General features: G+C 60.8%; 112 protein-coding genes, 2 tRNA genes, 1 pseudogene and 1 riboswitch (1 of these 116 running past the window's edge). Of the genes and pseudogenes, 54 read left to right on the forward strand and 61 right to left on the reverse strand.

The genetic code is table 11. The features are described from left to right. Positions 1-455 carry the end of a VWA domain-containing protein gene (locus CEC48_RS05420; RefSeq protein WP_088422814.1) on the forward strand. It extends 724 nt beyond the left edge of the window, so only the last 455 of its 1179 coding nucleotides appear in the window; its start codon lies off the left edge, out of view; it ends in the stop codon at positions 453-455. Positions 456-591: 136 nt separating this feature from the next. On the opposite strand, the gene CEC48_RS05425 is transcribed toward CEC48_RS05420, so the two are convergent. The 4 genes from CEC48_RS05425 to CEC48_RS05440 form a co-directional block, all read right to left on the reverse strand. Beyond that, the gene (locus tag CEC48_RS05425; RefSeq protein WP_088422815.1) at positions 592-1515 is read right to left on the reverse strand and encodes a biotin-dependent carboxyltransferase family protein; all 924 of its coding nucleotides are present in this window, start codon (positions 1513-1515) and stop codon (positions 592-594) included. Next, positions 1512-2216: a 5-oxoprolinase subunit PxpB gene (gene pxpB, locus CEC48_RS05430; protein WP_088422816.1), complete on the reverse strand. Its 705-nt coding sequence runs from the start codon at positions 2214-2216 to the stop codon at positions 1512-1514. The genes CEC48_RS05425 and pxpB overlap by 4 nt, the downstream gene beginning before the upstream one ends. After that, a complete protein-coding gene (locus CEC48_RS05435; RefSeq protein ID WP_088422817.1) occupies positions 2213-2956 on the reverse strand; it encodes a 5-oxoprolinase subunit PxpA in 744 nt (247 codons plus the stop codon). Before CEC48_RS05435 ends, pxpB begins: the two co-directional genes overlap by 4 nt. Before the next feature lie 70 nt (positions 2957-3026). After that, entirely contained in the window at positions 3027-4313 is a 1287-nt protein-coding gene (locus CEC48_RS05440) for an MFS transporter (protein ID WP_088422818.1), read from the reverse strand. 141 nt (positions 4314-4454) lie between these two features. Here CEC48_RS05440 and CEC48_RS05445 point away from each other — a divergent pair, with 141 nt between their 5' ends. Then, on the forward strand, positions 4455-5363 hold the full coding sequence (locus CEC48_RS05445; RefSeq protein ID WP_088422819.1) for a LysR family transcriptional regulator: 909 nt from the start codon (positions 4455-4457) through the stop codon (positions 5361-5363). Positions 5364-5453: 90 nt separating this feature from the next. On the opposite strand, the gene CEC48_RS05450 is transcribed toward CEC48_RS05445, so the two are convergent. The 3 genes from CEC48_RS05450 to CEC48_RS05460 are packed head-to-tail and all read right to left on the reverse strand — an operon-like array spanning position 5454 to position 7359. After that, complete coding sequence (locus CEC48_RS05450) at positions 5454-5996, reverse strand: DUF2937 family protein (RefSeq protein ID WP_003210684.1); 543 nt, start codon at positions 5994-5996, stop codon at positions 5454-5456. A gap of 11 nt (positions 5997-6007) precedes the next feature. Then, positions 6008-6784, reverse strand: a complete 777-nt coding sequence (locus tag CEC48_RS05455; protein WP_088422820.1) for a class II glutamine amidotransferase — start codon at positions 6782-6784, stop codon at positions 6008-6010. A gap of 29 nt (positions 6785-6813) precedes the next feature. Continuing rightward, positions 6814-7359: an MFS transporter gene (locus tag CEC48_RS05460; RefSeq protein ID WP_088422821.1), complete on the reverse strand. Its 546-nt coding sequence runs from the start codon at positions 7357-7359 to the stop codon at positions 6814-6816. Between the two features lie 21 nt (positions 7360-7380). Between CEC48_RS05460 and CEC48_RS05465 the strand changes: the two genes are divergently transcribed. Both CEC48_RS05465 and CEC48_RS05470 read left to right on the forward strand, forming a co-directional pair. Continuing rightward, on the forward strand, positions 7381-9435 hold the full coding sequence (locus CEC48_RS05465) for a S9 family peptidase (protein WP_088422822.1): 2055 nt from the start codon (positions 7381-7383) through the stop codon (positions 9433-9435). 84 nt (positions 9436-9519) lie between these two features. Beyond that, a complete protein-coding gene (locus CEC48_RS05470) occupies positions 9520-9993 on the forward strand; it encodes a cyclic nucleotide-binding domain-containing protein (protein ID WP_017479182.1) in 474 nt (157 codons plus the stop codon). On the opposite strand, the gene CEC48_RS05475 is transcribed toward CEC48_RS05470, so the two are convergent. Further along, on the reverse strand, positions 9990-10277 hold the full coding sequence (locus tag CEC48_RS05475; protein ID WP_088422823.1) for a hypothetical protein: 288 nt from the start codon (positions 10275-10277) through the stop codon (positions 9990-9992). The two genes, CEC48_RS05470 and CEC48_RS05475, sit on opposite strands and share 4 nt — an antisense overlap. A 78-nt stretch (positions 10278-10355) precedes the next feature. Here CEC48_RS05475 and CEC48_RS05480 point away from each other — a divergent pair, with 78 nt between their 5' ends. Continuing rightward, positions 10356-11042, forward strand: a complete 687-nt coding sequence (locus CEC48_RS05480; RefSeq protein WP_088422824.1) for a spermidine synthase — start codon at positions 10356-10358, stop codon at positions 11040-11042. 50 nt (positions 11043-11092) lie between these two features. Here CEC48_RS05480 and CEC48_RS05485 read toward each other — a convergent pair whose 3' ends face one another. Next, positions 11093-11998, reverse strand: a complete 906-nt coding sequence (locus tag CEC48_RS05485) for a ParB/Srx family N-terminal domain-containing protein (RefSeq protein ID WP_088422825.1) — start codon at positions 11996-11998, stop codon at positions 11093-11095. A 33-nt stretch (positions 11999-12031) separates the two neighbouring features. Further along, a complete protein-coding gene (locus tag CEC48_RS05490; protein WP_088422826.1) occupies positions 12032-13276 on the reverse strand; it encodes an OprO/OprP family phosphate-selective porin in 1245 nt (414 codons plus the stop codon). A 286-nt stretch (positions 13277-13562) separates the two neighbouring features. Between CEC48_RS05490 and CEC48_RS05495 the strand changes: the two genes are divergently transcribed. From CEC48_RS05495 to CEC48_RS05510, 3 genes are all read left to right on the forward strand, one after another. Further along, the gene (locus CEC48_RS05495) at positions 13563-13937 is read left to right on the forward strand and encodes a YajD family HNH nuclease (RefSeq protein ID WP_003210675.1); all 375 of its coding nucleotides are present in this window, start codon (positions 13563-13565) and stop codon (positions 13935-13937) included. 145 nt (positions 13938-14082) lie between these two features. Then, entirely contained in the window at positions 14083-14550 is a 468-nt protein-coding gene (locus CEC48_RS05505; RefSeq protein WP_003210674.1) for an RNA methyltransferase, read from the forward strand. A 69-nt stretch (positions 14551-14619) separates the two neighbouring features. Further along, positions 14620-14970 (forward strand): DUF2892 domain-containing protein, encoded by a 351-nt coding sequence (locus tag CEC48_RS05510; protein ID WP_088422828.1) that lies wholly within the window; start codon positions 14620-14622, stop codon positions 14968-14970. A 120-nt stretch (positions 14971-15090) separates the two neighbouring features. Here CEC48_RS05510 and CEC48_RS05515 read toward each other — a convergent pair whose 3' ends face one another. Both CEC48_RS05515 and CEC48_RS05520 read right to left on the reverse strand, forming a co-directional pair. Further along, entirely contained in the window at positions 15091-16329 is a 1239-nt protein-coding gene (locus CEC48_RS05515) for a hypothetical protein (RefSeq protein ID WP_088422829.1), read from the reverse strand. A gap of 12 nt (positions 16330-16341) precedes the next feature. Next, a complete protein-coding gene (locus CEC48_RS05520; RefSeq protein WP_088422830.1) occupies positions 16342-16791 on the reverse strand; it encodes a YcgN family cysteine cluster protein in 450 nt (149 codons plus the stop codon). 164 nt (positions 16792-16955) lie between these two features. Between CEC48_RS05520 and CEC48_RS05525 the strand changes: the two genes are divergently transcribed. After that, positions 16956-17555: a nitroreductase family protein gene (locus CEC48_RS05525; RefSeq protein ID WP_088422831.1), complete on the forward strand. Its 600-nt coding sequence runs from the start codon at positions 16956-16958 to the stop codon at positions 17553-17555. A gap of 90 nt (positions 17556-17645) precedes the next feature. Here the strand turns inward: CEC48_RS05525 and CEC48_RS05530 are convergent, their stop codons facing one another. The 6 genes from CEC48_RS05530 to CEC48_RS05555 all read right to left on the reverse strand — a co-directional run bounded on the left by CEC48_RS05530 (position 17646) and on the right by CEC48_RS05555 (position 26047). Next, positions 17646-21035 (reverse strand): hypothetical protein, encoded by a 3390-nt coding sequence (locus CEC48_RS05530; protein WP_256579674.1) that lies wholly within the window; start codon positions 21033-21035, stop codon positions 17646-17648. Positions 21036-21284: 249 nt separating this feature from the next. Further along, the gene (locus tag CEC48_RS05535; RefSeq protein WP_088422833.1) at positions 21285-22217 is read right to left on the reverse strand and encodes a D-2-hydroxyacid dehydrogenase; all 933 of its coding nucleotides are present in this window, start codon (positions 22215-22217) and stop codon (positions 21285-21287) included. Between the two features lie 117 nt (positions 22218-22334). Continuing rightward, the gene (locus tag CEC48_RS05540) at positions 22335-22628 is read right to left on the reverse strand and encodes a YcgL domain-containing protein (protein WP_088422834.1); all 294 of its coding nucleotides are present in this window, start codon (positions 22626-22628) and stop codon (positions 22335-22337) included. Beyond that, positions 22625-23758: a ribonuclease D gene (rnd, locus tag CEC48_RS05545; protein ID WP_088422835.1), complete on the reverse strand. Its 1134-nt coding sequence runs from the start codon at positions 23756-23758 to the stop codon at positions 22625-22627. The genes CEC48_RS05540 and rnd overlap by 4 nt, the downstream gene beginning before the upstream one ends. A gap of 122 nt (positions 23759-23880) precedes the next feature. Beyond that, positions 23881-24531 (reverse strand): class I SAM-dependent methyltransferase, encoded by a 651-nt coding sequence (locus CEC48_RS05550; RefSeq protein ID WP_088422836.1) that lies wholly within the window; start codon positions 24529-24531, stop codon positions 23881-23883. A gap of 142 nt (positions 24532-24673) precedes the next feature. Further along, positions 24674-26047: a glutamine synthetase family protein gene (locus CEC48_RS05555; protein ID WP_088422837.1), complete on the reverse strand. Its 1374-nt coding sequence runs from the start codon at positions 26045-26047 to the stop codon at positions 24674-24676. A 387-nt stretch (positions 26048-26434) separates the two neighbouring features. Between CEC48_RS05555 and CEC48_RS05560 the strand changes: the two genes are divergently transcribed. Further along, positions 26435-27211: a transporter substrate-binding domain-containing protein gene (locus tag CEC48_RS05560; RefSeq protein WP_088422838.1), complete on the forward strand. Its 777-nt coding sequence runs from the start codon at positions 26435-26437 to the stop codon at positions 27209-27211. Here CEC48_RS05560 and cynR read toward each other — a convergent pair. Continuing rightward, positions 27186-28052, reverse strand: a complete 867-nt coding sequence (cynR, locus tag CEC48_RS05565) for a transcriptional regulator CynR (protein ID WP_088422839.1) — start codon at positions 28050-28052, stop codon at positions 27186-27188. The genes CEC48_RS05560 and cynR overlap by 26 nt on opposite strands. Positions 28053-28164: 112 nt before the next feature. On the opposite strand from cynR, the gene CEC48_RS05570 reads away from it, so the two are divergent. The 3 genes from CEC48_RS05570 to CEC48_RS05580 are packed head-to-tail and all read left to right on the forward strand — an operon-like array spanning position 28165 to position 30201. Then, the gene (locus CEC48_RS05570) at positions 28165-28806 is read left to right on the forward strand and encodes a carbonic anhydrase (RefSeq protein WP_088422840.1); all 642 of its coding nucleotides are present in this window, start codon (positions 28165-28167) and stop codon (positions 28804-28806) included. Positions 28807-28835: 29 nt separating this feature from the next. Further along, the gene (gene cynS, locus CEC48_RS05575; RefSeq protein WP_088422841.1) at positions 28836-29306 is read left to right on the forward strand and encodes a cyanase; all 471 of its coding nucleotides are present in this window, start codon (positions 28836-28838) and stop codon (positions 29304-29306) included. A 55-nt stretch (positions 29307-29361) separates the two neighbouring features. Next, a complete protein-coding gene (locus CEC48_RS05580; protein ID WP_088422842.1) occupies positions 29362-30201 on the forward strand; it encodes a cache domain-containing protein in 840 nt (279 codons plus the stop codon). Positions 30202-30971: 770 nt separating this feature from the next. Here CEC48_RS05580 and CEC48_RS05585 read toward each other — a convergent pair. Together CEC48_RS05585 and pobA are read right to left on the reverse strand one after the other, a co-directional pair. Further along, a complete protein-coding gene (locus tag CEC48_RS05585; protein ID WP_088422843.1) occupies positions 30972-32483 on the reverse strand; it encodes an MDR family MFS transporter in 1512 nt (503 codons plus the stop codon). A gap of 74 nt (positions 32484-32557) precedes the next feature. Beyond that, complete coding sequence (gene pobA / locus CEC48_RS05590; RefSeq protein ID WP_176438678.1) at positions 32558-33742, reverse strand: 4-hydroxybenzoate 3-monooxygenase; 1185 nt, start codon at positions 33740-33742, stop codon at positions 32558-32560. 189 nt (positions 33743-33931) lie between these two features. On the opposite strand from pobA, the gene CEC48_RS05595 reads away from it, so the two are divergent. Beyond that, the gene (locus CEC48_RS05595) at positions 33932-34828 is read left to right on the forward strand and encodes a helix-turn-helix domain-containing protein (RefSeq protein ID WP_088422845.1); all 897 of its coding nucleotides are present in this window, start codon (positions 33932-33934) and stop codon (positions 34826-34828) included. On the opposite strand, the gene CEC48_RS31500 is transcribed toward CEC48_RS05595, so the two are convergent. Continuing rightward, entirely contained in the window at positions 34812-34988 is a 177-nt protein-coding gene (locus CEC48_RS31500) for a hypothetical protein (protein ID WP_176438671.1), read from the reverse strand. The genes CEC48_RS05595 and CEC48_RS31500 overlap by 17 nt on opposite strands. Before the next feature lie 100 nt (positions 34989-35088). Continuing rightward, on the reverse strand, positions 35089-35994 hold the full coding sequence (locus CEC48_RS05605) for a LysR family transcriptional regulator (protein WP_088422847.1): 906 nt from the start codon (positions 35992-35994) through the stop codon (positions 35089-35091). A gap of 104 nt (positions 35995-36098) precedes the next feature. On the opposite strand from CEC48_RS05605, the gene CEC48_RS05610 reads away from it, so the two are divergent. Beyond that, the gene (locus CEC48_RS05610; protein ID WP_088422848.1) at positions 36099-36971 is read left to right on the forward strand and encodes an MBL fold metallo-hydrolase; all 873 of its coding nucleotides are present in this window, start codon (positions 36099-36101) and stop codon (positions 36969-36971) included. 34 nt (positions 36972-37005) lie between these two features. Continuing rightward, positions 37006-37620: an NAD(P)-dependent oxidoreductase gene (locus tag CEC48_RS05615; RefSeq protein WP_088422849.1), complete on the forward strand. Its 615-nt coding sequence runs from the start codon at positions 37006-37008 to the stop codon at positions 37618-37620. A gap of 118 nt (positions 37621-37738) precedes the next feature. Here CEC48_RS05615 and CEC48_RS05620 read toward each other — a convergent pair whose 3' ends face one another. After that, positions 37739-38617, reverse strand: a complete 879-nt coding sequence (locus CEC48_RS05620; protein ID WP_088422850.1) for a LysR substrate-binding domain-containing protein — start codon at positions 38615-38617, stop codon at positions 37739-37741. A 115-nt stretch (positions 38618-38732) separates the two neighbouring features. On the opposite strand from CEC48_RS05620, the gene CEC48_RS05625 reads away from it, so the two are divergent. From CEC48_RS05625 to CEC48_RS05640, 4 genes are all read left to right on the forward strand, one after another. Beyond that, positions 38733-40358 (forward strand): 5-guanidino-2-oxopentanoate decarboxylase, encoded by a 1626-nt coding sequence (locus tag CEC48_RS05625; protein ID WP_088422851.1) that lies wholly within the window; start codon positions 38733-38735, stop codon positions 40356-40358. Further along, positions 40355-41797, forward strand: coding sequence for an aldehyde dehydrogenase family protein (locus CEC48_RS05630; RefSeq protein ID WP_088422852.1), 1443 nt, complete (start codon positions 40355-40357; stop codon positions 41795-41797). Before CEC48_RS05625 ends, CEC48_RS05630 begins: the two co-directional genes overlap by 4 nt. A 255-nt stretch (positions 41798-42052) precedes the next feature. After that, complete coding sequence (locus CEC48_RS05635; protein ID WP_088422853.1) at positions 42053-43240, forward strand: cyanate transporter; 1188 nt, start codon at positions 42053-42055, stop codon at positions 43238-43240. Between the two features lie 137 nt (positions 43241-43377). Further along, positions 43378-44313 carry a LysR family transcriptional regulator gene (locus CEC48_RS05640; RefSeq protein WP_088422854.1) on the forward strand — a complete coding sequence of 312 codons (936 nt, stop codon included), beginning with the start codon at positions 43378-43380 and terminating at the stop codon, positions 44311-44313. Between the two features lie 128 nt (positions 44314-44441). On the opposite strand, the gene CEC48_RS05645 is transcribed toward CEC48_RS05640, so the two are convergent. From CEC48_RS05645 to CEC48_RS05655, 3 genes are all read right to left on the reverse strand, one after another. After that, positions 44442-44804: a 5-carboxymethyl-2-hydroxymuconate Delta-isomerase gene (locus tag CEC48_RS05645; protein WP_088422855.1), complete on the reverse strand. Its 363-nt coding sequence runs from the start codon at positions 44802-44804 to the stop codon at positions 44442-44444. A gap of 70 nt (positions 44805-44874) precedes the next feature. Beyond that, complete coding sequence (locus CEC48_RS05650; protein ID WP_088422856.1) at positions 44875-46062, reverse strand: low temperature requirement protein A; 1188 nt, start codon at positions 46060-46062, stop codon at positions 44875-44877. Between the two features lie 26 nt (positions 46063-46088). Continuing rightward, positions 46089-47024, reverse strand: coding sequence for a LysR substrate-binding domain-containing protein (locus CEC48_RS05655; RefSeq protein WP_063032584.1), 936 nt, complete (start codon positions 47022-47024; stop codon positions 46089-46091). 61 nt (positions 47025-47085) lie between these two features. Between CEC48_RS05655 and CEC48_RS31505 the strand changes: the two genes are divergently transcribed. Beyond that, complete coding sequence (locus CEC48_RS31505) at positions 47086-47331, forward strand: hypothetical protein (protein ID WP_176438672.1); 246 nt, start codon at positions 47086-47088, stop codon at positions 47329-47331. Here the strand turns inward: CEC48_RS31505 and CEC48_RS05660 are convergent. The 6 genes from CEC48_RS05660 to CEC48_RS05685 form a co-directional block, all read right to left on the reverse strand. Beyond that, on the reverse strand, positions 47286-48611 hold the full coding sequence (locus CEC48_RS05660; RefSeq protein ID WP_088422857.1) for an MFS transporter: 1326 nt from the start codon (positions 48609-48611) through the stop codon (positions 47286-47288). The genes CEC48_RS31505 and CEC48_RS05660 overlap by 46 nt on opposite strands. Before the next feature lie 59 nt (positions 48612-48670). Beyond that, positions 48671-49993 carry an MFS transporter gene (locus CEC48_RS05665; protein WP_088422858.1) on the reverse strand — a complete coding sequence of 441 codons (1323 nt, stop codon included), beginning with the start codon at positions 49991-49993 and terminating at the stop codon, positions 48671-48673. A gap of 74 nt (positions 49994-50067) precedes the next feature. Beyond that, entirely contained in the window at positions 50068-50946 is an 879-nt protein-coding gene (locus CEC48_RS05670) for an SMP-30/gluconolactonase/LRE family protein (protein WP_088422859.1), read from the reverse strand. Positions 50947-51014: 68 nt separating this feature from the next. Beyond that, a complete protein-coding gene (locus CEC48_RS05675) occupies positions 51015-51947 on the reverse strand; it encodes a 3-keto-5-aminohexanoate cleavage protein (RefSeq protein ID WP_088422860.1) in 933 nt (310 codons plus the stop codon). 82 nt (positions 51948-52029) lie between these two features. Then, positions 52030-52818, reverse strand: a complete 789-nt coding sequence (locus tag CEC48_RS05680; protein ID WP_088422861.1) for an SDR family oxidoreductase — start codon at positions 52816-52818, stop codon at positions 52030-52032. Next, positions 52815-53537, reverse strand: coding sequence for a GntR family transcriptional regulator (locus CEC48_RS05685; protein WP_088422862.1), 723 nt, complete (start codon positions 53535-53537; stop codon positions 52815-52817). Before CEC48_RS05685 ends, CEC48_RS05680 begins: the two co-directional genes overlap by 4 nt. 134 nt (positions 53538-53671) lie before the next feature. Between CEC48_RS05685 and CEC48_RS05690 the strand changes: the two genes are divergently transcribed. Further along, positions 53672-54064: a VOC family protein gene (locus CEC48_RS05690; protein ID WP_088422863.1), complete on the forward strand. Its 393-nt coding sequence runs from the start codon at positions 53672-53674 to the stop codon at positions 54062-54064. A gap of 120 nt (positions 54065-54184) precedes the next feature. On the opposite strand, the gene CEC48_RS31510 is transcribed toward CEC48_RS05690, so the two are convergent. Next, on the reverse strand, positions 54185-54331 hold the full coding sequence (locus tag CEC48_RS31510; RefSeq protein ID WP_176438673.1) for a hypothetical protein: 147 nt from the start codon (positions 54329-54331) through the stop codon (positions 54185-54187). A gap of 198 nt (positions 54332-54529) precedes the next feature. Here CEC48_RS31510 and CEC48_RS05695 point away from each other — a divergent pair, with 198 nt between their 5' ends. Together CEC48_RS05695 and CEC48_RS05700 are read left to right on the forward strand one after the other, a co-directional pair. Then, entirely contained in the window at positions 54530-55822 is a 1293-nt protein-coding gene (locus CEC48_RS05695; RefSeq protein ID WP_088422864.1) for an MFS transporter, read from the forward strand. Between the two features lie 12 nt (positions 55823-55834). Beyond that, complete coding sequence (locus CEC48_RS05700) at positions 55835-56593, forward strand: substrate-binding domain-containing protein (RefSeq protein WP_088422865.1); 759 nt, start codon at positions 55835-55837, stop codon at positions 56591-56593. Here the strand turns inward: CEC48_RS05700 and CEC48_RS05705 are convergent. Further along, the gene (locus CEC48_RS05705; RefSeq protein WP_088422866.1) at positions 56585-57487 is read right to left on the reverse strand and encodes a LysR family transcriptional regulator; all 903 of its coding nucleotides are present in this window, start codon (positions 57485-57487) and stop codon (positions 56585-56587) included. The genes CEC48_RS05700 and CEC48_RS05705 overlap by 9 nt on opposite strands. Before the next feature lie 230 nt (positions 57488-57717). Between CEC48_RS05705 and CEC48_RS05710 the strand changes: the two genes are divergently transcribed. Further along, positions 57718-58569 (forward strand): hypothetical protein, encoded by an 852-nt coding sequence (locus CEC48_RS05710; RefSeq protein WP_088422904.1) that lies wholly within the window; start codon positions 57718-57720, stop codon positions 58567-58569. On the opposite strand, the gene CEC48_RS32075 is transcribed toward CEC48_RS05710, so the two are convergent. The 3 genes and pseudogenes from CEC48_RS32075 to CEC48_RS05720 all read right to left on the reverse strand — a co-directional run bounded on the left by CEC48_RS32075 (position 58538) and on the right by CEC48_RS05720 (position 60709). Continuing rightward, a complete protein-coding gene (locus CEC48_RS32075; RefSeq protein ID WP_371917745.1) occupies positions 58538-59401 on the reverse strand; it encodes a methyl-accepting chemotaxis protein in 864 nt (287 codons plus the stop codon). The genes CEC48_RS05710 and CEC48_RS32075 overlap by 32 nt on opposite strands. Beyond that, a pseudogene (locus tag CEC48_RS32080) lies at positions 59396-60271 on the reverse strand (MCP four helix bundle domain-containing protein); the annotation flags it as partial. The pseudogene CEC48_RS32080 and the gene CEC48_RS32075, both read right to left, overlap by 6 nt. Before the next feature lie 54 nt (positions 60272-60325). Beyond that, complete coding sequence (locus CEC48_RS05720) at positions 60326-60709, reverse strand: DUF6124 family protein (protein ID WP_176438674.1); 384 nt, start codon at positions 60707-60709, stop codon at positions 60326-60328. Between the two features lie 573 nt (positions 60710-61282). Here CEC48_RS05720 and CEC48_RS31515 point away from each other — a divergent pair. Both CEC48_RS31515 and CEC48_RS05725 read left to right on the forward strand, forming a co-directional pair. After that, a complete protein-coding gene (locus CEC48_RS31515) occupies positions 61283-61429 on the forward strand; it encodes a hypothetical protein (RefSeq protein WP_176438675.1) in 147 nt (48 codons plus the stop codon). 6 nt (positions 61430-61435) lie between these two features. Then, positions 61436-61852: a type II toxin-antitoxin system YafO family toxin gene (locus CEC48_RS05725; protein ID WP_088422868.1), complete on the forward strand. Its 417-nt coding sequence runs from the start codon at positions 61436-61438 to the stop codon at positions 61850-61852. 11 nt (positions 61853-61863) lie between these two features. On the opposite strand, the gene CEC48_RS05730 is transcribed toward CEC48_RS05725, so the two are convergent. From CEC48_RS05730 to CEC48_RS05745, 4 genes are read right to left on the reverse strand one after another with little or no spacing between them, the layout of a single operon-like run. Then, the gene (locus CEC48_RS05730) at positions 61864-62631 is read right to left on the reverse strand and encodes an anti-sigma factor (protein ID WP_088422869.1); all 768 of its coding nucleotides are present in this window, start codon (positions 62629-62631) and stop codon (positions 61864-61866) included. Continuing rightward, the gene (locus tag CEC48_RS05735) at positions 62628-63125 is read right to left on the reverse strand and encodes an RNA polymerase sigma factor (protein WP_088422906.1); all 498 of its coding nucleotides are present in this window, start codon (positions 63123-63125) and stop codon (positions 62628-62630) included. Before CEC48_RS05735 ends, CEC48_RS05730 begins: the two co-directional genes overlap by 4 nt. A gap of 59 nt (positions 63126-63184) precedes the next feature. Then, complete coding sequence (locus CEC48_RS05740; protein ID WP_256579675.1) at positions 63185-63736, reverse strand: tetratricopeptide repeat protein; 552 nt, start codon at positions 63734-63736, stop codon at positions 63185-63187. Between the two features lie 43 nt (positions 63737-63779). Continuing rightward, positions 63780-64337 carry a cytochrome b gene (locus CEC48_RS05745; protein ID WP_088422870.1) on the reverse strand — a complete coding sequence of 186 codons (558 nt, stop codon included), beginning with the start codon at positions 64335-64337 and terminating at the stop codon, positions 63780-63782. Positions 64338-64573: 236 nt separating this feature from the next. On the opposite strand from CEC48_RS05745, the gene CEC48_RS05750 reads away from it, so the two are divergent. Both CEC48_RS05750 and CEC48_RS05755 read left to right on the forward strand, forming a co-directional pair. Continuing rightward, complete coding sequence (locus CEC48_RS05750) at positions 64574-64876, forward strand: type II toxin-antitoxin system HigB family toxin (RefSeq protein ID WP_088422908.1); 303 nt, start codon at positions 64574-64576, stop codon at positions 64874-64876. A gap of 3 nt (positions 64877-64879) precedes the next feature. Then, positions 64880-65251, forward strand: coding sequence for a type II toxin-antitoxin system HigA family antitoxin (locus CEC48_RS05755; protein ID WP_088422871.1), 372 nt, complete (start codon positions 64880-64882; stop codon positions 65249-65251). 56 nt (positions 65252-65307) lie between these two features. Here the strand turns inward: CEC48_RS05755 and CEC48_RS05760 are convergent. The 5 genes from CEC48_RS05760 to dapA all read right to left on the reverse strand — a co-directional run bounded on the left by CEC48_RS05760 (position 65308) and on the right by dapA (position 68997). After that, positions 65308-65397, reverse strand: a tRNA-Ser gene (locus CEC48_RS05760). Between the two features lie 83 nt (positions 65398-65480). Further along, complete coding sequence (gene purC, locus CEC48_RS05765; protein WP_003211975.1) at positions 65481-66194, reverse strand: phosphoribosylaminoimidazolesuccinocarboxamide synthase; 714 nt, start codon at positions 66192-66194, stop codon at positions 65481-65483. Positions 66195-66222: 28 nt separating this feature from the next. Continuing rightward, positions 66223-66981: an MBL fold metallo-hydrolase gene (locus CEC48_RS05770; protein ID WP_088422872.1), complete on the reverse strand. Its 759-nt coding sequence runs from the start codon at positions 66979-66981 to the stop codon at positions 66223-66225. Positions 66982-66985: 4 nt separating this feature from the next. Next, positions 66986-68101, reverse strand: a complete 1116-nt coding sequence (gene bamC / locus CEC48_RS05775; RefSeq protein ID WP_088422873.1) for an outer membrane protein assembly factor BamC — start codon at positions 68099-68101, stop codon at positions 66986-66988. A gap of 17 nt (positions 68102-68118) precedes the next feature. Then, the gene (gene dapA / locus CEC48_RS05780) at positions 68119-68997 is read right to left on the reverse strand and encodes a 4-hydroxy-tetrahydrodipicolinate synthase (RefSeq protein ID WP_088422874.1); all 879 of its coding nucleotides are present in this window, start codon (positions 68995-68997) and stop codon (positions 68119-68121) included. A gap of 260 nt (positions 68998-69257) precedes the next feature. Here dapA and CEC48_RS05785 point away from each other — a divergent pair, with 260 nt between their 5' ends. Further along, complete coding sequence (locus CEC48_RS05785) at positions 69258-69818, forward strand: glycine cleavage system protein R (protein WP_003172487.1); 561 nt, start codon at positions 69258-69260, stop codon at positions 69816-69818. Between the two features lie 10 nt (positions 69819-69828). Then, positions 69829-70302 carry a peroxiredoxin gene (locus CEC48_RS05790; RefSeq protein WP_088422875.1) on the forward strand — a complete coding sequence of 158 codons (474 nt, stop codon included), beginning with the start codon at positions 69829-69831 and terminating at the stop codon, positions 70300-70302. Positions 70303-70412: 110 nt separating this feature from the next. On the opposite strand, the gene CEC48_RS05795 is transcribed toward CEC48_RS05790, so the two are convergent. Together CEC48_RS05795 and CEC48_RS05800 are read right to left on the reverse strand one after the other, a co-directional pair. Beyond that, positions 70413-71483 (reverse strand): AI-2E family transporter, encoded by a 1071-nt coding sequence (locus tag CEC48_RS05795; protein ID WP_003211986.1) that lies wholly within the window; start codon positions 71481-71483, stop codon positions 70413-70415. A 40-nt stretch (positions 71484-71523) separates the two neighbouring features. After that, positions 71524-71763: a sulfurtransferase TusA family protein gene (locus CEC48_RS05800; RefSeq protein ID WP_003211989.1), complete on the reverse strand. Its 240-nt coding sequence runs from the start codon at positions 71761-71763 to the stop codon at positions 71524-71526. A 95-nt stretch (positions 71764-71858) separates the two neighbouring features. On the opposite strand from CEC48_RS05800, the gene CEC48_RS05805 reads away from it, so the two are divergent. Beyond that, positions 71859-73292, forward strand: a complete 1434-nt coding sequence (locus CEC48_RS05805) for a M48 family metalloprotease (RefSeq protein ID WP_088422876.1) — start codon at positions 71859-71861, stop codon at positions 73290-73292. 67 nt (positions 73293-73359) lie between these two features. Here the strand turns inward: CEC48_RS05805 and CEC48_RS05810 are convergent, their stop codons facing one another. The 4 genes from CEC48_RS05810 to rpoE all read right to left on the reverse strand — a co-directional run bounded on the left by CEC48_RS05810 (position 73360) and on the right by rpoE (position 77213). Further along, positions 73360-74796 (reverse strand): DegQ family serine endoprotease, encoded by a 1437-nt coding sequence (locus CEC48_RS05810; RefSeq protein ID WP_088422877.1) that lies wholly within the window; start codon positions 74794-74796, stop codon positions 73360-73362. Positions 74797-75039: 243 nt separating this feature from the next. After that, entirely contained in the window at positions 75040-75996 is a 957-nt protein-coding gene (locus tag CEC48_RS05815; protein WP_088422878.1) for a MucB/RseB C-terminal domain-containing protein, read from the reverse strand. Between the two features lie 16 nt (positions 75997-76012). Then, on the reverse strand, positions 76013-76600 hold the full coding sequence (locus CEC48_RS05820; protein ID WP_003172479.1) for a sigma-E factor negative regulatory protein: 588 nt from the start codon (positions 76598-76600) through the stop codon (positions 76013-76015). Positions 76601-76631: 31 nt separating this feature from the next. After that, complete coding sequence (gene rpoE, locus CEC48_RS05825) at positions 76632-77213, reverse strand: RNA polymerase sigma factor RpoE (RefSeq protein WP_003172477.1); 582 nt, start codon at positions 77211-77213, stop codon at positions 76632-76634. Between the two features lie 467 nt (positions 77214-77680). Between rpoE and nadB the strand changes: the two genes are divergently transcribed. Then, positions 77681-79297, forward strand: coding sequence for an L-aspartate oxidase (gene nadB / locus CEC48_RS05830; RefSeq protein WP_063032633.1), 1617 nt, complete (start codon positions 77681-77683; stop codon positions 79295-79297). On the opposite strand, the gene CEC48_RS05835 is transcribed toward nadB, so the two are convergent. Continuing rightward, entirely contained in the window at positions 79266-79718 is a 453-nt protein-coding gene (locus CEC48_RS05835) for a protein YgfX (protein ID WP_088422879.1), read from the reverse strand. The genes nadB and CEC48_RS05835 overlap by 32 nt on opposite strands. After that, positions 79702-79956, reverse strand: coding sequence for a succinate dehydrogenase assembly factor 2 (locus tag CEC48_RS05840; protein WP_003212000.1), 255 nt, complete (start codon positions 79954-79956; stop codon positions 79702-79704). Before CEC48_RS05840 ends, CEC48_RS05835 begins: the two co-directional genes overlap by 17 nt. Positions 79957-80095: 139 nt before the next feature. Between CEC48_RS05840 and CEC48_RS05845 the strand changes: the two genes are divergently transcribed. Then, entirely contained in the window at positions 80096-81037 is a 942-nt protein-coding gene (locus tag CEC48_RS05845; protein WP_088422880.1) for a folate-binding protein YgfZ, read from the forward strand. Between the two features lie 36 nt (positions 81038-81073). Next, positions 81074-81895, forward strand: coding sequence for an HDOD domain-containing protein (locus CEC48_RS05850; protein WP_088422881.1), 822 nt, complete (start codon positions 81074-81076; stop codon positions 81893-81895). Here CEC48_RS05850 and CEC48_RS05855 read toward each other — a convergent pair whose 3' ends face one another. After that, positions 81896-83281, reverse strand: a complete 1386-nt coding sequence (locus CEC48_RS05855) for a sensor histidine kinase (RefSeq protein WP_088422882.1) — start codon at positions 83279-83281, stop codon at positions 81896-81898. It abuts the gene before it with no gap. After that, complete coding sequence (locus CEC48_RS05860) at positions 83274-83945, reverse strand: response regulator (RefSeq protein ID WP_003212008.1); 672 nt, start codon at positions 83943-83945, stop codon at positions 83274-83276. Before CEC48_RS05860 ends, CEC48_RS05855 begins: the two co-directional genes overlap by 8 nt. 236 nt (positions 83946-84181) lie before the next feature. On the opposite strand from CEC48_RS05860, the gene CEC48_RS05865 reads away from it, so the two are divergent. From CEC48_RS05865 to CEC48_RS05890, 6 genes are all read left to right on the forward strand, one after another. Then, entirely contained in the window at positions 84182-85462 is a 1281-nt protein-coding gene (locus tag CEC48_RS05865; RefSeq protein WP_088422883.1) for an OprD family porin, read from the forward strand. Positions 85463-85490: 28 nt separating this feature from the next. Continuing rightward, positions 85491-86477 carry a tripartite tricarboxylate transporter substrate binding protein gene (locus CEC48_RS05870; RefSeq protein ID WP_176438676.1) on the forward strand — a complete coding sequence of 329 codons (987 nt, stop codon included), beginning with the start codon at positions 85491-85493 and terminating at the stop codon, positions 86475-86477. A gap of 60 nt (positions 86478-86537) precedes the next feature. Then, positions 86538-86996: a tripartite tricarboxylate transporter TctB family protein gene (locus tag CEC48_RS05875; RefSeq protein WP_088422885.1), complete on the forward strand. Its 459-nt coding sequence runs from the start codon at positions 86538-86540 to the stop codon at positions 86994-86996. A gap of 1 nt (position 86997) precedes the next feature. Then, complete coding sequence (locus tag CEC48_RS05880) at positions 86998-88512, forward strand: tripartite tricarboxylate transporter permease (protein ID WP_088422886.1); 1515 nt, start codon at positions 86998-87000, stop codon at positions 88510-88512. Next, the gene (locus tag CEC48_RS05885) at positions 88505-89533 is read left to right on the forward strand and encodes an AbrB family transcriptional regulator (RefSeq protein WP_088422887.1); all 1029 of its coding nucleotides are present in this window, start codon (positions 88505-88507) and stop codon (positions 89531-89533) included. Before CEC48_RS05880 ends, CEC48_RS05885 begins: the two co-directional genes overlap by 8 nt. Positions 89534-89662: 129 nt before the next feature. After that, a complete protein-coding gene (locus CEC48_RS05890; protein ID WP_088422888.1) occupies positions 89663-90604 on the forward strand; it encodes a hypothetical protein in 942 nt (313 codons plus the stop codon). 9 nt (positions 90605-90613) lie between these two features. Here CEC48_RS05890 and ung read toward each other — a convergent pair whose 3' ends face one another. Beyond that, positions 90614-91306, reverse strand: coding sequence for a uracil-DNA glycosylase (ung, locus tag CEC48_RS05895; RefSeq protein WP_088422889.1), 693 nt, complete (start codon positions 91304-91306; stop codon positions 90614-90616). 132 nt (positions 91307-91438) lie between these two features. On the opposite strand from ung, the gene CEC48_RS05900 reads away from it, so the two are divergent. Continuing rightward, on the forward strand, positions 91439-92551 hold the full coding sequence (locus CEC48_RS05900) for an enoyl-CoA hydratase/isomerase family protein (RefSeq protein ID WP_088422890.1): 1113 nt from the start codon (positions 91439-91441) through the stop codon (positions 92549-92551). 6 nt (positions 92552-92557) lie between these two features. Here the strand turns inward: CEC48_RS05900 and CEC48_RS05905 are convergent, their stop codons facing one another. After that, positions 92558-92914, reverse strand: a complete 357-nt coding sequence (locus CEC48_RS05905) for a hypothetical protein (RefSeq protein WP_088422891.1) — start codon at positions 92912-92914, stop codon at positions 92558-92560. A gap of 327 nt (positions 92915-93241) precedes the next feature. Between CEC48_RS05905 and CEC48_RS05915 the strand changes: the two genes are divergently transcribed. From CEC48_RS05915 to CEC48_RS05965, 11 genes are all read left to right on the forward strand, one after another. Continuing rightward, a complete protein-coding gene (locus CEC48_RS05915; protein ID WP_088422893.1) occupies positions 93242-94864 on the forward strand; it encodes a methyl-accepting chemotaxis protein in 1623 nt (540 codons plus the stop codon). A 190-nt stretch (positions 94865-95054) separates the two neighbouring features. Further along, positions 95055-95155, forward strand: a riboswitch (guanidine-I (ykkC/yxkD leader). A gap of 61 nt (positions 95156-95216) precedes the next feature. After that, positions 95217-96284 carry a putative urea ABC transporter substrate-binding protein gene (locus tag CEC48_RS05920; RefSeq protein WP_088422894.1) on the forward strand — a complete coding sequence of 356 codons (1068 nt, stop codon included), beginning with the start codon at positions 95217-95219 and terminating at the stop codon, positions 96282-96284. Between the two features lie 12 nt (positions 96285-96296). Continuing rightward, positions 96297-97112, forward strand: coding sequence for an ABC transporter permease (locus CEC48_RS05925; protein ID WP_010176603.1), 816 nt, complete (start codon positions 96297-96299; stop codon positions 97110-97112). Further along, positions 97109-97873 carry an ABC transporter ATP-binding protein gene (locus CEC48_RS05930; RefSeq protein ID WP_088422895.1) on the forward strand — a complete coding sequence of 255 codons (765 nt, stop codon included), beginning with the start codon at positions 97109-97111 and terminating at the stop codon, positions 97871-97873. The genes CEC48_RS05925 and CEC48_RS05930 overlap by 4 nt, the downstream gene beginning before the upstream one ends. After that, positions 97870-98595, forward strand: a complete 726-nt coding sequence (locus CEC48_RS05935) for an urea amidolyase associated protein UAAP1 (RefSeq protein ID WP_088422896.1) — start codon at positions 97870-97872, stop codon at positions 98593-98595. The genes CEC48_RS05930 and CEC48_RS05935 overlap by 4 nt, the downstream gene beginning before the upstream one ends. 9 nt (positions 98596-98604) lie before the next feature. After that, positions 98605-99237 (forward strand): urea amidolyase associated protein UAAP2, encoded by a 633-nt coding sequence (locus tag CEC48_RS05940; RefSeq protein WP_088422897.1) that lies wholly within the window; start codon positions 98605-98607, stop codon positions 99235-99237. Between the two features lie 307 nt (positions 99238-99544). Further along, complete coding sequence (gene uca / locus CEC48_RS05945) at positions 99545-103174, forward strand: urea carboxylase (RefSeq protein WP_088422909.1); 3630 nt, start codon at positions 99545-99547, stop codon at positions 103172-103174. 73 nt (positions 103175-103247) lie between these two features. Then, positions 103248-103460 carry a cysteine-rich CWC family protein gene (locus CEC48_RS05950; RefSeq protein ID WP_076015955.1) on the forward strand — a complete coding sequence of 71 codons (213 nt, stop codon included), beginning with the start codon at positions 103248-103250 and terminating at the stop codon, positions 103458-103460. Next, positions 103460-104152: a pseudouridine synthase gene (locus CEC48_RS05955; RefSeq protein ID WP_088422898.1), complete on the forward strand. Its 693-nt coding sequence runs from the start codon at positions 103460-103462 to the stop codon at positions 104150-104152. The genes CEC48_RS05950 and CEC48_RS05955 overlap by 1 nt, the downstream gene beginning before the upstream one ends. Positions 104153-104469: 317 nt before the next feature. Beyond that, a complete protein-coding gene (locus CEC48_RS05960) occupies positions 104470-105354 on the forward strand; it encodes an alpha/beta fold hydrolase (protein WP_088422899.1) in 885 nt (294 codons plus the stop codon). Positions 105355-105491: 137 nt separating this feature from the next. Then, positions 105492-105565 (forward strand) — tRNA-Gly (locus tag CEC48_RS05965). An 87-nt stretch (positions 105566-105652) separates the two neighbouring features. On the opposite strand, the gene lysA is transcribed toward CEC48_RS05965, so the two are convergent. After that, positions 105653-106891, reverse strand: coding sequence for a diaminopimelate decarboxylase (lysA, locus tag CEC48_RS05970; RefSeq protein WP_088422900.1), 1239 nt, complete (start codon positions 106889-106891; stop codon positions 105653-105655). Positions 106892-107018: 127 nt separating this feature from the next. Here lysA and CEC48_RS05975 point away from each other — a divergent pair, with 127 nt between their 5' ends. Further along, entirely contained in the window at positions 107019-107945 is a 927-nt protein-coding gene (locus CEC48_RS05975; RefSeq protein ID WP_088422901.1) for a LysR family transcriptional regulator, read from the forward strand. 60 nt (positions 107946-108005) lie between these two features. On the opposite strand, the gene CEC48_RS05980 is transcribed toward CEC48_RS05975, so the two are convergent. Beyond that, positions 108006-108245 (reverse strand): DUF6124 family protein, encoded by a 240-nt coding sequence (locus CEC48_RS05980; protein ID WP_088422902.1) that lies wholly within the window; start codon positions 108243-108245, stop codon positions 108006-108008. Between the last annotated feature and the right edge of the window lie 1088 nt (positions 108246-109333).

Raw genomic sequence — 109333 nt, forward strand, 5'->3', positions numbered from 1 at the left:
GTTCGATGGATGCCCACGTGAAGACCTGCGAAGAGCTGTTCTCTGCCTGCAAGACCGAGTTCAAGCACCTGGAGTATTTCTACTTCCACAACTTCATTTATGAATCGGTGTGGAAGAACAACATGCGCCGGGGTTCGGAACGTACCTCGACCCAGGACCTGCTGCACAAATATGGCGCCGACTACAAAGTAATCTTTATCGGCGATGCGGCCATGGCGCCGTATGAAATCACCCAGGCCGGCGGCAGCGTCGAGCACTGGAACGAAGAGCCCGGGTATGTGTGGATGCAGCGGTTCATGGAGAAGTACAAGAAGCTGATCTGGATTAATCCGTACCCGAAAGACACCTGGGGCTATACGGCGTCCACCGGGATTGTTCGGGAGTTGATCGAAGACCAGATGTTTGCGTTGACGTTGCGAGGGCTTGAGGAAGGGATGCGCTTTCTCTCCAAATAACCTGTTTCCCAGACAACCACGATCAAATGTGGGAGCGGGCTTGCTCGCGAAGGCGGTGTATCAGCCACTATATTTGGTGGCTGACACTACGCTTTCGCGAGCAAGCCCGCTCCCACATTTTGTCCTGCGGCGGTCTTTAGTTTCTGGCAAGGCGCTGCAAATACTCCACCTGCTGGCGATGCGCCGTCTCCTGCACCACCGGCGCCAACCTCACCTTCTCCCCCGGCAAACACTGCGCCAGCCGCGCCAGCGCCAACGGCGTCAACGCACCCAATCGCGGATAGCCGCCAATGGTCTGCCGGTCATTGAGCAACACAATCGGTTGCCCATCCGGCGGCACCTGGATCGCGCCCAGCGGGATACCTTCCGAGATCAGCGACGGCCCCTGATACTGCAACGGCGTGCCCAGCAAGCGCATGCCCATGCGGTCGGCACGGCTGTCGAGGGTCCATTCGCTGTTGAACACATCGAACAGACTCTGCCCGCCGAACTGGCCGATCTGCGCCCCGAGGATCACCTCCAATGGCGCCTTCGAATCCAGTTTCGGCAACTGCTCGGCGGACAACTCCCGCATCGCACCGCCCACGCCTGAGTACGCCAATTGCGCACCTTCAGCCAGCGCCCGGCCTAAGCCATCCAGCCCGCCCAGTTCCTCCCGCCCGACCGTGGCGCAACTGCCCAGCACCTGCGGCGCATCAAACCCGCCCGGCGCCGCCAGGTAGGCCCGCGCGCCGCTGAAAGGCTGGGTAAAACGCAACCGTTGGCCTTTTTGCAGAATAAAACTGCGCCCCGGAGTGATGGCGCGCTCATCGACATAAGCGCCCAAGTCCGCCCCGGCCAACGCCAGCAGGCAATAGTCTTCAGCCTGCACCGTAAAGCCGCCCAAGGTAATCTCCACCACCGGCGCATCCAGGGCATTGCCCAGCAACCAATTGGCCCACGACATCGACACCCAATCCAGCGCGCCGCCTTGGGTCACGCCCAAATGCCTCACGCCAAAACGTCCGGCGTCCTGCAACAGGCACAGCGGGGTGCTGGCCTCGATCAACAAGCGGCTCATGCCTGTGCCTCCAACGGCGTGTCATCGCCGCCCAGGTTGATGAATTCGCTATGGCTGATCGCTTCGTAACGCACGGTGTCACCCGGCTGCATCAGGCTGTAGCCCTCGCGCTCGCGGTCAAACAACTTGGCCGGCGTGCGACCGATCAGGTTCCAGCCGCCCGGCGATACCACCGGATAGGCCGCCGTCTGCCGCTCGGCAATCCCCACGCTGCCCGCCGCCACCCGCTTGCGTGGCGTGTTCAGCCGAGGCGTTGCGAGCAGTTCGTCCACCAGGCCCATAAAGGCAAAGCCCGGGGCGAAGCCCAAGGCGAATACCTGGTACTCATGCTGGCTGTGGCGGCGAATCACCTCCTCCACCGCCAGCCCACTGCGCTGCGCGAGTAACGCAAGCTCAGGGCCGACACTCAGGTCATACCAAACCGGCAACACATGGCATTGCCCGCTGCCCTTGGGCTCTGGCTGCAATTCTTTAAGCGCTTGAGCGATCAGCGCCCGTGCCTGGGCCGGGGCCAGTGCCAGCAGGTCGTAATGCACCATCAGGGTGGTGTACGACGGCACCAGATCCACCAACGCCGGGCCAAACCCTTCGCGCAACCGCCGGGTGGCGGCGAGCATCCAGGGCATGTTGTCTTCGGCGATCACCTCAAACAGGCGCACCATCAGGCAGTCGATGGCCACCACTTCAATCCGTGGCTTCATGCTGGCGTCAACGCCTCGCGGATGCGCTGCACGGCGGCCACCGAGCTGGCGTTATCGCCGTGCACACACAAGGTATTGGCTTGCAGATGCAATGGGCTGCCGTCGCTGGCGACCAGGTGTTCACCACGGGCGATGGTCAGGGCTTGCTGGATGATCTTTTCCGGATCGTGGTGCACGGCGCCCGGCAACTGGCGAGAGACCAGATGGCCCGCGCTGTCGTAGGCGCGGTCGGCGAAGGCTTCGAACCACAGGGTCACGCCATATTCGTCACCCAGGGCCTGGGCGGCGCTGTTGTCGCGGGTGGCCATCAGCATCAGCGGCAAGCTGGCGTCGTAGGCCGCCACGGCCTGGATGACCGCACGCAATTGCGCCGGCTTGGCCATCATGTCGTTGTACATCGCACCGTGGGGTTTGACGTAGCTGACCCGCCCGCCCTGAGCCCGGCAAATGCCGTCGAGGGCGCCGACCTGGTAGTGCAACAGGTCCTGGATTTCCTGCGGGGTGTAGGCCATGGAGCGGCGGCCGAAACCCTGCAGGTCCTGGTACGCCGGGTGCGCGCCCACTTGCACGCCATGCTCGAAGGCCAGGCTGACGGTCTTGCGCATGATGCTTGGGTCGCCGGCGTGGAAGCCGCAGGCAACGTTGGCGCAATCAATGAACGGCATGACCTCGGCGTCCAGACCCAAGGTCCAGTTGCCAAAGCTTTCGCCGATGTCGCAGTTCAATAGCAGGCGGCTCACGGTGAGGGCTCCTGTAGTCTTTATATTTTTCTAGTGTGGGACCTTTCTTCAAGATCCCGCAACGTTCACGTTACTGCGCTTCGAGTTGCTTGCCACGGGTTTCCGGCAGGCTCAGGGCCGCGAGGATCACCACGCCGTAGGACACCGCCGCAAATGCGCCAATGCCCATGCTCAGCGGCACCTCCTGGCTCAGCAGGCCAATCAGCAGCGGGAAAAACGCCGCGAGTGCCCGGCCAATGTTGTAGCAAAAGCCCTGGCCAGAACCGCGAATCCGCGTGGGAAACAGTTCGGTGAGAAACGCGCCCATGCCGCTGAAAATCCCCGAGGCAAAGAACCCCAGCGGGAAGCCCAGCCACAACATGACTGCGTTGCTGACATGCAGTTGGGTGTAGAGCACGACGATGATGAACGAGCCCACGGCGAACAAGATAAAGTTCTTTTTGCGCCCGAGCAGGTCCGTCAAGTAGGCACTGATCACGTAACCGATGTAGGAACCCACGATCACCATCGCCAGATAACCGCCGGTGCCGAGGACGCTTAAACCGCGTTCGTTTTTCAGGAATGTCGGCAGCCAGGACGTGATGGCGTAGTACCCGCCCAACGCGCCGGTGGTCAGCAGTGAAGCGCGAATCGTGGTGCTGAGCATGCCGGGGGCGAAAATCTCGTAGAACTTCGCCGGGTTGCTTGGCGCTTCCTTGGCTTTGGTCTGCCGATAAATCTCCGGGTCCTTGACCAAGCGCCGCACAAAAATCACGAAGATCGCCGGCAACAGGCCCAACATAAACAGCGCGCGCCAGGCGTCTTCCGGTGGCAACCAGGAAAACAGCAGCGCATAGAGAATCGCCGTGATGCCCCAGCCCAGCGCCCAGCCGGACTGCACCATGCCCACCGCCTTGCCGCGGTCCTTGGCGCGAATCACCTCGCCCATCAGCACTGCGCCGGCGGTCCATTCGCCGCCAAAACCAAAGCCCATCAACGTGCGGGCGACCAGCAACTGCTCGTAGCTTTGCGCCAGGCCGCAGAGGAAGGTAAAAACCGCGAACCACAGCACCGTCAGTTGCAGGGTGAGCACACGGCCAATGCGGTCCGACAGGATGCCGGCGATCCAGCCGCCCAGCGCCGAAGCGATCAGGGTGCTGGTGTGGATCAAGCCTGCCTGGCCGGTGGTAATGCCCCACATCGCAATCAGCGTCGGGACCACAAAGCTGAGCATCTGGGTGTCCATGCCGTCCAGGCCGTAACCGATCTTGCAGCTCCAGAAGGTGCGACGCTCCTGCTTGTTGATATTGCGGTACCAATCAAAAGGTCCGGCGCGGCGTTCGGGCTTGGCCACCTCCAGGGTATCGGGCGCACTCATGGCGGATCTCCACGTGAATATTATTGGTATTGTTCTGGGCCCCTACGACGCTTATCGTGAGACGAGCCGATTTTTGGCGTGCGCCCCCTGCTGCGTCCAACTAATAAAAACCGCCCCAATGCATAAGAAAAAGTTGATCCCATGAATTTGAAGTTCCTTGAAACCTTCGTCTGGGTGGCCAAGCTCAAGAGCTTTCGGCTCACCGCCGAAAAACTCTTCACCACCCAGGCGTCGATTTCCAGCCGCATTGCGGTGCTGGAGAGTGAACTGGGGGTGAAGCTGTTCCTGCGCGATTCCCGTGGCGTAAGCCTGACCCCGGAAGGCGTGAAGGTGCTCGATTACGCCGAGCAGATGATGGCCACCATGCAGGGGCTGAAGCAGTCCCTGGAAACCACCAGCAGCAAGGTCGGGCGGATCCGCATCGGAGTGATGGACACGGTGATCCATACCTGGCTCAGCCCGCTGGTGACCGAATTGATGGAGCGTTTTGCGCGGGTGGAGATCGAACTGGTGGCCGACACCTCGTTCAACCTCATCGATCAACTGCAAAAAGGCTTTCTTGACCTGATCCTGCAAACCGACCTGCTGCGCCAGGAAACCCTGCGCAGCCTGGAACTGGGCAGCCACCCCATGGGCTGGATCGTCGCCAGCGACTCGATCCACAACCGCGACTACGCCTCCCTCGCCGAACTGGCCCAGGAGCGCATCATCACCTACTCGAAAAACTCCTGCCCGCACCAGGACGTGCTCAGCCTGATGCAAGCCAACGGCGTGGCCGCGCCCAGGATGAACTGCGTGAATTCGGTGTCGGCGATTACCCGCTTGCTGCGCGACGGGTTCGGGATTGGCGCCTTGCCGCCGGTGCTGGTCAGGGAAGAGTTGGCGCGGGGCGAGATGACCCTGCTGGCCATGGAGCAACGCCCGCCGAACTTGCAGGTGGTGGTGTCGTGGCGGGTCGGGGTGGAGTTGGTGGAGGAAGTTGTGGCGCTGTGCCAGACGGTAGTGGCGCAGTACGCACAAAAAGTTGGCGAAGAATTTATGGTGCTGTAGGAGCAAGCTTGCTCGCGATGAACGTTAACGATAACGCGTGCATCCTGGATACACGCGGGGCCTGTGAGTGCTTCGCGAGCAAGCTCGCTCCTACAGCCCTTTCAAATCACGCTCTTCGATCGGCCGGCTCTGGCGCAGGCGCTTGCCGCCCAACACCACCCAGTCGATCAGGCGGAACAGGCATTCGATGCCAAACGACAACAGCATCGCACCGCCCAAGCCCCAGCCCATGGCCTCTGGGGTCAGCAACAGCATGTAGCTGTAGCCGTTCCAGGTTTCCTGGCGAATCGCCGGGTCGGCGGCCACGGCCACTTGCAGCGCGCGGATGTACCACGGGCCTTGCATCGCCTGGAATTGTTTATCCAGCGCCACCTGACGGTCGAGCAAAGTGCCCAGGCTGTTGGCATCACTGCGAAACACCGGGTCGTCACTGGCGCGGTAATGGGCCACCAGCGCCTGCAAATCACCGTTGAAGAACTGCTGCGCCGTGGCATCGAAGCCGCGCAAGCCAGTCTGGGCCTCAATCAAATGGGCTTCGACACGCTTGGCGTAGTCGCTGATAAACCCCGGCACCTGCACACCGACCAACAAGCCAACGGCAAACAACACCAGTCGCAAATAGCTGAGCAACATATTCGACGTCCTTACTCGGTTGTACCTTGGGATACGCATTCGCCGCGTCGCCACAGGCTCCACTGGCCCGGTTCGTAGCGGGTCCAGGTCTCGTTTTCGGTCAGGGGTTCGGTGGCAATCACTGTCACCACGTCATTTGGCGTGGTTTCGGCTTGAAAATCGACGATCACGTCGACATCTTTCAAGCGCGCTGGGCCAAACGGCGCGCGCCGGGTGATCTGTGCCAGTTTGGTCGAGCAATAACAGAACAGCCAGTCGCCGTCACTCAGCAGGCAGTTGAACACACCTTTGCTGCGGTATTCGCTGCACGCGGCGATCAGGTCCGGCAGCATCTGTTCGATGTCTACCGGTTCCGGGAAGGCTTCACGTACACGGTTGAGCAAATCGCAGAATGCCGCTTCGCTGTCGGTATCACCGACCGGGCGGTAGAACGTGGCGCGGGGGTTGAAATCCGCCAACTGGCCGTTATGCGCGAAGCACCAGTTGCGGCCCCACAGTTCTCGGACGAACGGATGGGTATTGGACAGGCACACCTTGCCGACGTTGGCCTGGCGGATATGGCCAATCACCACTTCACTCTTGATGGGATAACGCTGCACCAGCAGCGCGACTTCCGATTCGCTGCTGGCCGCCGGGTCCTGGAACAACCGCAGGCCGCGCCCCTCGTAGAAGGCGATACCCCAACCGTCGCGGTGGGGGCCGGTACGTCCGCCGCGCTGCATCAGCCCGGTAAAGCTGAATACGATATCGGTCGGTACGTTGGCACTCATGCCCAATAATTCACACATGCCAGCTTCTCGATACAGGGCGTACAACGTTAAAGGCGCGGTTCGACCCGCATACCGCTGACAGGGGCAGGACGACCGTAACGCTCATCGGCGAAGGGTTCGTCCTCCTCCGGCTCGGCGGCAGCGGCTGCCGCAGCGGCGGCCTTCTGCTCGCGGCGGGCCTTGGCGGCACGCTCGATAGGCCAGCGGATCAGTGCAAACACCAGGTATACGCCGAACGCGATCATGGAATACATGAACAAATCGGAGATCGCCCGCCAGGCGTTGTTGCCGACCTTGAGCACCAGGTCCAGGGCGGTGATGGCCACGGCCGGGGCGAACTGGGTCTTCACCGGGTCGACAATGGTCGGGCTGAACAGCAGCACCGCCATCAACAACCGCAGCGGCTCGCGCAGCCAGCGCCACATCCAGCGGGTCATGGCAAACCACACCAACAGGCAACCCAGGGCTGCGAAGGCGTAGAGGCCCCAAGCGATCAGATAGTCGTTCTCGGTCATGGTGTCCATGGCAAGGTAGGCAAACAGGCCGCTATGATAACGGCTTTTCAGTGCCGAGGCTGCAACGCCGTCGGCCAACCGCCAGACAGAGAGTGATCCATGCCCCCATCGACCCACATCACTGCCGCCCCGATCGCCCGCAAGGCCCCAGGCACCGACCCGTACGCCTGGCTGCAAGAGCGCGACAGCGCCGAAGTGCTCGATTACCTCAAGGCGGAAAATGCCTGGCAAGAAACAGAATTGTCCGACCAGCAGGCACTGCGCGAAACCCTGTTCGAGGAGATCAAGGGCCGCATCCTCGAAACCGACCTGTCCCTGCCCTCGCCTTGGGGCCCGTACCTGTATTACACCCGCACCACCGCTGGCGATGAATACGCCCGCCACTATCGCTGCCCGCGCCCGGCGGATGACAGCCAGCAGGTCGACGAAAACGCTGAAGAGCTGCTGCTGGACCCGAATGCACTGGCCAATGGCGGCTTTTTCTCCCTCGGCGCCTTCAGCATCAGCCCCGACCACCAGCGCCTGGCCTACAGCCTGGACACCAGCGGCGAAGAGATTTACACCCTTTACGTGAAGGAATTGGCCACCGGCAAGGTCAGCGAACTGGAGTTCGAAGACTGCGACGGCAGCATGACCTGGGCCAACGACAGCCTGACCCTGTTCTTCAGCGAGCTGGACGACACCCACCGCCCGCACAAGCTGTACCGTTATCGCCTGGATGGCACGGCCGCCGAAGAGGTATTCCACGAGCCCGATGGCCGTTTCTTCCTGCACTGCTACCGCTCAAGCTCCGAGCGCCAGTTGCTGCTGGCCCTGGGCAGCAAGACCACCAGCGAGATCTGGGCCCTGGACGCCGAGCAGCCGCAGCAGGCCTTTACCTGCATGGCGCCACGGGTCGAAGGCCATGAATATGACGTCGACCACGGCAAGCTGGACGACCAGTGGGCCTGGTTTATCCGCAGCAACCGCGACGGCATCAACTTCGCCCTGTTCCAGGCCGCCGACACCGGCAGCGTGCCGACCCAGGACGACTGGCAGAACCTGATCCCCCACAACGACGCGGTAATGCTCGATGGCGTGAGCCTCAATGCCCAGGCCATGACCCTGAGTTTGCGGATCGGCGGCCTGCCGATCATCGAAGTGCACCCACAAGGCCAAGCCGCTTATCGGGTGGAATTACCCGACGCGGCCTACAGCCTCTACGTGCAAAACAGCCTGGAATTTGTCAGCGACAAGATCCGCCTGCGCTATGAAGCGCTGAACCGCCCGGCCCAGGTCCGTCAGTTGGAACTGGCCAGCGGCGCGCAACACGTGCTCAAGGAAACCCCGGTGCTGGGCGTATTCAACGCCGACGACTACGTCAGCCAGCGGTTATGGGCGACCTCGGCCGATGGCACTCAGGTGCCGATCAGCCTTGTAGTCCGGCGCGACCAGTTGGGCAAACCTGTGCCTCTGTACCTGTACGGCTACGGCGCCTATGGCCAAAGCCTCGACCCGTGGTTCTCCCACGCGCGCCTGAGTTTGCTGGACCGTGGCGTGGCCTTTGCCATTGCGCACGTACGCGGCGGCGGCGAACTGGGCGAAGCCTGGTACCGCGCCGGCAAGCAAGAGCACAAGCAAAACACCTTCAGCGACTTTATCGCCTGCGCCGAACACCTGATCGCCCAGGGCCTGACCACCTCTAAACAACTGGCCATCAGCGGCGGCAGCGCCGGCGGCCTGTTGATCGGCGCGGTGCTCAATCAACGCCCGGAGCTGTTCCAGGCGGCGATTGCCGAAGTGCCGTTCGTCGATGTGCTCAACACCATGCTCGACCCGGAGTTGCCGCTGACCATCACCGAGTACGACGAATGGGGCAACCCTGAGGAGCCCGAGGTGTATGAGCGGATCAAGGCCTACGCGCCGTACGAAAACGTCAGCGCCCAGGCCTACCCGGCCACGCTGGTGATCGCCGGCTACAACGACAGCCGCGTGCAATATTGGGAAGCGGCCAAGTGGGTGGCCAAGCTGCGTGACACCAAGACGGACGACAACCTGCTGCTGCTCAAGACCGAACTGGGCGCGGGCCACGGCGGCATGAGTGGTCGTTACCAGGGATTACGTGACGTAGCACTCGAATATGGATTTGTTTTCAAGGCACTGGGGCTGATTTAAGGAACTCCGCCTGGCGGGCGGGTCTGAACACCTGACCGCCGGGCGCGCGCCCTGCACGATTTATGGACAAAGACTGTAAGCCTCATGCCAGAACCGACCTTACTCAATAACGAAATACGCGACATGCTGATGGATTGCGGCCTGTTCGACCCGTTGCTGCCGGAAGACTTCCATGTGGCGGCGGGCTATTTCAACATCAGCAGTATCGCCCGTGACGAGGTGATTTTCCTCGAGGGCGACGCCGGCACGTTCATGTGCATCATCCACTCAGGCCAGGTGGCGGTGCAGAAAACCAACCATGAAGGCCAGCGGCTGACCATCGCCACCTTGCGCAGTGGGCGTGCCTTTGGCGAGATGGCCGTGCTGGATGGCGAGCGCCGTTCCGCCAGCTGTGTGGCGGCCAGTGATTGCGTGCTGTTGAACCTGGGTAAGGATTCCCTGGAAAAAATGCTCAACGATGCGCCGAAAATCGCTGCCAAGATCATCCGTGCAATCGCTATCGCCCTGTCCAGGCGCCTGCGCATGGCGGACGGGCAATTGCTGTCCCAGCAGTTTTAACCGCCTGGGGTCTTGGGCTTGATGTCGTTCTGCTGCAAACCCGGGATCGTCTGGTCCTTCGGCGGCGTAGGCAACACGATAGGCGCCAACAATGGCTCACCGCTGCCGGCAGCCTTTGGCGTCGCCGGTGGAGTGACTTGCGGGTAAGGTGTGGGCGTTGCAGTGCCCGGCGAACCCGCAGTGGGCGCGGGGGTGATCGGCACGGTTTGCGACTCCTGAGCCTGGGCCACACCGCTAAGGGTGAGCGCGCTCCACACAATGACCGTTAGAATGCTGCACTTCATCGATGGCTCCATGGCCTGACCTTAATGTCGTAAGGCTACTCCCAACCGCGCAAGAATGCCCTTCCCAATGAGATTTCCATGAAACGTTTCGTTCTGCTGGACACCACTCCGATCCCCGATAACGGCGGTGCCTTGTGCCTGTTCGAATACGGTGAAGATTTCGTCATCAAGATTCAGGGTGGTGACGGTGGCCAGTTGATGAACACGCGCATGCACGGCTCCGAGGATGCCCTGGCGGAAATTCCGTGCCGCAAAGTTGCCGGTCGGCCCGGTTCCAGGGTGTTGATTGGCGGCCTGGGCATGGGCTTTACCCTGGCGGCAGCGCTTAAAGCTTTGGGCAAGACCGCCGAAGTGGTGGTCGCCGAGCTGGTGCCCGGCGTGGTGGAGTGGAACCGTGGGCCGCTGGGCGAAAAGTCCGGCCGCCCGCTGCTGGACCCGCGCACCGTGATCCGCATGGAAGACGTGGCCAAGGTGCTGCAGGCCGAGCCCCAGGGGTTTGACGCGATCATGCTGGACGTCGACAACGGCCCCGAAGGCCTGACGCAAAAAGCCAACAGCTGGCTGTATTCCGCCGGCGGCCTCAGCGCCTGCGCCAAGGCCCTGCGGCCCAAGGGCGTGCTGGCGGTGTGGTCGGCCAGCGCCGACAAGCAGTTCAGCGACAAACTGCGCAAGGCCGGCTTCAAGGCCGAGGAAGTGCAGGTGTTTGCCCATGGCAACAAAGGCACACGCCACACCATCTGGATTGCCGAGAAGCTCAAGGGCTGAAACAGTCGCCTGACAGAGGCGCCACAAAGCCACCTCTGTCCAAGCGTCAACTACTTGCTTCTACTGTCGATAACGTAGGGCACTTTCTTTTCGAACGTAGTGTTCAGCTCCTTGCGATTAAGCGTGGTGAAACCGCCAAGTTGCCGGGCGCTGAAACCGCTGTCGCCCACCGGCGCGTCGGGCGCCAGGCTGACCATGCGCTTGGCGACCGCTTCGATCGCATCCTGATACCCGCCCTGCTTGCTCAGGTCGAACGCGCTCAGGTCAATCAACGGCCGCAGCCAGTTGCCCCAATAAAACTCCAGGAACTCCGGCGCGACGGCGCCCGAATTCGGCTTGCCGTAGGACGCCTTGCGGGCAAAGTACACCAGGCTGCGAAAGGTATCGTCACTCAGGCTCTTGAAGCCCAGGTGCGCGGGAAGTTGCGCAGGTGTGATGGCTTGGCCGCGGTTGTCCTTGAGCCAGACCTTGTGGCCTTGCTCCATGCGCTTCCAGAACGCAGCCATGTCCGGGCTATCACTGAAGTCGTCTGTTACCCGCACCCACATCTTCAACTGCGGCCCCGCGCCCGGCTGTTCCCACAAGGTGCTGAAACTGTGGTGGCCGTCGGTGAGGTACAACTGGCCTGCGGGACCGACCACCACGGTTTTCATGTCCGCTGGATGAGTGCCCACCGGTTCCTTGCAGGTGAAACTGTCGGGCTTATGCAGGTTGGCGCCCTTGGGCACCTTGTCGGCTCCGCCCTGGCCGTTGGTTTCACAGTACTCGTCGAACACCTTCTTGGGTGATTCGGCGAACACCCCCAGCTTGTAATGGATCTGATCAAAACCGATGACCGCCTGGGTCGGATGGAGTTGCTCCAACGCCACATCAACCACCTGCCCCGGCTTGGGCGTAGAGAACGCCTGGGCTTGAACGGTGAACGCACACAACAGAAAGGTTAATAACCAACGCATGAGTTTCAATCCTTAACCAATGGAGACAATCCTTCAAAACACGTACTGCGCGCGCAGCGCCAGCGCATCACCATCCTGATCGCCGACGGCGTTGCTGAAGCCGTTCGACGTGGCCTTCACGTAGTTGGCCGAGATCTTCACCGCGTCGTTGGCGTACCAGTTCACCCCCAGGGTGTGCACCTTGGCGGCGTTATCCAGCAAATCGTGTTCCTGGACGTTGAGGTGGTCATAACGATAGAAGACTTCCCAGGCACCGAGCTGTTTATCCTGTGGTTTGATCCGGTCGAATTTGCCACCGTCGAGCTTATAGCCCCGCGCCTCGCCCGTCAGGGTGTACGCCAACTGGCCGTAGTAGCCGGAGGCATCACGATCCTGGTGGCTGACGCCAGACTTGGCCACCAACTGCCGCCGCAGATACTCGCCTTGCAGGGAGAATGGTCCGGCGGCGTAGGCAAATTCCAGGCTGGCCGCAGAATCGCCATCAAAGGCGCCGTTAGTCTTGGGCGCCAGCTCCGGGCGGTTGCCGTTGTGGGCCGTCTCCGACACGCCCCGAACACCCAGGCGAGTGCGAATTCTTCCGTCGAAACTCTCAGCGTCGTTGTAGGCGTAGCTCACGCCAAAATGCAGGACATGCCCCGGCCGCGCCAGAGGCGCAAACACCAGACGCAGGTTGTAGTTGTTGGCGCCCTTGCCATCGGCGTCCTTGTTGGACGCCGGACGCAGGACGCTCGCCGAGCCGTAGAACATGCCCGTCACTCCCGACACCTGGGCGCCCAAACCTTCGTCTCGATCACTGACCCAAGGCGCGAGGTCGTTGAGCACACTGCGCTCGATAGCGGTGGTCCACTTGGAACTGGTAGCGCCCTCAAGGCTGAAGTCCGGGTCGAAACGCCCCACCTTGAACGTCACCGGGTCCAGCCCCAGGTAGCTGATGGAAGCTTCCTTGATCGGCGTATCGGTGCTGCTAAACTCCAGGGCAAAGTTGTAGCCCCAGACGCCATAGGCCTTGCCGGACATTTCCAGGCGGCTGCGGCGAAAATAGGCAGCGTCGGCACGGTTGCCGTTTTCGGTGTACAGCCCGTCGAAGGTATCGAAGTCTGCCTGCAAGCGGCCGCCAATCTGGAAAGCGAACTGATCATCCGTGGTCGCCACCTCCAAGCCGCCCTTGGTCTTGATCACCAGGTCGGCGCCGTCGGTAGTGACGGTTCCGGCAAACACCTGGACGGCACCGAGCAGCGCAGCGGCGCCCAGCGTGAGACGTGTAGGAAATATCGACATTTCAACCTCCCTTTGATCAGGCTCCGACTGCATGGTCGGGCCCGTTAGATGTGAGGGGCGGCAGCTTGGCGATGGAAAATTTCAGGGAAGTTGCAACCCTCCGCACATTTGATGACAGGGCAATCGACACCGATTTGGCCGCGTGTTTTCAGGGCTGTTTCAAACATTCAATTACAAATAACCAGGTCCTACAGCCGGTCCTACAACCGAAAAAGCCAAGGGCTAATTAGCGCGCAAGCAGCTAGAATCAACGCTATCCGTGATCCACTAAAAGACAGGAGCCATGATGAGCTCGACCAACCCGCCCTCCCACACCGCCAAGCTGGACCGCATCCTCGCCGATGCCCAGCGTGACCGGGAAATGGGCTACCGCGACAAAGCCCTGAAGATGTACCCCCATGTGTGCGGCCGCTGCGCCCGTGAGTTTGCCGGCAAGCGCCTGAGCGAACTGACCGTGCACCACCGCAACCACAACCATGACGACAATCCCCAGGATGGCTCCAACTGGGAGTTGCTGTGCCTGTATTGCCACGACAACGAACACTCGCGTTACACCGACCAGCAGTATTTCGGCGAAGGCTCCACCAGCAGCCCGACAATTGCCAAGGCGACGCACAACCCGTTTGCGGCGTTGGCCGGGCTGATGAAAAAAGACGACTGAAGCCCTTCTGTAGGAGCGAGCTTGCTCGCGAAGATCGCCAACGATAACGCGTGCATCCTGGATAAACGCGGCGGCCTTGGGTTCTTCGCGAGCAAGCTCGCTCCTACAGGTATACTGCTGTCTTTTTTCGAAGGCACCCTCTCCCGTGGGCAATAAACGCTACAGCTGCATCGGTCTGTACAACCCCAAATCCCCCGAAAACGTCGGCTCGGTGATGCGCGCCGCCGGCTGCTACGGCGTGGCCTCGGTGTTCTACACCGGCAAGCGCTACGAGCGGGCCCGGGACTTTATTACCGACACCAAGAAGGTCCACCACGACATTCCGCTGATCGGTATCGACGACCTGAAAAAGATCCTGCCCCTGGGCTGCATCCCCGTCGCCGTCGAGCTGGTGGAAGGCGCCCGTCCTCTCCCCGAGTACACCCACCCAGACCGTGCGCTGTATATCTTCGGGCCCGAAGACGGCTCCCTGGACAAGGAGATTCGCGACTGGTGTGAAGACGTGATCTACATCCCGACCACCGGTTGCATGAACCTCGCGGCCACCGTCAACGTGGTGCTTTACGACCGCTTGGCCAAGGGCAACAACACCCGTTCGGGTCCCAAGTACTGATTTTTTGGGAACGTCCGCGGCCTGTGTGCAGTCAGTTGCATATCAATAAGCCCTTGTTGGAGACAGATCATGAGCGACAGCAAAACCCTGCGACCCGTTATCCGGTCCACCCCGTTCGAGCGCCAACCCACGCAAAACGTCCAGGGCTGGGAACGCATCGGCTCCCTGGCCGGTGGTGTGGTGTTGATGGGCAAAGGCCTGCGCCGTGGCGGTTTTTTCGGTTTGATTCAGGTGGCAATTGGCGGCGTGGCGCTGGCACGCGGGATCAGCGGGCATAGCTCGGCGAAAGATCTGCTGGAGCGCAGCCGCCAGGAAATGAACACCGTGCGGACCAAGATTGAGCGGGCCGGTGAGGAATTGAAAAGCCTCAAGACCAAGGCTGAAGTGGCGGCGCAGAAAGCCACTCAAACCCCAGGGTAAACCTGACACCTGTAGGAGCGAGCTTGCTCGCGAAGAACCTGAGAGCGCCGGGTTGATTCAGGCTCCCCGCGTTATCGTTAACGACCTTCGCGAGCAAGCTCGCTCCTACAGGGAGCCGGTTCACCTTAGCAGCTTGCTATCCAGCACCACCGACGACTCGCCAATAATGCTCTCCCCCAACTGCACAAACTCCTTTGTGCTGATGCTGTTCATGCGCATCACCGCCTGAGTCAAATCATCCAGCGAGCGTTTGTTGTGGGTTTTCACACGAATCTCGCGGTCCAGCTCCTGCAACAACACCACCGCCCGCGCCACCGTCGCGCTATTGGCGTGCTCGACCCGCAGGGTGGTCACGTCCTTGCCTTCCTTGGTCAGCCGGGCCTGTATCGCGGCGTAACGATCGTCACTGATGCCGCCGGCGCGGCGCATCAGCTCAATGGCGTAATACTGCGCCAAGCCTTCGCTGATCCAGTCGCTGCCCTGATGGTCGTTGAAGCGGCCGATGGCCTGCACCACCTCGCGGATCAACGGGCTGCTGCCGTTTTCGCTGACCAGCGGCGTGCGGCTGTTGATGTAGATCGAATCCCGGGCCGAGAACGCACCGCGACGCATCGGGTCACTGGCGCCCACCACCAGTAGTTTTGCCGGATGCCGCGGGAACGCCGCTTGTACTTGAGGCCAGACAAACGTCAACAAGGTCAGCACATCCATGCGGTGCATGCCCTGCCCTTTGGGCGAAGCCACGGTGATTTCGGTTTCACCCAGGCGCATCCTGCGGCTGCCCAAGTTGCCGGCGAGCATCCAGCCGGTGGGCCGGTCAAACAGGCGGGAGACGTTGTCTATGCGGAATTTGTTTTTGCCGATGCGTGGCCAGGACGTCTCGACGCTTTTCCAGCCGGCCGGCAATTCGAACATCAGGCGCGACACCAACTCAATGCCATCCTGTTGGTCGAGACGTGCGGTAGGCACCAGGTCTTCGCCGCGAAACAGCGCCCAACTCGGCGTCATCCGCGACTCATAGACGCCCTTCTTGCGCGCATGGCTCAGGCGCACACGGTAGGTCAGGCTGGCCTTGTCGGCGCTGGGCTGCCACCGGCCTCGGCTATCACCCGGCGTATTGCCCGGTAGCACTTGCCACTGGCCATCGGCCTTGAAGTCACTGTAGTCGCCGTCGCGGCCCAGGTCGAAATTGAGGCTGCGTACCGCCGAGCCTTGGGACAGGCTCAGGCGCACTTCAGCCTGATCACTTTGGGGCAGCAGCTTGACGTGATAGTCCAGGTCGACTTTCTTCGCAGCCCATGCCGACGTACTCAATGCCAACAACAGCAGGCTTGCCGCCAGCTTGGCTCCAACCGTCATACACACTCCTTTTCAACCTGCGCGAAAAATCAGGTAATCCTCCCAGTCATCCTCGGGCACGCTGCCCTCGGCAAGCATGCGCCCGGACTGGGAAATGCGTTGGTGGTGCACTGCGTCGCGATCGCCGCAGACCAAGTGGTGCCACAGCGGCAAGTCCTTGCGCTCACTGACCAGCCGGTAACCACAGGTGGGCGGCAGCCATTTGAACTGGTCGGCCTGGCCCGGGGTGAGCTGGATGCAATCAGGCACCGAGTCGCGACGGTTGGGGTAGTCGGTGCACTGGCAGGTTTTCAGATCCAGCAGTTTGCAGGCGATTCGCGTGTAATAGACGCTGTTGTCGTCTTCATCCTCGAGCTTTTGCAGGCAACACAGGCCGCAGCCGTCGCACAACGACTCCCACTCATCCTGGTCGAGTTGTTCGAGGGTTTTGCGGATCCAGAAAGGTTCGACTTTGGCGGCCATGGCTCTACATCGGTATCGGTATGTTAAAAGGCCGCCAGTCTAGTGCCCATGGGCCCCGGGGCCAAGCGCTTACGACTGCCGGTAGAACAAGACTTGTCAGCCAGTCGGCGGCGAAGTAGCTTTGAGCCCCGTTTTTCGATCTGCATTCCCATCAGGATCCGCCAATGAGCACTAACCCACGCGTTGCCGATTATCCTATTCACCCGCAGTTCACCGACCGCTGGTCGCCGCGCGCCTTCACCGGCGAAAGCATCCCGGAAGACACCCTGCTGAGCTTCTTCGAAGCCGCCCGCTGGTCGCCGTCGGCCTACAACTCGCAACCGTGGCGCTTCCTCTACGCGCGCCGTGACACGCCAAACTGGGAGCGCTTCCTGGGGCTGCTGAACGAATTCAACCGTGGCTGGGCGCAGCATGCTTCGGCCCTGGTGATCGTGGCGTCGAAGACCACTTTCGCCGTACCCGGTGCTACCGAAGAAACGCCTGCCCTGTGGCATACCTTCGACACCGGTTCGGCCTGGGGCCACCTGGCACTGCAAGCCAGCCTCAGCGGCTGGCACACCCACGGCATGGCTGGTTTCGACCAGGAACTGACCCGCAAGGAACTGAAAATTCCTGAAGGCTACGCCCTGCATGCGGCTGTGGCGATTGGCAAACTGGGCGACAAATCCACCTTGGCCGATTACCTGCAAGCCCGGGAAACCCCGAGCCCGCGTCGCCCATTGAGTGAACTGGTATCGGAAGGCGACTTCAATCACAACGACTGAACACGAGCTGATCGTTAGTTGCCGGTAGCGTCAAAAAACCCTGCTGTTATAAAACAGCAGGGTTTACCCAGTTGAAGTGCCTCTCCCGTTTTAAGGCGCCTTGGCGACAAGTTCCATATAGGCCCTGCGCATTGCATCTCTGCGGCTCTTGTACATGCCGGCGAGAAACGGCGTCATTTCTTCACGCGCGTTTGCATTCAAATCCACCGGGTAGATCTTATTGTCCCTCGCTGAATACAGGAAATTGCTCAACTGCAGGTCGTTATGGAGTAGGTTTTTCTGCTCCATGCTTCTGATTGCGTCATCAAGTAACGACCGTGCCTCTGGCGGCAAACTCCCCTTCGCCAATGTTTCAACATCCACCCCGTCCAGTTTGCCCATTTTTAAATAGTGACGACCCTCTTCAAATATCGTCGTTGCAAAACCGTCACCGTAATAGCTGTTCAGACTTAGTGTTTCGTTATCGACATAGTCGTCAGCAGACGTTCGGGAGGAAGGGCCATAGTCTTTATAGACACTTTTCCCATCGAGGCTTTCGTAGATCGCAGCCTCTCCACCTCCGCCAATCTTGGGTCCCATGTCCGATTTAACCGAAGGCGGGTTACCGCCGCGGGCACCCAGGCGCTGCCATTGGTCCCCCTGAAGGTGCTGGACCAGCAGCGGCGTTTGCCGGTTATTGTGATAAATCTGCGCCTGCACGGCACCGTCAGCGGTTCGGGTGACTTGCCGTACTTCGTAGACGGCGGTGTTACCCGCCGTGTCGGTATGGCGGATATGGGACACATGGCCGTCTGCCGCCACATAGACCCCCTGATTGTTACGCGTAAGCCCGGCTATTTTCGACTCAGGCACCTTGTACTCGCCAAACACCCGGTTGTTCAGTGCGCTGCCTGGTTCAATAGGTGCCGTGACAATTGCACCGTCCATCGCCCTCGTTTTAGCGGTGAAATTTTCAAGAGGGCTGCCATAAGGCCGCATCCTGTCCACATCAAACGCATACCATCTGCCGTTCTGAAGTACAGCGCCTCCATCAACGTTCTGGCCCGCAACCTTGAAGGTACCCGTTGCCGCTGCGTCATGGTGTCTGCTGGCCGCTTTCAACAGGTCATAGCTGCCGCTTGCGCCCTTGAGCTTGTTGATCACCTCTGCGCCAGTGGAGCGTACAAAATTGGCGCCTTTGCCCAGTAGCCTGGCGCCGCCCGCGACCAGATCGCCCACACCATCCAACGGGCTGAACGCTTGGATGGCTGCCACGCCGATGACTTTTGCCGCCTGCAACGCTTTTGCAGCGGTGCCGACAACCTTTGCGCCGGCCTTCGTCACCTTCGCTGCCACACCCGCACCGGCCGTGACGAAACCGAAGACATCCAGCGCCAGGTCACTTGCCCCGTCCAGGTAGTTACCCTTGGAAAAATTGACAATGGCCGACCGGAGCGGAATCAGGTCCAGGAAAAAATTCGTGACGTTCCACTCGGTTGCCATTTGCTTATCGAACGAAGTGACGCCCTTGGCGTAGGCTTTTACCGCATCACTGTCGAGATCAAGATGTTCAACAAAAGCATCGACGATGTTCTGGGTTCGTGTGCTGGAAAAACTTGAGGGAGGCGCTGATGAGCTGGCTTGGCTCTTTAGGTCGAAGGCAGACTCGCTCACAGCCTTGGGTTTAAAGGGTTCTGTCTTGAAAGTTTTATTGCCCTCCCGCACCCTTTTTCCAGTTAATTCCGAGGCTGGCACCGCCTTGATTTCGCCTGCTTTCAAATCAATTTTATAAACTGTTTCGCCCTGCTTTCCCGTGGCTTTCACCCACAGTTTGCTGTCGGTTTCATAGCGCTTTTCAGAGGTGAAATCCAAGTCCAACTTGTAGGTGTTTTTTTGAAAGAACTCGAGCTTGGCAAACTCCAGATTTTCCCTGTCAGCCAATGGGAGTGTTGCGACAAGGTGCTTGATGGTGGTCGCCACTCCTTCCTTGCGCGAGGTGATCGCTTGTTCGAATTGATCGTTGAAGATTTTGTTCACATCGAAGTCGAGGCTCTTGCCTTTGGTCGCCTCGGCAATGCGCGGGTCTTTGGTTTCCCATGTGTATTGGCCAAGCCCGCTCATGGCGATATCCAACAACGAAAAAAACCCTGCAGGCGCTCGGTTCGGGTCATAAAGTGGCTGGGCTGATGGCTGTTTCGAGTCGACGACCTTCAGCCGTTTTTCTTCAAACGGTACACCCTCGCCAAACCGCTCTTTGAGGTGAGCCAACGCGATGTCTTTACGGCTTGGAATATCGGTTTCCAATAACCCGGTCGCCGCAAGCGTCGACTTCAGTTGTGCATTGAATGCCGTCCTTGCGCTGTCTATCTCGGCCGCGCTGTAACTGTCACTTTGCTGCTCAGTGACAATCCCGTTGACCACGCCCCAGTCCACCAATGCGGCTTTCTGCGCGTGTTCGGCTGCGACCCGATTCGTCACGATCGCGTTTTCAGCGCTGGACATGACTTGGGCAAAGGTCATATGTGCAACCTTGCCGGGGAACTGCGCTTCTATGGCCGCCGCCGCGACCGCCAGGCTGACCCACGCCGGGCTGCCGTAGGTCACACGGTCGGGAATATCCTTGATCAAGAACTCGGGGGCCTTTCGCGCCAGTAACAGATAGGCGCCGGCCCTGGCCATCTCGGGGCTGGTCTTGTGATTTTCGTGCAGGTGAGTACTCAGGCCATCGAGCACCGCTGAAGCCGGTTTGCCCCAGTGTGCTTGTTGGGCGAGGTCGTAACCGGCCACGCGGTTTCGATGCGGCGCCGTAATAGACTCTGGATCGAGCAGCAGGTGGATCGCGCCCAGTGCGTAGTCGTTCACGCTGGTGTCGGTGGCGAGGCCCCCGAGCTGGTCCTGTATAGCTTGCCCCAGCGCCTGCCCGCGGGTGGAGCTGACGAGGGTTTCCAGCGCCTTGGCCGGGTCGCTCAAGGCGTCGCCCGACAACGGCTGGTTAGTATTCAGATACTCCAGCACCCCAACGCTCGCGCCGATGTGGGGTGCATTGGGGTTTTGGCTGCCATGGTCGGTAGCCGCCGCCAGTACCCTGCGTTGCTCGCTGGCACTCATGGGAACAGGCCAGGACAACCCGCCGCCAAAATTGCCGAGCGGGTGTTCCAATGCCTTGTCACTCACCACGCGGGCATGGCCGCTCAGTTGAAAATGATTGGCGGGCGGCTTCAGCCCGATGCTTGCGAGAAAGGTTTCCACCGTAGCAGCGCTAACGGTTTGCATCGGGTAGGACGAGTCGGCGTGTATCGGCATGGGTGTCGTTTGCAACGCCGCCAACACCGCTTGGGGACTGGCGTTTACACCCAGGCGGGTGGCGATTTCGTTGAGTTTCTGGCCCAGTATCCGCAAATTCTCGCGGTCGCCCAACGCCGCCTTGAGGCCGGCTTGTCGGGTGACTGGAGCGTTGGCTTGCGTGTTGGAGTCGGCACCAATAGCCGGCGTCGATGCCAATGGCGGGCTACCGGGCGAACTCGCCGCCGGGTCGGTAGAACGTGGGGAAAGTACCGGAATTACCCGTGGAGGAAGGGAGACAGTGCCAGCATTTAACATGAGAACGTACCCATCTGAAGAGGGGTACGAGCCTCACATACGGCCGGCAAAGCGGACATCCGATTAGTGTTTGCAGAAATTTGTAAGTACCCGGCAACATGCATTGCCGGGCGGCTTCAGGGCTCGGCAGACCGCCGGACAGCCACGCTATCAGTAGCCGCGCTCGAAACTCACTTCCCCGCGCAACGCCTCTTGCGCCTGGTACGCTCGCAAATTCTCGACAAACAACTGCACCATCATCCCAGGCGAAGTCGGCGCCGAGCTGTGACCGGTGAGCAACAGGCCCCAGGCCGTCCAGAACGGATGGCGCTGCGGCAACGGCTCTTGCCGGCAAACGTCGATCACCGCGCCCGCCAGATGGCCTTCCTTCAACGCTTCCACCAGGTCTGCATCGACCACCGCCACACCGCGCCCGACGTTGATAAACAGCCCGGTCGGCTTGAATTGCTTGAACAGCGCCGCGTTGTACAAATCGTGGGTGTTCGGCGTATTGGGCAGCAGGTTGACCACGTAGTCCACCTCGCCCACCAAACGCGGTAACTCTTCAAGCCCGGCCACTTCGATAAACGGTGCCTGCTCACGGGCTTCGCTGGCGATGCCGTACAGCTCAACGCCAAACGGCTGCAAAAATTGCGCGACGCTACGGCCAATATCACCGGTACCGACGATCAGCACCTTGCGCCCCGCCAGGCTCTGGCCCATGCGGTTATCCCACTTGCGCTCGACCTGGCTGACCAGGCGTGCCAGCACTTCGCGCTCGTGGCCAAGCATGTAGGTGAGCACGTACTCGGCCATCACCTGGCCAAAAATGCCCACGGCGCGAGTCAGGCGGTAGTTGCGCGGCAGGCCTTCTGCCAATAGCGGCGTGAAGCCAGCCCAGGTCGATTGCAGCCATTGGGGCTGGTGGCCCTGGCGCAGCAACGTCGCCAGCAAATCCGGCTGGCCCAGCCACACCGGGCAGTCAGCCGCCAGGCGCGACAGTTCAGCGGAGTCGCCGCTGGTCATAACCTCAAGGTCCGGCGCTGCTTCGCGCAGCAGCCGGGCGTACAGCGGGTGATCGTGTTCAGCAATCAGAACGCGCATGGTTCAAACCTTTCAAAAACACTGCAGGCGGCCGCCGGGACAGTTCACTGTACCGTGCGGGCGCCGCCAAAAATTGAATTCCATTAATGAATGTGCTCCGAACGGGGCACTGACCGATCACATCGGGTCATTACGTCGCAGCAGCTCTTCGGGCAAGTGTTCGATGTACTCGTCCTCGGCCGGCGGCATTTGCAGGTGGTAGCCCTGCTTTTCGAGGTTTTCCAGGACCACGGTGATGTCCTCGCGGGACAGCTTGCGCTCCGGGCTCAGCACCAGGTCAAAGGCGTGATGCGGCTTGCCGAAGGCGGTCAGCAAACTTTCCGGCACGCGCTCCAGTGCATCGCTTTTCAGCACGTAGAGGTACATCCCGTCTCGTTTGAGGCTGCGAAAAATGGAGCAAATACGTTTCAAGGCTGTTCTCCGGCAGTGGCCAGGCTGTCGAGCAGCGCCTGGCCCATCAATTCGCGGCGCCAGCCACGCAGCGAATCTGGCAATTTGTATGGCCCCTCGGGGTAGCCACTCTTGACCAGGGCTTCGAGGGTTTTCTTGCGCAGCATCAGTTCCGGCGCCATGTCCAGGCGTTCAGCCTCGGCCTGGCCAAGGGCGCGCAGTTGCTTGATCAGTGTGGCGGCGTCTACCGGCAATGGCTCGGCAACCGCCGGTGGCCACTGGTCCATGGAGACACTACCGGCACGCTTGATCAGGCCCAGCAGGAACTCGCCGTCCTGGCGCACAGTGCGCGGGTGCATGTCTTCGATCTTGCCCAACGCGGCGAGATTATCCGGCTGGGATTTGGCCAAGGGCCATAACGAGTGCTCACGAATGATTCGGTTGCGCGGCAGGTCACGGGCGCGGGCTTGCTGTTCGCGCCAGGCACACAGTTCGCGCAATACCGCGAGCTGGGCACGGGACAGTTTCCAGGCCAGCTTGGCGTCGCGATAGACCTCGTACGGGTCGACTTCGCGGCGCAGGTTGGCCACCAGCTCGGCGCCGTCGTCCAGGACCCAGGCGTATTTATCGTCGGAAAGCTTCGGACGCAGGCGTGTGTAGACTTCCGCCAGGTGCACGGCGTCTTCGGCGGCGTAGCTGACTTGCGTCTCGGACAATGGCCGCTGCAGCCAGTCGGAGCGGGTTTCGCCCTTGGGCAAGTCGATATCGAGGACGGCTTGCACCAACCGCGAATAGCCCATGGAGAAACCGAGGTTCAGATACGCGGCCGCCAGTTGGGTGTCGAACAACGGCACCGGCAGGCTGCCAGTCAGGCGCAGCAACACTTCCAGGTCTTCGCTGCAGGCGTGCACCACCTTGATCACCGCTGGGTTTTCCAGCAAGGCGGCCAAGGGTTGCCAGTTGTCGATGGTCAGGGGGTCGATCAGGTAAGCGCGAACGCCATCACCGATCTGGATCAGCCCGGCAATGGGATAAAAAGTGTCGACCCGCATGAATTCGGTGTCGAGGGCGACGAATGGCAACTGCTGCCATTCGGCGCAGTGCTGGCCGAGGCTATCGTTGTCGCAGATCCAGTGAATATCGATGGCCACACGGCTCTCCCTTGAAGAATGGCGCGCAGTATATATCGCGAAAGGGAGTTGCGAGTATTCGCAGTACAGCATCCGCCATGAAAACTCCTATAGGAGCTGAAGAATAGTCCGACAGTCGGGACTTATCCTCTCTTACGCAGAACATAGACCCGCCACATGGCCGAACCGGGCATGAATTCCTGGTGATTGAGGACTTTGAAACCGGCCTGGCGAAACTCCGCTTCCACTTGCGCCCGATGGCTGGCAACTGCCGCCAGGGCAGGCTGTACCGCCCGATAGCCACTGTCGCTGTTGACCGAGACGATCACCGTGTCACGGCTCACCCGGTGAAATTCCCCGAGCAGGGCCAGGCGCCCTTCGGCCGTTGGCACATGGCGAAACAACTCCAGGCAAAAAATGCAGTCCACCGCGTTGGCCGACAGGCCGATGGAAAACGCCGAGCCCTGGAAGGTCTTGATCCGCTTGAGCAAGCCAGGCGCGTGGTGAGTGCGGGCGTGGTCAAGCATGTCCTGGGAATTGTCCGACGCGAGGATCACCCGGTTGCTGTGCTCGGCCAGCACCGGCCAAAAGCGCCCGGTGCCGCACGCCAGGTCGAGGATCAGCCCCGGCTCACCGGCGATTTTCAGCGCGCGGCGCACCAACTGCCCATCCCGCCACAACCCCAGGCGCCGCAGCAGACCGGGCGGGCGCGTGTCGGCGCAGACCCGGGCATGCTCCTGGCCTGCGCGTTCGGCAAATTCAATCTCGATGGAAGACGGCGGTTGCGACTGCATCACACGACTCTGTTAATGGACCAGACATTCGCAGCTTAACCACCGTCTCGTGAAAAAAAGGTCGAAGGATTGTTTACCGTTCATGCAAAACCAGTATCCAGTGCCAAGGCTGTCTGCAAACTGTCTGAGACCACGACCTTCATCAGGCCTGGTGCAAATACCAGCGCCAGTCCTGTTCACCTACTTCGCCCATGAACTGGCGGTATTCGGCACGCTTGACCGCCAGGTACACGCCGAGGAATTCGCCGCCAAACGCCTCCCGGGCCCACGACGAGCCTTCGAGTGCGCGCAACGTGGTCAGCCAATCGGTGGGCAGTAACTCCTTGGCCTGGGCGTAACCGTTGCCTTCCACCGGCGCGCCGGGGTCGCGCTGTTCGCGGATGCCCCGGTGAATACCGGCCAGAATCGCTGCCGCCGCAAGGTACGGGTTGGCGTCGGCGCCGCAGATGCGGTGCTCGATATGCCGGGAAAACGCCGGCCCACCGGGCACCCGCAGCGTGACGGTACGGTTGTCCACACCCCAGGTGGCGGCCAGCGGCGCGTAGCTGTTGGTCTGGAAGCGCCGGTAGGAGTTGGCGTTCGGGCAGAACATCAGCAACGAGTCGAGCAAGGTGCTGAGCATGCCGCCCACTGCATGGCGCAACAGCGGCGTGCCGTCGGGCGCTTCGCTGGCAAACAGGTTATTGCCATCGCGGTCCGCCAGGCTGACGTGCATGTGCATGCCGGTACCGGCCAGGTCGTCGAAGGGCTTGGCCATGAAACACGCGGTCATCCCGTGCTTGTGGGCCACGCCCTTGACCAGGCGCTTGTAACGCACGGCCTCGTCCATGGCTTGCAGGGCGTCGCTGCGATGTTCCAGGGTGATTTCCACCTGGCCCGGGGCGTATTCGGAAATCGCCGTGCGCGCCGGAATGCCCTGGAGCTTGCAGGCGCTGTAGAGGTCGGCTAGGAACGGTTCGATCTGCTCCAGCTCTCGCAGGCCGTAGACCTGGGTCGAGCGTGGGCGGCCGCCATCGACATCCCGCGCCGGTTGCGGCCGGCCGTTGCTGTCGGGCTTCTGGTCGAGCAAATAAAACTCCAGCTCCGCCGCCATCACCGGGTAATAGCCGTCTGCCTTGAGGTCGTCGATCACCTTGGCCAGCAAGTGCCGAGGGTCGGCCACGGTGGCGGGCATGCCTTCGGTGGGGTGCATGCTGACTTGCACCGCTGCCGTCGGGATCAGGCGCCACGGCATGCGCTGCAAACTGCCGCTGACCGGGTAGGCGCGGCAGTCGATATCACCCACTTCCCAGACCAGCCCGGAATTCTCCACGTCGTCGCCATTAATGGTCAGGCCCAGGATGGTGCTCGGCAGCGGCCGGCCACTTTGGTAGACAGCCAGCAACTCATCGCGGTGCAACAGCTTGCCGCGAGGCACGCCGTTGTTGTCGAGGATGAACAGCTCGAACATCTCGATATCCGGGTTCTGCTCAAGAAAGGACTGGGCTTCATGCTGGGTGGCAAAGGGCGTGCTCATGGGCATTCTCATACGTTTGCGTCAGGCAGGCGCGCGGGCGCTGCCGGGCAGATGCGCGGGGCATCCATTCGGGCAAATCAACGTAGGAGAACGGTGTCCGGTGGGCGTGCGTGGCGGCAATGCCAGAGCGCCCAGAAGGCGAGTTCGGAGGGAAGAGCATCAGCGGTGATCCGACGAGCCTCTGGACGGCTGGACGCGCTTGCGCCTGGCGATGTCTCAGGGTGTGTGTCGGGGCAACCGTCCATGCGGGAATCACAGTAAAGAGATGCCGGGCAGCCTCACACGCGAGGTTAAGCCGTTAAATCCAGTGTTGACGGAGTTTGGTTGTGCAGTGGCTAAACATTTGCAAATAATGGCGGCCCTGCTCATGCCCAAGGACCCGACCGCATGAAAGCTTTGCTGACCCTTTCCCTGCTGGCCGGCCTGTCCGCCCAGGCCCTGGCCGACAGCTCCACGTCGCGCCTGGATGAAGTGCTGCAGCGCGGTGAAATGTCCGTCTGCACCACCGGCGACTACAAGCCCTACAGCTATTTACGCCCCGACGGCAGCTACGAAGGCATCGACATCGCCATGGCCCAGTCGCTGGCCAAGAGCCTCGGCGTGAAGGTCAAGTGGGTGCCAACCACCTGGAAAACCCTGATGCCGGACTTTCTGGCCCAGCGCTGTGACATTGCGCTCGGCGGTATTTCGGTGTCGCTGGAGCGGCAGAAGAAGGCGTTTTTCAGCCAGCCATTGGGCGTCGACGGCAAGATCCCGCTGGTGCGCTGCGCCGATGTGCAGCGCTATCAGACAGTGGAGCAGATCAACCAGCCGCAGGTGCGGGTGATCGAGCCTTCGGGCGGCACCAATGAAGTGTTTGCGCGGGCGCATTTGGGTAAGGCACAACTGACGCTGTTCCCGGACAACGTGACGATTTTCGAGGAACTGCTGGCGAACAAGGCCGACGTGATGATCACCGACGCCAGCGAGGCCCGCTACCAGCAGAAGCTCAAGCCGGGGCTGTGTGCGGTGAACCCCGAGCGGTATATGCAGTACAGCGAAAAGGCGTTTTTGCTGCCGCGCGATGACGTGGCGTGGAAGAGTTATGTAGACCAGTGGCTGCACTTGAGCACGGTGACGGGCGTGTATGACGGCATCATCAATCAGTGGTTGGCCGCGCCCTGACCAGCTCGACAAACGCCCTGCACGCCGCACTGCGATAGCCTCCCTTGCGACTGAGCAACGCCGCCGTGCGTTGCGGCAACGGCGGGCTTAGCGGCACCGCCTGCAAGCCCGCCTGCACCTGGGCAATCGCGCTGGGCAGGATGGTCGCCAACGCGGTATTACGTACGATTTCAATAATCGCACTGATGGAATTGGCCTCCATGGTGATCAGAGGTTTCACCGCCTGGCTGCGAAAATATTCATCGATATACCGGCGTGTGGCGAAGCCTGAGTTCAGCAACACCCACGGCTGTTGAAGCCACGACTGGCGGCCAATGCCAGGATGGCCGGCACTCACCACCACGCTCAACGCCTCGACAAACACCCCTTCACACTCGATATCCGGCAAATGCTCGCCGGTAAAACCGATGCCGATATCCAGCAAATCCTCCGTCAGCGCCGCTTCCATGCGGTCCTGCGTCAACTCCTCGACGCTGACCGTTATGCCCGGGTACAAACCGTTGAACCGCGCCAGTAACGGCCCGATCAAGTAGGCGGTAAACGTCGGCGTCATCGCCAGGCGCAAGCTGCCGCGGCTCAAGTCCTGCACGTCATGCATGGCCCGGGTGCCGGCCTGCAAATCCTGCAAGGCCAGGCGCGCAAAACGCACATAGGCCTCACCCGCGTCGGTCAGGCTGACGCTTCGGCCGGAGCGATCCAGCAGCGGCGCGCCCAAGGTGTCTTCCAGTTGTTTGATCTGCTGCGACAAGGTCGGCTGCGACACATGCAGCGCCTCGGCCGCCCGGGTGAAATTGCGGTGCTCGGCAACGGCCAACAGGTAGCGGATATGACGCAGCAACATGGATGGCGCTCCAACTATAGGCATGACTTATAGAAACCATAATAAGCCGGTCTTGGACGCTATAGCTAAAAACTTCCATTCTTGCCCCATCAGCGACGCAAGGAGAACCACCATGCAAGATCTCATCGACGGCTTTCGCAAGTTCCAGGGTGAAGCCTTCACCCAGCGCAGTGACCTGTTCAAGCACCTGGCCACCACGCAAACCCCCGGCACGCTGTTCGTGTCCTGTTCCGACAGCCGTGTAGTCCCGGAGCTGTTGACCCAGCAAGAACCTGGCGACCTGTTTGTGATCCGCAACGCCGGCAACATCGTGCCGTCCTACGGGCCAGAGCCCGGCGGCGTGTCGGCCACTGTCGAATACGCGGTAGCCGTTCTCGGCGTCAGCGACATCGTGATTTGCGGCCACTCCGACTGCGGCGCCATGACCGCCATTTCCACCTGCAAATGCCTGGATCACCTGCCCGCCGTGGCGAACTGGTTGCGCCATGCCGAGTCGGCCAAGGTGATCAACGCTGCCCGCACTCACGCGTCAGACGCCGAGCAGCTGGACTCGCTGGTGCGGGAAAACGTGGTCGCCCAACTGGCCAATCTCAAGACCCACCCCTCAGTGGCCCTGGCCCTGGAGCAAGGCCGGCTGAGCCTGCACGGCTGGGTCTACGACATCGAAAGCGGCGGCATCGACGCCCTGGATGGTCGTAACGGGCGCTTCGTGTCCCTGCTCGACAACCCGTCCACCCGCGCTCACGCCGCCTGAAGCCCATTCAAACCCAAGAGGACATCACCATGTTGCAATCCCAATTCGCCCAAACCCCACGCCTGGCCCTGGCCGACACCGTCATAGACATCAAGGCGCGCAAGAACCTGTCATGGCAGGACCTCACCGACGGCACCGGGCTGAGCCTGGCGTTCGTCACCGCCGCCCTGCTCGGCCAGCACCCGCTGCCCAAAGACGCCGCTGATGTGGTCTGCGACAAGCTCGGCCTGGACCAGGACGCCAGCCGCCTGCTGCAAACCGTGCCCCTGCGCGGCAGCTTCCCCGGCGGCGTGCCGACGGACCCCACTATGTACCGCTTCTATGAAATGCTGCAGGTCTACGGTTCGACCCTCAAGGCCCTGGTGCACGAGCAGTTTGGCGACGGCATCATCAGCGCGATCAACTTCAAGCTGGACATCAAGAAGGTCGAAGACCCGGACGGCGGCTCCCGCGCGGTGATCACCCTGGACGGTAAATACCTGCCGACCAAACCGTTCTGATTTGTCCGCAAACCGTCTACGCTCTTGGCACACCAACAAGAACGAGGGACGGGTAATGAAGGCAATGCTCCGAGCCGCCTGGCTACTGCTGTTGTGCTTTGGCCAGGTGCACGCCGCCACCGCTGAGGAGGCGGACGCCCAAGCCGCCAAGGCTCTGCTGGAAAAGGCCTTGGCGTATTACCAAACGAATGGCGACAAGGCTTTTGCGGCGTTCAGTCGCCAGGGTGAATTTGTTGACCAGGACCGTTACGTGTTCGTGGTCGACACCAAGGGCGTGCTGCTGGCGAGTGGCGGGCCCTCTTCTGCGTTGATCGGGCGCAATGTTTCCGAGGTGCTTGGGCCGGATTTGAATAAGTCGTTCAAGGATGCGTTGGCGGTGCCTGAGGGCAGTGGCATTCAGCAGGCCGATTACCGTTGGCAGAATTGGAATGACGGTAAGGTTGAGCGCAAGCATGTGTATTACCAGCGCGTTGGGCAGCGGATTCTGGCGGTGGGTTATTACTTGCCACGGGCGACCCCGGAACATGCCAGAGCCCTGCGCAACAAAGCCGTCAAGGCGCTGGAGAAGGACCCGGTCGGGACGCTCAAGGCGATCAACGCCATGCAGGGTGGGTTTCTGCAGGACGATCTGTATGTGTTTGTGGTTGACCTCGACACCCACCGCTATGTGGCCCATGGCACGACTCCGCGGTTGGTGAATACGGATTTCAGCAAGATCAAGGATCCCGACGGGAAGCCGGTGGGTGAGCCGATTTTGGCGGTGATGGCGGTGCAGGATCAGGGGGAATACAAGTACCGCTGGAAAAACCCGGTGACCGGGAAGGTTGAGAACAAGCATGCGTATTTGCGCAAGGCTGGGCATTTTATGGTGGCTGTGGGGTATTACAGTCCTTGAGGGGTGTATATCCGTTTTCTGGGTGATGGCTGATATGGGTTCCGCTCTTACAGCGGGTCACTTTTGAAAAGAGCCCAAAAGTAACCAAAAGGCTCTTGCCCCACCACTCGGCACCTCGCTTGGGCTCGGTGTGCCCTCTCTCCGGTATTACTACGCGGGCCGCCGCGACGGGGCGTCCCTGCCCCGTCGCGGCTAAACCGGCGTCCTGCCGGTTTACCCGCTCCGTACTACCTGCGTTCGGCCAGCGTGGTTTAACGGGGCGCCTAAGATCAAGATCAAAAGCAAGAGCACAGCGGCCTACCGGCCGGCTTGAGTGGTGTAGAGCAACGGCAAAATCAAAAGCTAAAGCGAGCGCGGTCCAAATGTGGGAGCGGGCTTGCTCGCGAAGGTCGTTAACGATAACGCGTGTTTTCTGGATGAGCGCGGCGCCCTCAGGTTCTTCGCGAGCAAGCCCGCTCCCACATAAAAGCAGCTCTGCTTTCGCTCTGGACCTTGACCTTGCCCTTGCTTCTAACACTCAGGTCGGCTTTCAGGCTGCCGTGCTCTTGATCTGTTTTTGATCTTGATCTGCGGGCCCCGTTAACCACGATGGCCGGAACGCGGGCATGCCGAGCCTAGGCGAGGCACCGAGTGGTGGGGCAACGACCTTTTGGTTACTTTTGGCTGGGCCGGCATTCCGGGCGCTTGCCAAAAGTGACTCGCTGTAAGAGCGAAACCATAAGTGGTCGTTACCTAAATAATGGATATGTACTCAGTCACCCACACACCCATTATTTAGCCTTATCTTCCCGCCCCCGCAACACCCGATTAGGCATCACAATCGCCGCCGCCAACCCCAACAGTGAGACCCCCGCACTAACCATCAACAAATGCCTGAAGGTAACAAGCAGCTCCCCCCGCAACGCCTCCTGCGCCGGCCCAGGCGCCGCATTCAACCCATCCAGCAGCACATTCCCGGAACGCCCCTCAGCCACCAACGCCCCACTCGCCAAGTGCGCAAAACTCGAATCCTGCAACAACGCCAACAACAGCGCCGACATGCACGCCACCCCAACCGCACCACCCAAGGAACGAAACAAGTTAGTGGTACTGGTAGCCACACCAATATCCCGCTGCTCCACCGAGTTTTGCGTCCCCACCAACGAAGTCGGAAACTGCATCCCGGCAGCAATACCACTGAGCAACATAAACAAACTACTCAACACCACAGCCTGAGGCGCACTCAACGCCATCCCAAGAATGGCAATCGGCGTCAGCACCGCCCCCGTAAGAATCATCGGTTTATAGCGCCCCGTCACCGACGTCATACGCCCCGCGAAATACGCCCCCATCGGCAACCCCATGGCCAGCGGCAACAAATGCAAGGCCGCACTGTCGGCTCCCGCGCCGGTGACCGTCTGATACCGCAGCGGCATCAGCACAATCAGCGAGATCGCCTGGAAACTGGTAAAGAAAATCGTGCACCAGCACAACACCGCACTGCGGTTGGCAAACAGGTGCATCGGCAGCAACGGCTCCCGCGCCCGACGCTCGTGCCACACAAAAGCCGTCAATGCCACCAACGCGCAAACCAGCAGCCCCAGCACTTCATCATCACGCCAATGATGGCCCTGGCCAATTTCGGTGATGCCCAGCAACAGCGCCGTCAACCCGACGATCATCAGCACCGTGCCGAGGTAGTCGATCACCGGCTTGCGTTGCGGCACCGGCAGCCCCACCAGCGTGCGATGCGCCACCCACCAGGCGCCCGCGCCCAATGGCAGGTTGATCAGAAACACCCAACGCCACGACAAGTACTCGGTCATGTAGCCGCCCAATATCGGGCCGGCCACGCTCGCCACCGCGTACATGCCGCTGAAATAACCCTGATACCGCCCGCGCTCACGGGGCGGAATAATGTCGCCGATAATCGCCTGGCTGACCGAAATCATGCCGCCAGCACCGATGCCCTGGAGGATCCGCGCCAGCACCAGTTGCTCCATGCTCTGGGCCATGCCGCAAAACAGCGAGGCAACGGTGAACAGCCCCATGCCGATCAGCATCATCGGCCGGCGCCCGTACAGGTCGCCGAGCTTGCCGTAGATCGGCACCGCCACGGTCATCGCCACCATGTAGCCGGAGATCACCCAGGCCAGCAGGTTGACATCGTGGAACCGGGCGGAAATGGCCGGCATGGAGACGGCAACAATGGTCTGGTCCAAAGCCCCGAGAAAGATCGCCATCATCAAGGCGACAAGGACACTTCGAACAGCGGGTGTGGCGGGCTGATTGAGGTTGGTCACGGCAGAACCTGCGAGCAAGGCCCCACGGGAAAAGGAGGCCCGCGGGAATGCTCGTCAGTGTACTGGATAGCTGGCTATTCGATAGCCTCGTAAGGAAGTCCGACGTAATTTTCTGCAATGGTTTTACGCCCGGCCTCGGAGTCAACGAAGTATTCCAGCTCGCTCTGGGCGATGCGCTGGCTGAAGCCGTCCGCCTCAGGAAACTGGTGCAACATCGAGGTCATCCACCAGGAGAACCGTTCGGCCTTCCAGATCCGTCGCAGGCAAATCTGTGAGTATTTTTCCAGCAATTCCACCCGGCCCTCGCGGTACACCTTGAGCAAAATGTTGAACAAGGTGCTGACATCACTGGCCGCCAGGTTCAAACCCTTGGCGCCGGTGGGCGGCACGATGTGGGCGGCGTCGCCGAGCAGGAACAGGCGGCCGTATTGCATTGGCTCCACCACGAAGCTGCGCAGTGGCGCGATGCTCTTTTCGATGGACGGGCCGGTCACCAGTTGCTCGGTCAGTGACGCGGGCAAGCGGGTTTTCAGTTCATCCCAGAAGCGCTCATCGGACCAGTCCTCCACCGACTCATCCGCCGGCACCTGCACGTAATAGCGGCTGCGGGTCGGGGAACGCATGCTGCACAGGGCAAAGCCGCGCTCGTGCCTGGCGTACACCAGTTCGTCGTGGATCGGCGGGGTGTCGGCGAGGATGCCGAGCCAGCCAAACGGATACACCCGTTCAAAGACCTTCAACGCCTCAGAGGGAATCGACTGACGCGCCACACCGTGAAAACCGTCGCAGCCGGCGATGTAATCGCAGTCCAGGCGATAATGTTCGCCCTCATGCTCGAAGCTCAGCCACGGCTCTGCGCTTTTCATATCATGGGGCTGCACGTTGCTGGCTTCGTACAGCGTGGTGGCGCCGCTGGCCTGGCGCGCGGCCATGAGGTCGCGGGTCACTTCGGTTTGGCCGTAGATCATAACGGTCTTACCGCCGGTCAGCGCCTTGAGGTCGATATGGGTCAATTGCCCGTTCAGGGCCAGCTCAAAGCCATCATGCACCAGGCCTTCGGCATCCATGCGCGCACTGACGCCGGCCTGGCGCAGCAGGTCGACCATGCCTTGCTCCAGCACCCCGGCACGAATACGGCCTTGCACGTAATCCGGCGTCTGGCGCTCAAGAATAAGGGTTTCAATCCCGGCGTTGTGCAACAGTTGGCCGAGCAGCAGCCCCGAGGGGCCGGCGCCGATGATGGCGACTTGGGTTTTCAGCGTTTTCATTATTTTTATGGCCCGCAAGCTTCACTCGAACGTATTCGGTGAAAGAGTTGTCATTGATGGTGTTGCTGGCATTTTTCACTTGAGTGCCCGGCATAAGAAGGTGAAAACTGAGCCTAAAGCTGCGCTTTTCGCCAATTGGGGCGATTACCGCACAACTCTCCCGAAGTATCGGATGAAGCCATGACTAAAACTGCCAGTGCCGCGATTCCAGTGTTCAAACTCTACGGTGAGAGCCAGCAATGGCCGACCCCGGATTTGCTGCATTGTGAAACCATCTCGCGGCGCAGCCGTGAATACCAGTGGGAGATCCAGCCCCATCGGCACGCGGACCTGTGCCAGTTGCTGTACGTGCACAAGGGCCAGGCGCAGCTGGAGATCGAAGGCCAGCGCAGCACGCTGAACGAATCGACGTTGCAGGTACTGCCGCCGTTATGCGTGCATGGCTTTCGGTTTTCCGAAGACATCGAAGGGTTTGTGGTCACCCTGGCCGCGCCGCTGATGGCCCATTTGCAGGGGCAGTTGGGCGCGGCGCTGGACGGCCTGAACGCCTTGGGCAGCTACCCCGCCGGTAATGACAGTGATTACCTCAACAGTCTGTTTGCGCGCTTGCAGGATGAGTACGCCAACGATCAACCGGCGCGAGACATGATGATGCACGCGTTGGTCAGTGTGCTGCTGGTGTGGATCAGCCGCCAGGCCATCCAGCGTCGCCACCCAAGGGCGCCCCGGGGCCGCGAATACTTCCGCCGGTTCACCCAGTTGGTGGAACAGCATTACCGCGAACACCCGAAAATCGAAGACCTGGCCCACAAGCTCGGGATCTCGGTCTCACACCTGAACGGTACGTGTCGGGAATTGGGCGGGCAGCCTGCGTTGCAGATCATGCACGACCGCCAATTGCTGGAAGCCAAGCGCCTGCTGACTTACACCAGTATGACCATCAATGAGATGTCGGAAGTGTTGGGCTTTTCTGACCCTACCAACTTCTCGCGACTGTTTCGCCGACGCGTCGGGTTCTCCCCGAAGGCGTTTCGGGAGCAATTGAAAGCCGACCAGGGCGCTAGCGCAGCGAGCTGAAGGCCGCCATGTGGCCAACGCATTGGCCGTGATCGCAGCCGGAGGCGAAGCTCGGCTGGATGCGGGTCTGTTCGACGCGGTAGGCGGCAGTGCCGTAGAGCGCTGTAGCGGCGGCGCACAGGGTGAAAATCATCAGGTACTTTCTTGTTTTGATCGACATGATGCTGACCTCTGATCCGATCAAGAAGGTGCTTTTATAAGCATAGGTCAATCGGGGTATGTCGCCATTATTGGGCGACATTCAACGTGTTTATGTCGGCTCAGAGACCGACGTCCCACACCGGCTCTTCCGGGAACCTCAGCACCAGGAAATCCAGCAGGCTGCGCAGCGCCGACGGCATGTGCTTGCGCGAGGCGTACACGGCATACATGTTCATCTGCCGAGGTTCGGCCCCGGGCAGCAGGCGGGTCAGCTGGCCACTGCGGACATAGTCACCCGCCTGGTACGTGGGCAACATCGAGACCCCGGCCCCGGCCAGCGTCGCCCGCAACAGGGTGCTGGCTTCATTGGCGCTGATGTTGCCCTGCACCGGTACCGAGACTTGCTCGCCGTGTTCTTCGAAATGCCAGAGGCTTTTGCCGAAGTAGGAGTGGGTCAGGCAGTTGTGCCGAGCCAGGTCTTCGACCTTGTGGGGCTGCGGGTGCTCCAGCAGGTAAAGCGGTGACGCACAAATCACCGAGCGGCACACCGTGAGCTTGCGGGCGATCAGGTTAGGGTCCAGGTCGTTGCTGGTGCGAATCGCCAGGTCGATGCGCTCATCCACCAGGTTCACCGTGCGGTCGAGCATCTGCATGTCGATACTCACCAGCGGGTAGGCCTTGACGTATTCGGCCATCGCATCGGCCAGTTGTGCCTGACCGAACGAAGTACTGACGCTCAGGCGCAGCAGACCACGGGGCGCTTCATCCGGTTCGCTGACAGCGGCCTGCATGTCGGCACCTAACTCCAGCATCTGCCGGCACCGGGGCAAGGTTTCGCTGCCGGCGGCGGTCAGGCTGAGCTTGCGGGTGGTGCGGTGCATCAACCGCGCGCCGACCCAGTCTTCCAGCTCCGCCAAATAGCGCGATACCACCGGCCGCGACAGGTCCAGGTGGTCGGCCGCCGCCGATTGACTGCCCAAGTCCACCACGGCCACAAACACGCGCATTGCTTGAAGACGATCCATGATTTGCCCGCTTTTAGAAACAAACTATGTCCAAGCATCGCATTTTTTGTAGCGTTTGGTGCAACTAAGCTCTGTCCACCGCTTACCGATCACTGGAGCTGCACATGTTTGGATTTTCGTCCCTCAAACGCTTTGCCGTTGCGACTGCCGCGCTGGCCTTCGCCGCCCACGCGGTGGCAGCCGACCTGACCCTGGATGTCTACAACCCCGGCGAGGCGGCCATCTTTCCGGTCAGTTCGGTGCTGGTCAGCGGCGATAAAGACGCAATTCTGGTGGACGCCCAATTCGGCAAGGGCCAGGCCGAGCAACTGGTGCAGAAGATCCGCGCCAGCGGCAAGCAATTGACCACCATCTACATCAGCCACGGCGACCCGGACTACTACTTCGGCCTCGACACGCTGACCGCCGCGTTCCCCAAGGCCAAGGTATTGGCGCCGCAGCCGGTGGTGGACCATATCAAGGCCACCGTTGCCGGAAAGCTTGAATTCTGGGGCCCGAAAATGGGTGCAGACAAGCCTGCCACCACCGTCATCCCTCAAGTGCTTGAAGGCCACAGCCTGACCCTCGAAGGCAAGAAACTGGAAGTGATCGGCCTCGACGGCCCGCAACCGGACCGCACCTTTGTGTGGATCCCGTCGATCAAGGCGGTGGTCGGTGGTGTGGTCGTCGCTGAAAACATTCATCTGTGGATGGCCGATACGCAAACCGCCAAATCCCACACCGATTGGCTGGCGACCCTGCAACGTATCCAGGATTTGAAACCCCGCACCGTTATTCCGGGTCACTACCTGGGTACACCGTCGCTCAAATCCGTGGCGTTCACCGCCGATTACATCAAGGCCTTCGACGAGGAAACCGCCAAGGCCAAGGACTCTGCCGCGCTGATTGGCGCGATGAAAAAGCGTTACCCGAACCTGGCTGACGAAAGCTCCCTGGAACTGAGCGCGAAAGTCGCCAAGGGCGAAATGCAGTGGTGAGTTGATTCCCCCCTTAACCGTACTGGAGAACGTCATGAGCAAGATCGCAATCATTGGTGCCACCGGTCGCGCCGGTAGCCAACTGCTGGAAGAAGCGTTGCGTCGCGGGCACACCGTCACGGCCATCGCGCGCAATACCGACAAGATTGGCGTGCGCCCTGGCGTCACCGTCAAGCAAGTGGACGCGCTGGATGCCCAGGCCCTGGAGCAGGCCATCAGCGGCAACGATGTGGTGATCAGTGCGGCGCATTTCGCCACCCTGCCTGCGGAAGCAGTGATCAACCCGGTGAAAAAAGCCGGCGTGAAACGCCTGCTGGTGGTGGGCGGTGCCGGTTCGCTGCTGTTGTCGGGCGGCAGCCGGGTGATCGACAGCCCCGGTTTCCCCGAGGAATACAAAGCCGAAGCCAGCGCCGGCAGCGTTTTCCTCGACACCCTGCGTCAGGAAAAAGACCTGGACTGGACCTTCCTGTCGCCCTCGGCGGAGTTCGTCGAGACCGCACGCACCGGCAAATTTCGCCTGGGCCAGGATGAGTTGCTGGTGAGCAATGAAGGCCGCAGCTGGATCAGCTTTGCCGACTTTGCGATTGCGCTGATTGATGAAGTGGAAACGCCGAAGCATTCGCGCCAGCGGTTTACCGTCGGTTATTAAGACTGACGCACACTGAAAATGTGGGAGCGGGCTTGCTCGCGAAGGCGGTGGGTCAGTTAGCCGATGTGTTAGCTGACACGGCGCCTTCGCGAGCAAGCCCGCTCCCACATTTTGATCTTCAGGGTGACGGCTGTTGCGCCTGGCTCACCAGCCAGTCCATCAGTTGCTCCAACCCCGCCGAGGGCTCCGTCCCCGGCGGGTACACCAGGTAATACCCCATCCCCGTCGGCACCCGTAACTCAAACGGCGTCGCCAACCGCCCCGCCTTGAGGTCCTCGCCAATCAGCGCACTGTCGCCAATCGCCACGCCGGAGCCTTGGGACGCCACCGTCATCGCCAGATCCAGCGTTTCAAAATGATGCCCCTGGGCAAGATTGCTCAAGCGCGTATTAGCCGCCTTCAACCACAACGCCCAATCCCGTTCATCCCGCGTGGGGTGCAACAGCACCTGCTGCTGCAAATCCGCAGGCGTGTGCAAACCACCGAGCAAGGCCGGCGCGCATACCGGCGTCAGTCGCTCATCAAACAAATGCCGGGCCTGGGCCGACTGCTCGGCAATCGGCGCATAGATCACCGCGGCATCAAACTGCTCGCGACGAAAGTCAACGGTGTAGGCCACGGTGGTGGTCAGCTCCACCGGCACGTCCGGGCGCTCCTGCTGCCACTGCATCAGACGTGGCAACAGCCAGCGCATCACACAGGTGGAGGCCTTGAGCTGCAAGGTTTCGCGGCGGGTGCCGATCTGTTCCACCGCATCGCCGATCAAGCCAAACACCTGCTGCGCCCGCAGCGACCATTCGCGGCCCTCTTCGGTGAGGCTCAAGCCCCGGGCCTGGCGCTGGAACAGCGCATAACCCAAGTGGCTTTCCAGCCCGGCAATCTGCCGGCTCACCGCGCCCTGGGTGATGTGCAATTGCTCGGCGGCACGGGTGAAGTTGCAGCACTGGGCCGTGACCCAAAAGGTGTGCAGGGCCGGCAAGGGTGGAAGGCGTTTCATAAGGGCGCAGCCATGACGTGAAGACATGGCTAGTATGACTTTTTATCGATTGTTGCCGCTACAGGCCAGCCGTTCCAATACCGACCTCCTCTGAATCAATAATAAAGGGAACGATATGGCGACCTGCGGCGAAGTATTGGTCAACCTGCTGGAAGGCTACGGCGTGGACCAAGTGTTCGGCATTCCCGGCGTGCACACCGTGGAACTCTACCGGGGCCTGGCGCGCTCGAGTATCCGCCACGTCACCCCGCGCCACGAACAGGGCGCCGGCTTTATGGCCGACGGTTATGCGCGCACCAGCGGCAAGCCCGGTGTGTGCTTCATCATCACCGGCCCCGGCATGACCAATATCACCACCGCCATGGGCCAGGCCTATGCCGACTCGATCCCGATGCTGGTGATTTCCAGCGTGCAGTCCCGCAGCCAGTTGGGTGGCGGGCGCGGCAAGCTGCACGAACTGCCGAACCAAAGCGCGATGATCGCGGGCGTGGCGGCGTTCTCCCATACCTTGATGTCGGCCGCCGAATTGCCCGGTGTATTGGCCCGGGCGTTTGCGCTGTTCCAGGCCGGGCGACCGCGCCCGGTGCATATCGAAATCCCGCTGGACGTGCTGGTGGAAAACGCCGACGCCTTGCTCGGCAGTACGCCTGTCAGCGTTTCCCGGGCGGGAGCTGCACCGTCGGCGGTCAAGCAGATGAGCCAGTTGCTCGCGGCAGCCAAACGCCCACTGATTCTCGCCGGCGGTGGTGCCATCGACGCAGCGCCCGAGCTGACGCAATTGGCCGAAGCCCTCGGCGCGCCCGTGGCCCTGACCATTAATGCCAAGGGCATGCTCGCCTCCAACCATCCCTTGCTGATCGGCTCGACCCAAACCCTGGTCGCCACCCGCGCCCTGGTGGCCGAGGCAGACGTGGTACTGGCGATCGGCACCGAGCTGGCAGAAACCGACTACGACGTCACCTTCGCCGGCGGCTTCGAGATTCCCGGCGCCCTGCTGCGCATCGACATCGATGCCGACCAGACCGTGCGCAATTACCCACCACAGGTCGCACTGGTGGCTGACGCACAAATCGCCGCCCAGGCACTGCTTGCCGAACTGGGCAACCAGCCCTTGGCCGCACGCGACAACCACTGGGGCGCACACCGCGTCGCCCGTCTGTGGAGCGAACTGGAACCCACCTGGGACGCCGCGACCCGCGCGCAAACCCTGTTCCTCAACACCGTGCTGGACGAGCTGCCCGACGCCGTACTGGTGGGCGATTCCACCCAACCGGTGTACACCGGCAACCTGACCCTGAACCTCGACCAGCCGCGCCGCTGGTTCAACTCCTCCACCGGCTACGGCACCCTTGGCTACGCGTTGCCGGCGGCCATTGGTGCGTGGCTGGGTCGCGGCAACGGCGCGCCGGTGGTGTGCCTGATCGGCGACGGCGGCCTGCAATTCACCCTGCCGGAACTGGCCAGCGCCGTGGAAGCGCACACGCCGGTGATCGTGCTGCTGTGGAATAACCAGGGCTATGAAGAGATCAAGAAATACATGGTCAACCGCGCCATCGAGCCGGTGGGCGTAGACATCTACACCCCGGACTTTATCGGCGTGGCCAAGGCCCTGGGTTGCGCCGCCCAGGCCGTGCACGGTGTTGAAGAACTGCGCAGCGCATTGCGTGCCGCCACTGATCGCCAGGGCCCGACGCTGATTGAAATCGACCAAGGCCTTTGGATGAAGGAGGCGGCGGTATGAGCGCGGTATTGAACGGGCTGTATATCAATGGTGCGTGGCGTGCGGGCCATGACGTGCTGGACGTGATCAACCCGGCGACCGAGGCCCCATTGGCCCAGGTGAATGTGGGTGATGCCACTGCCGTGACTCACGCGGTAGACGCGGCCAGCGTTGCCTTCCCGAACTGGTCCAAAAGCACCGGCCGCGATCGCGCCGCACTGCTGCGCAAGATCGCCGAAGGCGTGAGCGCCCAGCGCGAACACCTGATGCACCTGCAATCGAGCAACAACGGCAAGCCGCTGTTCGAGGCGGGGATTGATGTGGACGACGTGATCGCCACGTTCGCGTATTACGCCGGTTTGGCCGACGAAATGGACGCCAGCCAGGATCGTTCGGTGACACTGCCCACCGAAGATTTCAGCGCCCGCGTACGCCGTGAACCGTGCGGCGTGGTGGGCCTGATCGTGCCGTGGAATTTCCCGATGGTCACCACCGCCTGGAAACTCGCCCCGGCGCTGGCTGCCGGTTGCTGCGTAGTGCTCAAGCCTTCGGAAGTAACGCCGCTGGCGGAGCTGGAACTGGCCAAGATCATCGCGACAGTGGGGCTGCCTGCCGGTGTGTTCAACGTGGTTTGTGGCACTGGCCTGGCAGTGGGTGCGCCATTGGCGGCTGACCCACGGGTAGCGAAAATCTCCTTCACCGGCAGCAACGCAGTGGGCGTGCAGGTGATGCAGCGCGCTGCCGAGACGGTCAAGGGCGTGAGCCTGGAATTGGGCGGTAAATCCTCGTTGCTGGTGCTGGCGGACGCCGACCTCGACCTGGCGGTCGAGCTGGCCTGTGGCGGTGGTTTCTTCAATGCCGGGCAGATGTGTTCCGCCACCAGCCGGGTGTTGGTGGCCGATGAACTGGCGGATGAGTTTCTGACTCGCTTGCAGGCCAAGGCCGAGCGTATTCGCGTGACGGACCCGTTTGCCGAAGACGTGGAAATGGGCGCGCTGGTCAACCGTGCGCAGTACCAGCGGGTACTGGGGCATATCGAACGGGGCGTGCAAGCTGGCGCGAAGTTACTGTGTGGCGGCGGGCGCCCGGCGGATTTGCCCCACGGCTATTTCATTCGCCCTACGGTGTTTACCGAAGTGCCGTTGGACAGCGCGTTGTGGAACGAGGAAATCTTCGGCCCGGTGTTGTGCGTGCGTAGCTTTGCCAGTGAAGCCGAGGCGGTGGCGTTGGCCAATGACAGCGAGTTTGGGTTGGTGGCCAGTGTGCTGAGCAGCAACCTTGAAGCGGCTGAACGGGTGGCGAATGCGTTGCAGGTGGGCCTGGTGTGGATCAATGCGCCGCAGGTGATCTTCCCGCAAACGGCGTGGGGCGGTTACAAGCAGAGCAGCATCGGCAGGGAACTGGGGCCGTGGGGGTTGCAGGCATTTCAGGAGATCAAGCATGTGATTCGGGCGGTCTGACAACGACCAGACAGCACAGTCCCTGTGGCGAGGGAGCTTGCTCGCGCTGGAGTGCGAAGCGCTCCCAAAATTCTTGGGGCCGCTACGCAGCCCAGCGGGAGCAAGCTCCCTCGCCACAGCAAGCGCCCTCGCCACAACAAACCTCCCCCCACAAAAATCCCGCCCGCATTTTTTCAATAGCCCCAACGACTTTCTCATTTGCCCCCCTCCCCCACGCCCGGCCTAATACTGCACTTGTCAGTTCAAGGCCTGCCCATGGAAAACGTCCGCGCAAAACCCACCACTGCCCTTTGGCTGATGATCAGCGTGGTGCTGGTCGCCCTCAACCTGCGCCCCTCGATGGCCGCCGTCGGCCCGTTGTTGTCGTCGATTCGCGGCGATGTGCCGCTGAGTTTCAGCACCGCCTCCTTGCTCACGATGTTGCCGGTCATGGCCATGGGCCTGGCGATGTTTTTTGGCATGGGCGTGGCCAAGCGCTTCGGCGAGCATCGCAGCATCGTGCTGTCGTTGGTGGTGATCGGCCTGGCCACCGTCTCCCGGCTATTTCTCGACTCGGCGCTTGAGCTGATCCTCAGCGCCATCGCCGCCGGCGTAGGCATCGCGATGATCCAGGCGCTGATGCCTGCGTTGATCAAGTCTCGCTTCAGCGACAACGTTTCCCTGTTCATGGGCCTGTACGTCACCGCGATCATGGGCGGCGCGGCCCTCGCCGCTTCGTTCTCGCCGTTTATCCAGGTGCAAACCGGCAGTTGGCGCATCGGCCTGGCGATCTGGGCGGTTCTCGCCGTATTGGCGCTGGTGTTCTGGTATGCCCAACGCTCGGTGTTGCCACCACTGCCGCAAGCCGGTGCTGGCCCGCAAGAGTCATTCTTCGGCAATCGCCGGGCCTGGCTGCTGGCGATCTTTTTCGGCCTTGGTACTGCGTCCTACACCTGCGTACTCGCCTGGCTGGCGCCGTACTACGTGGAAATGGGCTGGAGCGAACAGAATGCCGGCCTTTTACTGGGTTTCCTGACGGCCATGGAAGTGGTCTCCGGCCTGGTCACCCCGGCCATCGCCAACCGCCGCCGGGACAAGCGCGGCGTGGTCGCGGTGTTGCTGGTGCTGATCATCGCCGGCTTCTGCGGCCTGATCCTCAGCCCGCAACACCTGAGCCTGCTGTGGCCGTGCCTGTTGGGCCTGGGGATTGGCGGGCTGTTTCCGATGAGCCTGATCCTGTCCCTCGACCATCTGGACAACCCACGCCGCGCCGGTGGCCTGACTGCCTTCGTGCAGGGTATTGGTTACCTGATCGCCGGCCTGTCGCCGCTGATCGCCGGGATGATCCGCGACCAGTTGGGCAGCTTCGAATGGGCCTGGTGGGCGCTGACGGCGGTGGTAGTAGTGATGCTGCTGATCGTGCTGCGCTTCGATCCCCGGCATTACGCGCGGCATATTCGCTGAGGTCGTGTTGTAAACATTATTTGTCCCACCTCAAACAGAGAAAGGTCCGACAGAGCTTTCTATTGGTACGAGCGTTCCGTTAACATTTTGTATTGTCTTGTACCGAACTCGGTACAAACGATTTGCGGACGGAACGGATGTTAAACAGCAACTTGCTTAGAAAGCTCGATATGCAGGACCTGATGGTGTTTATCGCTGTTTATGACCAAAGCAGCGTCACCGAGGTGTCCGAAACCCTGTTCGTCAGCCAGTCCACCGTGAGCTACAGCCTGAAGAAGCTACGCACCAGCTTCGAAGACGAGTTGTTTATCAACACCCGGGCCGGCATGCGTCCTACGTACAAAGCCACCAGCATGTACGGCCATGTGCAGAAAATCCTCGAAAGCATCAACCTGTGCCATGCCGGCAGCCAGGCCTTCGACCCCACCCAAAAGGCCGTGACCTTCAACGTTTGCGCCCCCGAATACTTCGAACAGTTGATCCTGCCGCGCCTGCTGAAAAACTTCGACCACGCCGACCTGCCGGTGATCGTCAATGTGCAGAAGCTGGAAACCGACATCCCGGCCGAAGCCTTGCGTGACGGGCGTCTGGACCTGGTGATCTGCTTCGGCCCGCACTTTCATCGCGAGCACAAAGACATCAACACCCAGATGTTGCTGGAGGACGACTTGGTGTGCGTGTTCGACAAACACTCGGCGCCCCGGGAGCCGGCGTTCAGCCTGCAATCCTTCGTCGCCCGGCGCCACGTGTTCCCAACGCCGTGGAGTTCCGACACCAACATGATCGACGGCTGGCTGGCGCGCCAGTCCCACAAACGCCAGGTGATCGCCCGGGCCAACAGCTACAGCGCGGCGCTGAAGATGATCACCGGCACCGACTTTGTCGTCACCCTGCCCCGTCGGGTGCAGAAGCTGCTGGCGGACAACAGCGTGTTCGGCCATTGCGAAGCGCCGAACGGGTTGCCGGGGTTTACCCTGGACATGCAGTGGAATGAACACAGCGAGCAGGACAGCGCCAACACGTGGTTCAGGGAGCAGGTGGTGAAGGTGTGTGCGGATCAGGGGTTATTATGACCCCCTGTGGCGAGGGAGCTTGCTCCCGCTGGGCTGCGTAGCGGCCCCAAGAGTTTTGGGAGCGCTTCGCACTGGAGCGCCAGCCCGGTCCAGCGGGAGCAAGCTCCCTCGCCACAGCGTATTGCCCGTTAGCCGATGGTGATTTTGCTGTAGGAATCGCGGTCCATGTCTACCAGCAAGACACTGAGCTGCACCTGCAGCTCGGCAGGCCAATCGCCCAGATCCTGCAGCGCCGCCAACAGGCTTTCCGACAACTGCTTCTTGACCTGCGGTGAACGCCCGCTGAGCAGCGACAGCTTCACCGCGATAAAAGCGCGCGGGCTTATGGACGTGCCCACCTGGAAAGTCTCTACCTTCAGCGCGCGGCTTTTGATATCGAACTCGGAACCGAACTGCCCGGACGCCATCAGCACGTTGTTGAGCCGCAACAGGGCTTTCTCAACGGCCAGCTCTGTCAGGTTGGCGGTGTATTCCAGATGCAGGTGCGGCATGAAAAGCTCCGATTTATTGTAGGAAAAGAGTCATACGTATAGCACGCGACCTGGCGGAATCAGACCGTTTTCAATGTAAAACTTCGGTCACGCTGTGCAGCGAGCGATTTTCCCAAATCGCCACCACCACCAATACCGCCGACGTCAGCGCGCCCAGCAGCAACGCCGAAAACACCTGCTGCAACCCCAGCGGCAACAACACCAGCAACATCAGTAACCCGCCCAGGTGCGAGAACGGTGGCAACGGCCGGTCGCTCATCACCCACTTGAACAACGCACTGCCCAGCAGAAACAGCCACGGGCCGGCGATGATCGCCACCACGCCCGCCTGGCTGGCGTGCCCCGGGTGCACCAGCACCAGTTCGTCGGCTACGGCGCTGACAATAATCCCGGCCACGATCAACACATGCAGGTAGGTGTAGGCGATCCGCGCCTGACGGCCGGGGTCGGCGGAGCTGGCGATGCGGTGGTGGGCGCGCTCGGCGCCGCTGTCGAAATAGATCCACCACAGGGCGATGCTGCCCACCACCGCCACCAGGAAGGCCGCCAGGCCTTCCACACTCCAGGGCAATTCGGCGAAGGTGGCGCCGGTCACCAGCAACGACTCACCGAGGGCGATGATCACAAACAGGCCGCAGCGTTCGGCCATGTGGTTGCCTTCCACATTCCAGTCCGCCAGCGTCGAGGGCCCAAGCCCAGGTACCCAGAAATACACCGACGGCGAAATCAGCTCGATCAACAATGCCAACGCCCAGAAGGCCAGGCGCTGCTCGCCTTCGAGCAACGCGCCGGTGATCCAGAACACTCCGGAAAACAGCATCCACGCCAGGATCCGCTGGAAATTGCGGGTCATGTTCAGCGACTCGCCACGCACCGCCCACAACGCAAACAGCGTGCGCCCAACCTGCATGAATACATAGGCACCGGCAAACAACAGCCCACGGTCGGTAAACGCCTTGGGGATCGACGAGGACAACAGCAAGCCGGCCACCATCAAGCCGAACAGGCCAATGCGGATCGGGATTTTTTCCGGGTCCAGCCAGTTGGTGACCCACGAGGTAAAGATCCACACCCACCACACCGCCACCATCATCAGTGCCACTTGCACTGCGCCGCCGATGGATAAATGCGCGAGCAGCGAATGGGACAATTGGGTCACGGCGAACACGAACACCAGGTCGAAAAACAGCTCGACCATGCCAACCTTGCCGCTGTCATGACTGCCGCGCCCACGCAGCAAGGAACGGGATGGGGTCATGGGTGGATCTCCCTGAAGGTGTTATCTCAAGATTTTGGCGCGACCACCGGCAGCATGTCCCGCTCGCTCATGAATGCCTCCAGCCGCGAGCGCATCCAGCGTTCCGCCGGGTCGGTGTCGACGTGGCTGAGCCAGACCATCGACAAGTCCAGGGTCGGGGTTTCAAACGGAAACGGCTCACAGAACAAATTCCCGCCGGCAGCCATGGCTTGGGCGGTGTAGTCCGGCAGGCTGGCGATCATGTCGGTACCGGCGAGCAACGCCGGCAGCGCGCTGTATTGCGGAACCGACAGCACCACATGACGCTTGCGACCAATCTCCGCCAGCCACTCATCGGCAAACCCGGACACGTTGGCCGTGTGGGAAACCAGCACATGAGGCCGTGCGCAATATTCGTCGAGGGTCAGCGGTTTGTCCGAAGCATCTGCCCGCAACAGGCAAGGACGGATATGCCGCAGTAACTTGCGCTTGGCATTCGCCGGCAGGCCACGGGTCTGGGTGATACCGACGGTGATATCGCCGGAAGCCAACAGGTCCGGGATGCGCCAGTAGTCCACGTGCTGCACCACGAACACCACCAGCGGCGCTTCCTGGCGCAAGGCGCGCAACAGTGGCGGCAGCAGGCCGAACTCGACGTCATCCGACAGGCCGATGCGAAAGGTCATGGTGCTGATGGACGGGTCAAAATCGTGGGTCAGGCTCAGGGCCGACGACAATGAATCGAGGGCCGGCGACAAGTGCTTGATGATTTCCTCGGCCCGCGCGGTCGGTTCCATGCGATGGCCAACGCGAATGAACAGCGGGTCATTGAACAGCGTACGCAGGCGGTTGAGGGCCGAACTGATGGTGGGTTGGCCGAGAAACAGCTTTTCGGCCACCCGGGTCACGTTGCGTTCGAGCATCAAGGTTTCAAAGACGACCATCAGGTTGATGTCGGCCTTGCGTAATTCATTGCGATTCATCGGCGACCGCCCCACTGCCCTGGATAAGCAGCAGTTTAGAAACACCCGGGGGCCTGCGTCTATGCGCACACTGTTCAACACGGGCCTTTGGGACTATAAAGCAGCTTCCAAGGCTTGCGAGAACACCATCGTGCTGGTCATTTCTGCCTTGAGCGTCCTGCTCGCCGGGATTTTGCTCTGGGCCATCAAATTCATCGCTCATCCCACCGCCAGGACACTGTTGCGGGTATTTGTGGGTTTGTGCCTGGCGGCAGTCGTGGCTTACCTGGTGCTGGCTTCGGGGTTTCCCACCTCATTGCTGGTGTGATTCGGCTCCTGCCCCTGGCGCAAACGCAACGCCGCCAACGCGGCCACCACCAGTACCACGGCAATCACTTTCAAGCCGTTCATGGCATTGCCGGTACTCATCTCGATCGCGCCCATCACCGATGGCCCGACAAACCCGCCGAGCAACCCGCAGGCGTTGACGAAGCCCAACCCGCCCGCCAGCGCCACACCTTTGAGGCGTGAAGCCGGGTAGAGAAAAATGATCGACTGCACCACAAAGAACATCACCGCCGACACACAAAAACCCAGCAGGCTGAACACCGGCCCGGACACCGAGGCAATGCCCAAGCCCAGCGCCATGGTCAGCAAGCCGGTAATCAACAGGCGCCGGGCACGGGTGGGCGTGGTCGCAAAACGCGGCAGTAACACGGCGCCTGCCGCTGCGGCAATCCACGGCAATGAGGTCAGCAGGCCGACGCTCATGGTGCTCAGTTCACCGTATTTACTGATGATGCTCGGCAGGAAAAAGATCACGGTGTAGAGGGTGATCTGATGGCAAAAATACACAAAGATCGCCAGCAGGATTTGCGGCGTCAGCCAGTTTTTCAGGGAATGCCCGCCCTCGCCTGCGCCCTCTTCGGTCTCCATCGCGATGCGCTGTTCAATCCCGCGCGCCTCTTCAGCCGAGAGCCATGGCGCCTTGCTCGGACGGTCCGGCAACTTGCGCCACACCACCCAGGCAAACGCGACCGCCGGCAGGCCTTCGAGCAGGAACATCCACTGCCAGCCGTGCCAGCCGAGGATCCCGTCCATGCGCATCAACGCTGCGCCCACCGGGCCGCCGATGATGTTGGCAAAACACACGCCGAGCAGGAAATACCCGGTGGCCCGTGCCCGTTGCTCGCGGTTGAACCAGTAGGTGAGGTACAGCATCACCCCGGGAAACAGGCCGGCTTCGGCAATACCCAACAGCAGGCGCAGGACATAGAACGAGGTTTCGCCCTGGACAAAGGCCATGGCCGCCGAAATCAGGCCCCAGGTCACCATGATCCGCGCGATCCAGAACCGCGCGCCGACCTTGTGCATGATCAGGTTGCTGGGGATTTCCGACAGCGCATAGGTCAGGAAAAACAACCCCGCACCCAGGCCGTATGCGGCGGCGGAAATCCCCAGGTCAACGTCCAGGTGATGCTTGGCCAGGGCGATGTTGGTGCGGTCCAGGAAGCTCAGCACGTAGGCGATGATCAGCAAGGGCATCAGCTTGACGAACATCAGTTTGTTCAACTCCCGTGGTTCACGGGCAGTGTGGGCAGTCTTCATCGGGCAAGTCCTCTTGGCGCCCCGCCAGCGCCACGGCTGGGGGGCGCATCGGTGTTGTTCTAGGGTTCGAGTTGCGCGACCAGCGCTGGCGGGCGATGGGAAAACAGTTGCAGCAGCGCCCCGCCCAGGGCACAGCCGGCCATCACAAAGAAGCACACCGTGTAGCCGTGCAAGGTGGTCCAGCCGCCGCCCATGGCAATCAGGCTGCCCATCAGCACCGGCGCCAGGCCGCCACCGAGAAACATCGCGGTGGTGATGATGCCGTTGGCGGTGGACGTCGCCGACGGCTCGGCCGAGTCGCAGGCCACCGCGTAGTAGATCGGCCACACCGCGTTGGCCACCAGGCCGAACAGCAGTTGCACGACGATGATCAGGGTCAGGGTATTGGCGAAATAAAACGCGCCGACACTGGCGGCCATCCACACCCCGCAGATGATCAGGGTGACGCGCCGGCCAATGATGTCCGACAGCGACGGCCACACCAGTTGCCCGAGAATCCCGGTGAGGGTGAACACCACGCTCATCCCCGCCGACTCGGCCAGGGACAACCCGACGATGTTGTACAGGTAGGCCGGCAGCACGATGTTGACGCCCATGTACACGACTTGGGTCAGCATCGTATTACCCGCCGTCAGGGCAATATTGCGGTTGCGCAACGTGGCAATAAAAGTGCGCCAGGCGTGGCCCTTCACTTGGCTGGCCGGTGCGTTGTCCGGCGGCGTCATGCCCTTGGCCGCGATGTCGACGTACAGCGCGGTGATGCGTTCGGCGGTGGAATACCGTGCCCAGAAAATCATCAGCGGCAACGCCACCACAAACGCGAAGAAGAACACGTAGCGCCAGTTGTCTTCACCAAAGGTGCTGATGACAAAACTGGCGACGATGCCGCTGAGCATGGCGCCGATCGGGTAACCGGTGTGGTGCGCGCCAAGGGCAAAACCACGACGCTCCACCGGCCACCATTCGGCGGTGTTGCTCACGCCCACCGGCTCGCCCCAGCCCGCGCCGAGGTTGACGCCCACCCGCAGCGCAATAAAGGTCGCGAGGTTGCCGCTCAGGGCCTTGAACCCGGAGAGAAACGAGATCGCCGTGTAGCCCAGCACCAGCGGCACCTGGAACCGCGCGCGCTTCCAGCCACCGCCGTAGCGGTCGCTCCACATTGAACCTGGAATATCCAGCAGGGCCAGGGCGAGCATGATCACTGTGGCCATGGTGCCCCACTGATCAGCCGACAAATCGAAATGTTTGGAGATGGTCGGCCCCAGGCGCAGCACGATCTCACGGTCGTAGGCGTTGAGGATCCAGATCATCCAGCACACCAGCAGCGACACCCAGGAGTGTCGGTGAATACTGCGCAGCGAGGCTTTTTTTAAGGTTGCCATGGGTTTCTCCAGGCGCGCGAGGGCGCGCACTGACACAAGGTTGCGGAAGGAATATGCCTTATTGAAAAAACGCGCTAGCTGGCGAACCGTCGCTCGGCTATTCCTTGCACGCCCAGCCCGGTGATCGCAAAAAGCGCCCCGCGCTGCTGACCGTCGGCCGGGAAGCGCGGCAGCGGCGGCTTGGCCATGGAGGTGACGAACAGGGTGTCCAGGTTCGGCCCGCCAAAGGTCAGGCTGGTGACCTTTTTCACTGGCATCTGGACGATCCGGTCGACCTGGCCATCCGGTGTGTAGCGCACCAGTTGCCCGGCGTAGACCAAGGCCTGCCACAGGCAGCCTTCGGCATCCACGGTGCAGCCGTCGGCAGCGCCACCGCCACGGGTGTCGACCTTGGCGAAGGTGCGTCGATTGCTCACGGCTCCACTGCCTTGGTCGTAGTCATAGGCCCAGATTTCGCCGGACCAGGTGTCGCAGAAGTAGAACGTGTCACCCGACGGGCTCCAGCACGGGCCGTTGGACACGATGATGCCTTCGTCCAGGGTGTGCAGGCTCAGGTCCGCGTCCAGCCGGTAGAGTTTGGCGCTGGCGCTGTCTTCGAGGGTGTCCATGGAGCCGAAGACAAAGCGGCCCTGGCGGTCGACCTTGCCGTCGTTGAGGCGGTTGTTGGGCAGCATGGGCTCCGGGTCGATCACCAGCGCCAGTTCACCGCTGTTGAGGTCGAGGATGTGCACGCCGTTTTGCAGGGCGACGATGGCATGCTCGCCGCTATGCCGTAGGGCCATGGAGCCGATTTTCTGGCCCACGTCCCAGGCGCGCAGCTCGCGCCCGTCGTCGGTGCAGCGCAGGATCCGGCCGTCGGCGCTGTCGATCCAATACAGTCGTTGTTGCTCGATGTCCCACACCGGGCCTTCGCCCAGGGTGGTCTTCACGTCCACAAGCACTTCGATACGCATGGTGTTATCCCTTTTTTGTTGTTGTGCGGGATGGGCATGACCGCGCGGTGACGCGGCCGGTTTATCACTTAGAAGTTGACCTGGTCGCGCCCCTTGAGCCCGAGGATTTCCCGCGCTTCATCCGGCGTGGCGACCCGGTGGCCGAGGGCTTCGATCACGGTGCGAATGCGCCGTACCTGATCGGCGTTGGATGCGGCCAATTTGCCTGGGCCATCCCACAACGAATCTTCCAGGCCGACCCGGGCGTTGCTGCCCATGGACAAGCCCATGGTTGCCAGCGGAATCTGCCCACGGCCAGCGCCGAGGATTGACCACACATAGTCGTCGCCGAAAAGGCGATCGGCAGTGCGGCGCATGTGGGCCAAATCTTCCGGGTGGCCGCCGATACCGCCACGCAAACCGAATACCGACTGGATAAACAGCGGCGGCTTGAGCAGGCCGCGCTCCAGGAAGTGGGCGGCGGTGTACAGGTGGCCGATGTCGTAGCACTCGATTTCGAAGCGTGTGCGGTTTTCGGCGCAGGAATTGAGGATGTGGGTAATGTCGCGGAAGGTGTTGCGAAAGATCCGGTCGTCGCTTTCTTCCAGGTACGGACGCTCCCAGTCGTGCTTGAACTCGGTGAAGCGGTTGAGCATTTCGTACAGGCCGAAGTTCATCGAGCCCATGTTCAGCGAGGCCAGTTCCGGCTTGAACTGCATCACCGGTTGCAGGCGTTCTTCCACGCCCATGGTCGGCGCGCCGCCGGTGGTGATGTTGATCACCACGTCGCTGGCGGCCTTGATGTGCGGCAAAAATTCGGCGAACAACGCCGGGTCCTGGCTGGGACGGCCATCGATCGGATCACGGGCATGCAGGTGCACAATGGCGGCGCCCGCTTCGGCGGCGCCGATGGCGGCGTCGGCAATTTCCTGCGCGGTGATCGGCAAATGCGGCGACATCGACGGCGTATGGATGGCACCGGTAACGGCGCAGGTGATGATGACAGGACGTTTTTTGGACATGACGATTCTCCGACTTTTATTCTTATGAAAAAAATCCCGGGTGTGGCTTGTGTGTTCTTCCTTGGCGACTTGCTAGCGAGGCCTACAGATACTCGACGTTACCGTCGACACTGATCGCTTGGCCGGTGACATTGCGGGCGGCGGGCGAGCAGAGAAACAAGGCCATGGCCGCGACGTCTTCGGCGGTGACCATGCGCTTGAGGGAGATCTTGTTGAGGTATTCCTGGCGCATCTCGGCTTCAGGCACACCGACTTGTTCGGCACGGGCGCGAATCACGCCGTCCATGCGCGGGCCTTCGACGATGCCGGGCAGCAAGGCGTTGACGCGGATGTCGCTTTCGCCCAGCTCCGAGGCCAGCGATTTCATCAGGCCGACGATCGCCCATTTGGTCGCGGCATACGGCGTGCGCCAGGCGTAGCCGAGGCGCCCTGCGACCGAGGCGATATGCAGCAGATGGCCGTGGGACGATTCCTTGAGCATCGGCACCGCGTGGTGGGCAAAGCGATATTGCGCCGTCAGGTTGATAGTGATCGTGGCTTGCCACTCGGCGTCGCTGATGGCGTCGATGCCACCGGTGGGCCCGGCAATCCCTGCGTTGTTGACCAGTACATCCAGCCCGCCGAACTGCTCGCGCTGCACCTGGAACACCGCCTCGATCTGCGCGGCATCACTCACGTCGGCACGGGTGGCGACAGTGCCCGGGTATTTATCGCGAAACGCCGCCAGGGCCGGTTCGCTGATATCACACACATGCACCTTGGCGCCCGCCTCCAGATAGGCCGCCGCCAACACTTCACCGATGCCGGCAGCCCCGCCGGAAATCAAAACACGTAACCCAGGATAGGGCTGCAGCCGCTGTAGGACACTCATGCACGTTTACCTCCTGAAACAGACGACCGCGAACGGTCGTTCTTGACGAGCAGGCGCGCCAGCGAATCGGCGGCCTGCATGATGTCATCGGTCACGGCAGCACGGGCGCCGGCACCATCGCGGGCGGCCAGGGCTTCGACGATGCGCGTGTGCGCCTCCATCGAGCGCTGCAAGTGAGCTTTATCGGGAGCGACCAGGGCGAAACACGGGCCCATGTGCAGCCAGAAGTTTTCCACGGCGGCCATGGTCAATTCGGCCTGGGCGACGGCATAGATGCGTCGGTGAAAGGCGAAGTTGGTCCACAGGTAGCGGGAAACGTCGACTTCGTCGGCGGCCTGTTGCATCTGCTGGCAGAGGTCGGCAATTTCGTCGAGGTCGGCTTTTTCAAGGAGCAACACAGCCTTTTCCGCCAGCAAACCTTCCAGGGCGACCCGCGCATCGCGAATCTCGCGCAGGCGTTCGACCGTCATCATGCGTACCCGCAGGCGGGAAGTTTCGGTGACTTCAAAGGCGTTTTCGGCGCTGAGGCGCTGGAGGGCTTCGCGCACCGGCATGGGGCTGGAGCCGAGGGCTTCGGCGAGGCCGCGGATGGTGAGTTTCTGGCCGGGCTGGAAACGACCACTCATCAAGGCTTCGCGGATCTGGCGGTAGACCTGGTCTTGCAAGGTATCGCGCGACACCTGGCGCAAGGTAGGAAGGAGGAGCGGGCCATCTGTCATGAGTCAAAACCTGTGTTGTCGTTCTTATGCCCCCAATATGTGATCACAAATCAAATATGTCAAATAGTTTCCCGTTGACCGTGAGTGCAGCGCTGACTTTAATGATCCCCCTCTCAAGCAAGGACCGCTGAACCATGAAATTCGCCTACACCATCGTCTACGTCCCGGATGTGGCTGCATCCCTGCAATTCTTTGAAAAAGCCTTCGGGTTCAGTCACCGTTTCCTGCATGAATCGGGGACGTATGGAGAGCTGGATACGGGTGGCACCACCCTCTCCTTCGCCGCACATGAGTTGGGCGAGATGAATTTCAAGGGTGGGCACGTGCAGGCGCATGCTTCACGGCAGCCGCTGGGGATGGAGTTGGGGTTTGTTACCGAGGATGTGTCAAAGGCCCATGCCAGAGCGCTGGCTGAAGGTGCAACAGAGCTTTCAGCGCCGAGTACCAAGCCCTGGGGGCAGGTGGTGTCTTATGTGCGATGCCCGGATGGGACGCTGGTGGAGTTGTGTACGCCGATTCAGAACTGACGAAATACTGTAGGAGCGAGCTTGCTCGCGAAGGTCGCCAACGATGACGCTGGGTATCTGATACCCAGCGGCGCTCTCTGGTTTTTCGCGAGCAAGCTCGCTCCTACAAAAGAAGGGCCATCAAGGCTTGAGCGGGCGCTCCTGGTCGCGCTCGGACAGCTCCGTGCCATCGTCCGGATGCTTCCAGGTCTGCGGTTTCTCTTCCTCGCGACGCTGCCTGGCGCGCTCCTGCTCCAACTCATCATGCTGCTTCGGTTCGTTGCTCATACCCACCTCCCATCCGTAAGAATTGGACACACTGGGGAAGCATAGATGAGGGAGCGGTTTTGTGTGATCTCGCCGATTGATAACCAAGACACATCAATGCATGTAAACAACTCACTTATCATTTCTAAATGTGTCAGCCACTATCCGCGGTCTTAAGCGAAACAAGCACTTTAAAAAGAACGCTGGAGACACAAAAAAATGCAAAACCCTTCACGGCCTGACTCTGCCCGCTCCAAAGTCGGCGCGGTCTTTCGCGTCACCTCCGGCAACTTTCTCGAACAGTTCGACTTCTTTCTGTTCGGCTTTTATGCCACCTATATCGCTGCCGCTTTCTTCCCTGCTGCCAATGAATTTGCGTCATTAATGATGACCTTCGCTGTGTTCGGCGCGGGCTTTTTGATGCGCCCGCTGGGGGCAATCATCCTCGGCGCGTACATCGATGATGTGGGCCGTCGCAAAGGCTTGATCGTGACCCTGGCGATCATGGCCAGTGGCACCCTGCTGATCGTGCTGGTGCCGGGCTATCACACCATTGGGTTGTGGGCTCCGCTGCTGGTGCTGATAGGCCGCCTGTTGCAAGGCTTCTCGGCCGGCGCAGAACTGGGCGGCGTGTCGGTGTACCTGGCCGAAATGGCCACCCCGGGCCGCAAGGGTTTCTACACCAGCTGGCAGTCGGGCAGCCAGCAGATCTCCATCGTGGTCGCGGCCGCCCTGGGTTATGGCCTGAACCAATGGATGGAACCGGCCGTGGTTGCCGATTGGGGCTGGCGCATTCCGTTCGCCATCGGCTGCGTGATCATCCCGTTCATCTTCATCCTGCGTCGTAACCTGCAGGAAACCGAAGAGTTCGCCAACCGCAAGCACCGCCCAACCATGCGCGAAGTGCTGGCCACCCTGGTGAAGAACTGGACCCTCGTAATCGGCGGCATGATGATGGTGGCGATGACCACCACCGCGTTTTACCTGATCACCGTATACGCACCGACCTTCGGCAAAACCGTGCTCAACCTGACCACCTCCGACGCCCTGCTGGTGACGTTGCTGGTGGCTGTATCGAACTTCATCTGGCTGCCCATCGGCGGCACCCTCAGTGACCGCTTTGGCCGCAAGCCCGTGCTGGTCGCCATGACCGCTCTGACCGTGCTTACCGCCTACCCGGCACTTTCCTACGTGGTCAATGCGCCAAGCTTCGCGCACATGCTGGAAACCCTGCTGTGGTTCTCCTTCCTCTACGGCATGTACAACGGCGCAATGATCCCGGCCCTGACCGAAATCATGCCGGTGGAAGTGCGTGTGGCAGGCTTCTCCCTCGCCTACAGCCTGGCGACCGCGATTTTCGGTGGTTTTACCCCGGCAATTTCCACCTGGTTTATCCACGAGACGGGCGACAAGGCTTCGCCGGCCTACTGGCTGATGTTCGCCGCGTTGTGCGCCTTTTGCGCGACATTCGCGCTGTATCGCCGTGCCAGTGGCCGTGTACAAGTCGCCTGAGGAGTCATGCTGATGAAACCCATATTGAAAACTCTGGCGGCACTGGCGATCGGCTCCCTGGCGATGGTTGCCCACGCTGAAGAACTGAAAGTCATGACCTCCGGCGGCTTCACCGCGGCCTACAAGGTACTGGGTGCGCAATACGCCACCCAGAGCGGCGACACCCTCGACACCATCCTCGGCCCGTCGATGGGCAAGGCGCCGGAAGCGATTCCCAACCGCCTCGCCCGTGGCGAACACGCCGATGTGGTGATCATGGTCGGCTACGCCCTGGACGAGCTGATCAAGCAAGGCAAGGTCGACAAGGCGTCCCGCGTTGAACTGGCGGATTCGCGCATCGGCCTGGTGGTCAAGGAAGGCGCGGCCAAGCCTTCGATTGCCACCGATGCCGAACTGAAGGCAGTACTGACCAAGGCCAAATCCGTCGCGTATTCGGACAGCGCCAGCGGCGTCTACGTCGAAAAGGAACTGTTCAAGAAACTCGGCATGCCGTCCAAGGGCACTATGATCGAACGCATCCCGGTGGCCTCCCAGGTGGCCAAGGGTGACTACGAAGTGGGTTTGCAGCAGGTCTCCGAATTGCTGCCGATTCCGGGCGTGACCTACGTCGGAAAGATCCCTGAAGACGTGCAGTCCGTCACCCGTTTTGCCGCAGGCATTCCGGTGAACGCCGAACACCCGGCGCAGGCGAAAAAGCTCCTGCAATTCCTCGCCTCGCCCCAGGCGCAACCGGTGGTGCAAGCCACCGGCCTGGATTCGGTCTCACACTGACCGGAATGGCATCTCACGCGTCAACCGCTCCAGTTCCAGTGCCGCCGGCGTCAACGTACGCCCGCGGCGCTTGATCAACCCCACGTTGCGCACCACCTCCGGCTCCACCAACGGCACGCTCATCAGAATCGGGTGCTTGCCTGCCGGCATCGCAATCGACGGCACCATCGCCACCCCAAGCCCCGCCTCCACCAGCCCGATCATCGTGGTCACGTGATGGGTTTCGCAGATGCTTTGCTTTTTCACCCGCACGCCGCGCAGGGCCTGGTCCAGCAAAAAGCGATTGCCTGAGGTCTTGTCCACGGTGATGTAGTCGTGCTCGTAGGCCTCGGCCCACGTCACACTGGCCCGGTCCGCCAATGGATGCTCCCGGCGACAGGCCAGCACATAACGCTCTTGCAGCAACAGCTCGAACTCCACCCCGTCTGCCAGGCTGCCGCTGAAACTCACGCCAAAATCCGCCTCGCCACTTTCCACCGCCGCACACACCTCACCGGCACTCGCGTCCAACACCCGCAGGCGAATCTTCGGATAGAGCTTGTGGAATTCGGAGATCACGTGGGGCATGAAGTAGTACGCGGTGGACGGCACACAGGCGATGGTGACGTTGCCCATGCGGGTTGAGGCCACGTTGCTGATGCCCATCAGGGCGATGTCCAGGTCATCGAGCATGCGTTCGACTTGCGGCAGGAATGCGCGGCCGACCATGGTCAGGCTGACCCGGCGCGTGGTGCGCTCGAAGAGTTTGACGTCGAGGGCGGATTCGAGCTTCTCGATGCGCCGGCTGAGGGCCGGCTGGGAGATACGGATGGCTTCGGCCGCCGCACGGAAACTGCCCTTGTCTACGACGGCGCGGAAGGCTTGGAGGTCGTTGAGGTCGAAGTTGATGATCATCGAGTGAGCCGTTGGGTAGTCGCGGGTGACGTCATTATGGGGGACAGCGGCTTGTACCCGCCTGAAAAAAGCAGGGTGATGTTGGGCCCTGTGCTTGATACGGTGGCGGACGCGTGCAAATCCTCTTCACAAATACCTATCGGCAGTCATCAATGGATAAAACAATAAAAAGGGCTCATGCAACCCACTCATCTTATCGAGCACTCCGATTGGGTTTAGGGCTATCGGGCCTGCTGTGCACCGCCACCCTGGGCTTCTTCGCCTGGCAAAGCTTCTATCCAGTCAGCGCCGCCAATAACTGGAGCGTTCAAGTGATCCACCGCGATGTGGCAAAGGCTGCGTCGCTGATGCCGATGCTCGATGGTTCACTGATGGTCAGCCAGGAATTGAGCAATGGACTTGGCAGTATCGTGCGCATCCTCCCGGACGGAAAACGCGAACGGGTGGTAGGCAATCTATCCAAACCCGATGGAATGGTCGCCACTCAGGGCGGCTGGGTGTTCAGCCAGGAAGTGGATGGCGCGCCCGTCAGCTTCCTCAAGGACGGCGTCGTCACCGAACTGTTCAAGGGCGACAGCGTACAAGGGCTGTGGGACGACGGCGAGTTCCTCTACGCCATCGAAGACCGCAAGGTAGGTGCCCGCATACTGCGCTATCGCTGGAGTGATAAAACATTGAGCGTAGTGCGTGACCAACTCAGCGAAGGTGAGTCGATTGTTCGCTGCACGGATGGGCGCATGCTCTACACGGAAAAGAAGAAAGGCGTGGTGCGAGAGCTGACCAACGACGGCAGCGATCCGGTGGTACTGAGCAAGCTGAACAAACCCACGTTCTTGATGTGCGATGAACGCGGGTTGTGGATCAACGAAGATTCAACACATCGCGCGCGTTTGTTGTTGATCGACAAGCAAGGGCGCCAGCAGACAATTCTGTCTTTCCTGAAGGCGCCACAGTCGATTGTGCGTACGACGAAGGGAACGTATCTGGTGGCCGAAGGCGGTCGTAACCGTGTCCTTGAATTGGTGCCGTCCCTGGCACTCGTAGACCCCGTTACAACTGAAACCGCGCCACCGCCTCATTGAGCGAAACAGCCAACCGCGCCAGCTCATGGCTTGAACCATTGATCTGCCCCGCGCCCGAGGACGATTGGGCGGACAGGTCACGAATATTGACGATATTGCGGTCCACTTCCTTCGCCACCTGGGCCTGCTCCTCGGCGGCGCTGGCGATGACCAGGTTGCGCTGGTGAATCTGGTCGATGGAGTCGGTGATCTGGCTCAGTGCGCCACCGGCCCCTTCGGCCAGGATCAAGGTTTCGCTGGCCCGCTGGGTGCTCGACTGCATCGACGTCAGCGCCTGGCTGGAGCCGCTGCGCATCGCAGTAACCATCTGGTCGATCTCCAGGGTCGATTGCTGTGTGCGGTGGGCCAACGCACGCACTTCGTCGGCCACCACTGCAAAGCCACGCCCGGACTCACCGGCACGCGCAGCCTCGATGGCGGCGTTCAGGGCCAGCAGGTTGGTCTGCTCGGCGATGGAGCGAATCACATCGAGCACCTTGCCGATATCCCGCGACTGATCGGCGAGGTTCTGCACCAGGCTTGAGGTTTCACCGATGTTTGTACTCAGCGCCTGAATCGCGCTGACCGTTTCACCAACGCGTTGCTGGCCATCGCGGGCGGTTTCATTTGAGAGCCGGGTGGATTCGGAAGTGGAGACAGCATTACGTGCCACCTCATCGGCAGCCGAAGTCATCTCGTTGACCGCGGTGGCGGCTTGCTCGATTTCAGCGGTCTGCTTTTGCAGGCTGCGGTTGCTCTGGTCGGTGATGCCGTTGAGGTCGGTGGCCGATGCCGCCATCTGCCCGGCTGATTGGCGAATCAACTGCAAGGTGCTGCGCAGGCTGCCTTGCATGCTCTGCAGTGCCACGAGCAGGCGCGTCACTTCGTCATCGCCGGTCACATCAACGGTCTGCGTCAGGTCGCCCTGGGCGACGTTTTCTGCGGCGCGCACCGCGTGGCTCAGGGGGCCAACGATGCTGCGCGTCAGCAACCAGGCCAGCGCCACGGTGCTCAACGCGGCCAGCAGCACAAAGCCGAAGACCATCGTGCGCGAGCGGCTGTACTGCGCCTCTGCCGTCTGGCCCTGCAGGTTGATCTGGGCGTTGTAGTAATCGGCCAAGGCATTGAGCTGATTGCCGGAGCCGTCGACCACGGTTTTCATGTCTACCAGCAGCAGCTTGTTCAGTTCGGCGAGTTGCTGCTTGTCGGCGAGAATGAACGACTGGGTGAGGCCTTGCTGGTACTGACGCAGCGAAACCTGGAACTGATCATAGAGAGTGCGCACTTCGGGAGTGTCGATTACGGCATCCAGGTCGGCGAGTTTTTTCGTCAGGTCCTGGCTACGGGTGTCCATCTGGCTGCGGTATTGCGGGATGCTCGCCGCGCTGGAATCAAGGGCCATGCGCAGGGAAATGGTGCGGATGCGCAGCATGATTTCGCGAATATCCGACACCAGGCGCATTTTGGGCACCAGGCCACGTTCAACCTGCACGGCGCTTTCGCGGATGCTCGCCATGTTCGAGAGCGCAAAAAACCCCAGCAGCGCCACGAGCAAGGCAATCAAGGCAAAACCGAGACCCGCACGGCGGGCAATGGACAGGCTGCGGAGCGACATGGCGATTGTTCTCATTATTAGCATACGACATCGTATGACATAGTTTCGGCCACGTGGGACAGGACTTGAGGGAGATTCGCGGGAACTCCCCAGATATAAATCTTCCATGAAAAAGCCCGCTGGCTTTTAGCTACAGCGGGCTTTGCGGGGTGTGGTTGGCGCTCACAGGCTGGCTGGTTTATCAGCTGCAAATTGACGGTCGAGTACAGAGTCTACCAACGCCTGGGCATTCTCGATCAACTGGGCTAGCCCCATGGTCAATCGGTAGTGAATGCTGTCTTGACCATCGGCGCAGCGGTACGCCGTTTCCGATGCTGACGACAGGATTTCAGTGGCGTTGGCCAGTGCTTCTTCGGTGCCTACATCGGCACCTACGAGGAAGATTTTGCGTGGTGGGCGCTCGCCGGTTTCAGCCGATTCGGGCGCAGGTTCACTCAGATAATAATCAAGCGCTCTTTGCGCCGCGTCGGACATTTTTCCGTCAGTGAGCTTGTTGTGCGCGCGAGCGTCGAAGGAATCAGGGGGATTGGGGGTGATCTTTTTCATGGTGTAGCTCCTGTATGTAATCGGAGCTGCCATTCCCCTGCTGTCAAACAGGATTGGGTGGCAGCTGTACGCGGGTTGACAGACCGGTATACAGGACCCGGCGCACCCGAAGATGCCCCACGTACAGCCGCCATAAAACGACGCCACAGCTAAAACAGCCTGTAATCGTATGGAGGTTGTACACCTGTAAATCGGTCTGTCAAAACCGGTCGCCATGGGGGCGACGGGGCGAAGGTTACCGCCGTGCCTCAGGCAGCGCAACCCTGCACTGGCAGCTAAAGAATCAGGCTACAGACATCACTGAAAGGGTGTAACTAGCAAGGCACCTTGCGCCCTCTTGCTAGTGTATGAGGGAAGCCCACCCACCATCATTCGTTCAGCTAATCCATCATCTTCAGCCCAATAGAGATTTACCTGACGGTGTTATCAGCCTCGTCCTTCTGCAGAGGTCTTGAGCCGCTATCAAGCCAATGGATATAGTCCTTTGCCTCGGCCCATCAAGCCTGCGGTTTGCTCGGCTATCACTATCCACATAAGCTGAACGCTATGAACACACTTCCTTCGGAGGCTCCGATGGCCATCACCAAAAAAATCGAGAAGCCACGCAAAAAGGCCGTCAGCGAAGAGCTGAGCTTCCTTGATGTATGGCAAGCCGCGCGTGATGGACAAAAAGCTTTCGACACCTTTGTGATCAGCGGCAAGCTTCCAATCTCCAAGTAGGATTGAATGCCCGCGGTCAAAATCTCTCCGCTGTTTCAAAAAATCAGTCACTGGGAAAATTTCGCCGCTCACTTTTTCAACTACAAAGTGTGCGGCGAGCTGCCGCCTATTTTTGGCAGGGATGAAAGCCTTGATCTCAGCGACCTGCATCATATTGATCTGGCTGGCACGTCTCAGACCCAGGTTCAATGGGCGAAGATCAAAGGCCAGTATTACCGCACCACTCTCCGCAACGATCCTGATAACGACTTCTGGCTAATTTATGCCCATGACCCCTACTGCGATGACTATCTGTTACTAACCGTTATCGGACCTGATGCTCACAATCGCACCGAGTGGGGCTCATTTCTGCGCACCGTTCATAACGATGTGGTTACGCCTTGGATACTCGGAAGAGTCGTCTATCCCGATATTGATGATTGAATACCGTATTTCTAGGCAGGCAACGCCTTCTCGGCACTGCGCGCCATAATCTGCAAATCCTCAAACGGGTTCCGGCCAATCAACATGAAGGCATGGGTCGAGCTGGACCAAAACACCACGTTCATGCCGCGACGCTGTTCATTAGCCATGGCCACGGCACCTTTTTTTGCTGCCGTAATACAGAGCGCCAACGGGCCGTGGCGCGCATCGAGGTAGGTCAATTGGCCGATCAGTACGCCGTCATAATCGAGGATTTGTGCACGCCTGAACTCCGCGCCCGGCAGGCTTATCACCTCAGGGTTCAGCGGCAGACCGAGTTGGCGCCCTACCGAACTCAGTTGGGCGATATGGGAGTCGGGATCGGCGCTGAGGTTTTCCAGGGTTTGGGGCGTGTACAGCGCCATGTATTCGGCGACCGAGGCGCGCCAGCCCGAACCGGGCTCAGGTCGGGGCCACGTCATGAACAGGCGGTCGGCGACCACACCGGCCACCGCAAAGCTTGCCGCTACCGCGAGAAACCTGCGTCGACTCAGGGTCGGTGCTTGTGCCGGCGGCAAGGCATCGAGCATCACCTGCAAACGCTCTGTAGGGGCTTGCTCGAGAACAGAATCGAACGCTGCCTTGAACGGCAAGTCGCCGCGCTTGAGTTGCTCCATCCGGGCCGTCACGGCGGAATCGACCCCAAGCAGGTTATCGATAAGCTGGCGCTGCTCAGGGTCTAACTCACCGTCCAGATAAGCCACCAGCAGTTCATCCGACGGTAGGGTATTTTGAGTCATCGTCGTTCTCCGCTCGATTTATCCAACAGGCCGCTTGATTGCGCAGTTTCAGCCAGCTTCAAGCGCGCAGCGGCCAGCCGGCTCATCACCGTTCCCACCGGGATGTGCAGGACCTCGGCAATTTCCTTGTATGAAAGCCCTTCGACGTAGGCCAGAAAAACCGTTTCCCGCTGCGCTTCGGGCAGTGCATTGACGCGTTTGATCACCTGCGCGGCCAGCACTTGGTCCTGAGCCAGGGTTTCGCCATCGAAGGATAACTCCTGCTCCGCATCAACAAACCCCTGCCCTTGCCGCACGCGCTGCGAGCGCAATTCGTTAAGCCAGATCGAATGCATGATCGTCAGCAACCAGCGGTCCAGCCGCGTGCCGGCCACAAACTGGCCGGCGCGCTCTAGCGCACGCACGCAGGTAGCTTGCACCAGGTCATCAGCCACATGCTTTTGTCGCGACAGCACTAAGCCGTATCGCCATAACCGCGGCAACAACTGGCTCAACTCACGGCGCAATTCAGCGTCTTTGGTTATGGCTGTCTCCCGACTGTTCGCTCATGCGTTTAAGCCTGAGGCGCGGCGGCAATGGCTTCGGCCAGGTCTTCGTACTCTTCGCAGGTGGTGCTGCACAGGGCTTTGATTTTCACCAGTTGCTCCTGCGCCAGGTCCACGCGGCCCTTGATGACATAGGCCTCACCCAAATACTCACGAACCTGTGCGTAGTTGGGGTCCAGTGCCACGGACTTCAGGTAGTAGCTGATGCCTTCATCGGTGCGGCCCAGCTTGCGGGTGGCGTAGCCGCGGTAGTTCAGGGCCTTGGCGGTGTTCGGGTTTTTCAGGGTATCGAGCAGTGAGAGGGCTTCGTCGTAACGCCCGTCCTTGGCCAGGCGATAGGCGTAATCGGTACGGTCGGCGTCCGACGTGGCTTTGCTGGTTTGCAGCACGCACTTACCGGTCTTGGTATCCCAGACCTGGCCTTTGGGGCAGTTAGGCTTGGGTGGCGCCGATTCATCACCGGAAGCGTGGGCCTGGCCGGCCAATAGCGCGGCGGCCATGCAGGCACCGAAGAACAGAGCGGTGCGGTAACCAACGGCATTTTCGTGGCGATTCTTCATGGTTGTAATGCTCCGTAACGATAGGGAAAGTACAGCAGCAAACTCAATGTTGAAGGTCGCCCCGAGGGCCAGGCAGCATACGGCGCAACGTGCTGTCACGCTTGACGTAGTGATGCCACAGCGCGGCGCAGGCATGCAGCCCGGCGAGCACGATGATCGCCCACGCGACGTTGTTGTGCAGGCCACCCAAAGTGCCACGCAGCTCGTGATCAATCACAAACGGCGCGGGGACGGGGAACAGTCCGAAAAAATTGAACGGCTCGCCTTGGGCCCAGCGGAACAGGAAGCCCAGGATTACCTGCGTCAGTAGTAACAGGTATAGACAGACGTGGGCGACTTTGGCGGCCATGTTAAGCGCGGGATGGGTGTCGGCCTTTGGGTGATTGCCGCCGAACAGGCGCCAGAGGATACGTGCAGCAATCAGCACCGCCATGGCGATGCCCAGGGAGATATGGACGGATTGCAGGCCCTTGCGCAGTGGCGTGCCTTTTTCCAGGTTTTCCCAGATGTGGGCGCTGGCGAACATAAAAATCACCAGGGCGGCGGTCAGCCAGTGGAAGGTGCGGGTCAGGCGGTCGTAGCGGTCGGCGGAGGTGTTCATGGGCGCTTCCTGGGTGGTCTGTGTGGTGAACACCGCAGTGGGGGGAGTTATTCGGTCGCGAGTGAAAGTTTATGCGAGTGCGACCGGATACAACGCTTTTGGGCTGGAAGGAAAACACCCAGAAACCAAATCCCTCGCCTCCCACTTCGCGTTTTATGAGACTTACGGCTTATCTGAGCATTACCCACCAGATGAAACGCACTTGAAAAAGTCCCACCATGGGACTAGGGTCTTTAATGAGAATCGTCGCTGTCAGCCAACTAAAGACGTTTTGGCAAAAACACCCGGATGCAGAGCAATCATTCCTCGCCTGGATTGATGAGGTCAAAAAAGCAGACTGGAAGACCCCGGCTGATATCAAGGCTCAGTTTCGTCACGCCAGCGTTCTAAAGAGCCGGCGGGTCGTGTTCAACATCAGAGGTAACGACTATCGGCTCGTGGTTGCCGTGGCTTATCGCTACGGCGCCCTCTATATCAAATTCGTCGGTACGCATAAGCAGTACGACGTCATTGATGCCGATACAGTTGAAATGGAGTAAGCCATGAACATTCGCCCTATTCACACTGAGCAAGACTACCGGGACGCGCTGAAGGCTGTATCGCCATTGTTCGACAATGAGCCTGAGCCCGGCACGCCTGAAGGCGACTATCTTGATGTGATGATTACACTCATTGAAGCCTACGAAGCGAAGCACTTCCCGGTGGACTTGCCCAACCCGGTGGACGCCATTCGTTTCAGAATGGAGCAGTCGGGGCTATCTGCGGCTGACCTGGTACCTGCTATTGGCCGACAGAATCGGGTTTATGAGGTACTGAATGGAAAGCGGGCTCTTACGCTGCCGATGATTTGGAAGTTGCATGAGATGTTTGGGATTCCGGCAGAAAGCCTGATAAAGCCAGTAAAGATTGCTTGAGACCAGAAACGAAAAAGCCCCGTAGTTTATTCAACTACGGGGCTTTTTCTATGTAATGGCGGAGAGATAGGGATTCGAACCCTAGGTACCGGTGAAGGTACAACGGATTTCGAATCCGTCCCATTCGGCCACTCTGGCATCTCTCCAACGGCGCGCATCATAACAGCCTGTTTCGTGGAAGCAAAGCGCCTAAGCGATTTTTTTCCGTGCTATCAGATGCTTGCGTCGATTACAGCGGTACGCCGAGACGGTTGGCGACTTCTTCGTAGGCTTCGATGACGTCACCGAGGCCCTGGCGGAAGCGGTCTTTGTCCATCTTCTTGCGGGTGTCTTTGTCCCACAGGCGGCAGCCGTCCGGGCTGAATTCGTCGCCCAGGACGATGGAGCCGTCATGGAATACGCCGAATTCGAGTTTGAAGTCCACCAGCAGCAGGCCGGCGTCGTCGAACAGTTTGCTCAGGACGTCGTTGACCTTCAGCGACAGTTCTTTCATGCGCGCCAGTTGCTCAGCGGTGCCCCAACCGAATGCCACCACATGGGATTCGTTGATGAACGGGTCACCCTTGGCGTCGTCTTTCAGGAACAGTTCGAAGGTGTAAGGATTGAGCTTGAGGCCCTCTTCCACGCCCAAACGCTTCACCAGGCTACCGGCCGCGTAGTTACGCACGACGCACTCGACCGGGATCATGTCGAGCTTTTTCACCAGGCATTCGTTGTCGCCCAGCAGTTTGTCGAATTGGGTCGGAATGCCGGCCGCTTCGAGTTTCTGCATGATGAAGGCGTTGAACTTGTTGTTCACCATGCCTTTGCGGTCGAGCTGTTCGATGCGCTTGCCGTCGAACGCCGAGGTGTCGTTGCGAAACAGCAGGATCAAGCGGTTGGCGTCGTCGGTCTTGTAAACCGATTTGGCTTTGCCGCGGTAGAGTTCTTCACGTTTTTCCATGATGGGCTCCGCTTGCTAAGTAGGTGGGCTAGGCGATGTGTCGCCAGTCGAGCCCTGAATCTTGATCGGCCAGTTGCAGCCAGTCCGGATCGCACCCAAGGGTGTCGACAAAACATTGCCGGGCCAACTGCGGCAGGTTGTTCTTGCTGCTCAGGTGGGCCAGGACCAGGTGTTGCAGGTCTTGCCAGCCCAACTCATACACCAGGTACGCCGCCTGGTGGTTGTTCAAATGCCCAAACTGCCCGCCGACCCGCAGCTTCAGAAAGTTCGGGTAGTGACCACGCGCAAGCAGGTCACGGCAGTGGTTGGACTCAATCATCAATGCATCGAGGTTGCGATAACCGTCCAGCACCTTGGCACAGTAGGAACCCAGGTCAGTGAGCAGGCCAAAGCGCCGTTCACCGTCACTGAATACGTATTGCGTCGGCTCCTGGGCATCGTGGGCCACGGCAATCACATCGATGCTCAAGGCACCAATTTGCAATTGCTCGCCACCGGCCAGCAAACCTGCGGGTTCAATCGGTTTGCGCATCCCGCGCAAGGTACCGCGACTCAGGTACACCGGAAGATTGTAGCGCCGAGACAGCAAACCCACGCCATGCACGTGGTCGGCATGTTCGTGGGTCACCAGAATCGCACTCAGCTGCGTGGGGTGAACCCCTAGGCGCAGCAGGCGTCGCTCGGTTTCTCGCAGGGAGAAACCACAATCCACCAGGACGTACGTGTCGTCGTGGGCTACAAGCGTGCCGTTCCCTTGGCTACCGCTGCCGAGAACGGCAAAACGCATCGGATCAGCCCAGGTTGTCCTGAATCACGCCCAACACTTTGCGCGCCACATCGGCCGGCGCCACGGTGTTGATGTTTTTCTCGACGGTGACTTGCACGCTGTCGCCTACCTTGCTCAAACGAACCTGGTAACGCTCGGCGCGAGTTTCGATCTCTTCCTTGGTCGGCTTGCTGCCGAACAACTTGCTGAAGAAACCTGGCTCTTCGTCTTTCTTCTCGGCTTTTTCGGCCAAGTTGATGTAGTACAGGCCCAGGCTGCGGTTGATGTCTTCAACGCGCCATTCGCCGTGTTCCAGCGCGCGGCCGACACTCGACCAGGCGCGGTCCAGGTCTTCACCCAGGTTGAGCACAACGTTGCCGCTGCCGTCTTCGCTGAGGCTGACGCGGCTAGGTGTGTCAAAGCTACCGGCAGCGAGCAGCGAAACAGAACCGCCCTTCTCGGAGATACGGCTCATGCTGGCGAGCATTTCGTCGACCAGGGCAGCGTCCACGCCGGTGTTGACCGAGCGCGGGGTGAAGTCGACGTTGGCGGTGCTGCCAGCAGGACGCTCGGCGCTCACCACGTAGACTTCACTGGTGTTGCGTTGCACGCCTGGCTCGATACGCACGCGGATGCGGGCTTCGCTGTCATTGGCTACGCCGCCAGCTTGCAGGCGCTTGGCCATGGATGCCGACAGTTCGCTGGTGTGCTGCCATGCAGTGGTGAATTCACCGGTCTGCGGGCGTTGCTCATCAATGCGGAAACCGTTGTCCTGGAAGAACTGTACGGCCACCGGCCAGACTTCGGCAGGTGGGCGCTGGGCCATGACCCAACGGGTGTCGCCGCTCTTCTGCAGGCTGTAGTCGCTGGCATCGGCCACGGCCGACAACGGCTGTGGACGCGGCACTTCGTACTCACCCTTGAAGGTGTCGTCGGCCACGTTGCGCGGGATCGGCAGCAACGGGTCAAGGCGCTTGGCGACATTGACGTCCGACGGCAATTTCATCGGGGCGGTTTGTTGGGCTTCCAGGTAATCGCTACCGCGGTCGCGGAAGTAGCCTTCCGGGCCCCAGATCCAACCGCAGCCACTGGTGCTGGAGATAATCAAGGCAAGTGCGGAAAGTCCGGCCAATCGCTTCATGCGTAGTGCTTCCTCAATTAAACCAGGACGCCGGACTGGCGCAGGGCCTGTCGCAGCGGTTCGTGACAGGCTTCGCTGAGCCAGGTGAGCGGCAGACGGATACCGTCCGGCATCAGGCCCATCTCATGCAGCGCCCATTTCACGGGGATAGGGTTGGATTCGATAAACAGGGTTTTGTTGAGCGGTGCCAGTTGTTCGTGGATCGCCCGGGCCTTGACCGCATCACCGGCAATAGCAGCGGCGCACAGCTCGCTCATGGCGCGCGGTGCGACGTTGGCAGTCACCGAGATGTTGCCTTTGCCGCCCAACAGGATCAGTTCAACGGCAGTGGCGTCGTCACCGGAGTACACCAGGAAGTCACTGCTGACGCCGGCCAGGATGTCCTTGGCGCGTTGCAGGTCACCGGTGGCTTCCTTGATACCGATGATGTTCGGCACGGTGGACAGGCGAATCACGGTCTCGGCCTTCATGTCGCAGGCGGTGCGGCCGGGCACGTTGTAGAGGATCTGCGGGATATCGACGGCTTCGGCGATGGCGCGAAAGTGCAGGTACAGGCCTTCCTGGGTCGGCTTGTTGTAGTAAGGCGTCACCAGCAGGCAGGCATCGGCGCCGGCTTTCTTGGCGTTCTTGGTCAATTCGATCGCTTCGCGGGTCGAATTGGCGCCCGTGCCGGCGATGACAGCAATACGCCCTGCTACGCGCTTGACCACGAACTCGATCACTTCGATGTGTTCTTCCACATCAAGCGTGGCCGATTCACCCGTGGTGCCGACCGCCACAATGGCGTTGGTGCCCTCTTGCAGGTGGAAGTCCACCAGTTTGCCCAGGCTGTCCCAGTCGAGATTACCTTGTGCATCCATGGGTGTGACCAGTGCCACCATACTGCCCGCAATCATGCAACCGCTCCTGCCGGAAAAAGAGAGCGGTAATGGTACTGGCGCCAAGATGCTTGTACAAGCGAAGTACCGCCTGAGGACGCGTTCTGGATCAACTTAGTTCGCCGCAACACCATCATTGGGCCAAAGTGGGGTTTGATGAAGCTGATTACGTAATGAAAACGCCACCTCCTAGCCCTTGGCGATGGTTTTCGCTACCCTTCATCCTTTGATTGATACTGCTTCATCGTATCGACCGCTCATCGCTTTAGGAAGGCTGCATGTCCACCCCCACAGTCCGCGAACAATTCCTTGTCATCAGTGCCCTTGGCGCCAACCCCATGGAGCTGACTAACGTCCTGTGCCGCGCCAGCCATGAAAACCGCTGCGCCGTCGTGACCTCCCGGCTGACCCGCCATGGCGAGTGCAGTGCGCTGGTCCTGCAGATTTCCGGAACCTGGGATGCGCTGGCCCGCCTTGAAACCGGCTTGCCGGGCTTGGCCAAGAAGCATGACTTCACGGTCAACGTGGTGCGCAGTGCCGCCCTGGAGAACCGTCCCCAGGCGCTGCCTTACGTGGCCTATGTCAGCTCGGCCTACCGTTCGGACATCGTCAACGAGCTGTGCCAGTTCTTTATCGACCACAACGTCGAGCTGGAAAACCTGACCTGCGACACCTATCAGGCCCCGCAGACCGGCGGCACCATGCTCAACGCCACCTTTACCGTGACCTTGCCTGCCGGCGTGCAAATCAGCTGGCTGCGCGACCAGTTCCTGGATTTCGCCGATGCCCTGAACCTCGACGCACTGATCGAGCCATGGCGCCCACAGAACCCAATGTAAGGAAGCTTTCATGGCTGTAGTCATCGACAAACCGGTAGCCGACTTCGAAGCCCAGGCCACCAGCGGGCAAACCTTCAGCCTTGCCGGGCTCAAGGGCAAGCAAGTGGTGATCTACTTCTACCCGAAAGACAGCACCCCGGGCTGCACCACTGAAGGCCAGGGCTTTCGTGACCAGCACGCAGCGTTCAAGGCCGCCAACACCGAAGTGTTCGGCGTGTCCCGGGACAGCGTGAAGTCCCACGAGAACTTCAAGGCCAAGCAGGAATTCCCCTTTGAGCTGATCAGCGACAAGGACGAAGCGGTTTGCCAGCTGTTTGATGTGATCAAGCTGAAGAAGCTGTACGGCAAGGAATACTTGGGGGTTGATCGCAGCACCTTCCTGATCGACAAGGATGGCGTGCTGCGTCAGGAATGGCGGGGTCTGAAAGTGCCAGGCCATGTGGATGCAGTGCTGGCAGCGGCGCAGGCACTAAACAAAGCCTGACACCGAACCTGTAGGAGCGAGCTTGCTCGCGAAAGTCGTTAACGATAACGCGCCATCCCTGAAAGAACGCGTTGCCTGTGAACTCTTCGCGAGCAAGCTCGCTCCTACAGTTACAACAGTGGCGCCACTACTGGCTCCTGCCGGGGCCAGGCATCCAGCACCGCCTTGAACAGCGTCGCCAGGGGAATCGCAAAAAACACCCCCCAGAAGCCCCACAACCCGCCAAACAACAACACCGCACAGATGATCGCCACCGGATGCAGGTTAACCGCCTCGGAGAACAGCAACGGCACCAGCACGTTGCCGTCCAGCACCTGGATAATGCCGTAGACCGCCATCAGGTAGATGAACTGATCACTCCAGCCCCACTGGAACAGCGCGATCAACATCACCGGCACCGTCACCACCACCGCGCCAACGTAAGGCACCACCACTGACACGCCTACCAGCAGCGCCAGCAGGGCTGCGTAGTTCAGTCCCAGTGCGACAAAGCCGATGTAGGTGACCCCGCCGCAAATAAAGATCTCAATGACCTTGCCACGGATGTAGTTGGCAATCTGCCGGTTCATTTCCTCGGCGACCCGGGTAATCAGCGCCCTTTCACGCGGCAGGTAGCCACGCACCCAACGACCGATCATCTCGCGGTCCTTGAGGAAGAAAAACACCAGGATCGGCACCAGCACCAGGTAGATCATGATGTTGACCAGCAGCGGCAAGCTCGAAAGGGAAAAGGTCAGCGCCCATTGACCGAACTTTCCGATTTCACCCCGGGCCACTTCAATGGCCTGCAGTACCTGCTCGTCCGACACCAGGTGCGGATAGCGCTCGGGCAGCAGCAAGAGCAGCGATTGCCACTTGGCGAGCATGCCCGGCAGCTCGTTGAACAAGGTGATCAACTGATGCCACAGCAGCGGCACCACGATCACAATGAATACCAGCAAAAGCCCCATGAACAAGGCAAACACCAGCCCCACCGCAGCGCCGCCCGGCAAGCGCAGGCGCTCCAAAATGGAGACCAGGCCTTGCATCAGGTACGCCAGCACCATCCCCGCCAATACCGGTGCCAGCATGCCACCCAAGGTGAGCACAGCCGTAAAGGCGAGAAACAGCAGGACGGCCAGCACCACGGCTTCTTCGTCGGAGAAGTAGCGCTGAATCCAGTCACGTAACACTTTGAACATCAATAAACCTCAGGCGATAAGGACAGCATATTCAAGCGATTCAGGCCTTGCGCAACCAGTAACGATAGACGCCAGCTTCGTCTTCTTCATGCAACAGGGTGTGGCCGGCCAGCTTGGCAAACGTACGAAAATCCCGCTGGGAACCCGCGTCCGTGGCGATCACCTTGAGTACCGCGCCGCTGGCCAGCCGATTGAGTTCCAGCTTGGCCTTGAGCAATGGCAGCGGGCAGTTAAGGCCACTGGCATCCAGTTCGGCATCGAAGGCTACAGCGTCGGTCATGGTTTTGCTCCGGGTGGGCATCGGGGGCGCTTAGAATATCTGGTCCGAAGCTCAGTGTCCGGCTACAGTAAGGTCTTTGTCGAAAGGCTTTGTGCATGACTTTTTTGCGCCCTACCCTGCTGACGCTGGCTTGCCTGCTGGCCTCTCCAGGCTTCGCCGACGACCTGCCGTCACTTGGCGACGCCAGTTCTGCCATCGTCTCGCCAAAACAGGAATACGATTTGGGTCGGGCATGGCTGGCCTACCTGCGTGGCCAGGTCTCGCAACTCAATGACCCGCAGCTCAAGGACTACGTCGAAACCAGCGTTTACAAACTGGTGGAGACCAGCCAGGTCAACGACCGGCGCCTCGAATTCATTCTGATCAACAGCCCGCAATTGAACGCCTTTGCCGCACCGGGCGGCATTGTCGGGGTCAACGGCGGCCTGTTCCTCAACGCCCAGACCGAAGGCGAATATGCCTCGGTGCTGGCCCACGAATTGGCTCACTTGTCCCAACGCCACTTCGCCCGAGGCGTGGAAGCGCAGCAACGCATGCAGATCCCGATGATGGCTGCGCTGCTCGGCGGCATTATCGCCGCCGCGGCGGGCGCAGGTGACGCGGGCATTGCCGCGATCGCCGGCAGCCAAGCTGCCGCGATCCAGGAACAACGCCGCTTTTCCCGGCAAAACGAGCAAGAGGCTGACCGTATCGGCATTCTCAACCTGGAGAAGGCCGGCTACGACCCGCGCTCCATGCCGACCATGTTCGAACGCTTGATGCGCCAGTACCGCTTCGACGCCAAGCCACCAGAATTCCTGCTGACTCACCCGGTGACCGAATCGCGGATCGCCGACACACGCAACCGTGCGGAACAAGCCAAACCGGGCGGTATTGAGGACAGCCTGCGTTATCAACTGATACGCGCTCGTGTGCAGTTGTATTACGAAGACACACCGGGCCTGGCAGCCAAACGCTTCCAGGCTCAGCTGGATGAAAACCCGAAAAGCGACGTAGCACGTTATGGTCTCGCCATCGCCCAGATCAAAGGTACTCAGTTCAACTTGGCCCGGGAAAACCTGAAGCTGCTGCTGGCCAAGGCGCCCAACGACATTACCTACAACTTGGCACAGATCGATCTGGACATGACCAACAATCGCCTGCCGGATGCCCAGCAGCGTACGGACCGGATGTTGACGCAATATCCAGGCAACTATCCGCTAAACCAGGTGCGGGTGGACCTGTTGCTCAAACAGAACCGTACCGCGGACGCGGAAAAAGCCCTCGAAGGCCTGCTTAAATCACGCACGGACGATCCGGACGTCTGGTATCAGGTCGCGGAAACCCGTGGTTTGTCGGGCAACATCATCGGCCTGCATCAGGCCCGCGCCGAGTACTTCGCACTGGTCGGGGATTTCAAGCAAGCCATCCAGCAGTTGGACTTTGCCAAGCGCCGCGCCGGCAGCAACTTCCCGCTCTCCTCGCGCATCGATGCACGCCAGCGCGAACTGATCGAACAGGAACGCCTGGTCAAGGACATGATGAGCTAAACCTTGCAGCCACAAAAAAGCCCCGCTCTCGTGCATCGAGAGCGGGGCTTTTTATTGGACTAGCGGATTACTCGGCCAGTTTGAAGGTAATGAAGCTGGCACGGCCCTGACGCAGGACGCGCATCGACACCGAGCGGTTCTTCGGCAGCGCCTTGGCGATGTCAGTGAACTCTTTGGTGGAGTTGATGGCCTGGTTATTCAGGTGAGTAATGACGTCACCCGGTTGCAGGCCGATCAGGGAGGCAGGGCCGTCCTGGACTTCCTTGATCACTACACCGCTCTTGAGATCGAAGCTCTTCTTCTGCTCGTCGGTCAACTCGACCACGGCAATGCCCAGACGGTTGCTGCTGCGTTCGGCACCCGGCTTGTTGTTACCCAGCGCATCCAGCGCCGCGCCTTCTTCCGGAATCGCGCCGACGGTCAGCTCAACGTTTTGGCGCTTGCCGTCACGAATCACTTCCAGCTTGGCCTTGCTGCCAGCCTTGAGCGCGCCCACCAGGTGCGGCAAGTCTGCAGACATGACGATCGGCTGGCCGTTCATGCTCAGGATCACGTCACCGACTTGCAAGCCGCCCTTGGCAGCTGGGCCATCGTCCTGGATTTGCGCAACCAGTGCGCCGGCTGGCTTGTCGAGGCCGAAGGATTCAGCCAGGTCCTTATTCACTTCCTGGATCACCACGCCCAGCCAGCCGCGGCTGACCTTGCCACCGGTTTTCAGCTGATTGGAAACGTCCATGGCCACGTCGATCGGAATCGCGAAAGACACGCCCATGAAACCACCGGAGCGGGTGTAGATCTGCGAGTTGATACCGACCACTTCACCCGCCAGGTTGAACAGTGGACCACCGGAGTTGCCCGGGTTGATCGGCACGTCGGTCTGGATGAACGGCACGTAGTTTTCGTTTGGCAGGCTGCGACCGATGGCGCTGACGATACCTTGGGTCACGGTGTGGTCAAAACCAAACGGCGAACCGATGGCGACTACCCACTGCCCGGCTTTCAGGTCTTGGGATTTACCCAGCTTGAGCACCGGCAAGTCCTTGCCTTCAATTTTCAGCAGGGCCACGTCGGAACGTGGGTCGGTGCCCACCAGCTTGGCTTTCAGTTCACTGCGATCGGCCAGGCGCACCAGAATCTCGTCGGCGTCGGCAATCACGTGGTTGTTGGTGAGGATGTAGCCATCAGGCGAGATGATGAAGCCCGAGCCCAGGGACTGGGCCTCACGCTGGCCACCACCGCCACGCGGCGTGCGCGGCTGGGGCATGCCACGTTCGAAGAATTCGCGCAGCATCGGCGGCAGGCCTTCCAGGTCAGGCATCTGCTGGTTGGAAACTTTGCGATCCGGCAGCTTCTGCGTAGTACTGATGTTCACCACGGCAGGCGACGCCTGCTCCACCAGTTGGGTGAAATCAGGCAGCTCGGCCGCTTGCGCGGTAACGGCCTGACCCAGCACCAGCACCGTGGCGACTATGGATAGGTAAGACTTCAAACGTGGTATCGACATACAGCTCCCGTTACGACGAGCAGGGTTGAGCGACAGGGTTCAATAAACGCCGAAAACTACGACCGACATTTTTGTTCCGCGAACAAAACAAGGCCAGGGCCGATAAGCCCTGACCTATAAAAAACATAGGGGATTTTAGCAAGTGAAAAAAATGATCCAGACATTTCATGCTCTCGACAGAGGCAGGCATCGACTATCTCCTGCGCAACATTGAAATATCAGGATGAACATAGGATTAACAGCTCACGGCTTGGCCGGCGCGGTGCCGCTGCGTACAGACAGCGCAATTCGCTCGGCGGTGCCAATCGGGATTTCGCCGACGACTGTCACCATCACCTCGCCTTCGAGGGTATTCAGGCGCCGTGATACAGCGACTGTCGGGCCCAACTGGGTGCGGGTCTCAGTCACGGTCGCGCCGTTAAGCGGCTCCAGGAATACCGAAAACCGCGCCAGCCCATCGTCATACATCATATTGCTGACGGTTACCTTGGTGTGGGCGTCTTTGTGGGCACTGCTGTTGACCAACTGAAAGCCTGGCGGCAACCAATCGAGGCGCCAATCCTGAGGAACTTCGACCTCCGGGGCCTTGGCGCTGGTCACAGCCACCGGCGTGCATTCGCCGCTGGGCTGCAAATCACGATCGTCGGGCACCGACGTATTGAGCTGGGTGAACTGGAATCGCTCCAGCAACTGGCCCTGATCGTTAAGCAACAACGACTTCAGTGGCAGCGCGGTTTCGCGATCCAGGTGCAGCTCAAAGCCATAACGGTATTGATCACGGGGCGTCACCGAGACGATCACCGCATTTCGACCAGCCACACGCGATTTACCGATAACGGCAAGGTCATAGAAGGCTTTGAGTTTTTGCGGATCAAGAAGACGTGCAGGAGAATCGGGGGAGCCCCCAAGCCCGGCAACCAGTGTGCCGCTCACGCATTGGGTACGTCCATCGACGCGCAGGACTTCCTGGGCAGAGCCATCGAGCTGCAGAAGCCGCTCACGGACCTGACCGTTCTGGACGCGATGCCAGATGTCATGGGTAGAAAAACTACCGTTACGCTCGTAGATGAAGGTGCCCTGGAAGCTTTGTTGTTGCTCCGCCCGCCCAAGACGCGTCAGCCAGTCTTGGGCTTGGTCGGCATGGGCGGGGACTACAAACCAGCCACTGAGCAAAAGCGCAAGGAGCGGTATGGCGCGCATAAAGCTCCTTGGCGGACTAGCGGTTTTCCAGGCTTGCAGCGCGAGCGTATGGCAGAGCGCTTTCAGTGCCTTTCAAGGCCGATTCCTGTGCGTGTTGGCGCAGGTAGCCTGGAAGACGCTGATCTTGCCAGCCGGATTGCCCTTGAAGTACACCGTTGGCCATAGGCCCGGTGGTATCGGAGCTTTCCTTGTAGCCGGCCAGTACGGCTGGACCCTTGACCTGCGGACCGGCCATGACCGGTTGCTGGGTCTGCTGGGCCAGTTCGGCACCGGCGATTTCGTCCTGGTTGTACAGGCGAACACCTGCCAATACAGCGACGGTCACCGAAGCAGCGACTGCCAGACGACCCAGGCTACGCCAAGGACCGCGAGCAGCTTTTGCCGGAACGGCTTCATCAGCCAGCGCAGCAGAAACGGCCGCAGCAATATCCAGACGAGGGATTAGAAGATCCTTGTGCATCACCGCCCGAGCGACTTGGTAACGAGACCAGGTATCACGGGTTTCGGCATCATCAAATGCATTGAGCACTCGACGAAGTTCCAGTTCATCCGCTTCGTTATCCATCACTGCGGACAGCGATTCCTGCAGGGCATCACGACTCATGGCGGTTCCTCTCTTGGCTGTAGCCGCTGTCTCAGTTTTCCTGCAACAACGGCTGCAGGGCTTTATCGATGGCTTCCCGAGCCCGGAAGATCCGGGAACGTACGGTACCCACCGGACATTGCATGACGCTCGCAATGTCTTCGTAACTCAGACCATCGAATTCACGTAAAGTTAACGCCGTACGCAAATCTTCTGGCAGTTGTTGAATCGTGCGATGGACGGTTCCTTCAATCTCGTCGCGCAGCAATGCACGCTCCGGCGACTCGAGATCTTTGAGGCCGTGATCACCATCATAAAATTCAGCATCTTCCGAACTAACATCACTATCCGGTGGGCGGCGACCGCGAGAAACCAGATAGTTCTTCGCCGTGTTAATGGCGATGCGGTAGAGCCACGTATAAAACGCACTATCACCGCGGAAATTACCGAGTGCACGGTACGCCTTGATAAAGGCTTCCTGTGCAACGTCCTGCGCTTCATGGGTGTCGTGCACAAACCGCACGATCAACCCGAGAATTTTGTGCTGGTATTTCAGCACTAGCAGATCAAATGCCCGCTTGTCGCCGCGTTGAACGCGCTCGACCAGCTGCTGATCCTCTTCCTGGGTTAGCATGAACACTCCTCGTTGTACTTGAAGGAGGCTTGCATAACTAATCGATCAGGCTTGCAAACATAGACTCGGACTTTTCGCAAAAGTTCTCCCCCTCCAAGCAAGTTTCCGGTGCGCACTGATTTGGCACACACGAAAAACGCAGCTCGGGCAATGCCGGCTGCGCGAATAATCTGTCGCCAGTTTCCTGACGCGCCTGACACAGACGACGATCAGTAAATCCAGCGTGTTCCCAGCTTTCGGGCATCCTGCTATTGAGTCGGGGCTTATGCAAAAAGTTCCCACCTCAACCGCTGTCCGTTTCATGAAAGCCGTGCAGTTCGTTGACCGTAGTCTCACAATGCCACGAATGCCCGGCTATTGTGCCGATCCCCCCCTCTATATACTAGTGGGCCGTGTGACCCTTTGATTCGCCGATCCAGGCGTCCTGTTTGCGCCCCCTTCGGATCGCTTTTTGCGGAATCCTTCAAATGAGCCAACAGTTTCAACACGATGTGCTGGTGATTGGCAGCGGCGCCGCAGGCTTGAGCCTTGCCCTGACCCTGCCGAGCCACCTGCGCATAGCCGTACTGAGCAAGGGCGACCTGGCCAACGGCTCGACATTCTGGGCCCAGGGCGGTGTCGCCGCGGTGCTCGATGACACCGACACCGTACAATCCCACGTCGAAGACACCCTTAACGCCGGCGGCGGCCTGTGCAATGAAGAGGCGGTGCGCTTCACCGTCGAGCACAGCCGCGAAGCCATCCAGTGGTTGATCGACCAGGGCGTGCCCTTCACCCGCGATGAACATTCCGGCACCGACGACGGCGGCTTCGAGTTCCACCTGACCCGCGAAGGCGGCCACAGCCATCGGCGCATCATCCATGCGGCCGACGCCACCGGCGCCGCTATCTTCAAGACCTTGCTCGACCAGGCGCGGCAACGCCCGAACATTGAACTGCTGGAACAACGCGTCGCCGTCGACTTGATCACCGAAAAGCGCCTGGGCCTGTCGGGCGAACGCTGCCTCGGCGCCTACGTGCTCAACCGTGCCAGCGGCGAAGTCGACACCTACGGCGCGCGCTTTACCATTCTCGCCTCGGGCGGCGCAGCGAAGGTGTACCTCTATACCAGCAACCCCGACGGCGCCTGCGGTGATGGCATCGCCATGGCCTGGCGTTCGGGCTGCCGGGTGGCGAACCTGGAGTTCAACCAGTTCCACCCCACGTGCCTGTATCACCCGCAGGCAAAAAGCTTCCTGATTACCGAAGCCCTGCGCGGCGAAGGCGCACACCTGAAGCTGCCCAACGGCGAACGCTTCATGCAGCGCTTCGACCCTCGGGCCGAGCTGGCCCCACGGGACATCGTCGCCCGGGCCATCGACCATGAAATGAAGCGCCTGGGCATCGACTGCGTCTACCTGGACATCAGCCACAAGCCAGAAGCTTTCATCAAGACCCACTTCCCGACCGTCTACGAACGCTGCCTGGCGTTCAACATCGACATCACCAAGGGCCCGATCCCGGTCGTCCCGGCGGCGCACTACACCTGCGGCGGCGTGATGGTCGACCAGCATGGCCGCACCGATGTACCCGGCCTGTACGCCATCGGCGAAACCAGCTTCACCGGCCTGCACGGCGCCAACCGCATGGCCAGCAATTCGCTGCTGGAATGCTTCGTGTACGCCCGGTCCGCCGCTGCAGACATCCTGGAACAGCTGCCGCGCATCCCGGTACCGGCCGCCCTGCCCCGCTGGGACGCCAGCCAGGTGACCGATTCGGACGAAGACGTGATCATCGCCCACAACTGGGACGAGCTGCGGCGCTTCATGTGGGACTACGTGGGAATCGTGCGCACCAACAAGCGCCTGGCGCGAGCACAACACCGGGTTCGGCTGTTGCTGGATGAAATCGATGAGTTCTACAGCAACTATAAAGTCAGCCGAGATTTGATCGAGTTGCGCAACCTGGCCCAGGTGGCAGAACTGATGATTCGCTCGGCCATGGAACGCAAGGAGAGCCGAGGCCTGCATTACACCCTCGACTACCCGCAGATGCTGCCCGAAGCGCGCGACACTATTCTGGTGCCAACCACCTACGGCGGCTGAACTTCAAGCGTACCCGCAGGCGCCGATGCACATCGGTGGCCTGCGAATCCTGCGGTACACACACCGAACGCACCCGCCAGTCACCCTGCACCCGAAAGCGCAGCACCACGATCAACGGCAACGCCAGGCTGTCGGGGCGCAGTTGCACGCTGTGCCAGCCGCGTGCGGCGCTCCACAACTGCCAGCCGTCCTCATCGCGGCGCAGGCCACGGATCGACGAACGGTGAGTCAGCAGAATATGACGCGGCAGTACCCAACCGGCATGGGCCAGGCACAACAACGCGCCAAAAGCGGCGATCCACGGGGACACATCAAGAAACCACAACGCACCCAGTGCGAACGCCTGGGCGAAAAGATAAACCGCCAGCAGCTGCCCGGAGGCGTGCCAGCGGCATTCGAACGTGTTACTTGGGCTGGACACGATCCAGGATCATCCGAACCATGCGCTGCAGCTCCGGGTCTTCCGATTCGGCGCGCTCCATAAACCAGCCGAACATGTCCTGATCTTCGCATTCCAGCAGCTTGCGGTAGCAGTCGCGATCGACGTCGTTGAGGTGCGGGTAGACCTCCCTGACGAACGGTACCAGCAACACATCCAGCTCAAGCATGCCGCGGCGGCTGTGCCAGTAGAGGCGATTGAGTTCTACATCTTCGACCATGGAGCGCTCCTCAAATAGAGCGCAAGTATACAGGCCGACGCTGCCTGGAACAGTCGGCTTTGGTCGGCCATACCGAAACTATCCATTTGCCGGGCGCCCCTCTATGATGCACCCATGACTTTTTAACCTGCGATGACCCATGGCTGACTCTGCTTTCTTCTGCCCGCTGTCCCACGAAGGCGTTCTCGCCGTCCGCGGTTCCGACGCTGCCAAGTTCCTCCAGGGACAACTGACCTGCAACCTCAACTACCTGAGTGACACCCAGGCCAGCCTGGGCGCTCGCTGCACCCAAAAAGGGCGCATGCAGTCGAGCTTCCGTATCCTGCTGCAAGGCGATGGCGTGCTGCTGGCCATGGCCACCGAACTGCTGGAGCCGCAACTGGCAGACTTGAAGAAGTACGCCGTGTTCTCGAAATCCAAACTCACCGACGAAAGCGCCGCCTGGGTGCGTTTCGGTGTGTCGCAGGCTGACCAGGTATTGGCCAGCCTCGGCCTCGAGCTACCGGCCGAGACCGACAGCATGGCGCGCAGCGACGAATTGATCGCCATCCGCGTATCGCCAGGCCGCGCTGAACTCTGGGCCCCTGCCACCCAAGCCGAAACCCTGCGCAGCCAACTCGCCGCGCAATTGCAAGAAGGCGACCTGAACCAATGGCTGCTGGGCCAGATCCGCGCTGGCATCGGCCAGGTCATGCCCCAGACCCGCGAACTGTTCATCCCGCAAATGCTTAACCTGCAAGCCGTCGGCGGCGTCAGCTTCAAGAAAGGCTGCTACACCGGCCAGGAAATCGTCGCGCGCATGCAGTACCTGGGCAAACTCAAGCGTCGCCTGTACCGCCTGAGCCTGAATGCCAGCGAATTGCCGGAACCTGGCACCCAACTGTTTTCCCCGACTCACAACAGCGCCATCGGCGAGGTGGTGATTGCCGCCCGTGCCGACGAGGCGATTGAACTTCTAGCGGTGCTGCAAGCCGAAGCAGCAGAGAGTGGCGATGTGCATGTAGGCACGCTGGAAGGCCCAGGCCTTCAGTTGCTCGACCTGCCCTACCAACTGGACCGTGATCGCGAGATCCAGCGCTGATCGTCGTACCTTTTTGCAACACCCTAGAGATCTTGAATGAACAAGCTGGCGGAAAAAGTCCAACAGGCTTTGGTTGTGGCCATCGATAACGATGACCTGGTTCTGCCAACGCTACCGGAAGTGGCCCTGAAAATTCGTCAGGCCGCCGAAGACCCGGACATCAGCATCAGCCATCTGAGCAAAGTGATCGGCCGCGACACCGCCTTGTCGGCGCGGCTGATCAAAGTGGTCAACAGCCCGCTCCTGCGCGCGACCCAGGAAGTCACCGACCTGCACACCGCCATCACCCGGCTGGGCACCAACTACAGCAGCAACCTGGCGATCGGGCTGGTGATGGAACAGATCTTCCACGCCCGTTCCGAAGTGGTCGAACAGAAGATGCGCGATGTCTGGCGGCGCAGCCTGGAAGTGGCGGGCGTGAGCTATGCGCTGTGCCGCAACCACAGCCAGCTGAAGCCTGATCAGGCGGCCCTCGGTGGCTTGGTGCACCAGATTGGCGTACTGCCGATCCTGACCTACGCCGAAGATCACTACGAGCTGCTGGCGGACCCCGTCAGCCTTAACCACGTGATTGAAAGCATCCACCCGCTGCTGGGAGACAAGTTGCTGCGACGCTGGGACTTCCCGGAGATGCTGGTGAACCTGCCAGGGCAATACCTGAACCTGGAGCGCGACTCCGAGCGCCTGGACTATATCGACCTGGTGCAGGTCGCCGTGCTGTATTGCCATCGCAACACCGACCATCCGCTGGCCACAGTGCCGGTATCGACACTGCCTGCGATCCAGAAACTGCGGATCGATCCTTACAACGACACCTTGCGTGCCGAGTTGGATGAAGCGCGGTCGATGTTTTACTGATTACCCCGCGATAAAACTGACCCGCACCTTCAACCCCGCCAACTCACCGTCATGCAAGCTGATCTGCGCCAGGTGTGCCCGGCAGATCTCGCCTACGATCGCCAGCCCCAGGCCTGAACCCAGGCCCTGCTGGCTACGCCGATAGAAGCGCTCGAACACCCGGTCGCGCTCATCCAGCGGGATGCCCGGGCCGTCGTCTTCCACCTCAAGTACCGCCGGCGCGGTGACCCGCAAAATCACGTTGCCGCCCGGTGGCGTGTGGGCCAGGGCGTTGTCCACCAGGTTGCTCAACAACTCGTTCAACAAGGTCGGCTCGCCCCGCAGCCACACGGGCTCATCTGCCTCCAGCGCCAGGGCCACACCCCGCGCGTGGGCCAGCGGTGCCATGGCCATGCCCAGTTCGCGGGCCAACTGGCTCAAGTCCAGCAACTGCGCCCCACCTTCGGCAATCGCCCGGGCGCCGTTTTCGATACGAGCCAGCGAAAGCAATTGATTGGCCAGGTGAGTCAGGCGATCCGTACCCTGGGCGGCAGTTTCCAGGGTGGTGCGCCAGGTGGCCGGGTCTTCGGCGCGCAGGCCGAGCTCCAGCCGGGCCTTGAGCGCCGCCAGCGGCGTACGCAGTTCATGGGCGGCATCGGCAATAAACTGTGCCTGGCGCTCGAACTGCCCGCGCAGGCGTTCAGTGAAATGGTTGAGCGCACGCACCAGCGGACCCAACTCATGCTGCACCTCCACCAGCGGCAACGGCCGCAGGTCATCCGGCTGACGCTCCTCTACCGCCGTGCGCAAACGCTCCAGCGGCCGCAGCGCCGCACTCACGGCAAACCACACCAATAGCAACGCACCGACAGCCAACATCCCCAAGCGCAGCAAGGTATCGGCCATCAGGCTGCGAGCCATGGCGACGCGCGCCTCGTCGGTTTCGGCCACGCGGATTTCCGCCATGCCGTTCATGTTCGGCTCGGACACCGCCTTGAGCAGGCTCACCACTCGAACGTTCTGCCCCTGATACTTGGCGTTATAGAAGCGCGCCAGCGCCGGATAGTCATCGGTGCGCGGCGTGCCCGGCGGTGGGCCCGGCAGGTTTTCGTAACCGGAAATAAGCTTCTGGTGAATATCGTTGACCTGGTAGTAAATCCGCCCGGCGCTGTCATAGGCGAACGTATCCAGGGCGACGTAAGGCACATCGGCACTCAAGGTGCCGTCGCGGTGTGACAAGCCCGCAGCAATGGTCCGTGCCGAGGCCAAAAGCGTCCGGTCGTAGGCCGTGTCTGCCGCTTCGCGACCATTCCAGTAAGCGCTCAAGCCGCTGGCGATCATCAACACCACCAGCAACAGCGCCAGGTTCCACAGCAGGCGCCAGCGCAGGCTGCTGGGCTTATGCATCGCGGGCTTCCAGCAAGTACCCCAGGCCACGGAAGGTGACAATGGCCACAGGCTGGCCATCGAGTTTCTTGCGCAGGCGGTGCACGTAGATTTCGATGGCATCGGGGCTGGCCTCTTCATCCAGGCCGAACACCTGAGATGCCAGCTGCTCCTTGCTCATCACCCGGCCGGGACGTGCGATCAGCGCTTCAAGCACCGCCTGCTCGCGGGAGGTCAGGGTCAGCAGCTCACCGCCCAGGGTGAAGCGCCGTGTATCCAGGTCGTAGATCAGCACGCCACACGCCTGCTGCCGCTCACCACCCAGCACGCTACGGCGCAGCAGGGCCTTGACCCGCGCTTCCAGCTCGGTCAGCTCAAATGGCTTGGCCAGGTAGTCATCCGCGCCCAGGTTGAGGCCATGCACGCGGTCTTTCACGTCACTGCGGGCCGTCAACATCAACACCGGCAGATTTTTCCCACGTGCCCGCAAGCGCGCCAACACCTCAAAACCGTCCATGCGCGGCAGGCCCACATCGAGGATCGCCACCGCGTATTCCTCGCTGCTCAAGGCCAGGTCCGCCGCCACGCCATCGTGCAACACATCGACGGTCAAACCCGTGCTCTTGAGCGCCTGGGCGACACTTTCGGCTAGCTGCAAATGGTCTTCGACCAGAAGGACACGCATGGGTTTTTACCTCGTTCAGGGGTGGTCGGCGCCACGCTTTGCCGGGGAGTTTACAGGCGCCACCTTTGCTGTGAAGCCCGAAAACATTGAAAGGCGACTGAAAGGTTAGTGAAAGCTTCGCCCTTTAGCATCCAGCCACGGTGGGTTTCGCCTGCCGAGCTATTTCACCCGTAGCGCCCGAAAAACGCCTCGAAGCGTTTTCGCCAAAATAAGAACAATAACGGAGTACACCCACGATGCTGCGCACACAGCCGCCTGCTCGTTCTTCTCGCCTCACCCAGACCGCCCTTGCCAGTGCCGCCGCCCTTGCCGGCTTTTCGCCAGCAGGCCAAGCCGCCTTTTTCGAGGACAGCACCGCCACCCTCGAAACCCGCAACATGTACTTCAACCGTGACTTTCGCGACGGCACCAGTGCACAACAATCCAAACGCGACGAGTGGGCCCAGGGCTTCATGCTCAACCTGCAGTCGGGCTACACCGACGGTACTGTCGGCTTTGGCGTGGATGCGCTGGGCATGCTTGGGGTCAAGCTCGACTCCAGCCCCGACCGCACCGGCACCGGCCTGCTGCCCACCCACGATGACGGCCGCGCCGCCAACGAATACTCCAAACTCGGCCTGACCGGCAAAGTGAAGATCTCCGCCACCGAGCTGAAAATCGGCGCGCTGATTCCCGAGTTGCCGATCCTCAAGCCCAACGACGGGCGCATCCTGCCGCAGACGTTTGAAGGCGGCCTGTTGAGTTCCAAGGAATTCAAGAACCTGGTGTTCACCGGCGGGCGCCTGAACAAGGCCAAGGACCGCGACGACACCAACTACGAAGACATCGGCCTCAACAACAAGAACAGCCGCTTCCTCAGCGGCGCCACCGGTAAGCATTTCGACTTCGGCGGCGTGGACTACAAGTTCGCCGACAAAATCACCGGCAGCTACCACTTCGCCCAACTCGACGACGTGTACCGCCAGCACTTCCTCGGCCTGGTGGCCTCGCGCCCAATGGGCCCCGGCACCGTCGGCGCCGACCTTCGCCTGGCCGTCAGTGACGACACCGGCGCAGCGCGCGGCGGCAAGATCGACAACACGTCCCTCAACGGCCTCTTCAGCTATGCCCTAAATGGCCATAAGCTCAGCGCCGGCTACCAGCACATGTCCGGCGACAGCGCCTTTCCCTACGTGGATGGCAGCGACCCGTACCTTGTCAACTTCGTGCAGATCAACGACTTTGCCGGCGCCGAAGAACGCTCCTGGCAGGCGCGCTATGACTACGACTTCGCCAAGCTTGGGATTCCCGGCCTGAGTTTCATGAGCCGTTACCTGTCGGGTGACAACATCAAGCTCAAGAACGGCGAGACCGGCAAGGAGTGGGAACGCAACAGCGAGATCCGCTACGTGGTGCAAAGCGGTACTTTCAAGGATGTGGCCGTGCGCCTGCGTAATGCCACCTACCGTTCCAACTATTCGGCCCGTGATGCAGATGAAGTGCGCCTGCTGGTGAGCTACAGCGTCGCACTGTGGTAACAGCAACCTCATAACAACAATGATGGAGATGAACATGACCCTTTCACTGCGTAAATTTGCCCTGACGGCCAGCTGCATGCTGTTCGCCAGCCAATTGCTGGCCGCCGAACCCAAGCGCCCGGAATGCATCGCCCCGGCGTCACCGGGCGGTGGTTTTGACCTGACCTGCAAACTGGCGCAAAGCGCGCTGGTCAACCAGAAGCTGCTGAGCAAGCCGATGCGCGTGACCTACATGCCCGGCGGCGTGGGCGCGGTGGCCTACAACGCAGTGGTCGCCCAGCGCCCGGCAGACGCCGGCACCCTGGTGGCGTGGTCCAGCGGTTCGCTGTTGAACCTGGCCCAGGGCAAGTTTGGCCGCTTCGATGAAAGCGCCGTGCGCTGGCTCGCCGCCGTCGGCACCAGCTACGGGGCCATCGCGGTGAAAAGCGATTCGCCCTACAAAAACCTCGACGATCTGGTCAAGGCCCTGAAGAAAGATCCGGGCAGCGTGGTTATCGGCTCCGGCGGCACCGTCGGCAGCCAGGACTGGATGCAAACCGCACTGATTGCCAAGGCCGCCGGGATCAACCCGCGCGACCTGCGTTACGTGGCACTGGAAGGCGGCGGTGAAATCGCCACCGCCCTGCTCGGCGGCCACATCCAGGTGGGCAGTACCGACATCTCCGACTCCATGCCGCACATCCTCAGCGGAGACATGCGCCTACTGGCGGTGTTCTCCGAGGAGCGCCTGGACGAGCCGGAAATGAAGAACATTCCGACCGCCAAGGAACAAGGCTACGACATCGTCTGGCCGGTGGTACGTGGCTTCTACCTCGGGCCAAAAGTCAGCGATGAAGACTACGCCTGGTGGAAAGACGCCTTCGACAAACTGCTGGCCTCCGACGAGTTCGCCACGCTGCGTGACCAGCGTGAGCTGTTCCCGTTCGCCATGACCGGCCCAGAGCTGGACACCTACGTGAAGAAACAGGTGGCTGACTACAAAGTGCTGGCCAAAGAGTTCGGCCTGATCCAGTAATCGCCCCTTGTTCGCGCGGCCACACCCTTGCGCATCGGGGGCGTGGCCCAGGAGTTTCCCATGCTCTTACAACGCATTTTCGCCTCAGTGATGTTGCTGGTCTGCGCTGGCCTCGCACTGATGGCCTGGCCGTATCAAGCGTCTTTTTCCTACGAGCCGGTAGGGCCTCGGGCCTACCCGCTGCTGATGCTCGGGCTGATGGGCCTGGGCTTGATCTACATGCTGTTTCGCCCACAGCCCACCAAGCACACGGAAGAAGAACCCGCGCTGGACCGCGAGACCCTGGTCAAGATCGGCATCTGCGTCGCGCTGTTGCTGGTGTTTGCGGGCACCTTCGAACCCCTGGGTTTCATCCTCAGCAGCATGCTGATCGGCATTCCGATGGCGCGCCTGTATGGCGGCCGCTGGCTGCCCAGCGTGGTGATCGTGACCTTGATGAGCATCGGCCTTTATCTGTTGTTCGACAAAGCCATGGATGTACCGCTGCCGCTCGGCCTGCTTGAAGTTCTGGAGAACTGATATGGATACGTTCAGCTATTTGGGCCAGGGCTTCGGCGTTGCACTGACCCCTTACAACCTGATCACCGCGCTGTGCGGCACCTTGATCGGCACCGTGGTCGGCCTGTTGCCGGGCCTGGGCCCGATCAACGGCGTGGCGCTGTTGATCCCCATCGCATTCGCCCTCGGGCTGCCGCCTGAGTCGGCATTGATCCTGCTGGCAGCCGTGTACCTGGGCTGCGAATACGGCGGGCGCATCAGCTCGATCCTGCTGAACATCCCGGGCGAAGCCTCCACCGTGATGACCACCCTCGACGGCTACCCGATGGCCCGTAAAGGCCTGGCGGGCGTGGCGTTGTCGCTGTCGGCATGGAGTTCATTCATCGGTGCGTTTATCGCCACCTGCGGCATGGTGCTGTTCGCCCCGCTGCTGGCCAAATGGGCGATTGCCTTCGGCCCGGCGGAATATTTCGTACTGATGGTGTTTGCCATCGTCTGCCTGGGCGGCATGGCCGGTGACAAACCGCTGAAGACCTTTGTCGCCGCGTTGATCGGCCTGTTTCTGTCAGCGGTGGGTATCGATGCCAACAGCGGTGTGTACCGTTTCACCGGCGACAACATCCACCTGACCGACGGCATCCAATTCGTGGTGCTGGTGCTGGGCCTGTTCTCCATCAGCGAAATTCTGTTGTTGCTGGAAAAAACCCACCGTGGCCAGGAAGCGGTAAAAGCCACCGGGCGAATGATGTTCAACCTGAAGGAAGCTTCCTCGGTATTCGTCGTGAATATTCGCTGCGGCCTGCTGGGTTTCATCATGGGCGTATTGCCGGGCGCGGGCGCAACCCTGGCCTCCGCCGTGGCCTACATGACCGAAAAACGCCTGGCCGGTGCCAGCGGTAAATTCGGCCAAGGCGACATGCGCGGCCTGGCCGCGCCGGAAACCGCAATCGGCGCTTCCGCCTGCGGCGCCCTGGTGCCCATGCTGACCCTCGGCGTGCCCGGTTCGGGCACCACGGCGGTGATGATCGGCGCCCTGTCGCTGTACAACATCACACCCGGCCCGCTGCTGTTCCAACAGCAACCGGACATCGTCTGGGGCCTGATCGCCTCGTTGTTTGTCGCCAACATCATGCTGGTGATCCTCAACATCCCGATGATCCGTATCTTCACGCGCATCCTCGCCGTGCCGAACTGGGCGCTGGTGCCGGTGATCGCGATCATCACCGCGATCGGTGTGTACGCGGTTCATGCCACCACCTTCGACCTGTTCCTGATGGTCGGCATCGGTATCTTTGGCTACATCCTGCGCAAGCTGGATTTCCCGCTGTCGCCGGTACTGCTGGGCTTTATCCTCGGCGGTTTGATGGAGCAGAACCTGCGTCGTGCGCTGTCGATTTCCAACGGCGAATTGCAGATCCTCTGGTCGAGCCCGATCACCTTCGGCGTGTGGGTACTGACTGCCTTGATGCTGCTGTTCCCGCTCCTGCGTATCTGGCGCAAGCGTTCTCTGCAGCGTCGTGCCGTGGCCGATGTCTGAGGCCACGTTCAGAAACTGGTGGGCAACACCGCTGGTCGGTCTGCTGGGCGGGTACCTCGCCAGCCAGATCGGCTGGCCACTGCCGTACATGGTCGGCTCGTTGCTGGCGATCATCCTCGTGCGCTGCCTCACACCCTGGCAGCTCGCGGAAATTCCCGGCGGCCGCAAATGCGGCCAATGGGTGGTGGGCATCGGCATCGGCCTGCACTTCACCCCGGTGGTGATGGAGCAGGTGATGAGCCACTTCGGCCTGATCTTCTTCGGCGCGCTGGTCACCAGCCTCTCCAGCATTGTGGGTGTGTGGTTGATGCGCCGCAGCGGCGAAGACCGCGCCACTGCATTTTTCTCCAGCATGCCGGGCGGTTCCGGCGAGATGGTCAACCTTGGCGCACGCAATGGCGCGGTGCTCAGCCGTGTCGCGGCGGGGCAAAGTTTACGGGTGTTGGTGGTGGTGCTGTGTGTGCCGGCGGCGTTCAAGTATTTGCTCGGCGAAGGTGCTCCGCAGTTTCATCCCGCGAATGTCGATTGGACCTGGCTGGCGGTGCTGTTCCCCGTCGGTGCTTTGGTGGCCTGGGGTTGGCAGCGCTTGCGCCAGCCGAATCCTTGGCTGTTCGGGCCGTTGCTGGTGAGTGCCGCTGTCAGCATTACCTGGGACCTGCACATCGGCCTGCCCGATGGCGGCAGCCAGATTGGCCAATGGCTGATCGGCAGCGGCCTGGGTTGCCACTTTAACCGCCAGTTCTTCCGGCGTGCGCCGTTGTTCATGGGCCGCACCTTGATCGGTACCGCATTGACCATGTTGATCGCGACGCTGGCGGCGGTGGGTTTGAGTGCGCTGACGCAGCTGGATCTGCGCTCATTGACGTTGGGCATGATGCCCGGCGGCATTGCGGAAATGAGCCTGACGGCAGAAACCCTGCAACTGTCGGTACCGTTGGTCACCGCGATGCAGGTGATGCGCTTGTTGTTTGTGTTGTTTCTGGCGGAGCCGTTGTTCCGGCATTGGAACCGTCAGCCTTGATCGCTCAATAGCGGCCCTTCGCGGGCCGCTGCCGCTCGTCTGAACTGTCAACTCTCACAGCTAGCCAAGCTCATTTCACAGCGTGTTCAATGGCTCGATCGAGCGCTTTGTACGTTGAGGATTGTGATCATGGCCGAATTCATCACGCCCCTGTCTGTCGTGGATGACGAAGACAATGAACCGGCAGCAGTCGTGGACACCATTGCGGTGCAGGGCTCACCCAACCGCCTGGTGATCAACCAGGCTGGCACCCGTCTCTATGTCGCAAGTGCCACTCTGCCGCAAGCCATCACAGTGATCGACACCGCGAGCCGCAGCGTGATCAACACGATTGACAGCCTGGGATCTCCGATTTGGCTCGCCCTTCACCCAAACGCCCCGCGCTTGTATGTCAGTGACAACAGCGGTGCAACGGACACACCCATCACCGTGATCGACACCCTGACCGATACCGTCATCGACAGCATCACCGGATTCACCACGGTCAACGGCATGGCGCTCAACTCGAGCGGTTCGAGGCTGTATGTCGCTGACGAAGGCGCTTCAGAGGTGGTGATCATCAACACCAGCAACTTTTTGCGCATCGGTGTAACATCCGTGGTTCGCCCCGTCGACATTGCTGTGGCACCGGGTGGCGCCCGCTCACACGTTGCGTCGCAATTCGGCAACTGGACCAGCATCAACCTGGGCACCAACAACGTGGTCACTCAAACCGACACAGTTGCCGGCGTGCCGACCACCATCGCCCACGCGCGCTTCAGTGCACGCGTCTACATCACCTACTCGGAGCGTGGGGAAGTCGTCATCGGTGACACCATCACCGCCGAAGTCAGCCAGATACTGCGTGACCTAGCGGGCCCGTGGCAGGTTGCCTTCAACACGATGCGGGAACTGGCCTATGTCACACAGACCGACAGTAATCAGGTGGGCATCATCAATACCCGTACCCAGGATGTGATCGGCGCTATCGATGGTTTTGACAAGCCACGTGGCATCGTCGTCTCACCGGATGGCCGCACCGCTTATGTGGCCAATATCGGCAACTCCAGCGTGGCAGTCGTTCGGCTGTAGCCGGCAGGCTCACACCGGCGGCAATCGCCACTCGATCGGCGTCTCGCCGTTCTGCTCCAGAAACTTGTTGGTGCGGCTGAAATGCCCGCAGCCAATAAACCCTCTATACGCCGACAGCGGCGACGGATGCACCGACGTCAGCACCAAGTGCTTGGTGGCGTCGATCAGCTTCTGCTTGCCCTGCGCATGCGCGCCCCACAACAGGAACACCAGGTGCGGCTGGTGCGCGCTGACAATCTCGATAACCCGGTCAGTAAAGAACTGCCAGCCCTTGCCCGCATGGGCGTTGGCATTCGCGCGCTCCACGGTCATGGTGGTGTTGATCATCAGCACGCCCTGGTCGGCCCAGCTTTGCAGGTGGCCGTGGCTGGGGATGTCGATGTTCAGGTCGCGCTTGAGCTCTTTATAAATATTGACCAGCGACGGCGGCGCCGGCACGCCCGGCTGCACCGAGAAGCACAAGCCATGGGCCTGGCCGGGGCCGTGGTACGGGTCCTGGCCGAGGATCACCACCTTGACCTTGTCCAGCGGTGTTGAGTTGAGCGCGTTGAAGATCATCGGGCCCGGCGGGTAGATCTCCTTGCCGGCCGCGTGCTCCTGGCGCAGGAATTCGCGCAGCTGGGCCATGTACGGCTGGTCGAACTCGTCACGCAGGGCGTGTTTCCAGCTGGGTTCGAGTTTGATACGGTCGTCGGTGGTCATGGTTGCATCCAGAAAAAACAATGGTGCGAACCCTAGGAAAGCCCACCCTGCTTGTCAATTGATCTGACGCAGAACCGGCACTTTCCCGTGAAGCGATCATACTGAACCTTCACTTTCTCGATTGAGGTCATGATGAACCTGCACTTCGAAGAGCTGATTGGCACGGGCGGCGCCCGCATTGGCATCGCCAGCCTGGACGCTGAAAAATCCCTTAACGCCCTGTCCTTGCCGATGATCCAGGCCTTGAGCGAGCGCCTGGATGCCTGGGCCAAAGACCCGCAAATCGTCTGTGTGCTGCTGCGCGGCAAGGGCCCCAAGGCGTTTTGCGCCGGTGGCGAAGTGCGCAGCCTGGCCCAGGCCTGCCGTGAACATCCCGGTGAAGTGCCGGCGCTGGCCGCGCAATTTTTCGCCGCTGAATACCGCCTCGACTACCGCCTGCACACCTACCCCAAACCGCTGATCTGCTGGGGCCACGGCTATGTGCTGGGCGGCGGCATGGGCTTGCTGCAAAGCGCGGCGGTGCGCATCGTCACCCCGAGCAGCCGCCTGGCCATGCCGGAAATCAGCATCGGCCTGTACCCGGATGTGGGCGCCAGCTGGTTCCTGTCACGCCTGCCCGGCAAGTTGGGTTTGTTCCTTGGCCTGACCGGCGCCCACATGAATGGCCGCGACGCCCTGGACCTGGGCCTGGCCGACCGCTTCCTGCTGGATGAACAACAGGACGAACTGCTCGAAGGCCTGCTGCAACTGAACTGGCAGGAGCAAACCGACATGCAGCTCAACAGCCTGCTCAAGGCCCTGGCTCAGGAAGCCACCGGCCAGATGCCCGAAGCCCAATGGCTGCCGCGCCGCGCGCAGATCGACGAGTGGTTGGATGTCGGCGATGTGCGCTGTGCGTGGCGAGCCTTGAGCCAGTTGCGCGACCACGCCGATCAACTGTTCAGTCGCGCCGGCAAGACCCTGAGCGAAGGCTGCCCGCTGACCGCGCACCTGGTGTGGGAACAGATCCAGCGGGCGCGGCACCTGTCCCTGGCCCAGGTGTTCCAGATGGAATACACCTTGAGCCTGAACTGCTGCCGCCACCCGGAATTCAGCGAAGGGGTGCGGGCGCGGTTGATCGACAAGGACCAACAGCCACACTGGCATTGGCCGGACATCAACTTGATCCCTGAGGCGGTGGTGCAGGCGCACTTCCACAAGGTTTGGGAAGGGCGCCATCCGCTGGCGGATTTGTCCGACTACTGAAAGCCCTCAGCGGTGCCCGCCGCCACGGCCTCCACCCTGATTGCCGCCGCCCTGGCCACGGCCGCCGCCATTACCCCAGTGGTTGCCCCCACCCTGGTTGGGGTAAGGCCGGTAGCCGGCTCGCGGCCCGGCTGGGTAATAGCGAGGTGCCGGCTGGTAATAACGCGGCGACGGGTAATAACGCTGGGGTGGCGGGTAGTAACCCTGGCGGTAATGGTAGTAGGGGCCGCCGCCGTAGTAATACGCCGGCGCAGGCGCCGTGTAGACCTCGGAACCGTAGTAGGCCTGGCCGCCACCGTAATAGGGTGCGCACGCAGAAAGGGTCAAACCGAGCAAAGCGATGAGGAGCAGTCGACGATACATGGCGGCCTCCTGGACCGCGGAAGAGCACACCCAGCGACGCTGGGGGGCGGCAAACAGCTTTCACTGCTTGACGAAATATCTGACATCAAAAAGCGAATCTGGTGCGATCTGGTAACAACTTGATACACGTGGGCGCTCCTCAAATGTGAGCTGTTTGAGCACGCCGCCCCACTCTCCGCGCCCCTGAATGAAGATTTTGGCATGCCTGGTTGGAATTTTTAATCGGCGTTGAAACTTCAACAATCCGAATGATGTCATTATGATGCCACTCCATAGTATGGAGGCTCTAGCGCGGCCGTCCTATCGACATCACTCCGGATCTTAGCCATGAAACTCTCAACCAAACTGTTGCTTTCGTTCGTACTGTGCGCCGCCATCACACTGGCGGTGGGCACATTGGGCATCAACGGTGTCAGCCGATTGGCAGCAGCCCTTGATTCAGCCTTCTCCAACAACCTGGTGTCCGTCAGTAACACCAACGCCACCCTGAACGGCCTGGTTGCCCACAACCGCGGTCTGTACCGATTGCTGGATGCAAGCAATGGCGGTATTTCCACACAAGACCGTGACCGTGTTCGCCAGGACATCGCCAATGAATTGAAACGCAGCCAAACGGCTTACGCGACTTACCGCGCAACACCTCTTGAGGACGATGAGCGGGCTGCGGGGGACAGCATGGACCAGGTCTGGCCCAACTACATCGCCAGCTCCGGGCAAATTATTTCACTGATGGATGCCGGCCACGCCGATCAAGCCCGCACGCTGCTCAACACCAGCAACAATGAACTCTTCAGACAGTCTCGCGACCTGCTCAAAATCATGGTCGAGTCCAATAACCGCCAAATCAAGGAAGGCGCCGCAGAGGCGGAGGTTTTACGCAGCAATGCCTTGCAATGGATGATCGGCGGTATCGTGCTGGCCTTTATCGTCGCGATTGCCATTGGGCTGTTGATTACCCGCCTCATCACCCGCCCCATCGCGCAAGCGGTACAAAGTGCGCAACGGGTAGCACAAGGTGACCTGACGCAAGCCATCACCACTGATCGCACGGATGAAGCCGGCCAGTTGCTCATGGCGTTGTCCGATATGCAGGGCGGCTTGAAACATACCTTGCTGGAAATTTCCAACGCCTCCGACCAACTGGCCTCCGCAGCAGAAGAGCTGAGCGCGGTGACCGAAGAAAGCACCCGCGGTTTGACCCGCCAGAATGACGAAATCCAGCAAGCCGCCACGGCCGTGAACGAGATGACAACAGCTGTCGACGAGGTGGCACGCAACGCAGTGTCGACGTCCGAGGCCTCTCGCCAAGCTACAACTGAAGCGGATGATGGCCGTCAACAAGTGGAACAGGCGGTGTCCGGAATGAGCTCGATGGTCAGTGAGATCAACGACTCGACCCAAGCCGTGGTTGATCTGGCCGTCCAGGTTCGAGAAATTGGCAAGGTAGTGGATGTCATTCGTGGCATTGCGGATCAAACCAACCTGCTGGCACTCAATGCCGCCATTGAAGCCGCGCGGGCCGGTGAGCAAGGCCGGGGCTTTGCCGTGGTAGCGGATGAGGTGCGTGCATTGGCGCATCGCACGCAATCTTCTACCGTCGACATTGAAAACATGATCGGCACGGTACAACTGGGTGCAGACGGTGCTGTTGCCGCGATGAACAAGAGCCTGACCTGGGCCAATAACACCCAGACGATGGCCCAGAATGCGGGCGAAGCCTTGCAACGCATCACCCACAGCGTGGCCAGCATCAACGAACGCAACCTGGTGATTGCCTCGGCCTCTGAAGAACAGGCCCAGGTGGCGCGGGAAGTGGATCGCAACCTGCTCAATATCCAGGACCTGTCGACACAGACCGCAGCCGGCGCCCACCAGACCAACGCATCGAGCCAAGAACTTTCGCGGTTGGCCACCTCGTTCAATGCCTTGGTAGCCAAGTTCCAGCTGTAAACAGCCCACCCAGGCCCGGGTGTTCGCTTCATTGCAGTGCAAGCACGCACCAACGCAATGCACGAACACCCTGCGCCGCTCCTGCATGCCCGCCGGCCAGCCTGTAAATCCGCGCCTTCCCCTACTTGGCACGACTCTCGCTTTACCTCTTCCGTGCAGGAGTCATCACAGGTTCGCGGCACCACAATTTGCAATGGCTGACTAGGGTTCCGGCTCGCTAAGGCGAGTGGCTGGTCCGAGAGTTGGCGACCTCCAGTTGAGGTTACACGGCGGGATAAAAGCCCGGGAGACAAGCCACCGTTTACGGTGCCGCGTTGCTCCTGCTCGCCCTTGATCAACTGGAGAAGCATCCATGCCCTCGATACGTTTACCCGCCTTGCTCGCCGCCGCCTTCGCCGCCATGGTGAGCTTTTCCGCCCAAGCCGCCCCCAAAGACCATTTCAGCGTGTGCTGGACGATTTATGCCGGCTGGATGCCGTGGGAGTATGCCGGCAGCCAAGGCATCCTCGACAAGTGGGCCAAGAAGTACGGCATCAAGATCGACATGGTGCAGCTCAATGACTACGTCGAATCCATCAACCAGTACACCGCCGGCCAGTTCGACGGCTGCACCATGACCAACATGGACGCCCTGACTATCCCCGCCGCCGGTGGCGTGGACAGCACCGCGCTGGTGGTCAGCGACTTCTCCAACGGCAACGATGGCGTAGTTATCAAAGGTGAAGGCAAGACCGTCGCCGACCTCAAGGGCATGAACGTCAACCTGGTGGAACTCTCCGTGTCCCACTACCTGCTGGCCCGTGCCCTGGAGTCGGCCGGCCTCACCGAAAAAGACCTGAAAGTGGTCAACACCTCCGACGCCGATATTGCCGCCGCCTTCAACACCGACCAGGTCAAAGCCGTCACCACCTGGAACCCGATGCTCTCCGAGATCAAGGCCAAGCCCGGCGTCACCGAAGTGTTCGACTCCAGCAAAGTGCCCGGCGAAATCATGGACATGATGGTGGTCAACACCCAGACCCTCAAAGACAACCCCAAGCTGGGCAAAGCGCTGACCGGCGCCTGGTTTGAAGTGGTCGCGCTGATGAACGCAAAAAACGCCGCCAGCACCGACGCCCTGGAACACATGGCCAAGGCCTCCGGCACCGACCTCAAGGGCTTCCAGTCGCAACTGGACACCACCAAGCTGTTCGCCACGCCCAAGGAAGCCCTGGCCTTCGCCACCAGCGCGCAACTGCCCGCCACTATGGGCAAAGTCGCCGAGTTCTCGTTTAAACACGGCCTGCTGGGTGAAGGTGCCAAAGACACCAGCGCCGTGGGCATGAGCTTCGCCAACGGCGTGACCAGCGGCGACACCGCCAACCTCAAGCTGCATTTCGACCCCAGCTACGTACAGATGGCCGCCGACGGCACGCTGTAAGAGGACCCGGCCATGCGCCTGATCAACCGTCACCCGGAACGCTCCAGCCGCCTGCTGTTGGTGCTGCTGCCCTTCGCGTTGCTGCTGTTCGCCTACTTCGTGGGCTCGGCCGAGCGCCTGGCAGACAACCCCAACGACAAGCTGCTGCCCAGCGCCGCACAAATGGGCGACGCGGTGAAACGCCTGGCCTTCAGCGCCGACAGCCGCACCGGCGAATACGTGCTGTGGCAAGACAGCGCGTCGAGCCTGCGTCGCCTGGCGATCGGGCTTGGCATCAGCGCACTCGCCGGCCTGTGCCTGGGCATCGCAGCCGGCACGCTGCCGCTGTTCGGCGCGCCGTTGTCGCCGCTGCTGACGGTGCTGTCGATGGTGCCGCCGCTGGCGATCCTGCCGATCCTGTTCATCGTGTTTGGGCTTGGGGAGCTGTCCAAAGTGATGCTGATCGTGATCGGCATCACCCCGGCCCTGGCGCGGGACCTGGAACAGCGGGCGCGGGAAATTCCCGTGGAGTTGCTGGTGAAGGCGCAGACCCTTGGCGCCTCCACCTGGACCTTGATGCTGCGGGTGGTGCTTCCGCAATTGTTGCCACGGTTGCTGATCTCCCTGCGCTTGATGCTGGGCTCGGCGTGGCTGTTCCTGATTGCGGCCGAAGCCATCGCCTCCACCGACGGTTTGGGCTACAGGATCTTCCTGGTGCGTCGTTACCTGGCGATGGACGTGATCCTGCCCTACGTGGTGTGGATCACCCTGCTCGCCTGGCTGATGGACTGGGGCCTCAAGGCCCTGACCCGGCGCGCGTTCCCCTGGTACGAAGGAGCGCGGGCATGAGTTTTATCAGCGTCAACAATGTGTGGCAACGCTATGGCGACCAGGTGGTCCTGGAGCGCCTGAACCTGCACGTGGCCGAAGGCGAGTTCTGCACCTTGGTCGGCACTTCCGGCTGCGGCAAATCGACCTTTCTGCGCCTGCTGCTTGGGCAGGAAACCGCCAGCCAAGGCGAGATCCTGCTGGACGGCCAACCCCTGGCCGCCGAGCCCGATGCCAGCCGTGGCGTAGTGTTCCAGCGCTACTCGGTGTTCCCGCACCTGACGGTGCTGAACAACGTTGCGCTGGGCCTTGAATTGCCCCGTTCACCGTTGCTTGGCCGCCTGTTCGGCAGCGCGAAAAAACAGGCGCGGGAACAGGCAGCAGCCCTGTTGCATAAAGTCGGGTTGGGTCATGCCCTGGACAAGTACCCGGCGCAGCTTTCCGGCGGCATGCAACAGCGACTGGCGATCGCCCAGGCACTGATCATGAAGCCGCGCGTGTTGCTGCTGGACGAACCCTTCGGTGCCCTCGACCCAGGCATTCGCAAAGACATGCACCTGCTGTTGCTGGAGCTGTGGCGCGAAACCCGGCTGACGGTGTTCATGGTCACCCACGACCTGAGCGAAGGTTTCAGCCTCGGCACCCGCTTGCTGGTGTTCGACAAAGTGCGCCTCGACCCGCACGCCCCCGGCGCTTACGGCGCCCGCATTACCTACGACATCCCTTTGAACAGCGAGCGCCGCAAGGCGATCGCCGCCGAACTTGGAGCCACGTCCAAATGACCGACTCAACGCAATTGTTCCCACCCTTCGCCGAGGAAATGCTCCCCGGCGGCGGCCACCGTTCCTTCGTGCTCAAGCGCGGCCAACTGCTGCGCCTGACCGACATTCGCGGCGGCGCCAACGTCAGCCTGACCCTGCTCAACGCCAATGAAAAAACCGAGCGGCTCAACCTGCCCGACAGCCTCAAATGCCAACACACCGCCAAGCTCACCACCGGCCATTGCCTGTACTCGGACATGGGCCGGGTGCTGGCCGCCATCACCGCCGACACCTGCGGCTGGAGCGACAGCATCGGCGGCGTGTTATGCGCATCCGAAGTCGCCGAAAAATATGGCCAGGGTCGTTATCAAGAGCTGCGCAACGGCTTCTATCGCAACGGCACCGACAACCTGCTGGTGGAATTGGGCAAATGGGGCCTGGGGCTTTCCGACCTGCTGATGACCCTCAACCTGTTCAGCAAAATCACGGTGGATGACGCGGGCACGCTGCACTTCGCCAAAGGCAATTCCAAGGCCGGCGACTACATCGAACTCTACGCACCGATGGACACGCTGGTGGTGCTCACCGCCCTGCAACACCCCATGGACCCGAACCCCGAATACGCGCCACAGCCGCTGAAACTCAGCTGGATGAACGCCGACCACAGCGTCGCCGAACACTGCCGCACCTCGCGCCCGGAAAACGAGCGCGGTTTTATCAACACTGACCGTCTGTTCGCCTGAGGACCTGCCATGTCTATCGCACTCGCCAACCAACCAGACGCGGCCGTGTACCGCGCGACCATTCCCGCCGGCGAACCCTGGCTGATGGAAGTCAAGGCAGGCCAGACCCTGCGCATCCTCGACCTTGAGGGCAACCAGGCGGTCGACACGCTGTTCTACAGCCTGAAAAACCCCAAGGAACGCTACGACGTGCAGCGCACCTTGCGCCGGCAAAACAGCGTGTACCTGGGCACCGGCAGCGTGCTGTATTCCAACCTCGGCCAGCCGATGCTGACCATCGTCGACGACACTTGCGGGCGCCACGACACCCTCGGCGGCGCCTGCGCCCAAGAGAGCAACACCGTGCGCTATGCCCTGGAAAAACGCTACATGCACAGCTGCCGCGACAACTATCTGCGGGCCTGTGCCCACGATGGCCGGCTGGGTAAAAGTGACATCGGGCCGAACATCAATTTCTTCATGAATGTGCCGGTGACCGCCGAGGGCGGGCTGACGTTTGAAGACGGTATTTCCGCCCCCGGCAAATACGTCGACCTGCGGGCCGAGATGGACGTGATCGTGCTGATCTCCAACTGCCCGCAACTGAACAACCCGTGCAACGGCTACAACCCAACCCCTGCGGAGTTACTGGTATGGAACTGAAAATGAAGCGGTTGCGTCGTTGGCTGTTTGCCCTCTGCCAATCCCGAGCCGGGCAGTGCCTCCAAAAACGCTGAAGATCAAATGTGGGAGCGGGCTTGCTCGCGAAGGCGGTGGTGCAGTCCATACATCTACCGCCTGACGCACCGCTTTCGCGAGCAAGCCCGCTCCCACATAGGCCCGGTTCCCACATTGAGCCTTGATTGGTTTTGAAATTTGCGCTCCGGACGACCGCAGCGCCACCCACATTTGCGGGACGGCCCGCATCCCAGGACAAGGCCGAGCACTCATCGGCCTGCGGGGTTTTGCCATGTTCGAAAAACTGTTGATCGCCAACCGTGGCGCCATCGCCTGCCGCATCCTGCGCACCTTGCGTGAGCTTTCGGTCAAGGGCGTGGCGGTGTATTCCGAAGCCGATGCGGCCAGCCTGCATATCCAGCAAGCCGATGAGGCCTACAGCCTGGGCGAAGGCGCGGCGGCCGGCACGTATTTGTCGGTTGAGAAAATCCTCGCCACGGCCAAGGCCTGTGGCGCCACGGCGATACATCCCGGCTATGGCTTTCTTTCGGAAAACGCCGCCTTCGCCGAAGCCTGCGAAACGGCCGGCATCGCCTTCGTCGGCCCAACGCCGGAACAACTGCGAGTGTTCGGCCTCAAGCACACCGCCCGCGCGTTGGCCAAGCAGCACAACATCCCGCTGCTGGAGGGCACCGAGTTGCTCAACAGCCTCGACGCCGCACTGCTGGCCGGGGACAACGTGGGCTATCCGATCATGCTCAAGAGTACTGCCGGCGGTGGCGGTATCGGCATGCGCGTGTGCAACAGCGCCGATGAGTTGCGCGACTGTTTCGAGGCGGTCAAACGCCTGGGCCAGAACAATTTCAGCGATGCCGGTGTGTTTATCGAGAAGTACATCCAGCACGCCCGGCATCTGGAAGTGCAGGTGTTTGGTGATGGTTGCGGTGAAGTCATCGCCCTTGGCGTGCGCGACTGCTCGGTACAGCGACGCAACCAGAAAGTGCTTGAGGAAACCCCGGCACCGAACCTGCCCGACGGCATGGCTGATGAGCTTTGCAGTGCGGCAATCACCCTGGCCAAGGCGGTGAATTATCGCAGCGCCGGCACCGTGGAATTTATCTTTGATAGCGCCGATGGCCGCTTCTATTTTCTGGAAGTGAACACCCGGTTGCAGGTGGAACACGGCGTTACCGAGCAAGTGTGGGGCGTGGATCTGGTGCGCTGGATGGTGCAACTGGCCGCCGGTGAGTTGCCTCCGTTGAGCGAGCTGGAACTGAAGCCTCACGGCCACGCGATTCAGGCGCGCTTGTACGCCGAAGATCCGGGCCGGGATTTTCAGCCGAGCCCGGGGCTTTTGACCTGTGTGGATTTCCCCGTCGCTGAAGGCCTGCGCGTCGACACCTGGGTTGAGGCTGGTTGCGAGATTCCGCCCTACTTCGACCCGATGATCGCCAAGCTCATCACCTGGGCGCCGACCCGCGAACAGGCGCGACTGGATCTGCATCAGGCCTTGAGCAACAGCCAGCTGTACGGCGTGGAAACCAACCGCGATTACCTGCGGCAAATTCTGCTGGCCGCACCGTTCGCCAGCGGCCAGCCGTGGACCCGCTGCCTTGAAGATTTGGTGTACCGCGCAGATACGTTTGAAGTGCTGAGCGCCGGGACGCAAACCAGTGTTCAGGATTATCCGGGGCGCCTGGGTTACTGGGCCGTGGGCGTGCCGCCGTCGGGGCCGATGGACAGTCGCGCATTGCGCCTGGGCAATCGCCTGCTGGGCAATGCCGAGGGCACCGCCGCGCTGGAAATCACCATGAGCGGGCCATTGTTGCGCTTCAATTGTGCGGCGGTGGTGGCGGTGACCGGCGCGGACATTGCGCTGCGGCTGAATGATGAAGCGGTGCCGATGAACACTGCGCTGCTGGTCCCGGCGGGCGCTACCTTGAGCCTTGGCACCATCGCCGGGGCCGGTGCGCGCAGCTACCTTTGCGTGCGCGGCGGGCTGCAGGTTCCGGATTATCTGGGCAGCAAAAGCACCTTCACCCTGGGCCAGTTTGGCGGGCATGGTGGCCGGGCTTTGCGGGCGGGTGATGTGTTGCATCTACTGCCGCTTGCAGACATCAGCGCGGGTCAACAACTGCTGCCTGAGCCCCTGGCCGAGGTGCGAACACTGCGGGTGATCTACGGCCCTCACGGTGCGCCGGAATACTTCAAGCCTGAGTACATCGAGACGTTCTTTGCCACCCAGTGGGAGGTGCATTTCAACTCCAGCCGCACGGGTGTGAGGCTGATCGGGCCGAAGCCTGTGTGGGCACGTACGGACGGGGGTGAGGCGGGGTTGCATCCGTCGAATATTCACGACAATCCGTATGCGATTGGCGCGGTGGATTTTACCGGGGACATGCCGGTGATCCTCGGCCCCGACGGCCCGAGCCTGGGTGGTTTTGTGTGCCCGGTGACGGTGATCGAGGCGGACTTGTGGCAACTGGGACAGCTCAAGGCGGGCGATAAAATCCGCTTCACTCCGGTCGATATAAAAACCGCCCGTACACTCGCCCTGGAATGGGATCAAGTGTGGGAGCCGGGCTTGCTCGCGATGCAGGCAACACGGTCTGACAGGCAAACCGAGGCGATGCTTTCGCGAGCAAGCCCGCTCCCACATTTGATCGAGTCGCCTGTGGTGTTGGAGATCGCCAGTGACGACACCCGTCTCGTCGCCCGCCTCGCCGGCGACACCCACCTGCTCCTGGAAATCGGCGCCCCGGAACTCGACCTGGTGCTGCGCTTTCGCGCCCACGCCCTGATGCAAGCCTTCGAAGCCCGAGCCCTGCACGGCGTCATCGACCTGACACCCGGCATCCGCTCCCTGCAAATCCACTACCAGCCCGAGCAACTGCCCCTCGCCGACCTCCTGGCGTTGATCACCACCGAATGGCACGCCGTCTGCGCCACACAAAACCTGCAAGTGCCCTCGCGCATCGTCCACCTGCCACTGTCCTGGGACGACCCGGCCTGCCAACTGGCCATCGAAAAATACATGACCACCGTGCGCAAGGACGCTCCCTGGTGCCCAAGCAACCTGGAGTTCATCCGCCGCATCAACGACCTGGCCAACCTCGACGAAGTGCGCCACACCGTGTTCGATGCCAGCTACCTGGTGATGGGCCTGGGTGACGTCTACCTCGGCGCGCCCGTGGCCACGCCGCTGGACCCGCGCCACCGCCTGGTCACCACCAAATACAACCCCGCGCGCACCTGGACCGCAGAAAACTCCGTGGGCATCGGCGGCGCCTACCTGTGCGTGTACGGCATGGAAGGCCCGGGCGGTTATCAGTTCGTCGGGCGCACCTTGCAGATGTGGAACCGCTACCGGGAAGTGGCGGCGTTCGATGGCAAACCGTGGTTGCTGCGCTTCTTCGACCAGATCCGCTTTTACCCGGTGAGCGCCGATGAGCTGGTGCAGATTCGCCGGGACTTCCCCCTTGGGCGGTTTGAACTGAGCATCGAACACAGCCAACTGAACCTGACGGATTACCAGGCTTTTCTCACGCAGGAAGCCGAGAGCATCGGCGAGTTCCGCGGGCAACAGCAACGCGCGTTCAACGCCGAACGCGAGCGCTGGATCGCCAGCGGCCAGGCGCATTTTGACAGCGAAGAACCGGCGGCGCCCTTGGGCGAAGACACGCCATTGCAGGCCAACGAATACAGCATCGACAGCCACATCGCCGGCAATCTCTGGCAAGTCCAGGTGACCGCTGGCGAGCGCGTTGCGGCGGGTGATGTGCTGGTGATCCTGGAGTCGATGAAAATGGAAATCCCTGTGCTCGCGCCGTTCGCTGGCACCGTAAGGGAAATCCCCGTGCAACCGGGCAGCGGCATTGGCGCAGGCCAACGGGTGGTCGTGCTGGAGCGTGATTTGCAATAACGCGGCGGGGCTGTATCGTGCAAGGCACACCGGGTTTCACCGGGACCTTGTCCGATACAGCCTGAACCGACCGATGACCACGCCAACCCTCTGCCCCGCCTGCGGCGCCCGCAACGACTGCGCCCTGGCCGACCCGCGCACCGCCGACCAGGCGTGCTGGTGCTACTCCGTCAGCATCGACCCTGCGGTGCTTGAAGCGTTGCCGCCGGAGCTGCGCAATAAAGCCTGCCTGTGCCCGCGCTGTGCCCAGGTGGACGAGCAACTGCGCGGGGCTGAGCCCACGTAATGCGTGTCGACCGTTTTCTCAGCAACCTGCCCCGTTTCAACCGCAAACAAGTACGCCTGTTGCTGGTGGAGCGACGGATCACGGTCGACGGCATTGCAGTCAGCGACCCGCATCACTCGGTGAGCGAGTTCAGCCGTGTGTTACTGGATGACGAAGTGCTGCAAGCGGGCAAACCCGCGCGCTACTTCATGCTGCACAAACCGCAGGGCTGCGTGAGCGCCACATCCGACCCGCAACACCGCACCGTCCTCGACCTGTTGGACGAACCGGACAAGCACGAGCTGCACATCGCCGGCCGTCTGGATTTCAACACCACCGGTCTGCTGCTGATCACCAACGATGGCCAGTGGTCGCGCCGCCTGACCCAACCGCAAACCAAATTGCCCAAGGTCTATTACGTCGAGACCGAGCAAGAGATCGGGCCGGAATACGCGGCCACCTTCGCCGCCGGCCTGTACTTCGCCTTCGAAGACCTCACCACGCAACCAGCCGAATTGGAGCTATTGGGCCCCAGAACGGCGCGCCTGAGCATCATTGAAGGGCGTTATCACCAGGTGAAGCGCATGTTCGGGCACTTCGACAACAAAGTGATGCGCCTGCACCGCGAGCGCATGGGGCCGTTGGAACTGAACTTATCCCTTGCCCCAGGCCAGTACCGGGCACTGACGGACGCTGAAATCCAACAGGTCTGATGACCGTTCAGCCGATGATGGCAAAAACCCACGCCTTCGACTGGCGAACTGGCATCCCTGATGCTTGAATACTTTTAGTTCCAGAAACAACCAGCCGTATTCTGACTGGCGAGTCACCCCTACCTACAAGAAACACTTTGCCCGTCCGCACGCTTGATCTGCGGGCCTCTCACGGCAAATTGCCCGCCATAACAACACCCGTCGGCCAGCCAGTATCGGATCGACATGGGCCCCCACTTTCAGGCGTATGCCTACCTGTCACAAAGCTCGTGCAGAGTGATCTGCGCGCATTACCCGCTTGCCAGGAGTCTTACGACATGAGGCCAGAAATCGCTGTGCTGGATATACAGGGTCAGTATCGGGTTTACACGGAGTTCTATCGCGCGGACGCAGCGGCCAAGACCATCATCCTGGTCAACGGCTCAATGGCCACCACCGCGTCTTTCGCCCAGACCGTGAAAAGCCTGCACCCGACATTCAACGTGGTTTTGTACGACCAGCCCTACGCCGGTCGCTCCAAAGCCCACAACCGCCATGAGCAGATGCTGACGAAAGAAGTCGAAGGCCAGATCCTCCTGGAACTCATCGACCACTTCGCCGCCGAACACGTGCTGTCCTTCTCGTGGGGCGGCGCCGCGACCCTCGTCGCCCTCGCCCACCGCCCCCGCCGGGTAGAAAAGGCCGTGATCAGCTCATTCTCCCCGGTGATCAACGCACCGATGCGTGATTACCTGGAGCGCGGCGTCGACTACCTCGGCAGCCTCGACCGCGACCGCGTGGGCAACCTGGTCAACAGCACCATCGGCAAACACCTGCCGTCGCTGTTCAAGCGCTACAACTACAAACACGTGAGCAGCCTGGCCGAGCATGAATATGGGCAGATGCACTTTCACATCAGCCACGTGCTGAACAGCGACCGGCTGTGCTACCTCAAGGCGGCGAAGCAGATTGATATACCGGTGCTGTTTTTGAACGGCGAATGGGACGAGTACACCAGTGCCCAGGATGCGAAGCTGTTTGGGCAACATATTGCGAAGAGCAGCTTCGGGACGATTCAGGCGACCGGCCACTTTTTGGATATGGAGCACAAGGCAGCGTGCCGGGATAGCCGGGAGGCGTTGATGGGGTTTTTGAGGCCGCAAGAGCAACCAAGCCGGTTGCGGTACCACGCGGCGCAGCCACAGCATGCATTTGCCGTATGAGCGGTGGGGTTGTGGGCGGGTTGGATTTCCCTGGGGATCCGCCTGCCCACGACCGACCGTTAGCGCGTAAAACACAGAATTTTCGAAGAAAAACTTCAAATCCGCGAGCACATCTGGTACAAAGTCAGCCGCTCTGAGCGGGTATAGTTTAGTGGTAGAACGAAAGCTTCCCAAGCTTTAGATGAGGGTTCGATTCCCTCTACCCGCTCCACTCAGATATTGGTCTCACGTCAGGATGGTTTTGACGGGGGATGCATAAAAAACCGGCCCTTGGTGGCCGGTTTTTTTATGGGTGGCGTTAAAGCCCCAACTCCAAGGCCAACAAGTCCGACAGCGGTTGCGGGCGCCGAATCAATTTTGCGTGCCCTTGCTCGATCAATACTTCCGGCAACAGCGGGCGGCTGTTGTAATTGGATGACATGGCGGCGCCATACGCGCCGGTATCGTGTATCACCAACAAATCGCCAACCTGCGCTTGCGGCAACATACGGGGCGTGATCCCTTGTTCATCCTGCGTAAAAATATCGCCGGCCTCGCACAACGGGCCTCCCACTACGCACAACTGCGCCGGGCGGCTGACCGGAACACCTTGGGCGTCCAGTAATGTCATGCGGTGATAGGCGCCATAGAGTACCGGCCGCATCAGGTCATTGAAGCCGGCATCCACCAGGATGAAGTTCTGGCTACCGACTTTTTTAACCGCACGCACTTCGGTGACCAGATAGCCGGACTCCGCGACCAGGAACCGGCCAGGCTCGATTTCCATCCGTACTGAGTGAGCGAGCCAAGCTTCAATGTCCTGTTTAGCGTGGTGCCATGTGCTCGCATAACTCTGGATATCCACGGGTTCATCCTCCACACGATAAGGCGTGGAAAGCCCTCCTCCGATGGAAAATGCTTCGATATCGTGGTCAAGTGCCTTCACCACCGAGACCATCGCACTGCCCACTTGCTCAAGGTGCGTGTAATCCACACCTGAACCGATATGCATGTGCACGCCCACCAGTTTCAGCCCGAATTGCTGAATCACTTTGAGCGCGTCCTGGACTTGCTCGTGCCAAATCCCATGTTTGCTGTTTTCGCCACCGGTATTGGTCTTGCGGCTGTGCCCGTGACCAAACCCTGGATTGATCCGCAGCCAGACGCGATGGCCGGGCGACCGCTGACCCAGTTGGCGCAGCATATCAATCGAGCCGGTGTTCACTTCCAGCTGCAGTTCCACCACACGGCGCAACGTCGCTTCATCGAATAAATCACAGGTAAAAACAATGCCCGCCGGGTCACCGGCAGGGCTGAATCCAGCCAGCAGTGCCCGCTCGATTTCACCCAGCGATACGGCATCAATCCGCACGCCTTGTTCGCGCATCAACCGAAGAATATGCAGGTTGGAGCAGGCTTTCTGTGCGTATCGAATCACATCGAAACCCTGCAGTTGATCGATGCGGTCACTGATGGTCTGGGCCTCATAGCACCAAAGCGGGGTACCGTGCTGTTTTGCAGACTCGGCCAATGGCTGAAACACAGAAGTTTTGGACATGGCGGCATTCTTTTTGAAATAGGGAGAGAAACCATCATGCCCAGCGCTTTGCATTCAATAAAATACCTATTCTTTGTCGCACGATTCAGTTTTGATATGGGCCTAATTAAACGGGCAGAGGTCAAGGATGGAGATATCCATACGGCATATCGAAGTGTTCCGGGCGATCATGCAGGCAGGGAGCGTCACTGGCGCGGCCCTCCTGCTATTTACCTCACAACCTACGGTCAGCCGAGAATTGGCGCGACTGGAAAAGATCTCTGGCCTTCGACTCTTTGATCGCACGGCAGGCAGGCTGGTACCGACGGCGCAGGCGATCATGCTGTTCGAAGAGGTTGAGCGCTCCTACATTGGCTTGGAACGAATCAACAGCGTGGCGCAATCAATCCGTCGATTTGAACATGGCCAACTGAGCGTCACGTGTCTTCCGTTGTTTTCCCAGACGCTGTTGCCCAAGGTCTACAAGCGCTTTCAGCAACAGCATGTCGGCATAGCCTTGAATATTGCGGCACAGGAAACGCCCTTGCTGGAAGAATCACTCAGCGGCCAGCGTTACGACCTTGGATTGACCGAAGGCGAACATGTGCCTCAGGGCACACAGGGGAAACTGCTTTTTTGTTCCGACATGGTTTGCGTACTGCCGGACGGTGATCCTTTGTTGGCTAAACCGTTGCTGACACTGGAAGACTTTCAGGGTGTGAATTTCATCAACTTGTCGGGCCTGGATATCTATCGTCAAACCCTCGATGAGCATTTCCGCCAAGCTGGAGTCGACAGGCATATTGTGGTCGAAACAACCAACGCTGCGTCGGTGTGTGCCATGGTCAGGCAGCAACTGGGGGTGGCGATTATCAACCCGCTGACCGCAGTTGCGGAGGCAGGTATCGGGCTGGCTATTCGGCCGATTAACGTATCGATCCCCTATCGGGTCATGTTGATCAGGCCCGACTATCGACCTTCCTCTAGCTTCGTCGACGCCTTCTGCAACGCGCTGATGGATGAGGCGGCGAGCCTGGCAAGTACTTTGGATTTGAGGCGGGAACGTTCGAGCTAACGGAAATTTGGCTTCCTTCCCCTTGGTATGGGCGGCCTGGGAAGGCAAGCCTTTTACAAACTACGCGATTCGGTCCACGCGGTCTTGAGCCGCCTCCACCAGCATCAGACCCAATTCAATTGTTTGCTGAATTGCCAGGGCCAACGGGCGATGTTGGTCGGGAAGGTTATCGGCAAATTCGTTGGTCATTGCACCAGCGCCGGCAATGGTTTCGTAGGCGTTGGCGAGCAATGCATCGGTGCTGATTTCGGGACGTACGCTGAATATTCTTACGGGTGAATTATACGAGTCAGTACACATCTGTTGATCCTCGGTTAGGACCACCTTCCAGAGCTACTAAACAAAGGGTGGCGGCTATACGCGGGTTAGTAGACCGGTTGATCAACGAAACCGGCGCGCCCAAAGGCGCCCCGCGTACAGCCACCATCAAGAACAGGCATTGAAACGCCTGGGAAATGGCACAGCCATACGCCGTTGATCAAATCGGGCTACTAAACCCGACCGCTGATGGGCAGCGGCTGACGAACCTTAAAGAGGTCGCCCAAGGCGTACAACCGGGACGATTCTGATGGTTGTGTAGGCAATGGAGCAAGATTCAAATATTCAGGACTATCCGCGCTTCAGCCCTCAATGCCCTCCAACTGCGCAAGATCAGCAAGCAACCCCGGCCCCACCGGCTCCCATCCCAACGCCTTGCGCGTAATCGCACTGGACACTGGCATATCGTGAGCAGTAAACATCGCCAACCACCCAAAAAATGCCTGAGCCTATTTGGTTGGGTCCGCGACATGAATGTTTGCAGTGCGGACGCCATCGCAGCCTCGCTAAAGCTCGACAGCTCCCACATTAGAGCTGTGTCGCTCCCAAATTTGGATGCACTCCCTGTGGGAGCCGGGCTTGCCCGCGATGCAGACGGCGCGGTCTGCCAGGTACACCGCGGCGATCCCATCGCAGCCTCGCCAAGGCTCGACAGCTCCCACATTAGAGCTATGTCGCTCCCAAATTTGGAATGCACTCCCTGTGGGAGCCGGGCTTGCCCGCGATGCAGACTGCGCGGTCTGCCAGGTACACCGCGGCGATCCCATCGCAGCCTCGCCAAGGCTCGACAGCTCCCACATTAGAGCTGTGTCGCTCCCAAATTTGGATGCACTCCCTGTGGGAGCCGGGCTTGCCCGCGATGCAGACGGCGCGGTCTGCCAGGTACACCGCAGCGATCCCATCGCAGCCTCGCTAAAGCTCGACAGCTCCCACATTAGAGCTATGTCGCTCCCAAATTTGGAATGCACTCCCTGTGGGAGCCGGGCTTGCCCGCGATGCAGACGGCGCGGTCTGCCAGGTACACCGCGGCGATCCCATCGCAGCCTCGCCAAGGCTCGACAGCTCCCACA

Origin of the sequence: Pseudomonas sp. K2I15 (genome assembly GCF_002204795.1) — a bacterium.
GTDB lineage: Bacteria > Pseudomonadota > Gammaproteobacteria > Pseudomonadales > Pseudomonadaceae > Aquipseudomonas.

What these genes read in the sequence shown, in the direction of transcription:
- CEC48_RS05425 (WP_088422815.1), bottom strand. Translation starts at nt 1,515, where the DNA reads ATGAGCCGCTTGTTGATCGAGGCCAGCACCCCGCTGTGCCTGTTGCAG.
- pxpB (WP_088422816.1), bottom strand. Translation starts at nt 2,216, where the DNA reads ATGAAGCCACGGATTGAAGTGGTGGCCATCGACTGCCTGATGGTGCGC.
- CEC48_RS05440 (WP_088422818.1), bottom strand. Translation starts at nt 4,313, where the DNA reads ATGAGTGCGCCCGATACCCTGGAGGTGGCCAAGCCCGAACGCCGCGCC.
- CEC48_RS05445 (WP_088422819.1), top strand. Translation starts at nt 4,455, where the DNA reads ATGAATTTGAAGTTCCTTGAAACCTTCGTCTGGGTGGCCAAGCTCAAG.
- CEC48_RS05450 (WP_003210684.1), bottom strand. Translation starts at nt 5,996, where the DNA reads ATGTTGCTCAGCTATTTGCGACTGGTGTTGTTTGCCGTTGGCTTGTTG.
- CEC48_RS05455 (WP_088422820.1), bottom strand. Translation starts at nt 6,784, where the DNA reads ATGTGTGAATTATTGGGCATGAGTGCCAACGTACCGACCGATATCGTA.
- CEC48_RS05465 (WP_088422822.1), top strand. Translation starts at nt 7,381, where the DNA reads ATGCCCCCATCGACCCACATCACTGCCGCCCCGATCGCCCGCAAGGCC.
- CEC48_RS05470 (WP_017479182.1), top strand. Translation starts at nt 9,520, where the DNA reads ATGCCAGAACCGACCTTACTCAATAACGAAATACGCGACATGCTGATG.
- CEC48_RS05475 (WP_088422823.1), bottom strand. Translation starts at nt 10,277, where the DNA reads ATGAAGTGCAGCATTCTAACGGTCATTGTGTGGAGCGCGCTCACCCTT.
- CEC48_RS05480 (WP_088422824.1), top strand. Translation starts at nt 10,356, where the DNA reads ATGAAACGTTTCGTTCTGCTGGACACCACTCCGATCCCCGATAACGGC.
- CEC48_RS05485 (WP_088422825.1), bottom strand. Translation starts at nt 11,998, where the DNA reads ATGCGTTGGTTATTAACCTTTCTGTTGTGTGCGTTCACCGTTCAAGCC.
- CEC48_RS05490 (WP_088422826.1), bottom strand. Translation starts at nt 13,276, where the DNA reads ATGTCGATATTTCCTACACGTCTCACGCTGGGCGCCGCTGCGCTGCTC.
- CEC48_RS05495 (WP_003210675.1), top strand. Translation starts at nt 13,563, where the DNA reads ATGAGCTCGACCAACCCGCCCTCCCACACCGCCAAGCTGGACCGCATC.
- CEC48_RS05510 (WP_088422828.1), top strand. Translation starts at nt 14,620, where the DNA reads ATGAGCGACAGCAAAACCCTGCGACCCGTTATCCGGTCCACCCCGTTC.
- CEC48_RS05515 (WP_088422829.1), bottom strand. Translation starts at nt 16,329, where the DNA reads ATGACGGTTGGAGCCAAGCTGGCGGCAAGCCTGCTGTTGTTGGCATTG.
- CEC48_RS05520 (WP_088422830.1), bottom strand. Translation starts at nt 16,791, where the DNA reads ATGGCCGCCAAAGTCGAACCTTTCTGGATCCGCAAAACCCTCGAACAA.
- CEC48_RS05525 (WP_088422831.1), top strand. Translation starts at nt 16,956, where the DNA reads ATGAGCACTAACCCACGCGTTGCCGATTATCCTATTCACCCGCAGTTC.
- CEC48_RS05535 (WP_088422833.1), bottom strand. Translation starts at nt 22,217, where the DNA reads ATGCGCGTTCTGATTGCTGAACACGATCACCCGCTGTACGCCCGGCTG.
- CEC48_RS05550 (WP_088422836.1), bottom strand. Translation starts at nt 24,531, where the DNA reads ATGCAGTCGCAACCGCCGTCTTCCATCGAGATTGAATTTGCCGAACGC.
- CEC48_RS05555 (WP_088422837.1), bottom strand. Translation starts at nt 26,047, where the DNA reads ATGAGCACGCCCTTTGCCACCCAGCATGAAGCCCAGTCCTTTCTTGAG.
- CEC48_RS05560 (WP_088422838.1), top strand. Translation starts at nt 26,435, where the DNA reads ATGAAAGCTTTGCTGACCCTTTCCCTGCTGGCCGGCCTGTCCGCCCAG.
- cynR (WP_088422839.1), bottom strand. Translation starts at nt 28,052, where the DNA reads ATGTTGCTGCGTCATATCCGCTACCTGTTGGCCGTTGCCGAGCACCGC.
- CEC48_RS05570 (WP_088422840.1), top strand. Translation starts at nt 28,165, where the DNA reads ATGCAAGATCTCATCGACGGCTTTCGCAAGTTCCAGGGTGAAGCCTTC.
- cynS (WP_088422841.1), top strand. Translation starts at nt 28,836, where the DNA reads ATGTTGCAATCCCAATTCGCCCAAACCCCACGCCTGGCCCTGGCCGAC.
- CEC48_RS05580 (WP_088422842.1), top strand. Translation starts at nt 29,362, where the DNA reads ATGAAGGCAATGCTCCGAGCCGCCTGGCTACTGCTGTTGTGCTTTGGC.
- CEC48_RS05595 (WP_088422845.1), top strand. Translation starts at nt 33,932, where the DNA reads ATGACTAAAACTGCCAGTGCCGCGATTCCAGTGTTCAAACTCTACGGT.
- CEC48_RS31500 (WP_176438671.1), bottom strand. Translation starts at nt 34,988, where the DNA reads ATGTCGATCAAAACAAGAAAGTACCTGATGATTTTCACCCTGTGCGCC.
- CEC48_RS05605 (WP_088422847.1), bottom strand. Translation starts at nt 35,994, where the DNA reads ATGGATCGTCTTCAAGCAATGCGCGTGTTTGTGGCCGTGGTGGACTTG.
- CEC48_RS05610 (WP_088422848.1), top strand. Translation starts at nt 36,099, where the DNA reads ATGTTTGGATTTTCGTCCCTCAAACGCTTTGCCGTTGCGACTGCCGCG.
- CEC48_RS05615 (WP_088422849.1), top strand. Translation starts at nt 37,006, where the DNA reads ATGAGCAAGATCGCAATCATTGGTGCCACCGGTCGCGCCGGTAGCCAA.
- CEC48_RS05620 (WP_088422850.1), bottom strand. Translation starts at nt 38,617, where the DNA reads ATGAAACGCCTTCCACCCTTGCCGGCCCTGCACACCTTTTGGGTCACG.
- CEC48_RS05625 (WP_088422851.1), top strand. Translation starts at nt 38,733, where the DNA reads ATGGCGACCTGCGGCGAAGTATTGGTCAACCTGCTGGAAGGCTACGGC.
- CEC48_RS05630 (WP_088422852.1), top strand. Translation starts at nt 40,355, where the DNA reads ATGAGCGCGGTATTGAACGGGCTGTATATCAATGGTGCGTGGCGTGCG.
- CEC48_RS05635 (WP_088422853.1), top strand. Translation starts at nt 42,053, where the DNA reads ATGGAAAACGTCCGCGCAAAACCCACCACTGCCCTTTGGCTGATGATC.
- CEC48_RS05640 (WP_088422854.1), top strand. Translation starts at nt 43,378, where the DNA reads ATGTTAAACAGCAACTTGCTTAGAAAGCTCGATATGCAGGACCTGATG.
- CEC48_RS05645 (WP_088422855.1), bottom strand. Translation starts at nt 44,804, where the DNA reads ATGCCGCACCTGCATCTGGAATACACCGCCAACCTGACAGAGCTGGCC.
- CEC48_RS05650 (WP_088422856.1), bottom strand. Translation starts at nt 46,062, where the DNA reads ATGACCCCATCCCGTTCCTTGCTGCGTGGGCGCGGCAGTCATGACAGC.
- CEC48_RS05655 (WP_063032584.1), bottom strand. Translation starts at nt 47,024, where the DNA reads ATGAATCGCAATGAATTACGCAAGGCCGACATCAACCTGATGGTCGTC.
- CEC48_RS31505 (WP_176438672.1), top strand. Translation starts at nt 47,086, where the DNA reads ATGCGCACACTGTTCAACACGGGCCTTTGGGACTATAAAGCAGCTTCC.
- CEC48_RS05660 (WP_088422857.1), bottom strand. Translation starts at nt 48,611, where the DNA reads ATGAAGACTGCCCACACTGCCCGTGAACCACGGGAGTTGAACAAACTG.
- CEC48_RS05665 (WP_088422858.1), bottom strand. Translation starts at nt 49,993, where the DNA reads ATGGCAACCTTAAAAAAAGCCTCGCTGCGCAGTATTCACCGACACTCC.
- CEC48_RS05670 (WP_088422859.1), bottom strand. Translation starts at nt 50,946, where the DNA reads ATGCGTATCGAAGTGCTTGTGGACGTGAAGACCACCCTGGGCGAAGGC.
- CEC48_RS05675 (WP_088422860.1), bottom strand. Translation starts at nt 51,947, where the DNA reads ATGTCCAAAAAACGTCCTGTCATCATCACCTGCGCCGTTACCGGTGCC.
- CEC48_RS05680 (WP_088422861.1), bottom strand. Translation starts at nt 52,818, where the DNA reads ATGAGTGTCCTACAGCGGCTGCAGCCCTATCCTGGGTTACGTGTTTTG.
- CEC48_RS05685 (WP_088422862.1), bottom strand. Translation starts at nt 53,537, where the DNA reads ATGACAGATGGCCCGCTCCTCCTTCCTACCTTGCGCCAGGTGTCGCGC.
- CEC48_RS05690 (WP_088422863.1), top strand. Translation starts at nt 53,672, where the DNA reads ATGAAATTCGCCTACACCATCGTCTACGTCCCGGATGTGGCTGCATCC.
- CEC48_RS31510 (WP_176438673.1), bottom strand. Translation starts at nt 54,331, where the DNA reads ATGAGCAACGAACCGAAGCAGCATGATGAGTTGGAGCAGGAGCGCGCC.
- CEC48_RS05695 (WP_088422864.1), top strand. Translation starts at nt 54,530, where the DNA reads ATGCAAAACCCTTCACGGCCTGACTCTGCCCGCTCCAAAGTCGGCGCG.
- CEC48_RS05700 (WP_088422865.1), top strand. Translation starts at nt 55,835, where the DNA reads ATGAAACCCATATTGAAAACTCTGGCGGCACTGGCGATCGGCTCCCTG.
- CEC48_RS05705 (WP_088422866.1), bottom strand. Translation starts at nt 57,487, where the DNA reads ATGATCATCAACTTCGACCTCAACGACCTCCAAGCCTTCCGCGCCGTC.
- CEC48_RS32075 (WP_371917745.1), bottom strand. Translation starts at nt 59,401, where the DNA reads ATGCAAGGCAGCCTGCGCAGCACCTTGCAGTTGATTCGCCAATCAGCC.
- CEC48_RS05720 (WP_176438674.1), bottom strand. Translation starts at nt 60,709, where the DNA reads ATGAAAAAGATCACCCCCAATCCCCCTGATTCCTTCGACGCTCGCGCG.
- CEC48_RS31515 (WP_176438675.1), top strand. Translation starts at nt 61,283, where the DNA reads ATGGCCATCACCAAAAAAATCGAGAAGCCACGCAAAAAGGCCGTCAGC.
- CEC48_RS05725 (WP_088422868.1), top strand. Translation starts at nt 61,436, where the DNA reads ATGCCCGCGGTCAAAATCTCTCCGCTGTTTCAAAAAATCAGTCACTGG.
- CEC48_RS05730 (WP_088422869.1), bottom strand. Translation starts at nt 62,631, where the DNA reads ATGACTCAAAATACCCTACCGTCGGATGAACTGCTGGTGGCTTATCTG.
- CEC48_RS05740 (WP_256579675.1), bottom strand. Translation starts at nt 63,736, where the DNA reads ATGAAGAATCGCCACGAAAATGCCGTTGGTTACCGCACCGCTCTGTTC.
- CEC48_RS05745 (WP_088422870.1), bottom strand. Translation starts at nt 64,337, where the DNA reads ATGAACACCTCCGCCGACCGCTACGACCGCCTGACCCGCACCTTCCAC.
- CEC48_RS05750 (WP_088422908.1), top strand. Translation starts at nt 64,574, where the DNA reads ATGAGAATCGTCGCTGTCAGCCAACTAAAGACGTTTTGGCAAAAACAC.
- CEC48_RS05755 (WP_088422871.1), top strand. Translation starts at nt 64,880, where the DNA reads ATGAACATTCGCCCTATTCACACTGAGCAAGACTACCGGGACGCGCTG.
- purC (WP_003211975.1), bottom strand. Translation starts at nt 66,194, where the DNA reads ATGGAAAAACGTGAAGAACTCTACCGCGGCAAAGCCAAATCGGTTTAC.
- CEC48_RS05770 (WP_088422872.1), bottom strand. Translation starts at nt 66,981, where the DNA reads ATGCGTTTTGCCGTTCTCGGCAGCGGTAGCCAAGGGAACGGCACGCTT.
- bamC (WP_088422873.1), bottom strand. Translation starts at nt 68,101, where the DNA reads ATGAAGCGATTGGCCGGACTTTCCGCACTTGCCTTGATTATCTCCAGC.
- dapA (WP_088422874.1), bottom strand. Translation starts at nt 68,997, where the DNA reads ATGATTGCGGGCAGTATGGTGGCACTGGTCACACCCATGGATGCACAA.
- CEC48_RS05785 (WP_003172487.1), top strand. Translation starts at nt 69,258, where the DNA reads ATGTCCACCCCCACAGTCCGCGAACAATTCCTTGTCATCAGTGCCCTT.
- CEC48_RS05790 (WP_088422875.1), top strand. Translation starts at nt 69,829, where the DNA reads ATGGCTGTAGTCATCGACAAACCGGTAGCCGACTTCGAAGCCCAGGCC.
- CEC48_RS05795 (WP_003211986.1), bottom strand. Translation starts at nt 71,483, where the DNA reads ATGTTCAAAGTGTTACGTGACTGGATTCAGCGCTACTTCTCCGACGAA.
- CEC48_RS05800 (WP_003211989.1), bottom strand. Translation starts at nt 71,763, where the DNA reads ATGACCGACGCTGTAGCCTTCGATGCCGAACTGGATGCCAGTGGCCTT.
- CEC48_RS05805 (WP_088422876.1), top strand. Translation starts at nt 71,859, where the DNA reads ATGACTTTTTTGCGCCCTACCCTGCTGACGCTGGCTTGCCTGCTGGCC.
- CEC48_RS05810 (WP_088422877.1), bottom strand. Translation starts at nt 74,796, where the DNA reads ATGTCGATACCACGTTTGAAGTCTTACCTATCCATAGTCGCCACGGTG.
- CEC48_RS05815 (WP_088422878.1), bottom strand. Translation starts at nt 75,996, where the DNA reads ATGCGCGCCATACCGCTCCTTGCGCTTTTGCTCAGTGGCTGGTTTGTA.
- CEC48_RS05820 (WP_003172479.1), bottom strand. Translation starts at nt 76,600, where the DNA reads ATGAGTCGTGATGCCCTGCAGGAATCGCTGTCCGCAGTGATGGATAAC.
- rpoE (WP_003172477.1), bottom strand. Translation starts at nt 77,213, where the DNA reads ATGCTAACCCAGGAAGAGGATCAGCAGCTGGTCGAGCGCGTTCAACGC.
- nadB (WP_063032633.1), top strand. Translation starts at nt 77,681, where the DNA reads ATGAGCCAACAGTTTCAACACGATGTGCTGGTGATTGGCAGCGGCGCC.
- CEC48_RS05840 (WP_003212000.1), bottom strand. Translation starts at nt 79,956, where the DNA reads ATGGTCGAAGATGTAGAACTCAATCGCCTCTACTGGCACAGCCGCCGC.
- CEC48_RS05845 (WP_088422880.1), top strand. Translation starts at nt 80,096, where the DNA reads ATGGCTGACTCTGCTTTCTTCTGCCCGCTGTCCCACGAAGGCGTTCTC.
- CEC48_RS05850 (WP_088422881.1), top strand. Translation starts at nt 81,074, where the DNA reads ATGAACAAGCTGGCGGAAAAAGTCCAACAGGCTTTGGTTGTGGCCATC.
- CEC48_RS05855 (WP_088422882.1), bottom strand. Translation starts at nt 83,281, where the DNA reads ATGCATAAGCCCAGCAGCCTGCGCTGGCGCCTGCTGTGGAACCTGGCG.
- CEC48_RS05860 (WP_003212008.1), bottom strand. Translation starts at nt 83,945, where the DNA reads ATGCGTGTCCTTCTGGTCGAAGACCATTTGCAGCTAGCCGAAAGTGTC.
- CEC48_RS05865 (WP_088422883.1), top strand. Translation starts at nt 84,182, where the DNA reads ATGCTGCGCACACAGCCGCCTGCTCGTTCTTCTCGCCTCACCCAGACC.
- CEC48_RS05870 (WP_176438676.1), top strand. Translation starts at nt 85,491, where the DNA reads ATGAACATGACCCTTTCACTGCGTAAATTTGCCCTGACGGCCAGCTGC.
- CEC48_RS05875 (WP_088422885.1), top strand. Translation starts at nt 86,538, where the DNA reads ATGCTCTTACAACGCATTTTCGCCTCAGTGATGTTGCTGGTCTGCGCT.
- CEC48_RS05880 (WP_088422886.1), top strand. Translation starts at nt 86,998, where the DNA reads ATGGATACGTTCAGCTATTTGGGCCAGGGCTTCGGCGTTGCACTGACC.
- CEC48_RS05885 (WP_088422887.1), top strand. Translation starts at nt 88,505, where the DNA reads ATGTCTGAGGCCACGTTCAGAAACTGGTGGGCAACACCGCTGGTCGGT.
- CEC48_RS05890 (WP_088422888.1), top strand. Translation starts at nt 89,663, where the DNA reads ATGGCCGAATTCATCACGCCCCTGTCTGTCGTGGATGACGAAGACAAT.
- ung (WP_088422889.1), bottom strand. Translation starts at nt 91,306, where the DNA reads ATGACCACCGACGACCGTATCAAACTCGAACCCAGCTGGAAACACGCC.
- CEC48_RS05900 (WP_088422890.1), top strand. Translation starts at nt 91,439, where the DNA reads ATGAACCTGCACTTCGAAGAGCTGATTGGCACGGGCGGCGCCCGCATT.
- CEC48_RS05905 (WP_088422891.1), bottom strand. Translation starts at nt 92,914, where the DNA reads ATGTATCGTCGACTGCTCCTCATCGCTTTGCTCGGTTTGACCCTTTCT.
- CEC48_RS05915 (WP_088422893.1), top strand. Translation starts at nt 93,242, where the DNA reads ATGAAACTCTCAACCAAACTGTTGCTTTCGTTCGTACTGTGCGCCGCC.
- CEC48_RS05920 (WP_088422894.1), top strand. Translation starts at nt 95,217, where the DNA reads ATGCCCTCGATACGTTTACCCGCCTTGCTCGCCGCCGCCTTCGCCGCC.
- CEC48_RS05925 (WP_010176603.1), top strand. Translation starts at nt 96,297, where the DNA reads ATGCGCCTGATCAACCGTCACCCGGAACGCTCCAGCCGCCTGCTGTTG.
- CEC48_RS05930 (WP_088422895.1), top strand. Translation starts at nt 97,109, where the DNA reads ATGAGTTTTATCAGCGTCAACAATGTGTGGCAACGCTATGGCGACCAG.
- CEC48_RS05935 (WP_088422896.1), top strand. Translation starts at nt 97,870, where the DNA reads ATGACCGACTCAACGCAATTGTTCCCACCCTTCGCCGAGGAAATGCTC.
- CEC48_RS05940 (WP_088422897.1), top strand. Translation starts at nt 98,605, where the DNA reads ATGTCTATCGCACTCGCCAACCAACCAGACGCGGCCGTGTACCGCGCG.
- uca (WP_088422909.1), top strand. Translation starts at nt 99,545, where the DNA reads ATGTTCGAAAAACTGTTGATCGCCAACCGTGGCGCCATCGCCTGCCGC.
- CEC48_RS05950 (WP_076015955.1), top strand. Translation starts at nt 103,248, where the DNA reads ATGACCACGCCAACCCTCTGCCCCGCCTGCGGCGCCCGCAACGACTGC.
- CEC48_RS05955 (WP_088422898.1), top strand. Translation starts at nt 103,460, where the DNA reads ATGCGTGTCGACCGTTTTCTCAGCAACCTGCCCCGTTTCAACCGCAAA.
- CEC48_RS05960 (WP_088422899.1), top strand. Translation starts at nt 104,470, where the DNA reads ATGAGGCCAGAAATCGCTGTGCTGGATATACAGGGTCAGTATCGGGTT.
- lysA (WP_088422900.1), bottom strand. Translation starts at nt 106,891, where the DNA reads ATGTCCAAAACTTCTGTGTTTCAGCCATTGGCCGAGTCTGCAAAACAG.
- CEC48_RS05975 (WP_088422901.1), top strand. Translation starts at nt 107,019, where the DNA reads ATGGAGATATCCATACGGCATATCGAAGTGTTCCGGGCGATCATGCAG.
- CEC48_RS05980 (WP_088422902.1), bottom strand. Translation starts at nt 108,245, where the DNA reads ATGTGTACTGACTCGTATAATTCACCCGTAAGAATATTCAGCGTACGT.